The sequence below is a fragment of the Pseudomonas sp. ok266 genome (assembly GCF_900110195.1).
GTDB lineage: Bacteria > Pseudomonadota > Gammaproteobacteria > Pseudomonadales > Pseudomonadaceae > Aquipseudomonas > Aquipseudomonas neuropathica.
Window position 1 is genome coordinate 343297 of record NZ_FOCU01000002.1, and the last position, 115343, is coordinate 458639.

Below are 115343 nucleotides of genomic sequence, written 5' to 3' on the forward strand. Positions count from 1 at the left end.
TGGCCTGGGGAACCTCGCTCAAGCGATTGTCGCGCAGGTCCAGGTGGTTTAAAGCGGTTTTGTCGAGCAGGCCGGCAGGCCACTGACTGAGGCCCGTGTTTTTCAGGTTCAATGCCTGCAACCCGGACATGGCGCTGAAGTCGGGCACTGCCCGCAGTTGATTGTTGGACAGATCGATCTGTTTCAACTGGTGCAATGCACCGAGTGCCAAAGCGCTTTGTTCATCCAGTTTTATCTGGTTTGAACTCAGATCCAGATAGTTGAGTTTGTCCATCTCGGCGATTTTTTGCGGCAGTTTATCGATGCCAGAGTTAACGATGGTCAGGCTTTCCAGATTGGGGCAATTGGACAGAAGCGTATTGGCGGTGTCCGACCAGATTACCGAGTCGAGACTGAGGGATTTGATGTGACTGAAATCCACGGTCAGCAGGGGTAATGGACCGTACAGCGCTGGCAGTTTCAGTTCGCCGTCCGAATCGCCCAGCCAGCAGCCTCTGATGATTCTTGCCAGGCGGGTAGCGTTGACTCTTTCCGGGCCCACGGCGTGGGCCGGTCCGGGTTGGCTGTCGGCGATGTAGGCCTGCAGTTGCGTTTCCAGTAGCTCGAAGCCGGCAATGCGTCGCGCCATCTGCTCTTCGGCGCCATCCCCCAGGGCGAGCAAATATTCCCTGGCGGCTTGCGGATTCTTGTCTGGATACATACGCCGCACCATCGCCACTTCGGGAATGTCGCCATCCAGTCTGAACGCGTCTGCGCGGGAGCCCGTGCGCATCGCCGGATAGTCGGCCACTACGCGGCGCCAATAAACCTCAAGCGTTCGCCAGTAACCGGTCGGGAAGGGGTTGCCTTCAATCAGGGTGACTGAGTTGATACGGGCAATCGCCAGTAGTTCATTGTTTGACGGGTCAAGGATCGGCTGTGGAATTTCGCGCAGTTGGTTATGGCGCAAGTCGACCACGTCCAGTGCCACCTGATCGCGTAAACCGCTGGGCCAGTGATCCAGTCCGGTGTTGCTCAGGTTCAATGACCGAAGTTGCGACATGCCGCGAAAGTCCGGGATTCTGCCAAGCGGGTTGCTCGACAGGTCGAGGTGTTCAAGCTGCTTGAGTGCGCCCAGTTTTACTGCTGCCTGCTCATTGAGCTGGATTCGGTTCGAGCTCAGCTCCAGAGCCTTGAGAACGGTCATCGGCGCGATATCGGGCGGCAGCTTATCCAGGGTGGAGTGAGTCACCGACAGTTTCTCAAGGTTGGGAAAACTGCCAAGGAAGGTATCGGCGGTGTCCGACCAGGCGACCGCTTTCAGCTCCAGAGTTCTTACATGGCTGAAATCAGCCGTCAGCGGCGCAAGGATTGCCTCTCCCAAATCAAGTTTCAGCGTCGTTCCCGTCTGCCGTTTCCAGCAACGTTTTATTTCTTCGACAGCACGCTCCACCGCGGGATGCGCAGCTTCGTTGGGGGCCTGCGAGGATGTCTTCCTGATCCAGGAAGCGAGATCCGCCTTGAGCGCCCTGTAACTGGCCTCGCGTTGGGTCAGATAGCCGCGGACGTCATCCCCGTGCGAATGCAGAAGCCGGGTGATCTCCTCGCTGTCGAGGGCCGGGAAGAGCTTTCGAGCGCGGGACTCTGGCGTGCGCAAATGATTGATCGCGCTGGCAAACCGTTGCAGCAGGCCAGGATGCGCGGGGCTGCCTGGCTCGTTGCGGAGCATCCCGCCGACACCGCCGACCGCCGTTCCCAGCCAGCCTTCGCGAGCATCGTAAATGATCGGCTCCGAGCGCCCGGGGCGTGTAGCGATGTAGGTATTGGTGCTGTCGCTGGCCACCGGATCTTGCGCACGGACGATACGCATCACCGTTGTCGACGGGGTCGAGGCGTCGGTGTCGTGCAGAACCTGATAACTGTGGTTGTCGATCACCGCATAGAGTTTACCGTTGAGCCGGTGAAGGCCATCGCTGCCCCTTTGAATGCCGCTGAAATCCAGTGGCGTGCGGAAAGCTTCCAGGCGGCTGCTCGACAATGGCACACCGATCGGCTCGAAGTATTCCAGCTCATGCCAGAGTCCCGCGCTGGAGTCACGCAGCAACACGGGTCCCGAGGGACTGGATTCGCTGGGCAGTCTGGCCCGATACAGTCCTGTTTGCGCATCTTTGCCGACCAGCACGATGCCGCCAGGTACATCGGCATATTGGCGGCCTTTGTGGGTTCTCAAACCGTCAGCGTTGCGATCCGACAAACCGCTGGCCGCAGGCACCCAGTAATGTTCCAGGGACTGGCTAGCCGCACGCGGATTTTCAATCGGCAACGCGGGTCGATGAATGGTGATGCTCGGAGCCGGCTCGATCGCGTCGATATCGGCTGGCGTTGGTAAGCGGCCCGGTCGTGGTGGTTGCCCACCGGGTATCGAGACCTCTAAATGTGTGCGCGGTGGCAGGTCGAGGCGCGGGGTGTCCACGTCTGGCACAGTGTTTTGGCGAACCGGGGGATTGCCGGAATTGTTGCCTCTGGGGGGCGATTTAACGGGCATGTCTTTCTATCCTTGCGGGTTTGCGCATCAGTTCGCCTGAACGGGAGCTGATGGCAGGGGCGGCGTCATTGCCTGATTGATCGTATGGCCCTGAGTCCTTTACTCAGGCCTGGAAGGCACGCCAGCCTCGCTGGCCAGTGCAAAAATCTTGCTCGCGGTCTTGCCATCGAAGGTCTGGCGCCAGATGGCCACGTGCGGCAAGCCAGCCTGTTCATCGCGGCGCTGAGACTCGATACCGCGTCGGCTCTGTTCGAGGGTTTTGAGGTGGCCGCCTCTTGTGGTGAAACTCAGCGGCGCGGCGTTGTGCTGGTCATAGTGGAAGTGTGCCTCCCATAACGGTGCGTCGTCGGCGCGATCAGTGATCGAATAAACGTCGAGAAACGACTTGCCCTTGCCTTTGCCCGATGGCTTGCGATCAACGGTTTTGCTCACGCTGACTTCGTCGGCATCCATCAGATAGTTCAAGCGCATGATGTCGAGCACCTCCCTGTTCTTGTACATGCGCACCAGAACACTTTGGCCATGCGCGTCCAGTGACCCGCCAGCGCTTCGCAAACGCGCAGCCAGGTCGAGGATTTCGGTGTCCGCGTCTTCATGGCTTTCCAGGCGCCTTGCCTGCTCGTTCAGTCGTTCAGTCTCTTTACTCAGGTCTTCGACAATATCGGTCGGATTGGTTTTTCTCGCCTCGTCCACCCTGGCCTTGGCAACGTGTTGTTCGACGTCGGCCAGTAACCGGTTAGCCTCGGCGACCAGCTGTGGTCTGGGTGTACTGGTGATGGGCGGGCGCACTGGCAGCCATTCACCTTGTCTTTTTTCGTAGCGGGATGGCGAATCGGGACGCAACGGGTCCTGGACCTTGACGATGATGTTGCCATCCTGGGTCGTTTCCATGTCCCCGACCATTACCCGATAAGTTCCGTGTTGACGGATCCGGAAAATTTTTCTGGGCGGCACGGGGCGTGCATTTTCGGAGGTGTCTGGTTGCGGCGGAAGGAAATCGAAATCGATATCGTGGTCAATGTTTGGCAGTTCGCGGTCGCGACCAATCGATTCCAGAATGTCGCTCAGTCTGTTTTCGATTCGCTGTTCGAGTGGGTCGATCAAGGTGAGGGCTTCCCTCAGGTACTCGGCCCTGGCAGTGTCGATATCAGTGGTCAGTAGCGCTTCAAATCGAGACTTGTCCGACCTTATCTGATCAAGGCTCAAGAGCAGTGCCATCGGCTGGTGGTGCTGCGGAATCTTGTTCAGGTCGCTGGTGACCAGATCAACCGAGGAAAGCGAGGGCATCGTGGCGTTGGGCGAATGGTCGGGCGCGCCCGCAAACAGGTGTATATAGAGCGTCAGTTTGTTGAAGTCGATACGCTCGGCCGACGGCACTTGCTGTCTGATTTTTTCAAGTATCGGTTCCGCTCCTGGATCGGCTTTTTTGATTTCTGCCAACACCACTTCCCGCTCTTGGATAAACCTCAGCTTCTTGTTCAGGTGGGGGATCATCTTCCTGCAACTGTCGGCGTCGACTTTGGCGCTCGTAGGCTTGAACCTCAGGTCCATGGTCGCCATGAGTCGATTCAGAAACTCCGCACGTTCTATCCGGAAGGTGCGCAATTCCTGTTTGAACAGCCCTTTTGCTTTTGCGCGGATCAGCCAGTTCTTGTTGAGAATAAGTGACTCCACGAAATCTGCTTGCTTGTGAACATGCTTGAGCAGATTCACCTCAAGGTTGAGCAGTTTCAGGTTTTTCTCTGCACTGCCCTCCGGCAATTTTTTGATATCAGCCCAGAGATCGTTATGAAGCGCAGTCGAGTTCTCCAACTCTGCGTGTGCTTTCTGAAAAGGCAGATACATCAGCCTCAAAGTGTCGATGCTTAACCCGGCCGCCTCTGCATCCGTGATGCCGCTCTTCAGCTCTGGCAAATGATAAACCCAGCGATTGCCCTCATCGCGCCGCACAGTCCGCGTTTCGCCGCTGCGGCTGGCGCGGTAGATATTGGCGATATCAGTTGCCACGGGATCTTTCGGGTTGACGATACGCCACGCTTTTTGTGTCGCCGTGGAGGCACTCACATCGTGCATGACCTGATAAGCGTGGTTGTGCAGGGACAGGTACAGTCGGCCCTCGTGGCGCAATAACCCGTCGCTGTCGGCCTTGGCGCGTGTGAGTTCGAGATCCGTGCGCAACGTCTGCAGGTGAGTGTCAATCAAGGTCACGGCGTCACCGTCCTTGAGCGAATGCCACAGACCACTGTCGGCGTCGCGCAGCAGTAGCGGACCACTGGCAACCCGCTCGGCCGCGAGTTGGGCGCGGTAGAGGCCGGTCTGCGGATCGACCCCGACCATCTCGATGCTGCCGTGCGCGACATCGACGTATTCGCGGCCCTTATACAGCCTCAAGCCCTCGGTATTGGCCTGGGGCAAACGGTCAGGTGCGGGGATACGGTAACTCTCCAGCGATTTTGCTCCCGTTGCGCCCGTTTTCACCGAGGCGGTTGCTGTGTGCGTGATGACGACGGGAGACGGTCTTGTTACCTCAGGGCTGGCAGTGCCGTGAGTGCCGCCCGGACGCGTTGCAGAGGGGACAGGCAGGGACGGTTCAGGCCCCGTCCGTGGCGCTCGCCCGGTATTGCCTTGCTGCTGCGCATCCGGGCTGGTTGGGGGCTTGACTTTGATGCTGCCCTTGGCGGGCTGTTTGGGTGACATTGCTTCATCCTTGAAGGGTTGCCACATCAGTCGGCGCAGGCACCGGACTGATGAACGTTAAGTTTGAACGATGATTTTTTTGCCTGTTACGGGGTATCGGGCAGGCTCGACGCGGGTTGTAAGAGAAACCGACCATTGCCGTCGGAATTGGTTATTTTTTGTGCTATATTCCGCGCCCGCGAATTTTCACTTCAACACCGGTCGTCGACATGCAAGCAGCCAAGCCGTTATTTGACTATCCAAAATATTGGGCCGAATGTTTCGGGCCAGCGCCATTCCTGCCGATGAGCAGGGAGGAGATGGATCAGCTTGGCTGGGATTCGTGCGACATCATCATTGTTACCGGTGATGCCTACGTCGATCACCCGTCGTTTGGCATGGCGATCATTGGCCGGCTGCTGGAGTCCCAGGGCTTCCGTGTCGGGATCATTGCCCAGCCGAACTGGCAGTCCAAAGACGACTTCATGAAGCTCGGCGAGCCGAACCTGTTCTTCGGGGTTGCGGCGGGCAACATGGACTCGATGATCAATCGCTACACCGCGGACAAGAAAATCCGTTCCGACGACGCCTATACGCCCGGCGGCATGGCCGGCAAGCGTCCGGACCGCGCGAGCCTGGTCTACAGCCAGCGCTGCAAAGAAGCCTACAAGCACGTGCCGATCGTGCTCGGCGGCATCGAAGCGTCCCTGCGCCGCATTGCCCACTACGACTACTGGCAGGATCGTGTGCGTAACTCGATCCTGATCGACGCCAGCGCCGATATTCTGCTGTACGGCAACGCCGAGCGCGCGATCGTCGAAGTCGCACAGCGCCTGTCCTACGGGCACAAGATCGAAGACATCACTGACGTGCGCGGCACCGCGTTCATCCGTCGCGATACGCCGAAAGACTGGTACGAAGTCGACTCGACGCGTATCGACCGTCCGGGCAAGGTCGACAAGATCATCAACCCGTACGTGAACACTCAGGACACCCAGGCCTGCGCCATCGAGCAGGAAAAAGGTCCGGTCGACGATCCGCAGGAAGCCAAGGTCGTACAGATCCTGGCCAGCCCGCGCATGACCCGTGACAAGACCGTGATTCGCCTGCCATCGGTAGAAAAGGTGCGCGGCGACGCCGTTCTGTATGCCCACGCCAACCGCGTGCTGCACCTCGAAACCAACCCGGGCAACGCCCGTGCGCTGGTGCAGAAGCACGGTGAAGTCGACGTCTGGTTCAACCCGCCGCCGATTCCGATGACCACTGAAGAAATGGACTACGTGTTCGGCATGCCTTACGCCCGTGTCCCGCACCCGGCGTACGGCAAGGAGAAGATCCCGGCCTACGACATGATCCGTTTCTCGGTGAACATCATGCGTGGCTGCTTCGGTGGCTGCACCTTCTGCTCGATCACTGAGCACGAAGGCCGGATCATTCAGAACCGTTCCGAAGAGTCGATCATTCGCGAAATCGAAGAGATCCGCGACAAGGTGCCAGGTTTCACCGGGGTCATCTCCGACCTCGGCGGCCCGACCGCGAACATGTACCGCATCGCCTGCAAGACACCGGAAATCGAATCCGCGTGCCGCAAGCCGTCCTGCGTGTTCCCGGGCATCTGCCCGAACCTGAATACCGACCACTCGTCGCTGATTCAGCTGTACCGCAGCGCTCGTGCCTTGCCGGGTGTGAAGAAGATTCTGATTGCTTCCGGCCTGCGCTACGACCTCGCGGTCGAGTCGCCGGAGTACGTCAAAGAGCTGGTGACCCACCACGTCGGTGGTTACCTGAAGATCGCCCCGGAACACACCGAGGAAGGTCCGCTCAACCAGATGATGAAACCGGGCATCGGCAGCTATGACAAGTTCAAGCGCATGTTCGAGAAGTACACCAAGGAAGCGGGCAAAGAGCAGTACCTGATTCCGTACTTCATCGCCGCTCACCCGGGCACCACCGACGAAGACATGATGAACCTGGCCCTGTGGCTCAAGGGCAACGGCTTCCGCGCCGACCAGGTGCAGGCGTTCTACCCGTCGCCGATGGCCACCGCCACCGCGATGTACCACTCGGGCAAGAACCCGCTGCGCAAGGTCACCTACAAGAGCGACGGCGTGACCATCGTCAAGAGCGAAGAGCAGCGTCGTCTGCACAAGGCGTTCTTGCGTTATCACGACCCGAAAGGCTGGCCGATGCTGCGTGAAGCGTTGATCCGCATGGGCCGCGCTGATCTGATCGGTTCGGGCAAGGATCAGTTGATCCCGACTCATCAACCGGCGACCGACAGCTACCAGAGCGCCCGTCGCAAGAACTCGACGCCAGCCGGCAGCCATAAAGTGGCGAAGGACGGTAAAGAGAAGACCACCAAGATTCTCACCCAGCACACTGGCTTGCCGCCACGTGCCAGTGATGGTGGTAACCCTTGGGACAAACGGGAGCAGGCCAAGGCGGCGGCGTTTGCCCGTAACCAGCAGGCTGCGAAAGAGCGCAAAGACGCCGCGAAAGGCAAAGGGCCGAAGCCGACCCGCAAGCCGGTCGTACCGCGCTAAACATCACTTGAGCTGAACAGAACGCCAACCTTCGGGTTGGCGTTCTGCATTTCCGGGGATGGATATTGGGTTGTCCGGGAGATCCATCCCCCTCACCCCAGCCCTCTCCCCCATGGGGGGCGAGGGGGAAGGGAGCAGATCTCCATGCTTTTCAAGATTTGAGTTCGACTCAAGACCTTCAGGTCGGTGTAGCTCGCTTAGTCAACTCGGTCAGTCCCCTCTCCCTACGGGCGGTCCGACGTTTCGGGAGGGTTAGGGTGAGGGGCTCTTCGCAACATTTACGTGCAATCAGCCCAAACCATTTCCCCGCATCGCCCGATTTTGGTGCTGTACTGCCCTAAGCATTCCGGGAAAGCGCCCAAGCCTCTGCATGGCATAAGTCTTGCGCGCTTTCGAATACGCTTAGGCTCGCAGGAGGCACGCCGTGTCGATTCATGTCGCATTGCATCACGTCACGCATTACCGCTATGACCGCGCTGTCGAACTCGGCCCGCAGATCGTACGTCTGCGCCCGGCTGCCCACAGCCGCACGCGGATTCTGTCGTATGCCCTGAAAGTTTCGCCCGAGCAGCATTTCATCAACTGGCAGCAAGACCCGCAGGGCAACTACCTCGCGCGATTGGTGTTTCCCGAGAAAACCAATGAGTTGCGCATCGAGGTCGATCTGCTCGCCGAAATGGCGGTGTTCAACCCGTTCGACTTCTTCCTCGAACCCTACGCCGAGAAAATCCCTTTCTCCTACGCCGCCGATGAGCGCAAGGAACTTGCGCCGTACCTCGAAACCCTGCCGCTGACGCCGAAATTCAAAGCCTATCTGGACGCCATCGACCGCACGCCGCTGCCGGCGGTGGACTTCCTTGTGGCGCTCAACCAGCGCTTGAGCGAAGACATCGGCTACCTGATTCGCATGGAACCGGGCGTGCAGACCCCGGAACACACCCTTGAGCACGCCTCCGGTTCCTGCCGCGATTCGGCGTGGTTGCTGGTGCAACTGCTGCGCAACCTCGGGTTGGCCGCGCGGTTTGTCTCCGGTTATCTGATTCAACTGACCGCCGACGTGAAAAGCCTCGATGGCCCGTCCGGCACTGAAGTCGATTTCACTGACCTGCACGCCTGGTGCGAGGTGTATCTGCCTGGCGCTGGCTGGATCGGCCTGGACGCTACGTCCGGGCTGTTCGCCGGCGAAGGGCATATCCCGTTGGCGTGTAGTCCCGATCCGTCCTCGGCGGCGCCGATCAGTGGCTTGGTCGAGCCGTGCGAATGTGAATTCAGCCATGAAATGTCGGTGGAGCGGATCTGGGAGGCGCCGCGCGTCACCAAGCCCTACACCGATGAGCAATGGCTGGCGATTCAGGCGCTGGGCCGGCAGATCGATGCCGATCTGCTGGCGGATGACGTGCGCCTGACCATGGGCGGCGAGCCGACCTTCGTTTCCATCGATGACCCGGATGGCGCCGAGTGGAACACCGCCGCGCTGGGGCCGGCCAAGCGGCGACTTTCCGCTGAACTGTTCCAGCGCATGCGCACGCATTACGCGCCGCAAGGTCTGGTGCATTTCGGCCAGGGCAAGTGGTATCCCGGCGAGCAACTGCCGCGCTGGTCGCTCAATTGCTATTGGCGTCGCGACGGTGTGCCGATCTGGCACAACAACGCACTGATTGCCGATGAGCAGCAGGACTACGGAGCGGATGGCGAGCTGGCCGGACGCTTCCTCGCCAGTGTCGCCGAGCGCCTGAAATTGCCTACACGTTTTGTCTTCCCGGCCTACGAAGACAATTTCTACTACCTCTGGCGCGAGGGCACGTTGCCGAGCAATGTCAGCGCCGAAGACTCACGTCTTGAGGAACCGCTGGAGCGCGCACGCCTGCGCAAGGTCTTCAGTCAGGGCCTGAACAAGGTAATCGGTCAGGTGTTGCCGCTGGCGCGCACCGCCAAAGGCGATCAATGGCAGAGCGGGCGCTGGTATCTGCGTGACGAACATTGCCGACTGGTGCCGGGGGATTCGCCGCTGGGCTATCGCCTGCCGTTGGGGGCGCAGCCGTGGGTGAAGGCCGCCGAGTATCCGTTCATTCATCCTCAGGATCCGAATCAGGACTTCCCTGAGCTGCCGGAAAACGCGCAGCTCAACAGTCATGGCGAACCTGCCGCGACTGACGAACGCGTGCCAAAAATCGACGAATCTGCCGACTGGCTGACCCGCACTGCATTCTGCGCCGAAGCCCGCGAGGGGCGTTTGTACCTGTTCATGCCGCCGCTGGAGCGGGTTGAGGATTATCTGGAACTGGTGGCCGCCATCGAAGCCACCGCCGAAGAGCTGCATTGCCCGGTGCTGCTGGAAGGCTATGAGCCGCCGAGCGATCCGCGTCTGAGCAATTTCCGCATCACCCCGGACCCGGGTGTGATCGAGGTCAATGTGCAGCCGTCGGCGACTTGGGACGAGTTGGTCGAACGCACCGAATTTCTCTATGAAGAGGCGCGCCAGACCCGCCTGACCACCGAGAAATTCATGATCGACGGTCGTCACACCGGCACCGGCGGCGGCAACCATTTCGTTCTCGGTGGGGCGACGCCGGCGGATTCACCGTTTCTGCGCCGCCCGGATCTGCTGCGCAGCCTGATCAGTTACTGGCACAACCATCCATCGTTGTCGTATCTGTTTTCCGGCTTGTTCATTGGCCCGACATCGCAGGCGCCGCGTGTCGATGAGGCGCGTAATGATGCCTTATATGAACTGGAAATCGCTTTTGCGCAGATGCCCGAGCCGGGCGAGGAATGCGCGCCGTGGCTGGTTGATCGACTGCTGCGCAACCTGCTGATCGACGTCACCGGCAACACACACCGTGCCGAGTTCTGCATCGACAAACTGTATTCACCGGACGGCGCCACCGGGCGTCTCGGCTTGCTGGAACTGCGCGCCTTTGAAATGCCGCCCCATGCGCGCATGAGCCTGGCCCAGCAGTTGTTGCTGCGGGCACTGGTCGCGCGTTTCTGGCGCGAACCTTATGCGCCGCCGAAACTGGCGCGCTGGGGCACTGAACTGCACGATCGCTTCCTGCTGCCGCACTTTATCGAACAGGATTTCGCCGATGTCATCGTCGAACTGAACAACGCCGGTTATCCGCTGCGCGCGGAATGGTTCGCAGCGCATCTGGAGTTTCGTTTTCCCAAGATCGGCGATTACGCCGTCAACGGCATCGAACTGGAGCTGCGTCAGGCGCTGGAACCGTGGCATGTCCTGGGCGAGGAGGGCGCGGCTGGCGGCACGGTGCGTTACGTCGACTCATCGCTGGAGCGTTTGCAGGTCAAGCTCAAAGGCCTGCCGCCGCAGCGCTATCTGCTGACCTGTAACGGCATCGCCGTGCCGTTGCATCCGACCGGACGGGTTGGCGAGTTTGTCGCGGGTGTGCGTTACCGCGCATGGCAGCCGGCCAACTGTCTGCAACCGACAATACCCGTGCACGCACCGCTGGTATTCGACCTGCTCGATACCTGGATGGGGCGTTCGCTGGGCGGTTGCCAGTACCACGTCGCGCATCCGGGCGGGCGTAATTACGAGACGCTGCCGGTCAATGCCAACGAAGCGGAGAGCCGGCGGATGGCGCGATTCTTCCGCGTCGGACACACGCCGGGGAAACTTCCTATACCCAACGTGGAAATCAGTGACGAGCTACCGATGACAATCGATTTGCGACGTTTCTAAGGCCTACGCGACACGCGGATTTTTCGTATATCCGCGCGTCATGTGCCTGCGTTAGTCTGACCGTTCCTTGCTGTCTGCCGAGCTTTCCATGCCTGACCTGCTAGACCGCTACCCGCTTACGGCGGGCACTTATCACGAACTGCTCGACGGCAGTGGCGCGGTGCGCCCGCACTGGCGGCGTTTGTTCGATCAGTTGCAGCGCAGCACGCCGGCGCAACTGGTGCAGCGTCAGGCACTGCTGGCGCGGCAGATTCAGGAAAACGGCGTCACTTATAACGTCTATGCCGATCCGAAAGGCGCGGATCGGCCATGGGAGCTGGATCTGTTGCCGCATGTGATTGCGGCGGATGAATGGCAGCAATTGTCGGCAGGCATCGCTCAGCGCGCGCGACTGCTCAACGCTGTGTTGGCAGATTTGTACGGGCCGCAGCGGTTGATCAGTGAAGGTTTGCTGCCGGCAGAGCTGGTCTTTGGTCACAACAACTTTCTCTGGCCGTGTCAGCATATCGCGCCGCCGGAAGAGATATTTCTGCACCTGTACGCCGTGGATCTGGCGCGCACACCGGACGGGCGCTGGTGGGTTACCGCCGATCGTACGCAAGCGCCATCGGGCGCAGGGTATGCCCTGGAAAACCGCACCATCGTGTCGCGGGCCTTTCCCGAGTTGTACCGGGATCTGAAGGTGCAGCATCTGGCGGGATTCTTCCGCACATTGCAGGAAACCCTCGCGCGACAGGCGCCCAGTGACGATGACGCACCGCTGGTGGTACTGCTCACGCCGGGGCGCTTCAATGAAAGCTACTTCGAACATTTGTATCTGGCTCGTCAGCTCGGTTACCCACTGGTCGAGGGCGGTGACCTGACGGTGCGCGACGCCACGGTCTACCTGAAAACCCTCAGTGGTTTGCGTCGGGTGCATGCGATCATGCGCCGGCTCGATGATGATTTCTGCGATCCGCTGGAGTTGCGCACGGACTCGGCACTCGGCGTTCCCGGGTTGCTTGAGGCAGTACGCCAAGGGCGAGTTCTGGTCGCCAATGCGCTGGGTAGCGGCGTGCTGGAGTCGCCGGGATTGCTGGGCTTTCTGCCGAAGATCAACCAATACCTGTTTGGCGAAGAACTGATTTTGCCGTCGATCGCGACGTGGTGGTGCGGTGAGGCGCCGGTGTTGGCCCAAGCCCTGGAAAAACTGCCCGAACTGCTGATCAAACCAGCATTTCCTTCGCAGAGCTTCGCGCCGGTCTTTGGCCGTGATCTGAGTGAAAAACAGCGTCAGGCGCTTGCCGAACGCATGCAGGCGCGTCCTTATGCCTATGTGGCGCAAGAATTGGCTCAACTGTCCCAGGCACCGATCTGGCAGGCGGAAAATGGTCAACTGCAACCACGGGCGATCGGCATGCGCATGTACGCCGTGGCGGGTGCTGACGGTTATCGCGTGCTGCCCGGTGGTCTGACCCGGGTGGCCGCCGAGGCTGATGCCGAAGTAGTGTCGATGCAGCGCGGTGGGGCGAGCAAAGACACTTGGATACTCGGTGATCGTCCGCCCAGTGGCGAGCAGTGGAAGAGTCAGCGCAGCGTTGGGGTCCATGATCTGGTACGACGCGACCCGTATCTGCCCTCACGGGTGGTGGAGAACCTGTTCTGGTTCGGCCGATACTGCGAGCGCTGTGATGACAGTGCGCGGTTGCTGCGCATCATGCTCGCGCGGTATGTCGACGGCGACGACCCGCAAGCGTTGCAGGCGGCGGTCGAACTCGGTGAACGGCTGACGCTGTTGCCGGACGAAGGCGAGTTGCCGGAGCGCTTGCTCGCTGCATTGCTCGGTGAAGACTGGTCGTTCAGCCTGCGCGCCAACCTGCAGCGTTTGCAGTGGGCGGCCTCGCAGGTGCGCGGCAAGCTCTCGCGGGAGAACTGGCAAGCGCTGGTGGAGTTGCAGCGCGAAGCGATGGAACTGGACACCGACGAGCCTGATTTCGGCGAACTGCTGGATTTCCTTAACCGGCTGGTGATGTCACTGGCGGCGCTGTCCGGATTCGCCCTCGACGACATGACCCGCGATGAAGGCTGGCGCTTTCTGATGATTGGCCGGCGCATCGAGCGACTGCAGTTTCTCAGCAGCAGCCTTGCGGCGTTTCTGCGTGGCACCGGTGCTTTCGATCAGGCAGGCCTGGAGTGGTTGCTGGAGTTGGGCAACAGCAGCATCACCTACCGCTCACGTTATCTGGCCGTGGCGCAATTGATTCCGGTGCTCGACCTGTTGCTGCTCGACGAGCAGAACCCGCACGCGGTGTTGTTTCAGTTGAAACTGGTGACCCGCACCTTGAAACGTTTGAACGATGATTTCGCGGCGCCACGGGAGGCGGGATTGCCGCAACTGGTCGAGCGTCTGGCGCGGTTTGATCTGGGATGTCTGGAGAATCCGCTGTTCGGGGAATCCAGCGTACGAGCCGCTCTGAATGGTCTGGCGGATCTGCTGCAGGACATTGCCGAGGCCAGCGGGCAGGTGTCGGATCGTCTGGCCCTGCGCCATTTCGCCCATGTCGATGATGTCAGCCAGCGCACGGTGTCCGTTTGATGAATGCTCGCTACCAGATCCTCCACGACACCTGTTACCACTACGACAGCCCGGTTTCCCTGGCGCAGCAACTGGCGCACTTGTGGCCGCGAAAATGCGATTGGCAGCGTTGCACCGAACAGCAATTGCTGATCAGTCCGGACCCGACAGCACGGCGCGATGAGCTGGATGTGTTTGGTAATCCGTTGACCCGACTGGCCTTCGAACGCCCGCATGACGAGTTGCAGGTCAATGCGCAACTCACGGTGGAAGTGCTGGCGCGGCCTGTGCTGGATTTCAATCAGTCGCCCGCCTGGGAGCTGACCCGCGATGCGCTGACCTACAGCTGCCAGCCGTTGTCCGCTGAGTTGCTCGAAGCTTGTCGCTACCGCTTCCAGTCACCGTACGTACATTTGAAGCGCAGTTTCGTCGAGTTTTCACAAAGCTGTTTTCCGCCGGGGCAGCCATTGCTTCTCGGTGTGCAGGACTTGATGCAGAAGATCTTCAGCGAATTCACCTTCGACGCCGAGGCGACCCAAGTGGCGACGCCCTTGGTGGAAGTACTGGAGCGACGACGCGGGGTCTGTCAGGACTTCGCTCACCTGATGCTGGCGTGCGTGCGCTCGCGAGGGCTGGCAGCGCGTTATATCAGCGGCTATCTGCTGACCCAGCCACCGCCGGGGCAACCACGCCTGATCGGCGCCGATGCGTCGCATGCCTGGGTGTCGGTGTTTTGTCCGGTGCTGGGCTGGGTGGATTTCGATCCGACCAACAATGTGCAGCCGGCGCTGGAGCACATCACGCTGGCGTGGGGGCGGGATTTTTCCGATGTGTCACCGTTGCGCGGGGTGATTCTGGGCGGCGGCAATCATGACCCGGAAGTGCGCGTCACCGTAATGCCCCTGGATTAACGCCGATCAAACTGTAGGAGTGAGCCTGCTCGCGATAGCGGTGTGTCAGCAGCAAATATTTACACTGATACACCGCTTTCGCGAGCAGGCTCGCTCCCACAGGGGATTTTGGTGTATTGGGGAGGGGAAGGGCTGTGAGGGCCGGCAGTGGAACTGCCAGCCCCGTCACAAATCCGCAGGGTCTGATTCGATGATCAAACCCGGTGGGGTTCAGGCGTCGGGCGCCTGATCTTTCAGTGTTTCAGTCGCTTCGGTTGCATCAACATCATCTTGCGTCGCCACTTCACCGTCAGGGTTCAGTGCCGCTTCTTCAGCGGTTTGTTTCTTGCGCTGAAGCTTTTCCTCTTTCTTCTGTTCCTTTGCCAGGTCTCGTTGACGTTTGGCGAAGGAGTAATTGGGTTTGGCCATGGGCGATCCTCTTGGGTCGAAGGTGAGGTTGAGCGGCGCATATTCTGCCTTGTATCGGTGCCTCGTGGTTAGCCGGGTTTTTGGTCGACCCATTTTGGCGTGACGGTCGGCTTCCAGTTATCCAGGGCATCGAGCAGGGTTTGCGCTGATTCGCTCACTTGCAGCATGTCACGGTGTGGCGCGCGAACGAAGCCTTCGCCGACGATATGGTCAAGAAATGCGGTGAGTTTGCTGTAGAAACCGTTCACTTCCAGCAAACCCAACGGCTTGCCGTGGTAGCCGAGCTGGCCCCAGGTCCAGACTTCGAACAGCTCTTCCAGCGTGCCGAGGCCGCCGGGCAGGGCGATGAAGGCGTCGCTCAGCTCGGCCATGCGTGCCTTGCGCGCGTGCATGCCATCGACCACTTCCAGGCGCGTCAGGCTTTTGTGGCCGATTTCCTTGTCCATCAGGCTTTGCGGGATGATCCCGATGACTTCGCCGCCGGCAGCCAGCGCCGCGTCAGCAACAATGCCCATCAAACCCACGGCGCCACCGCCGTAGACCAGGGTCAATTTACGTTCGGCCAAGGCCCGGCCAAGGGCGACGGCGGCTTCGGTGTAGGCCGGAACAGTGCCGGCGTTGGCACCGCAAAATACACAAACGGATTTCAGAGACATGCCTTCCTCCTGGGTCAATCCGTCACAGGGTAATGGCTGGCAAGCCTCGATCCAAGGCCTAAACTTCGCGTTCAGGCGATTCAAAGGTACCGCTGGCGCCACAGGCGTAGGCGGCGAGCAAACTGCACAACAGACCGTTAAAGAACATGACAGGCACTCCGTCTCAGTAGATGCGCCGATCATAGGGCGGGCCGGGAATTCTGGCCGTTAGATTGTTTCGATGAATGTCATAGCCTGAAAGTTGTATACAATTTTTGACTCAAGTCATAGGAACTTGCGAAGATTTCAGGCAGTCTTTCCATCATTCGTGTTCTTGTTAACCCTGCCTTGGAGATTCACCATGTTTTCCAAAGTTGTTGCGGTATCCCTGCTGGCGTTGGCCAGCAGCCAATTGATGGCTGCTGAGTGCAAAACCACCGTTGACTCCACCGATCAGATGTCCTTCAACACCAAGGAAATCGTGATCGACAAGAGCTGCAAGACCTTCACCGTCGAACTGACCCACTCCGGCAGCCTGCCGAAGAACGTCATGGGCCATAACCTGGTGATCAGCAAAGAAGCTGACATGCAGCCGATCGCTACCGCTGGCCTGGCCGCCGGTATCGACAAGAACTACCTGCCGGAAGGTGATGCACGCATCATCGCTCATACCAAGATCATCGGCGCCAAGGAAACCGATTCGCTGACCTTTGACGTAGCGAAGATTGCTGATGGCGGCTACGGCTTCTTCTGCTCGTTCCCTGGCCACATCTCGATGATGAAAGGCACGATTACTGTCAAGTAATCAGGACCACCGCGTCATCGTTCTTCGCGAGCAGGCTCGCTCCCACAGGTTTTAGTTGTGCACAAATGCTGTGTCCGACAGCGAACCCTGTGGGAGCGAGCTTGCTCGCGAAGGGGCCATCAGCATCAACTGATGTCTGTGCCAAAGAAAAGCCCGCTGAGGATCACTCCTCAGCGGGCTTTTTCATTCCATCAGCGCTTACGGCGCAAACGGCATCACACGCTTGTGATGGGTCTTGTTGTAGGTCGCGACGATGATGTCGAACGCTTCCTGACGCACCGGTTCGCCGTGCAGGAAGGCGTCGATCTCGGCATAGGTCACACCGTGGGAGGCTTCGTCCGGTTTCCCCGGCGACAAATCCTCAAGGTCTGCTGTCGGGACTTTTTCGACCAGCGACTCCGGGGCGCCAAAGCTGCGCGCAATCGCCCGCACCTGATTCTTCACCAAGCCACTGAGCGGTGCCAGATCACAAGCGCCGTCACCGAACTTGGTGAAGAAACCCATCACCGCTTCCGCCGCATGATCGGTACCGATCACCAGACCGTGCGCCGCGCCGGCGATGGTGTACTGCGCCACCATGCGCATCCGCGCCTTGGTATTGCCCAGTACGAAGTCCACCGACACCGCGTGCTTGCCTTCAAACGCCGCGACTTCACTGGCCAGCGACTTCACCGCCGGGCCGATATTTACGGTATGGCGCTCGTCCGGCGCGATGAAATCCACCGAGGCCTGGGCGTCGTGTTCGTCAAACTGGGTTTCGTAAGGCAGACGCACGGCGATGAATTTGTAGCTGTTGTCGCCGGTCTGGTCGCGTAGCTCGCGCATCGCCCGCTGGGCCAGCAGGCCGGCGGTCAGTGAGTCGACGCCGCCACTGATGCCCAGCACCAGCGTCTTGAGCCCGGAATTGACCAGGCAATCCTGAATAAAGGTGATGCGCCGGGCGACTTCGGCCTGCAGGGCCTTGTGGTCGGCGAACGGCGGTTGCACCTTGAGCTGTTCAGCAATCTCACGCTGTACGGCTTGCATGAATTCACTCCTTGCTAGATAGACTGGAATCGGCAGGAACCTGGAAAACGTGCCGCAAATAGGCGACAAAATTCGGGTCTTTACAGTGGGTCTTGCCTGGCTCGTCGGAGATCTTCGCCACCGGTTGGCCGTTGCAGGCGGTCATTTTAAGCACGATGCTCATCGGTTCGACACCCGGAATGTCACAGGTGAGGTTGGTACCGATGCCGAAGCTGACGTTGATCCGCCCGTGCAGCGCACGGAAGATCTCCAGCGACTTGGGCAGGGTCAGGCTGTCGGAGAACACCAGGGTCTTGCTCATCGGATCGATGCCGAGTTTGTGATAGTGCGCGATGCATTTTTCGCCCCACGCCACAGGATCGCCGGAGTCATGGCGCAGGCCGTCAAACAGTTTGGCGAAGAACAGGTCGAAGTCGCCGAGGAACGCATCGGTGGTGATGCAATCGGTGAGCGCGATCCCGAGCAGGCCACGGTATTCGCGAACCCAGCAATCAAGCGCGGCGATCTGGCTGTCGATCAGCCGTGGACCGAGTTGCTGGTGCGCCATGATCCACTCGTGGGCCATGGTGCCCAGCGGTTTCATGTCCAGCTCGCGGGACAGGTGCACGTTGCTGGTGCCGACGAAACGCCCGGGGAAGTCGTGTTTGAGTACATTCACCACTTCAGCCTGTACGCCATACGAAAAGCGGCGGCGGGTGCCGAAATCGGCGACCTGCAGTTGCGACAACTCGTCGGCCGAGGCGTTGGCGGTCAGCCAGTCGAACTTGCGATAGAGCTGTTCGCGCGCTTGTTCCAGCACGGTTTCGCGGTAGCGATAGCGGTTGCGCACTTCGCTGACGATCGCCAGCAGCGGCACTTCGTAGAGAATCACATGCAGCCACGGCCCGCGCAGACGGATGAACAATTCGCCGTTCTCGATGCCGGTGTGCAGATAGCGCAGGTTAAAGCGGAACAGCCCGAGAAAGCGCAGGAAGTCCGGCTTGAGGAAACTGATACGCTCGAGAAAGCTCAGTTGATCGGCGCTCAGGCTCAGTTCGGCCAGACGCTCGATCTGAAAACGGATCTCGGCCAGATACGGGCGCAGATCTTCGCTATTACGGCAACGAAACTCCCATTCGACTTCAACGTTGGGATAGTTGTGCAGCACCGCCTGCATCATCGTCAGCTTGTAGAAGTCGGTGTCGAGCAGGTTCTGCACGATGCGATCGGCAAACACGCTCTCGCTCATAACGGGGTCTCCAGGTGCGCCGCGCCCGTGCGCGGTCTCAATCGATGGCGCTAGTGGCGCATATCAGGGACGAAGATTGCCAGCAATTTTTTAGATCACCGCAGAACCCTTGTCGGAGCGAGCCTGCTCGCGAAGGCGTCATTTCAGTCGAAATGGGTATTGAATGTGCCGGCCTCTTCGCGAGCAGGCTCGCTCCCACATTTTTCAATCGGGTCAGTCATTCGGGCTATCGATCTGCTCCAGCATCCACTTCACGAAATCCCGTACCTTCGGCACTTCCGCCGCATGCTCCGGGTATGCCAGGTAATAGGCATCGGTGCTGGGCATGGCATGCTCAAAAGGAATGACCAGTTTGCCGTCGGCCAATTCCTCTTCCACCAGAAATCGCGGCAACAACGCCACACCGCAACCAACCTGCGCGGCACGGATGCACATATAAAAGGTTTCAAAGCGCGGCCCGTGATAGCTGTGTTCGGTCTGGTAACCCTGACTGTCGAACCAGTCGTGCCAGGCCTGCGGGCGCGAGGCATTTTGCAGCAGGACCAGATCGGTGAGTTGCGTCGGATCAGTGAATGGCGTGTCGGGCAGGCTGCCCGGCGCGCAGACTGGCACCAGCTCTTCGCCGAACAACTTCAGGCATTCAGTGCCGGGCCGTGAGCCCTGACCGAAGTAGAACGCCAGATCGCTGCGCCCTTGCAGCAGATCATCCGCTTCCTGCTCGTTGCACAAGTCCAGATGAATCGACGGATGGCGTAGCCGCCAGCCTTTCAGGCGTGGCACCAGCCAGCGCGCACCGAAGGTCGAGGGCGTCGAGACGCGCAGGACTTCGGTCTCGCCGCCGTAGGAACGCAGGTAATGCGTCGACATCTCCACTTGTGTGAGGATTTTTCGTACTTCAACCAGGTACAAATCCCCGGCCGGGGTCATCTGCAAGCGCCGACGCACGCGGCGGAACAATAAATGCTGCAACAGCTCTTCAAGCTGCGCGACCTGTTTGCTCACCGCACTCTGGGTCAGATTCAGTTCCTCGGCGGCGCGAGTGAAACTGAGGTGCCGGGTCACGGCCTCGAAACACTGCAGGGCGGTGATCGAGGGCAAGTGGCGTTTGTTCAGCATGGCCGATCCTTTTCTTGTCTTTCTGTGCGCAGCATGAATAAACGGAATGATATCTCGCGTAAAGGTCGTTTGTTGCCTCGCCATTGTGACGCTACAACTAAAGGCCTGCCCGGTCGCGAAAAAGCGTCCGCACACATTCAGTTTTTTGCTTGAGGAGTGACCCATGGTTGCCGCATTGCTTGATCGTCTTGGTGTGAACCCGGCCCTTTATCAGAACGGCAAAGTGCCGGTGCATTCGCCGATCGACGGCAGCCGCATTGCCGCCGTGAACTGGGAAGGCCCGGCCGAAGTCGAGCAGCACATCAGTCGCGCAGATCATGCGTTCGAGCAGTGGCGCAAGGTGCCTGCTCCGGGTCGTGGCGAACTGGTGCGTCAATTTGGTGAAGTGTTGCGTGAATACAAGGCTGATCTCGGCGAACTGGTTTCCTGGGAGGCGGGCAAGATCACTCAGGAAGGCTTGGGTGAAGTGCAGGAGATGATCGACATCTGCGATTTCGCCGTCGGCCTGTCCCGCCAGCTGTACGGTTTGACCATTGCCTCCGAGCGTCCGGGCCACCATATGCGTGAAACCTGGCATCCGCTGGGCGTGGTCGGGGTGATCAGCGCGTTCAACTTCCCGGTTGCGGTGTGGGCATGGAACACCACGCTGGCGCTGGTTTGCGGCAACCCGGTGGTGTGGAAACCGTCAGAGAAAACCCCGTTGACCGCGTTGGCCTGCCAAGCGCTGTTTGATCGCGTGGTGAAGAATTTCAGCGATGCGCCGGCGAACCTGTGCCAGGTGATCATCGGCGGTCGCGATGCCGGCGAAGCGCTGGTCGATGATCCGCGTGTCGCACTGATAAGCGCCACCGGTAGCACGCGCATGGGCCGCGAAGTGGCGCCGAAAGTCGCCGCGCGTTTCGCTCGCAGCATTCTGGAGCTGGGCGGTAACAACGCGATGATCCTCGGCCCGAGCGCCGATCTGGACATGGCGGTACGGGCGATTCTGTTCAGCGCCGTCGGTACTGCCGGGCAGCGTTGCACCACCCTGCGTCGATTGATTGCCCACGAGTCGGTGAAAGAAGAAATCGTCACTCGTCTCAAGGCTGCTTACTCGAAAGTGCGCATCGGCAACCCGCTGGAAGGCAATCTGGTTGGCCCGCTGATCGACAAGCACAGCTTCGAAAACATGCAGGACGCCTTGGAGCAGGCATTGAGCGAAGGCGGTCGAGTGTTCGGCGGCAAGCGTCAGCTCGAAGATCAATTCCCCAACGCCTATTACGTTTCGCCGGCCATCGTTGAAATGCCCGAGCAGAGCGACGTGGTCTGCAGCGAAACCTTCGCGCCGATTCTCTACGTGGTCGGTTACAGCGATTTCCAGGAAGCGCTGCGCCTGAACAACGCCGTGCCACAAGGTTTGTCGTCGTGCATCTTCACCACCGATGTGCGCGAGGCCGAGCAGTTCATGTCGGCAGTCGGCAGCGACTGCGGCATCGCCAACGTCAACATCGGCCCGAGCGGTGCCGAAATTGGCGGCGCGTTTGGTGGCGAGAAAGAGACCGGTGGCGGGCGTGAGTCCGGCTCGGACGCGTGGCGCGCCTATATGCGCCGGCAGACCAACACCGTGAACTACTCGCTGGAGTTGCCGCTGGCGCAGGGCATTACGTTCGACTGAGTGCTCCCGTCAAATGGAGAACCCCTGTGGGAGCGAGCCTGCTCGCGAATACGGTGGGTCAGTCGACATTGATGTTGGCTGATACGCCCCTTTCGTCGGAACGCCGCCCGGAGCAAGCTCGCTCCCACAGGATCAGCACTGTGTTTGGCAGGTTTCTGTTGGAGTCTGGCAATGCCGTTACGCGAAGAATGTCTGTGGGAAAAGCTCACGCCGCAAAGGCCGGATAACACCGCGCTGCGGGGCGAAGTAAAGGTCGATGTCTGCGTGATCGGCGCCGGGTTCACCGGATTGTCGGCGGCGCTGCATCTGTTGGAAAAAGGCAAAAGCGTCTGCGTGCTGGAAGCGCATCGCGCCGGTCACGGCGGTTCCGGGCGCAACGTCGGGCTGGTCAACGCCGGCCTGTGGATCCCGCCGGACGAGATCGAGGCCGGGTTTGGCGAAGCGGTCGGCAGCCAGCTCAACCGCATGCTCGGAGCGGCGCCGGCGCTGGTGTTCAGCCTTGTGGATAAGTACAACATCGATTGCCAGTTGCGCCGCGAAGGCACCCTGCACATGGCGCACAACGCCAAGGGCGAGGCGGATCTGCGCAGTCGCGAGCAACAATGGAAGCGCCGTGGTGCGCCAGTCGAACTGCTGACCGGCAAGGCCTGCGAGCAAGCCACCGGCACGCAAAAAATTGCCGCTGCGTTGCTCGATCGTCGCGCCGGCACGCTCAACCCAATGGCTTATGTCACCGGATTGGCCAACGCAGTGAGCGGACTCGGCGGGCAAATGTTCGATCATTCCCCAGTCTCTCGCCTTGAGCGTCAGGGCGCGAAATGGTCGGTGCAGACCGAACACGGTTCGGTACTGGCCGAGCAAGTGGTCATCGCTTCCAACGCCTACACCGAAGGCGACTGGACCGAACTCAAGCGCAACTTCTTCCCCGGTTACTACTATCAGGTCGCTTCGGTGCCGCTGAGCGAAGACGCCGCGCAGGCAATTCTCCCGGGCGGGCAGGGCTCGTGGGATACGCGTCAGGTGTTGAGCAGCATCCGCCGTGACAAAGAAGGGCGGTTATTGCTCGGCAGCCTGGGCAACGGCAATCAAAAACCGACCTGGTTTCTCAAGGCCTGGGCCGATCGCGTGCAGCAGCATTATTTCCCCAATCTGAAACCGGTCGAGTGGGAATGCACCTGGACCGGGCGTATAGCTTTTACGCCCGATCACCTCATGCGCCTGTTCGAGCCGGCGCCGGGACTGGTGGCCGTCACCGGTTACAACGGCCGTGGCGTCACCACCGGCACCGTGGTCGGCAAGGCTTTCGCTGATTACCTGTGTAACGGAAATCCTCAAGCCCTGCCGATTCCCTTCGCACCGATGCAGCCCCTGACCGGTGTGGGCTTGCGCAGTTGCCTGTACGAGGCCGGGTTCTCGCTGTATCACGCGGGCCAGTGCCTGCGCATTGTGATTTGAGTGTTGAAATATGTTGCCGAACGCGGCGCTTTTTCACGTAGCGACTAGCCTGTAATGGTGCGGGTTGTAGCAGTCCCGCACCAGCAGTGTGCAGTTCGGTGACGCGGGCTGTTACAGGCTGGTTGCACGTCGTTTGGCGCCGCGGTTGCAATGATGGCGCGTGCGGGTTGCGCCTGAAAAAATAAATGGTTTCACCTTCCGCGGTTTAGACGGTTGCACGCCCAATGAAAATGGGAACGAAACAGTCGAAATAACAAGAAAGCAGCGACTTTTTGAAGAATAAAAAACCGATGGCACGGCCCTTGCTCAGAGCAATCAGTGAAGTGAAGTCGCAGTGCCAACTAAAAAAAACCTTGGAGCACCACCTCATGTCCCAGACGTTTTACAAGAAAGGCTTTCTGGCCCTCGCAGTGGCTACTGCGTTGGGTGTTTCTGCGTTTGCTCAAGCTGATGTGAAAATCGGTGTAGCGGGTCCAATGACGGGCGCCAACGCGGCATTTGGCGAGCAGTACATGAAGGGTGCACAGGCAGCGGCTGACGCAGTCAACGCGGCAGGCGGCGTCAACGGGGAGAAAATCGTACTGGTCAAAGGCGATGACGCCTGCGAACCGAAGCAGGCCGTGACGGTCGCCAAGGACCTCACCAACCAGAAAGTCGCCGGCGTGGTCGGTCATTTCTGCTCCTCTTCGACCATTCCAGCGTCGGAAATCTACGACGAAGCCGGGATCATCGCGATCACCCCGGGTTCGACCAACCCACAAGTCACCGAGCGCGGCCTCAGCGCCATGTTCCGTATGTGCGGGCGTGACGATCAGCAAGGCATTGTGGCCGGCGACTACATCGTCGACGTGCTCAAGGGCAAGAAAGTCGTCGTACTGCACGACAAAGACACCTACGGCCAAGGCCTGGCGGATGCCACCAAAGCCCAACTGGTCAAGCGCGGCGTGACGCCTGTGTTGTACGAAGGCCTGACCCGTGGCGAAAAAGACTTCAGCACCATCGTTACCAAGATCCGTGGCGCTGGCGCCGACGTCGTCTACTTCGGCGGTCTGCACCCGGAAGCCGGCCCGCTGGTTCGCCAACTGCGTGAACAAGGCCTGAAAGACGTCAAGTTCATGTCCGATGACGGCATCGTGACTGACGAACTGGTGACCACCGCCGGTGGCCCGCAATTCGTCGACGGCGTACTGATGACCTTCGGCGCCGACCCACGCCTGCTGCCAGACAGCAAGACCGTGGTAGATGCTTTCCGCAAGGCCGGTACCGAGCCTGAAGGCTACACCCTGTACGCCTACGCTTCGGTGCAAACCCTGGCTGCCGCGTTCAACGGCGCGAAGTCCAACAAGGGCGAAGAGGCTGCGGCCTGGCTGAAGAAAAACCCGGTTAAAACCGTGATGGGTGAAAAAACCTGGGACTCCAAGGGCGACCTGAAAGTCTCCGACTACGTGGTTTACCAGTGGGACAAGGACGGCAAATATCACCAGCTGGAAAAACAGAAGTAAGGGCTGACGCGATCAGCTGATCCCCACCGATCCAATGTGGGAGCGAGCTTGCTCGCGAAGACGGAGTTACAGGCAACACATGTGTTGAATGTTAATCCGCTATCGCGAGCAGGCTCACTCCTACAGGGGGCGGTGGTGACGGGTGAATCGCGCTCTGACATTGCTCCGACGTAAATCTGTATTTTTCCTAGAAGAACCGCACATCACTGGTGTGCAGGTTCTCACTGCGTGAGATTGCGTTATGGATGGTATTTTCCTGCAGCAACTGGTCAACGGCCTGACCCTCGGGTCGGTCTATGGCCTGATCGCCATCGGCTACACAATGGTCTACGGCATCATCGGCATGATCAACTTCGCCCATGGCGAGGTTTACATGATTTCTGCTTACCTGGCGGCAATCAGTCTGGCTCTGCTGGCTTACTTCGGTATTGAATCCTTCCCGCTGCTGATGCTCGGCACCCTGATTTTCACCATCGTGATCACGGCGGTGTATGGCTGGGTCATCGAGCGTGTCGCTTACAAACCCCTGCGCAACTCCACCCGCCTGGCACCGTTGATCAGCGCCATCGGCATCTCGCTGATTCTGCAAAACTACGCACAGATCGCCCAAGGCGCCAAACAACAGGGTGTGCCTACCCTGCTGACCGGGGCGTGGCGTGTTGAAGTCGGTACCGGCTTCGTGCAACTGACCTACACCAAAGTCTTCATTCTGGTGGCCGCATTCGTCGGCATGGGCCTGCTGACCTACATCATCAAGTACACCAAGCTCGGACGCATGTGTCGTGCGACCCAGCAAGACCGCAAGATGGCTTCGATCCTCGGCATCAATACCGATCGGGTCATTTCCTATGTGTTCATCATCGGTGCAGCCATGGCGGCGCTGGCCGGCGTGCTGATCACCATGAACTACGGCACCTTCGACTTCTATGCCGGCTTCATTATCGGCATCAAGGCGTTTACCGCAGCGGTACTCGGCGGGATCGGTTCATTGCCCGGGGCAATGCTCGGCGGGATCATCCTCGGCATCTCCGAGTCGCTGTTCTCCGGCCTGGTCAACTCCGACTACAAAGACGTGTTCAGCTTCTCGCTGCTCGTACTTGTTCTGGTCTTCCGGCCGCAGGGCCTGTTGGGCCGTCCTCTTGTGTCGAAGGTGTAAGCGATGTCTTCAACCACTCAAAAATCCATCGATATCAAAAAAAGCCTGGTTGAGGCGATTCTTGCCGGCCTGATTGCCCTGATCGTTTTCGGCCCGATTGTCGGCGTTGTACTCGAGGGTTACAGCTTCAACCTCGAACCGACCCGCGTGGCCTGGATCATCGGCATTGTCATGCTTGGCCGCTTTGCCCTCAGCCTGTTCCTGCAAACGCCCAAGGGCCTGAAAATTCTCGACGGATTCGAGAGCACCGGCTCTGGTGTGCACGTGCTGCCTGCCGATCACAAATCCTCGCTGCGCTGGATCATTCCGTTGCTGATTGTGCTGGCGGTCATCGTGCCGTTTGTCTCCAACTCCTATCTGCTCGGCGTGGTCATCCTCGGGCTGATCTACGTGCTGCTGGGGCTGGGGTTGAACATCGTGGTCGGTCTGGCCGGTCTGCTCGACCTTGGTTATGTGGCGTTCTACGCCATCGGTGCCTACGGTCTGGCCTTGGGTTATCAATACCTGGGGCTGGGGTTCTGGACGGTGTTGCCGCTGGCTGCGATCACTGCCGGGCTGGCCGGTTGCATCCTCGGTTTCCCGGTGCTGCGTCTGCATGGCGACTACCTGGCGATCGTGACCCTGGGCTTCGGTGAAATCATTCGTCTGATCCTCAACAACTGGTTGTCGCTGACTGGCGGCCCGAACGGCATGCCGGCGCCATTGCCGACGTTCTTCGGTCTGGAGTTCGGCAAGCGGGCGAAGGATGGCGGGGTGCCGTTTCATGAGTTCTTCGGCATCGCCTACAACCCGGATGTGAAGTACTACTTCATCTACGCAGTGTTGTTTCTCGTGGTGTTGGCCGTGCTGTACATCAAGCATCGTCTGGTGAAAATGCCGGTCGGCCGCGCCTGGGAAGCCTTGCGTGAAGATGAAATCGCCTGCCGCTCAATGGGTCTCAACCACGTGTTGGTCAAGCTCTCGGCGTTCACCATCGGTGCATCGACCGCCGGTCTTGCCGGGGTGTTCTTCGCCACCTACCAAGGCTTCGTCAACCCGACCTCGTTCACCTTCTTTGAATCGGCGTTGATCCTCGCCATCGTCGTGCTCGGCGGTATGGGCTCGACCATCGGCGTGGTGATTGCGGCATTCGTACTCACCGTCGCTCCGGAATTGCTGCGCGGCTTCGCCGAATATCGCGTGCTGCTGTTCGGCATCCTGATGGTGTTGATGATGATCTGGCGACCACGCGGGCTGATTCGCATCAGCCGGACCGGGGTCACTCCACGCAAAGGTGCCATTCACTATGAGAGGACTGCGCCATGAGTGAAGTCGTACTCTCTGTTGAAAAACTGATGATGCATTTCGGTGGCATCAAGGCTTTGAGCGATGTCAGCCTGAAGGTCAAACGCAACTCGATCTTCGCCCTGATCGGCCCCAACGGTGCAGGCAAGACCACGGTGTTCAACTGCCTGACCGGGTTCTACAAGGCCTCGGGCGGCAAGATCGAACTCAATGTGCGCGGCCAGCAGACCAACGTCATCCAGTTGCTGGGCGAGTCGTTCAAACCGACCGATTTCGTATCGCCGAAGTCATTCCTCAGCCGTATGTACTACAAGATGTTCGGCGGTACGCACTTGGTGAACCGGGCAGGCCTGGCGCGGACGTTCCAGAACATTCGCCTGTTCAAGGAAATGTCGGTATTGGAAAACCTGCTGGTGGCCCAGCACATGTGGGTCAACCGCAACATGCTGGCCGGTATTCTCAACACCAAGGGCTACCGCAAGGCCGAAAGTGACGCGCTGGATTGCGCGTTCTACTGGCTGGAGGTGGTCGATCTGGTGGACTGCGCCAACCGGCTCGCCGGTGAGCTTTCCTACGGCCAACAGCGTCGTCTGGAAATTGCCCGGGCCATGTGCACGCGGCCGCAGATCATCTGCCTCGACGAACCGGCCGCCGGCCTCAACCCTCAGGAAACCGAAGCGCTCAGCGCGATGATCCGGCTGCTGCGCGACGAGCACGATCTGACCGTGGTGCTGATCGAACACGACATGGGCATGGTTATGAGCATTTCCGACCACATCGTGGTGCTGGACCACGGCATCGTCATCGCCGAAGGCGGGCCTGAAGCGATCCGCAACGATCCGAAAGTGATCGCAGCCTATCTGGGCGCCGACGAAGAGGAGCTGGTATGACGCAACCGATCCTCGAACTCAAAGACCTCGACGTCTTCTATGGTCCGATCCAGGCCCTCAAAGGTGTTTCGCTGCAGATCAACGAAGGGGAAACCGTCAGCCTGATCGGCTCCAACGGTGCCGGCAAATCGACGTTGCTGATGTCGATCTTCGGCCAGCCACGGGCGGCAGGCGGGCAGATTCTTTATCAAGGCGTCGACATCACCCACAAGTCCTCGCACTACATCGCTTCCAACGGCATTGCGCAGTCGCCGGAAGGGCGGCGAGTGTTCCCCGACATGACCGTCGAGGAAAACCTGCTGATGGGCACCATTCCGATTGGCGACAAGTACGCTAAAGAGGACATGCAGCGCATGTTTACGCTGTTTCCACGGCTTGAAGAGCGACGTAACCAGCGGGCGATGACCATGTCTGGCGGTGAACAGCAAATGCTCGCCATTGCCCGCGCCTTGATGAGCCGACCAAAGTTGTTGCTGCTCGATGAGCCTAGCCTGGGCCTGGCGCCGATTGTGGTGAAGCAGATTTTCGCGACCCTGCGCGAATTGGCAAAAACCGGCATGACCATTTTCCTCGTCGAGCAGAACGCTAACCATGCGCTGAAGCTGTCGGACCGCGCATATGTGATGGTCAACGGTGAGATTCGCCTGACGGGCACGGGTAAAGAGTTGCTGGTGAATGAGGAGGTGCGTAACGCCTATCTGGGCGGGCACTGATTCTTCGACGTTATGCACAGCCCCGGCGACGAAAGTCCCGGGGTTTTTTTATCTCGCAAATCCACCGCAACCCCCTGTAGGAGTGAGCCTGCTCGCGATCGTGGTTTCCCATTCGCCATCACCGGTAGCTGATACACCGCTATCGCGAGCAGGTTCACTCCTACAGTTGATCTGCGCCAGAATCCAGAATTGTGGAAAACAAATTCCCCAAGCTGCCAAAGCGCGACATATAGACGCTGCAAATGGCTGTTTTTCCACAGTTTTGACTTGTCCCCGTTTGCTGTGGAACTGGCTGTGAATAACGTGGGTGTATCTGGCTGCGCGCCATGTAAACCGTGGCCTGCAAGTGTGTGGTTGTTTTTTGATCAGGCGTTTTTGTGGGGCTTGAAGTCTTTGTTGTCAACCTTTTTATAGTGTCGCGGATAGCAGCGATTCCGGGTGAACAAGCCTGTGGATAAGTCTGTGATTAAACTCTGGAAAGACTGCGCTGAGGGCCGTAATTACTGGCCTCGCGCAATCACTGCGCTGACTGCTCGGTCGTGCAAAATGCCATCTCCCGCACATCTGCCGCTTCAGGGTCAAGCAAAAAACTTTCTATTTCGCCCGCAAAGCCTTGTGTGGCGCGGCTTTGCGCGTTTCCAGTTGCCCCCGGAAACTGTGGAAGGGACTGTGGATAACATGCGTGCACATGGCTACAGGCCACGGTCGCTATGGCGTTGGCATGTCTGGTTGTTTTTTGTACAGCTTGTGGGTGTTGCCCGTGAATGCGCGGGCGGGCATGCTGCCTGCTGATTTTCTATTCCAAGGGCTGCCCCGGCGGCCGAAGCAAGGAGAACACGATGTCCAACACCCTGTTTATCACCGGCGCGACGTCCGGATTTGGTGAAGCCTGCGCCCGCCGTTTTGCCGAGGCTGGCTGGAAACTGGTGCTGACCGGCCGTCGTGAAGAACGCCTCAATGCGTTGTGCGCCGAATTGTCGAAACAGACCGAAGTGCACGGTCTGGTCCTTGATGTGCGCGATCGCAAGGCGATGGAAGCGGCGATTGCCAACCTGCCGCCGTCGTTCGCCAAGCTGCGTGGCCTGATTAACAACGCCGGTCTGGCATTGGGCGTGGACCCGGCGCCGAAGTGCGATCTGGACGATTGGGACACCATGGTCGACACCAACGTCAAAGGCCTGATGTACGCCACCCGCCTGCTGCTGCCGCGCCTGATCGCCCATGGTCGTGGCGCTGGCATCGTCAACCTTGGTTCCATCGCTGGCAACTATCCGTATCCGGGCAGTCATGTGTACGGCGCGACCAAGGCGTTCGTTAAACAGTTCTCGCTGAACCTGCGCTGCGACTTGCAGGGCACCGGCGTGCGGGTCAGCAACATTGAGCCGGGGCTGTGCGAGAGCGAGTTCTCGCTGGTGCGTTTTGCCGGCGATCAGGAACGCTACAACGCGACCTACGCCGGTGCCGAGCCGATCCAGCCGCAGGACATTGCCGAGACGATTTTCTGGGTGATGAATGCGCCGGCGCACATCAACATCAACAGCCTGGAACTGATGCCGGTGAGCCAGACCTGGGCGGGTTTTGCCATTGAGCGGAACAAGGCCTAAGACCGCGCTGAAGCCATTCGCGAGCAAGCTCGCTCCCACATTTGATCGCGGTCTCATGTGGGAGCGAGCTTGCTCGCGAAGGGGCCGTCACAGGCAATAAATCCCGATAAGGTAAACTCCCCACGCAACAACCCAACCGCACCCCGCGGTTTTCAGGGTTTTTCGAGGAGTCAAAGTGAGTAACCGAGGTGAGCAGGCACTGCTCAAACAATCGACCATTCTGATGTTGGCTGTGGCGATTGCCGGGATCGTCACCGGTTTTGTTTCAGGTTCCCAATCCATCCTGTTCGATGGTTTTTTCTCGCTGATCGCAACCTTCATCAAAGTCCTGATGCTGATCACGGCCAAGCTGATCGCCAAGGAAAGCAACCACCGTTTCCAGTTCGGTTTCTGGCATCTGGAGCCGATGGTGCTGCTGATCGAAGGCAGTTTCCTGATGCTGATCGCGATCTACGCGTTTCTCAACGGCGTGTTCGGCATCATCAACGGTGGCCGCGAGATCGAGTTGGGGCTGGTGATCATTTATGCGGCGGTGTTTACCGTGGTCGAGTTCGCCTACTTTTTCTACGTCCGGCACCGTAACCGCAAGCTCAAATCCAGCCTGATCCAGTTCGACAACATCAGTTGGCTGGTGGACGCGATGCTGTCCGTGGGCCTTTTGATCAGTTTCCTCGCGGCGCTGCTGCTCAAGTCGCAGGGCTATGGGCAGTGGGCGGTGTATGTCGACCCGCTGATCCTGATCGTGCTGGCCCTGACCATGTTGCCGCCGGCGTTCAAGATTCTTGGACCGGCCCTGCGAGATGTCCTGGGGATTGCCCCGGACACGCTGGATGATCAGGTGCGCCAGGTGATGGACGCGGCGAAAATCGAGCATGGTTTCGACGATTACGTGTCGTACGTGCAGAAGCACGGGCGGGCGCGGTTTATCGAGATTCATGTGGTGTTGCCGGCGGATTATGCGCTGAGCAATGTCGGGCAACTGGATGCGTTGCGCGAAGAGATCTCGGCGAAGCTGGGCAAGCCGGATGCAGCGCGCTGGCTGACCATCAGCTTTACCGGGGACAAGAAGTGGATCGCCTAGAGACCGCATAACGGCTAATCGTCGGATCGCCGCCCGGAGCAGGCTCACTCCTACATTTGGAATGCGTTCCCCTGTAGGAGTGAGCCTGCTCGCGATAGCTATTTATCCGTCAGCGAAGATATTCAGCCAGGCCGCTATAGCAAGTCGCCAAGTGATACGGCGTAGTCGAAGGCATGTCCTTGCGACTCACCTCGCCCAACTCATCCCGGCACTCATGCCAGCCATCAGCATGCAAAAACCGCTGCTGCAACGCCTGCAACTGGCGCAGCACCACCGCTTCACTGCCCTGACGCAAGGTCAGCGCGCGCAGATATTCTGCCTGAGCCCAGATCCGCTGGGTCGAGTCTCGCGGGCGTCCGTCCGTTTCCAGATCGAGCATCGCCCGCACCGCGCCGGATGACTGCACCACACCGTATTGCTCGGTGAACGCAAATGCCCGATCCAGCGCCGCATGCAGTTTCGAACCACGTAATAACGGCGACGATTCGAGCAGGAAATACCATTCGAACTGATGCCCCGGCTCATACCAGTTATCCACAGCCCCGAGCGGCTTCTCCATCAACACGCCATATTGCGGATCGACGAACTGCTTGTGCATGGCTGTGCATAACGCCAGCAACGCTGTCTGCGTTTGGGCATCTTCGCGCACGGCAAGGGTGGCGAGGAACGCTTCGGCCAGGTGCATCAGCGGGTTTTGCAGTGGACCGGTTTGCAGGGTGATCCAGTCCCGTTCCAGGCAGGCTTCGTACAAGCCATCGCCGGTGGCGAAGCGCCGGCCGATGATTTCCAGCGCCGCATTCAACGTCGACTCGACCAGCGGATCGCCGGATTTTGCCCAGTAATGCGCGCAGGCAAACAGGATAAAAGCGTGGGTGTAGAGATCCTTGCGCTGATCCAGCGGTTTGCCCTGGGCATCGACGCTGTAGAACCAGCCGCCATGCTCCGCATCATGAAAGTGCCGTTGCAAGGAGCGGAACAGCGCCGCCGCACGCACTTCAGCGTTATCCACAACCCCGATCAGACTGGAAAACAGATACAGCTGCCGCGCACAGGCCATCGCCCGATAGCGCTGCGGCGGCAGTGGTTGATGCGTGGCGTCCAGCGCCTCATAGGGCAGCGCCATGTCGGCGTTCCAGCCCGGGCCTTGCCAGAGCGGCACGATCACGTTGACGAAGTGCTGTTGCACAGCGCCGAACAGGGCGGTCAATTCGGGCAGGGAGGTGGAGCGAGAAGCGTGGGGCATGGGCGGACGTCGTCACGGCTGGGGCGATTGCGCGACATGGTAGCAGAGAGACTGACATCAGCGATGCGGCGTCTGATCGGCCGCCTTCGCGAGCAAGCTCGCTCCCACAGGTTTTGTGTTCGCCACAAATCCAATGTGGGAGCGAGCTTGCTCGCGAAAAGGCCAGTTCAGACAATAAAAACTAGCCTGCTAGCAACCAAGCCCCAGTCACCGCCGAAGCCGCACCCGCCAACCGCACCAGCGGCGCCGCTGCCTGCGGCAACACGCGAACCACGCCATAACCGACGGCATGCAAAGCGGCGGTCGCCACAACGAAACCCGCCGCATACGCCCAAGGACTGCTCATGTCTGGCAGTTCCAGACCATGCGCCACGCCATGGAACAACGCAAACAGCGCCGTCGCCGCTACTGCCATGACCAACGGCGGCCGCACCGCCAAGGCCACTGCCAGACCCAGCGCGAGCACCGATGCGGCAATTCCGCTTTCCAGCGCCGGCAGTTCCAGCCCTTCAAACCCGAGCATGCCGCCGATCAGCATGGTGCCGACAAACGTGCACGGCAGCGCCCAGCGCGCGGCGCCCTGCTGCTGCGCGGCCCACAAACCGACAGCCAGCATCGCCAGCAAATGGTCGAGGCCGCCAATCGGGTGGCTGATACCAGCGACCAGGCCGCTGTCGCCATGCCCCGGGTGAGCGAAGGCCAGCGCTGGCGTCAGCAGCAGCGCCACGGCGCCAAGAATACGTTTGAGTGTCATGGATAAGCTTCCTTGTTGAGCAGTGAATCAGGCTGCGGTCAGCAGGCCCTGGCGTTCGATGAAGGCGATGATTTGCTCAAGGCCCTGACCGGTTTTCTGGTTGCTGAAGACGAACGGCTTGCCGTTACGCATGCGTTTGGTGTCGCTGTCCATCATCTCCAGCGAGGCGCCCACCAGCGGCGCCAGGTCGATCTTGTTGATCACCAGCAGATCGGATTTGCAGATCCCCGGCCCGCCCTTGCGCGGCAATTTGTCGCCGGCCGAAACGTCGATCACGTAGATGGTCAGGTCGGACAGCTCCGGGCTGAAAGTCGCCGACAGGTTGTCGCCGCCGGATTCCACCAGAATCAGATCCAGCCCCGGAAAACGGCGGTTCAGTTGATCGACCGCTTCCAGGTTGATCGAGGCGTCTTCGCGGATCGCGGTGTGCGGACAGCCACCGGTTTCCACGCCGATGATCCGTTCCGGCGCGAGGGCTTCGTTGCGCACGAGAAAATCGGCGTCTTCGCGGGTGTAGATATCGTTGGTGACCACGGCGAGGTTGTAGCGCTCGCGCAGGGCCAGGCACAGGGCCAGGGTCAACGCGGTTTTACCGGAACCGACCGGGCCGCCGATGCCGACGCGCAGAGGTTGTGTGTTCATGGTTGTTTCTCCTAAGAGCGGAAGAGGCGGCTGTACTGGCGCTCGTGGGCCATGCACGCCAGAGACAGGCCGAACGCGGCGCTGCCCATGTGGTCGGGATTGATTCGGCTGGCGTCCTGCTGCGCCTGTTGTAACAACGGCAGCAGTTCGCTGGTCAGGCGCTGGGCGGCTTGCTGGCCCAGCGGCAAGGTTTTCATCAGGACGGCGAGCTGGTTTTCCAGCCAGCTCCATAACCACGCGGCGAGGGCGTCTTGCGGGCTGATGCCCCAAGCGCGCGCGGCCAGCGCCCAGCACAGGGCCAGATGCGGTTCGGGGCATTGATCAAGAAAATCGCGGGCGGCTGCGTCGAGTTCCGGCAAACCATTGAGCAGTTGTTGCAACGAATAACCCATCTGCCGACTTTCCAGATGCAACTCGCGCGTCTCGCGGCTGGCGCGATGGCTTTCGCAGAGGCTCAGCAGCTCGGCCCATCGGCCATCCGCCGCCGCCTGACAATGCGCGAGCAGCAGCGGCGCTTCGAAGCGGGCGAGGTTGAGCAGTAACTGATCGCTGATCCAGCGCCGGGCACTGTCCGGGTTGTTCACACGGCCGTTATCCACCGCCATTTCCAGGCCTTGCGAATAGCTGTAGCCGCCAATCGGCAATTGCGGACTGGCCAGGCGCAGCAGCGCCCAGGCCGGATTCACAGGCGTACGCCGAACTGATGGAGTTTCGGCGCGTAATTGAAGTCTTCGTCGCCGTGTCGTGAGTGATGATGGCCGCCGCCATAAGCGCCGTGCTCGGGCTGGAATGGCGCTTCGATCGCTTCGACCTGCGCGCCGAGTTGTTCGAGCATGGCCTTGAGTACGTAGTCGTCAAGCAAACGCAGCCAGCCATCGCCAACCTGCAAGGCGACGTGGCGGTTACCCAAGTGATAAGCCGCACGGGTCAGTTCGAAGGCATTGGCGCAGGTGACGTGCAGCAATTGCTCGGGGCGGGCGCAGACGCGGACGATGCGGCCGTCTTCAGCCTGTAGGCATTCGCCGTCATACAGCGGCGGCTGTCCGCGCTCCAAAAACAACCCGACGTCTTCGCCCTCGGCACTGAAACAGCGCAAACGGCTTTTGCTCCGCGCTTCGAAGGTCAGGTGCAACTCGGCGGCCCAGACGGGTTGAGGGTCGATTCTGCGGTGAATCACCAGCATCGGAAAGCTTCCAGCTATGGACAATACTCTGGCTAGAGCAAGGGCCTTGCCAATCGGACGGGATGTAGGAAATCCCTGTCGGAGCGTAGTGGATGTTTCGAGATGTTGCTGGAATATGGAAGGTTTTGGTGCGTGAAGATTTTTTTATGCACCAAATGGAGGCCGATGCGCCGAACCAAATGTGGGAGCGAGCTTGCTCGCGAAAGCGGTGGGTCAGTGATTTAGAAGTTGGCTGACACGACGCCTTCGCGAGCAAGCTCGCTCCCACAGGGGATTTGGTCTGGGCTGAAATAAAGGAAGGTTATTCGGTACTGCCCAGCCCCTGCCAGTGCTTGAGCCCAATAAAGATAAAGCGCAGTTGCTGGGTGATCTTCGCCTGCGGCGTCAGATGTTCCGGCAAGGCTTCGGCCGGCGGATCGATGATGTCGGGGAGGGTAGCGAAGACCGATTTGACGATCAGGTCAGCCATCACGCTCAAACCGGCGGCATCCAGGTGCTGAAGCTTGGGCATCATCGTCAGGTCGGCCGCCAGGTCGGAGCTGATGTTCTCGCGCAACCGGCCAATTGCCTGACGCACCGGCAGCGAACCGCCGTACTGTTCACGGGCGAGAAACAGGAATTGCGAGCGATTGGCGCTGACCACGTCGAGGAAGATCCGCACCGAGGCATCGATGATGCCGCCCATGACGAATTCGTTGTGGCGCACCAAGCGGATGGTTTCACGGAAGGTCTGGCCGACTTCACTGACCAGCACCAGGCCGAGCTCATCCATATCGGCAAAATGCCGGTAGAAACCGGTGGGCACAATCCCGGCGGTTTTGGTCACTTCGCGCAGGCTCAGGCTGCCGAATCCTCGGCCGCTTTCCATGAGGTGGCGGGCAGCGTCCATCAAGGCGTTGCGGGTCTGTTGTTTCTGTTCGGCGCGGGGCAGCATCGCAGGGTGTGTTCTTTGGCAGGACAAGCGCCGCACTCTAGCAAATCGGCTTTGTCGGCGTCGAACGAGAGGACATGGAGCAGAAGATTTCACCGGCCAGAAAAGTCAAAAGCCCAATCCGGTGATTGGGCTTTTTTTCGAGGCCGCCATGGGCTTAGCTCAAGGCACTGTTGCGTTCGATCACACGGTCACCACCACCTTCGGCAAGGGTTTGACCTTGTGGAGTGCGGTCGCCGCCATCGGAAGCCAGGGTCTGGCCTTGTGGAGTACGGTCGCTACCATCGGAAGCCAGAGTCTGGCCTTGTGGAGTGCGGTCGCTACCGTCGGAAGCCAGAGTCTGGCCTTGTGGGGTGCGGTCGCTGCCGTCGGAAGCCAGGGTCTGACCTTGTGGGGTCTTGTCGTACCCGTCCTGAACCAGGCCTTTCTCTTCCAGGCGATCACGGCCGCCTTCAGCCAGGGTCTGGCCTTGTGGGGTACGGTCCGAACCATCAGCTGCTACGGTCTGGCTGAATACCGAGTGGCTGGATTTCACTTGCGGGGTAGCCTGGTCGGCAGCGGGCAGGGCGAAAGCAGTGCTGGCTAGCATCGACAGGGTAAGGCTGAGCAGTAATTGGCGTTTCATGATGGGTTGCTCCTTGGGAGGGCGATAAAGTGGGTACGAGGGCAATGCTACTCTCGATAAGTCGATATAAAAGTTCATAAACGCAATGGTAATAATCAACAGAATTGATTGTTCTGCCGGGAGGCTCTAGATCGCGGCTTTCCGGGCGACGGTTTTGCACCGAGGTGGGTATTTCCGACTCACTCGCGCCTCGCAAAAGTGCGGGTCGCGGTAACACTGTTCGACTGACTGGTCAGATTTCGCGCGACTTTTTACGCGGTAATCGGCCTTTCGATTAAACCTGCGGCCGGTTTGCCAGTCGTAGATTTCATGAGGGCCGCTTTGGCCCGCCGTTTCAGCCGTACGCCGCAGTCTTTGCGTGCGGTCGTGATCAGGAGCTTTGTGCATGACGCGCACTGGAAAAATCTTCAGCTGGACCTTCGCCATCCTCGTGCTGCTACTGGCCGTGCTGGTGTTGATCATCGTGTTCTTCGACTGGAACCGGATCAAACCGCCGCTCAACGCCAAAGTCTCGGAAGAACTGCACCGACCGTTTGCCATCAATGGCAACCTCGCGGTGATCTGGCAGCGCGAGCCGGACGAGGGTGGCTGGCGCGCCTGGGTGCCGTGGCCGCACGTGGTCGCTGAGGATTTGAGCCTGGGCAACCCGGACTGGTCGAAAAAGCAGCAGATGGTCACGCTCAAACGCGTTGAGCTGCGTATCTCGCCGCTGGCATTGCTGGCGCAACGCGTGGTGATTCCGCGCATCGACCTGACCGAACCCAATGCCGAGTTGCAGCGTCTGGCCGATGGCCGCGCCAACTGGACATTCAAGTTCGACCCGAAAGATCCGAACGCTGAACCCTCGAGCTGGGTGGTCGACATCGGCGCCATCGGTTTTGACAAGGGCCATGTCACCCTCGACGATCAAACGCTCAAAACCAATCTGGATGTGCTGATCGATCCGCTGGGCAAACCCATCCCCTACAGCGATATCGTCGGTGACAAAGCAGCGAAGACTGCGCAGGACAAGGGCGGTGCGCCGCAGGATTACGCGTTTGCCTTGAAGGTCAAAGGCCAATACCACGGTCAAAACCTAACCGGCCAAGGCAAGATCGGTGGGCTGCTCGCCTTGCAGGATGCGCGCAAGCCATTCCCGCTGCAGGCCCAGGCGAAGATCGGCGACACTCGCATCGAACTGGCCGGCACGCTGACGGATCCGCTCAACCTCGGCGCCCTCGATCTGCGCCTGAAACTGGCAGGCGCGAGCCTCGGCAATCTTTATCCGCTGACTGGCGTGACCCTGCCGGACACCCCTCCGTATTCCACTGACGGTCACTTGATCGCCAAACTGCACGATGAGGCCGGGGCGAAATTTACCTACGAGCAGTTCAACGGCAAGATCGGCAGCAGCGACATCCATGGCGACCTTACCTACGTCGCCAGCCAGCCACGGCCGAAACTCAGCGGCGCGTTGCTTTCCAATCAACTGTTGTTCGCTGACCTCGCACCGCTGATCGGCGCTGACTCCAATGACAAGCAGAAGGCGCGCGGCGGCGAAAGCAAACAGCCGGCCGATAAAGTGCTGCCGGTGGAAGAGTTCAAGACTGATCGCTGGCGCGCGATGGATGCCGATGTCGAGTTCACCGGCAAGCGCATCGTCCACAGCGAGAAACTGCCATTCAACGACCTCTATACCCACCTGAAACTTAACGATGGCGAGCTCAGCCTGGAGCCACTGCGCTTTGGCGTGGCGGGCGGCAATCTTGATGCACAGATCCGCCTCAACGGTCGTACCGAACCGCTTGAGGGCCGCGCGAAATTGACCGCGCGCAAGTTCAAGCTCAAGGAGCTGTTCCCGACGTTCGAGCCGATGAAGACCAGTTTCGGTGAACTCAACGGCGACGCCGATATCACTGGTCGCGGCAACTCGGTGGCCAAACTGCTGGGCGGCGCCAACGGCAAGTTGAAGATGTTGATCAACGACGGCGCGATCAGCCGTGAGCTGATGGAACTGGCCGGGCTCAACGTCGGCAACTATGTGGTCGGCAAGATCTTTGGCGACAAGGAAGTGAAGATCAACTGCGCGGCGGCGGACTTCGACATCAAGACCGGTCTGGCGACCACGCAGCTGTTTGTCTTCGATACCGAGAACGCGATCATCTATATCGACGGCACGGCGAACATGGCCACCGAGCAACTGGATCTGACGGTGACCCCGGAATCCAAGGGCTGGCGTTTGATTTCCCTGCGTTCACCGCTTTACGTGCGCGGCAAGTTCATCAAGCCGGACGCGGGTGTGAAGGCTGTGCCGCTGATGTTGCGCGGGGCGGGGATGGTTGCGCTGGGTGTGATCGCCGCGCCGGCGGCGGGGCTGTTGGCGCTGGTGGCACCGAGTGGCGGTGAGCCGAATCAGTGTGCGCCGTTGCTGGAGCAGATGAAGGCGGGCAAGGCGCCGGTTACCGTAAAACCTACCAAGTAATCTTCAGCGTTAGTAAAGACGCCATCGCGAGCAGGCTCACTCCTACATTTGGAATGCGTTCCCATGTAGGAGTGAGCCTGCTCGCGATAGGGTTTAGAGGTCGTTCAGGATGTCAGCCATGTCATCGGCATGCTCTTCTTCCTGCGCCAGGATATCTTCGAAGATACGCCGCGTAGTCGGGTCTTTCTCGCCGATGTACTGGATGATTTCGCGATAGCTGTCGATGGCGATCCGCTCGGCAACGAGGTCTTCGTAGACCATCTCTTTGAGGGTGTTGCCGGCCACGTATTGCGCGTGGGACATCTTCGACAGCATGTCGGGGTTGAACTCGGGCTCGCCACCCAATTGCACAATGCGCTCGGCCAGACGGTCAGCGTGCTGGGCTTCCTGGGTGGCGTGTTCGAGAAACTCTTCGGCGGCCACATGGGCTTTCACACCATTGGCCATGAAGTAGTGGCGCTTGTAGCGCAGCACGCAGACCAGTTCGGTGGCCAGCGATTCATTGAGCAAGCGCAGCACCTCTTCACGGTCGGCGCTGTAGCCCTCGGTGACGGCGCCGTTCTCGACGTGTTGGCGCGCACGTTCGCGCAAGGTTTGAACATCTGACAGATGCAGGTCGTCGCTCATTTCGATCTCCTGGAGGCTAATCCGATTGTCGCCACGTTCTGCGGACGCGGTCGCTACCTAAGCTGTGAGTCGTGAGCGTTGCAAAAAGTTTTATCGGTTTACGCAACCCCTGTAGGAGCTGCCGAAAGCTGCGATCTTGGCGCCAGCCCGGACAAAACTGCCTCCTCGCGCAGCCAGGCAAAAAAAGCCCGCACCGGCGGATGCCGCTCGCGCCCCGGCACGCACAACGCGCTGTACCCGGCGCCATCGACCTGAACCTGGCCCATGAACGGCACCAGCAAACCGCTGGCGACACTCTCCGACACCAGAATATTGCTCGCCAGCACCAGCCCTTGCCCGGCGATCGCCGCTTGCAGGGCGTAATGCTCTTCATCGTATTCGCGGATGGCCGGTTGCGCGTGTAACCAGTTCTCGCCGGCCTTGGCGCACCACGCTTCCCAGCCATGGGCATACAGCTTGGAATTGTGCCAGCGCACGCTGATCAACGTCGGTGTACGCCGCGCCGCCAGCGCCACTTGCTCGGGCGAGCCGTAAACGCCGAACGACTCATCGAACAGGCACAGGCCATACAGGTTCGGGTAATCGTCGAGGCTGTAGCGCAGGACCAGATCGACACTGGCGTCCTGATGCAGATCGATGACTTCGCAGTGCGTATCGAGGCGCACGTTGATGTTCGGATGCTGCGCGTAAAAGCGCCCGAGACGCGGCACCAGCCACAGCGCCGCGAATGCGGCGGTGGTCGATAGCGTCAGCGTGCTGGCGTTGCGTTGCGGGCGCAGGGTGTCGACGCTTTGCGCCACCTCCAGCAATGCGCCGTGCAGGCTGCGAAACAGGCGTTCGCCGCCCTCGGTCAGGCGCACCTGGCGTGGCAGACGTTCAAACAACGCGACACCGAGCCAGTCTTCCAGCGAACGGATCTGATGAGAAATCGCGGTCGGCGTGACCGAAAGCTCTTCGGCGGCAGCCTTGAAGCTCAGCAATCGTGATGCCGATTCAAAGGCGCGCAGGGCGGTCAGCGGTAACGAGGCAAACATTGGAAAACTCCATGGATGAAATCAATTCATCCCGACTGATTTTTGCTCATTTGAGAAGAAGCAATGACGAGCCGCAAGCTGCAAGCCACAAGCAGTTTGATTCTAGTCCGGAGGATTTACAGATGAGCAGGATTCTTGCGATTCATGCCAGCCCGCGTGGCGACCGTTCGCACTCGCGGCGGTTGGCGGAAGCTTTTCTCAGCGCCTGGCAGGTGCGCCATCCACAGGCGCAGGTGACTCGACGTGAAGTCGGCCGAGCGTTGATTCCGGCGGTCAACGAGGCCTTTGTCGCTGCCGCGTTTTATCCACAGCCTGAAGCGCGCCCATTGTCGATGCAGGCCGATCTGGCCCTGAGCGATCAACTGGTTGGCGAATTGTTCGACCACGACCTGCTGCTGATTTCCACGCCGATGTACAACTTCAGCGTACCCAGCGGCCTTAAGGCCTGGGTCGATCAGATCGTGCGGCTCGGCCTGACCTTCGATCACACGCTGGACAATGGCGTCGCCCAGTACACCCCGCTGTTGCAGGGCAAGAAGGCGCTGATCGTCACCAGTCGCGGTGGTTTTGGGTTCGGCCCGGGCGGCGAGCTGGAAGCCTTGAACCACGCCGATCCCTGGTTGCGCACGGCGCTGGGGTTCATCGGCATCAACGACGTCAGCGTGGTCGCTGCCGAGGGCGAAGAGTCCGCCGAACGCACGTTCGCGGTGTCGTTGGCCGAGGCCGAGCAGCGTTTGCTCAGCCTTGCCCGGGAGTTCTAGGTGGCCTGGCTGTTCCTGCTGATCGCCGCCGGATTTGAAGTGACGTTCGCCATGGGCATGAAATACGCCGAAGGCTTCACCCGGCTCTGGCCGTCGTTGATCACGGTGATTGCGGCGATCGGCGGGATCTACTTCCTGACACTGGCAATGCGCGAGTTGCCGGTGAGCATCGCCTACCCGATCTGGACCGCGATTGGCTCACTCGGCACGGTGTTCCTCGGTTTCGCCCTGTTGGGCGAGAGCCTGACGCTGGTCAAACTGCTGTCAGTCGGGCTGATTGTGGCGGGGGTGGTGGGCCTGAAGTAGGCTGGTCGTCGAGTTGTCATCATCACGGAGGATGCTTGGCGGGCGTTTTGCACGCCTGGCATCCACTCACCGACCACAAGGATGTTTGCCCATGTCAACGCGTTATCCACTGGTGCTGGTGCCCGGCATGCTCGGGTTTATCCGGCTGGTTCTCTATCCGTACTGGTACGGCATCATCAAGGCGCTGCGCCGTGGTGGGGCGACGGTGATTGCTGTACAGGTGTCGCCGCTGCATTCGACGGAGGTGCGCGGCGAGCAGTTGCTGGCGCGGATTGATGAGATTTTGCGCGAGACCGGGGCGCACAAGGTCAACCTGTTCGGCCACAGTCAGGGTTCGCTGACGGCGCGCTATGCGGCGGCGAAACGGCCGGATCTGGTGGCCTCGGTGACGTCGGTCGCCGGACCGAATCATGGCTCGGAACTGGCCGACTATCTGCAAAAACACTACCCGGCGGACAGCGCCAAGGGCCGTCTGCTTGAAGCATTGCTGCGTTTTGTCGGCTGGCTGATGGCACTGCTGGAGACCGGTTACCACGGACCGAAACTGCCGGTGGATATTCACGCCTCGCACCAATCGCTGACGACTGAGGGTGTGGCGCTGTTCAATCAGCGTTATCCACAGGGGTTGCCTGAAACCTGGGGTGGGCACGGGCCGGAGGAGGTCAATGGTGTGCGTTATTACTCTTGGTCAGGGACGTTGCAGCCGGGCAAGACTGATCGTGGCGGTAATCTGTTCGACGGGACCAATCGCAGTTGTCGCTTGTTTGCGAAAACCTTCGTGCGTGAGCCGGGGCAGTGTGACGGGATGGTCGGGCGGTACAGCTCGCATCTGGGCACGGTGATTGGCGATGACTATCCGCTGGATCACTTCGACATTGTTAACCAGTCGCTGGGGCTGGTTGGCAAGGGCGCGGATCCGGTTCGGCTGTTTGTTGAGCATGCGGCGCGGCTAAAGGCTGCCGGCGTTTAACCGCAAGACCTAGTCATCGTTCTTCGCGAGCAAGCTCGCTCCCACATTGGAATGCATTTCCCTGTGGGAGCGAGCTTGCTCGCGAAGAGGTCGGGTCAGGCAACGCTGATCCGGCGGCCCAACACGGTTGTCCAGCGCTCAGACAAAATCACCCCACCCAAGGTCAGCAACCCACCCACCAGGTGATACATCGCCAACTGCTCCTTCAACACCACTGCTGCAATCAGCGCGGTAATCAACGGCAGCAAGTTAAAGAACAACGTCGTGCGACTCGGCCCCAACCGCTGCACAGCTTGCATCCACGCCAGTGGCGCAAGCATCGACGCCAGCAGGCATGCATACAACACCAGCGGAATGTTCTGCAGGGTCAAACCGGTTTTTGGCGAGGCGGCATACAAAGGAAACAACACGACAATCGCCACCAGCACCTGCAAATACAGCAACACCAGCGGCGGCAGGCGCAGCTGCCATTTTTTCAGCAAAGTGCTGTAGATCGCATAGGCCAGGGTGGCGATCAACATCATCGCATCACCCATGTTCACGCCGTGCTGCAGCAACGCGCCGAGGCTGCCGGACGAGACCACGACCAATACGCCGGCAAACGACAGAACCGCACCGACCAGCGCACCGGCGGTCAGGCGTTGGCCGAGACTGATGATCGCCATGGCCAGCGACATCAACGGCATCAGCGAGAGGATGATGCCCATGTTGGTCGCGGTGGTCAGGGTTGCGGCGAAGTAGGCGAGGCTCTGATAGACCGCCATGCCGAGTACGCCGAGGATGAAAATCCTGCCCAGGTTTGGACGGATCTGCGGCCAGTGCGCGATGACGGCTTTGAGCATGAATGGGGTGAACAGCAAACCGGCGAGCAGCCAGCGGTAGAAACCGATCTCGGCGGGGAAAATCGCCCCGACTGCGAGTTTGTTGATCACGGTATTGCCGGCCCAGATAAAAATCGCCAGCAGCGGAAACGCGTATTGCATGAGTCGAAACCAGTACGTTGATGAAGGGCAATTATCCCTTGTCTGGATGCAGGCCTATACTGCGAACCAGACAACCTGCCTTTGAAACCGGACAGCATGAACAGCAAACACATCGATCTGCTGGATTTCAGCGAACTGCCGTCAGCGGTGTACTTCCGCTACGCCGACTTCAATGCCCACGAATTCGCCGCCCCGCATCGGCATCCGTGGGGCACGCTGGAGTACGCCGCTCATGGCGTGCTGCACATGGACGTCGACGGCAGCCGTTTCATGTCGCCGCCGCAGTACGCGGTGTGGGTGCCGCCGCAGGTCGAGCACAGTTTCTACAGCCATCAACCGGTCAACTATCGCGCGGTGTGCCTTGACCCCAAAGTCTGCGCCGAACTGCCCAAGCGCGCCTGTACCCTGGCGATCAGCGACATTCTCAAGGCAATTCTCAAAGACTTCGCCGCCCGTGACGTGAAGATTCCTGAACTCGATGCCGATCAGCGTCTGGCTCAGGTTCTCGTCGATCAACTGCAACAGGCGCCAGTGCACGAATGCTATCTGCCGTACGCGAGCAGTCCGGGGTTGCTGGCGATTCTCGAAACCTTGCAGGCCGAGCCGGGCAACAATCAGCCGCTGGCGCATTGGGCGCTGCAGGTGCACGTCAGCGAACGCACGCTGGCCCGGCAATTCGTTCGGGAGCTGGGGATGAGTTTCGGCGAGTGGCGCCAGCGTCTGCGCTATCTCGCGGCAATCGAGGCGCTGGAAACTTCGCGCAGCGTGCAGGAAATCGCCTTCGATCTCGGCTACAGCAGTGGCTCGGCGTTTATCGCCATGTTCGCGCGGCAGGCCGGGTGTACGCCAGAGCAGTATCGCCGTAGCCATCTGGAAGGCAGGAAGGTGTAACAAGATTTGGCTACACTCCAGCAGAGGCCGTTCCCATCGGTGCGGCGACAAGGAGAAAACTCCATGAAGATGTTGCGTGTCCCTTTGTTGATGATTGGTTTGCTCCTGTGTTCCCAAGGTTTTGCCGCCACGGCGCAACAGAACAAGATGACCACCTGCAATGCTGATGCGACCGCCAAGAGTCTGAAAGGCGATGAGCGCAAAACCTTCATGAGCACCTGCCTTAAGGCAGCGCCAGCGGCCAACGATGCCAAGGCCCTGACCCCGCAGCAGGAGAAAATGAAAACCTGTAACGCCGACGCGAAAACCAAAGCCCTGACCGGCGATGCGCGCAAGACGTTCATGAGTGATTGCCTGAAGAAAAAATAATCCGGTTCTGTGGAGTGTCAGGGTCGACGCGTCCGCTTGAAATTTGCCCTCACCCTAACCCTCTCCCGGAGGGAGAGGGGACTGACCGCGGTGTCTCAAGAAACTCGTCGACCTGAAAAAAACCGGTCGATTATGGATTCCATGTCGCTGTTTCAGGTCACTGGATATCCAGTGCATACCCCAATCGGTTCCCTCTCCCCCTGGGAGAGGGCTAGGGTGAGGGGGCTGAAGCTCCGCATATTTCTAGTGCTCACCCCGGAACGCTGGCAGACTGCCAATCCTTTTACGCCGTTCGTTTTGAGGCTGTATGCCAACGTTTTCTGAGCGTCATGTAGTGTTCTGGGTCAGCTGCATCATCATTTTCGGCGGTTTGCTGCTGGTGCTGCCGCTGCGCTTGTTGCCGAGCCTGCTGGCCGGGCTGCTGGTATTTGAACTGGTCAACATGCTCACCCCGCAACTGCAACGGCTGATTGAAGGTCGCCGCGCGCGTTGGCTGGCGGTGGCTTTGCTGGGCACGTTAGTGGTGAGTGTGCTGGCGTTGATCTTCGCCGGCGCCATCAGCTTCTTATTGCATGAAGCGGAAAATCCCGGCGCCTCACTGGACAAGTTCATGGGCGTGGTCGACCGCGCGCGGGGGCAATTGCCGCCGTTCATCGACGCCTATCTGCCGGCCAGTGCTGCGGAATTTCGCGTAGCGATTGGCGAGTGGATGGGCAAGCACCTGTCCGACCTGCAACTGGTCGGCAAAGACGCGGCACATATGTTTGTGACGCTGCTGATCGGCATGGTGCTCGGTGCGATCATCGCCTTGCAGCGCATCCCCGACGTCACCAAGCGCAAACCGCTGGCGGCGGCCCTGTTTGATCGCTTGCACTTGCTGGTGCAGGCCTTCCGCAACATCGTCTTCGCGCAAATCAAGATTTCCCTGCTCAACACTTTCTTCACCGGGATCTTCCTCGCGGTGATCCTGCCGATGTTCGGCATCAAGTTGCCGCTGACCAAAACCCTGATCGTGCTGACCTTCCTGCTCGGCCTGCTGCCGGTGATCGGCAACCTCATGTCGAACACGCTGATCACCATCGTCGGCCTGTCGCTATCGATCTGGGTGGCGATTGCCGCGCTGGGCTATCTGATTTTTATCCACAAGCTCGAGTACTTCCTCAACGCGCGGATTGTCGGCGGGCAGATCAGTGCCAAGTCGTGGGAGTTGCTGCTGGCGATGCTGGTGTTCGAGGCCGCGTTCGGCCTGCCGGGGGTGGTGGCGGGGCCGATTTATTATGCGTACCTGAAGAGTGAGTTGAAGCTGGGCGGGATGGTGTAACTGATGGATATGTGTTGCCTGGTCTGACGCCTTCGCGAGCAAGCTCGCTCCCACACTGAATTGCATTTCAACTGAAGAAATGCGGTCAAATGTGGGAGCGAGCTTGCTCGCGAAAGGCACGACGCCGATTTCAGGTCAGTTCATGGCGCCATAGCGTTTCATCGCGTCAATCGCCAAACCGCTACCAATGCTGCCAAAAATATTCCCTTCGACATGCCGCGCATTCGGCAGCATCGCCGAGACGCTGTTGCGCAGTGCCGGAATGCCGCTCGAACCACCGGTGAAGAACACCGTGTCGACCTGATCGACCGCCACACCGGCATCGTTCAACAACTGTGTGACACTGCCGCGCACGCGCTCCAGCAGCGCATCGATCGCCGATTCAAACAGCGCGCGGCTCAGTTCCACACTCAACCCGGCCTCGATCCGGTCCAGCGGCACATGGCGGCTGTCGCTGTGTGTCAGCTGGATCTTGGTTTCTTCGACTTCCATCGCCAGCCAGTGCCCGGCGCGCTGTTCGATCAGCTTGAACAAGCGATCGATGCCGCCAGTGTCTTCGATGTCGTAACGCATGCTGCCCAGCGCCAGGCTGGATTTTTGCGAGTACACCGAGTTGATGGTGTGCCAGGTCGCCAGGTTCATGTGGTGGCTGGTCGGCATGTAGGCGCCGCTCTTCATGCGGCTGCCGTAGCCGAACAGCGGCATCAGACCTTGCAGGCTCAGCTGTTTGTCGAAATCGGTCCCGCCGATGTGCACACCGCCGGTGGCGAGGATGTCATCGTGACGGTTATCGAGGCCACGACGCTCGGGCGACAGGCGCACCAGCGAGAAGTCAGAGGTACCACCGCCGATGTCGACAATCAGCACCAGCTCTTCTTTCTCGATGGTCGACTCGTAGTCGAAGGCCGCCGCAATCGGTTCGTACTGGAACGAGACCTCTTTGAAGCCGATCTTGCGCGCCACTTCGACCAGGGTGTCTTCGGCTTCCTGGTCAGCCAGTGGATCATCATCGACGAAGAACACCGGACGCCCGAGCACCACTTGCTCGAATTCCCGACCGGCGGCGGTTTCGGCGCGGCTCTTCAACTGGCCGATGAACAGGCCGAGCAAGTCCTTGAACGGCATCGCGGTGCCGAGCACGCTGGTGTCGTGCTTGATCAGCTTGGAACCGAGCAGGCTTTTCAGCGAGCGCATCAGCCGGCCTTCGTAGCCTTCCAGGTACTCGTGCAGCGCCAGACGACCGTACACCGGGCGGCGTTCCTCGATGTTGAAGAAGACCACCGACGGCAGGGTGATCTTGTCGTCTTCCAGCGCGATCATCGTTTCCATGCCGGGGCGCAGCCAGCCGACGGTGGAGTTGGACGTGCCGAAGTCGATGCCGCAGGCACGGGCTGGAGAGGCGTCTTTCATGTCTTTCGGTTCCGGTCAAAAAAACGGCCGCGCAGTGTATGTCAGTGCGCGCCAGATTCGAAGGCCGGTCATCTGCTATTTCACGACTAAACTGCCTTGAAACCTCAAGCTTTGCCCCAAACTTGCTGGCATGGGCCGGCAGAACCACCGGCGGTCGCAAGAACCGCCGTCCACTGCCGATAAACTTCTGCTGCGCCACCCGGTCACAACTTTGAGATCGGTCAACCTGGCACGCGCGAATCGGCGCATGCTGGCATCGGCGCGAAATCGATAACGGACGGTGACTCCTTCGATGGACTTCAAAGACTATTACAAGATACTCGGCGTGGAGCCGACAGCAGACGACAAGGCAATCAAGGCTGCCTATCGCAAGCTGGCGCGCAAATACCACCCGGATGTCAGCAAGGAAAAAGACGCCGAGGCCAAGTTCAAAGACGCCTCGGAAGCCTATGAAGCGCTGAAAAGCGCCGACAAACGCGCCGAATACGACGAGCTGCGCCGTTATGGTCAGCACGGTCAGCCGTTCCAGGGACCACCGGGCTGGCAGAGCCGTGGCGGCTTTGGCGGCGGCGGTGGCGACACCGGTGACTTCTCGGACTTCTTCAGTTCGATCTTCGGCAATCGCGGCCCCGGTTTCGGTGGCGGCGAAGGTCGACAACAACGCAGTGCTGGGCGCCGAGGGCAAGACGTGGAAATGGAACTGCCGATCTTCCTCGAGGAGACGCTGTCGAACGAGTCGAAGAAAGTCACCTTCCAGGTGCCGCAGTACAACGCCAACGGCCAGCACGTCAGTAACACCAGCAAGAGCCTGAACGTGAAGATCCCGGCGGGCGTGACCGACGGCGAGCGCATCCGCCTCAAGGGCCAGGGCGCACCGGGCGTTGGTGGCGGGGCGAATGGCGATCTGTACCTGACCATTCGTTTTGCGCCACACCCGAAATTCGATGTTGAAGGCGAAAACCTCATCATCACCTTGCCGCTGGCCCCGTGGGAGCTGGCGCTGGGCACCGAAGTGGCCGTGCCGACCCTGACCGGCAAGATCAACCTCAAGGTGCCCGCCGGCAGCCAGAACGGCCAACGCATGCGCGCCAAGGGTCATGGTCTGAAAAACAAGGCAGGCGAACGCGGTTACCTGTTCGTCCAGCTCAAAGCCGTGATGCCGAAAGCTGCTGACGACGAGGTCAAGGCACTGTGGCAGGAACTGGCGAAGAAAGCCGCCTTCAACCCGCGCGAGAACTTCTGAACCCGACGACGGAGTAGCCATCATGAGCAGCCCCCTGATCGTTCAACTGGACCTGGCAGAATTCTGTGAGGCGGCCGATCTGTCGGACGTCTACGTGATCGAAATCGTCGAACACGGCATCCTCGAACCTCAGGGTGCGCAGCCCCGGGAGTGGCGTTTCACCGACTACGAGCTGAGTCTGGCCAAGCGCGCCGCCAAATTGCGGCGCGAGCTGGAGCTTGAGTGGGAGGGCGTCGCGCTGGCACTCGATCTGCTTGAAGAAGTGCAGGAGCTGCGGGCCGAGAACCGCATGTTGCGCCAGCGTTTGGGGCGGCTGGTGGTCGAGTAGTCTGCCTGATGTTTATCAGTTGCTTGATCGCGCCTCTTCGCGAGCAATCCCGCTCCCACATGTGAACACGGTCTCCTGTGGGAGCGAGCTTGCTCGCGAAGAACGATAACGCGGTGATCCTGCTTAAACCGTTCTGGGCAACACCACGTTGAACCGCGTCCCGTCAGTCTCGTTCGAGCTGACTTCGATGGTGCCGCCATGGGCACTCACCACTTCCTTGACGATAAACAGGCCCAACCCGAGGCTGGTTGACGGCTGTCCGAGTTCTTCGTCGGCGCTGCGCACCAGCGGGTCGAAAATCGTGCCGAGCGCCTCTTCGGGAATCGGTGTGCCGTAGTTGTGCACCGACAGGCAGACGTTTTCGCCCGCGCCATCGATATCGAGAGTGACATCGCGCTTTTTGGCTCCGTGCTGCAAGGCATTGCCAATCAGGTTCTGCAGTAACTGGTCGATTCGGCCGGCATCCCAGGTACCGCGCGGGTCGCCGTTAACATTGAGCTTCGGATCGCACTCCGGATTGCCGGCGCACGCCTCGGCAATCGCCGCCCGTGCGGCATCGGCCAGATCCATTGGCGTCGGTTCGATCGGCAGGCTTCTGCCCAGTCGACTGCGCACCAGTTCCAGCAAGTCGCTGACCATCGCCGCCATGTGCCGCGCGCCACGCTTGATGTGCAGGGCGCAGGCCAGCGCATCGCCCTCGAGGCTGGATTTGCGCAGCAGCAACTCGATGGACATGCTCACCGCTTGCAGCGGCGCACGCAGGTCATGGCCGAGAATGGCGAGGAAGATGTCCCGCGAGCGATTGACCTGTTCGGCGTAGGCCGCAGTCGATTCGGCCAGTGCTTCGTCGATGGCTTCGTTGAAGCGGATCATGTCCTGAAAACAGGCCATGTCCGGGGCTTTGAGGCTGTCGACCCACAGGCGGATCACGCAAGCGCGCAGATGACGGAACTCGGAGGTCATCTGCACCAGGTCAAAACCCACGGTGTGGCGCAACTCGCCATGACTGGCGCCGGCCTCGTCCAGACTCGGGGTTTTTTCCGGGCCTTCGCCCTTGGCTTTGGCGGCCTGTTCGGCAGGGCTCTGCGGCTTGCTCATGTCGCGGGCCGCGGCCCGCAGAATGGCGCTGGCGTGATCGCGCAGAGCCGCGGAATCCAGGTAGTCGGCGGCCGGCGTGATCGTTGCGGCGAACTGTTCCCACTCATCGACGATAGGCTCGATATTCGCCAGGATGAACTCGGATAGACGCATGGGCAGTTCCTGAAAAGAGGTGGAGCGAATCGAATAGTAGTTCCTTTGGCGAGAATTACACGACTGTTTGCGTGGTGGTTTCATACCGGCACGAAAAAGGCCCCGAGACTGTGCGCAAGGCGCGGTCCCGAGGCCTTTCTACAGCGTGGCGGCTGCGTCAGAACAGGAAATACCGCTGGGCCATCGGCAACGTTTCTGCCGGCTCACACCACAGCAGAACGCCATCCGCCTTGACCTGATAGGTCTGCGGATCGACATCGATATTCGGCAGATAGTCGTTGTGGATCAGGTCGGTTTTCTGCACATCACGGCAGCCTTTGACCACGCCGATTTTCTTCTTCAAACCCAATGTTTCAGGCAGCCCGGCTTCCTGCGCCGCCTGACTGATAAAGGTCAGGCTGGTGGCATGCAGCGAGCCGCCGTAGCTGGCGAACATCGGGCGGTAGTGCACCGGTTGCGGCGTCGGGATCGAGGCGTTGGCATCGCCCATCAGGCTCGCGGCAATCGCACCGCCCTTGAGGATCAACGTCGGTTTCACGCCGAAGAATGCCGGACGCCACAGCACCAGATCGGCCCACTTGCCGACTTCGATCGAGCCGACTTCATGGCTGATGCCATGGGTGATCGCCGGGTTGATCGTGTACTTGGCGATGTAGCGCTTGGCGCGGAAGTTGTCGTTGCCTGCGCCGTCCTGCGGCAGCGGGCCGCGCTGCTTTTTCATCTTGTCGGCGGTCTGCCAGGTGCGCGTGATGACTTCGCCGACACGGCCCATGGCCTGGCTGTCGGAGCTGATCATCGAGAACGCGCCGAGGTCGTGAAGGATGTCTTCGGCGGCAATCGTTTCGCGGCGGATCCGGCTTTCGGCGAAGGCGACGTCTTCGGCAATGCTCGGGTCGAGATGGTGGCAGACCATCAGCATGTCGAGATGTTCGTCGATGGTGTTGCGCGTGAACGGTCGGGTCGGGTTGGTCGAGCTCGGCAGCACGTTAGGGAAGCCGCAAGCCTTGATGATGTCCGGTGCGTGACCGCCACCGGCACCTTCGGTGTGATAGGTGTGAATGGTGCGGCCCTTGAACGCGCCGAGGGTGGTTTCGACGAAACCGGATTCGTTGAGGGTGTCGGTGTGGATCGCCACCTGCACGTCGAACTGATCGGCGACGCTCAGGCAGTTATCGATGCTTGCTGGCGTGGTGCCCCAGTCTTCGTGCAGCTTGAGGCCGATGGCGCCGGCCTTGACCTGCTCGATCAACGGTTCCGGCAGGCTGGCGTTGCCCTTGCCGGTGAGGCCGATGTTCATCGGGAACGCGTCAGCGGCCTGAAGCATGCGCGCCAAGTGCCACGGGCCGGAGGTGCAAGTGGTGGCGTTGGTGCCAGTGGCTGGGCCGGTGCCGCCGCCGATCATGGTGGTGACGCCGCTCATCAGTGCTTCTTCGATCTGCTGCGGGCAGATGAAATGGATGTGTGTGTCGATGCCACCCGCGGTGAGGATCATGCCTTCGCCGGCGATTACTTCGGTGCCGGCGCCAATGGCGATGGTCACGTTGGGCTGCACGTCGGGGTTGCCGGCCTTGCCGATCGCGGCGATGCGCCCGTCCTTGAGGCCGACGTCGGCTTTGACGATGCCCCAGTGGTCGATGATCAGCGCGTTGGTGATCAGCGTGTCGACCACTTCGGCAGCCAGCAACTGGCTTTGGCCCTGGCCGTCGCGGATGACTTTGCCGCCACCGAATTTCACTTCTTCGCCGTAGGTGGTGAAGTCTTGTTCGACTTCGATCCACAGCTCGGTGTCGGCCAGGCGCACCTTGTCGCCGACGGTGGGGCCGAACATGTCGGCGTAGGCTTGACGGGAAATTTTCATGCAGCGTCCTTCAGGAAAATAGTGGTGAGCCATCGACCCTCACCCTAGCCCTCTCCCAGAGGGAGAGGGGACTGTACGCGGTGGGCCGGCTATCGGTGATCGGCGCCGCAGAGGGGACTGGTCGCGGTGGGGTGAGGGCAGCGGTGCACGCAGATGTCAGAGGTCACCCATTATTCGTCCGGCAAATCCGAACACCCGCCGATGCCCGGCGTAATCGACCAGCTCAACCTCACGGCTCTGCCCCGGCTCAAAGCGCACCGCCGTGCCCGCCGGAATATTCAGGCGCATGCCACGGCTGGCGGCGCGATCGAAGGTCAGCGCGTCGTTGGTTTCAAAAAAGTGATAGTGCGAACCGACCTGAATTGGCCGGTCGCCGCTGTTGGCGACTTTCAGGCTGATAGTGCGGCGGCCGACGTTGAGTTCGATGTCGCCGGGCTGGATCTGGTACTCGCCAGGAATCATCACTGGGCTCCTTGCAGAATCTTGTAATAGAGGGCGGTCGGCCGATAGGTGCCGTTCGGATCGCAGGCGTAATCAGGGATTTCGCCTGCGCGGCTGTAGCCCAACGCCTTGTAGAAATCTTCGGCGGGCGAGCCGGCCTCGGTGTCGAGGTAAAGCATGCCGCGCTTGTGTTTCGGCGCTTCGAGTTCCAGCGCACTCATCAGTTGCTGGCCGAGGCCGCGACGTCGTGCGTGTTCCCGCACTAGCAGTTTCTGCACCTCGGCACGATTGAGGCCGTTGGCCTTCTGGCACAGGCCCAGTTGCACACTGGCCAGTACCTGCTCGTCCTTGACCACCACCCAGAGCAGCACGCTGCCCTTGTTGACGTTGTCCTGCACCTCATCGAAATACGCGCGCGCCTGCGCCGCATCGAGGTCGGCCATGAAGCCGACGCTGGCGCCGTAACCCACGGCATCGAGCAGCAGATCAATCAGGCCCTGACGGTAATGCGCAAAACTTTCAGCATTGACGCGGCGCAGTTGGGCGGCGTTCATCGGTGTCACTCCTTGATGGCGTCAGGCGGCTCCGCGCCAGGGTTGAGGGTCAGTTGCATGAAGGTCAGGTCGAGCCAGCGGCCGAATTTGGTGCCGACTTGCGGCATCTGCCCGGTAATGTTGAAACCGGCGCGCTCGTGCAGACGAATCGAGGCAGCGTTGCCGCTTTCTATGGCGGCGACCATCACGTGTTTGCCGCAGGTTCTGGCGCGCTCGATCAGCGCTGCCATCAATTGCGGGCCGAGGCCATTGCCACGCTGGTCGCTGCGCACATAAACCGAGTGCTCGACGGTGTGGCGAAAGCCGTCGAACGGTCGCCAGTCACCGAAGGAAGCGTAGCCGAGCACGCTGTTGTCGGCGTCGACGATCAGCAGAATCGGATAAGCCTGGGCCTGACGCGCGCTGAACCACGCCTGGCGGTTGCCGAGATCGACGGCTTGTTCATTCCAGATCGCCGTGGTGTTGAGCACGGCGTCGTTGTAAATGTCACGGATCGCCGGCAGGTCGGCGTGCAACGCATCGCGAATGGTGTAAGTCATGGCGCGGCCTCAGACGATCGGCTGGTGGACGGTGACCAGTTTGGTGCCGTCGGGAAACGTCGCTTCAACCTGGATCTCCGGGATCATTTCCGGGATGCCTTCCATCACTTGTTCGCGGCTGAGCAGGGTGGTGCCGAAGTGCATCAGTTCGGCCACGGTCTGGCCGTCACGCGCGCCTTCGAGCAGCGCGGCGGAGATGTAGGCCATGGCTTCCGGGTAATTGAGTTTCACGCCGCGGGCCAGACGCCGCTCGGCGACGAGGCCGGCGGTGAAGATCAGCAGCTTGTCTTTTTCGCGTGGAGTCAGGTCCATTGTGGGGTTCCATCAGGGCAGATTTGTGAGGTTCTTGCGGGCGCGGGGTGCCCGTTGGAGCAACCCCTCACCCTAGCCCTCTCCCGAGGGAGAGGGGACTGATCTCGGTTGTTTTCAGTGGCCGGTTCAGTCAGCAGTATTCGTTCAGGCAGTTAAATTCATTTCAAACGACTCGGTCAGGTTCTCTCCTTCGAGGGAGAGGGGACTGATCTCGGTTGTTTTCAGTGGCCGGTTCAGTCAGCAGTATTCGTTCAGGCAGTTACATTCATTTCAAACGACTCGGTCAGGCTCCCTCTCCCTCCGGGAGATGGCGGGGGGTGAGGGTCGCTTTTCAGGTGCTCCATATTCTGGGGGATACCGCGTCGCGACCCAGCAGGGCGGGTCTGAGCAAACGCCATAAATCGATGAGCCAGGCGCGAGCGAGCAACGCCTCACTGGCCAGACAACGAGCCACCAAAAGCCCCGGCAATTGGGTCAAATCCCCACGCACTTCGTGGCCCAGCGAGCGGCAGCGCTCAAGCAATTCAGGTTCAATCTCACCAGTGACCAACAACGTCGCAAACACCGGATGACCATCCAGCCCGATCGGCGAATCAAGCAAACCGTCGTCACCGACAATGCGCTGGCGTTCATGCCAGAGCAATCGGCCATCGCGGCGAATATCCAGATGCGCCTGAAAATGCCCACGGTCAAAACGCTCGCCACTGGCCGGGCGACCCAACGCCACCACGTCCCAATAAAACAGCCGCGCATCGCCTTCAAGATCAATCGAAGTACTCAGCTCAGCCTGCGCGGCGCTATAGACGATGGTTTCTTGCGGCAGCCATTCCAGCGTCGCCCCGGCCGCCACTTTCAAGTCGAGCTTTTGATACGCCGGCCCACCCGCGCGGTACCACTTGGCCGCGCCTGGGCTGGTGATCTGCGCCCAGGCGTGTTGTTCGACGCGCGCGCTGATGTCCAGCCGATCACCGCCGGCAATCCCGCCTGGCGGGTGGACGATGATGTGCTGGCAGACCTCGGGGCCTTCGGCGTACAGGTGTTTTTGCACCCGCAGCGGGCCGAGGTGCCGGCGCATGACCGGACGCGTGCAGTCACCGAAACGGGCGTAAGCGAGTTCCAGCTCGGCGTGCCAGCTCGGGGTAAACAGGGCAGGTGAAACAGTCGAATTCATGGTTTGTAATTATCGTTAGGAAGCTACAGATTAGTTCGTTGTACTAGATCGTTACCAGCCCGCGTACACCTTCGGCCTCCATATTTTCGCCGCGACCTTGCTGGACGATCTCGCCCCGGGACATCACCAGGTACTGATCGGCCAGTTCTGCGGCGAAATCGTAGAACTGCTCCACCAGCAAAATCGCCATGTCACCGCGCGCCGCAAGTTTCTTGATGACCGCGCCGATCTCTTTGATCACCGAGGGTTGAATGCCTTCGGTGGGTTCGTCGAGGATGAGTAAACGTGGGCGGCTGGCCAATGCTCGTCCGATCGCCAACTGCTGTTGCTGACCGCCAGAGAGGTCACCGCCGCGACGCTGCTTCATTTGTAGCAGCATCGGGAACAGTTCGTAGATGAAACCCGGGACTTCTTTGGCTTCACTGCCGGGAAACCGCGACAAACCCATCAACAGGTTTTCTTCCACGGTCAGCCGTCCGAAGATTTCCCGGCCTTGCGGCACATAAGCGATGCCGGCGTGGACACGCTGGTGCGGCTTGAACGCGGTGATCGGTTTGCCTTCCCAGTTCACCGCACCTTCCTTGGCCGGCAGCAGGCCCATCAGGCATTTGAGCAGGGTGGTCTTGCCCACGCCGTTACGGCCAAGCAGGCAGGTGACTTCGCCGACCTTCACGTCGAAAGACAGGCCCCGGAGGATGTGGCTACCGCCGTAGTACTGGTGCAGCTTGTCGACTTGCAGCATGTTCAAATTCCTTCTGTTACACACAGAACCCTGTGGGAGCGAGCCTGCTCGCGAATGCGGACTGACATTCAACATCTTCATCGCCTGATGCACCGCTTTCGCGAGCAGGCTCGCTCCCACAGGTTTTGTATTCGCAAACCTTAGCGGCCGAGGTAGACCTCGATCACGCGCTCGTTTTCCTGCACTTGCTCAAGCGAGCCTTCGGCCAACACGCTGCCCTGATGCAGCACGGTGACGTGATCGGCAATCGAGCCGACAAAGCCCATGTCATGTTCCACCACCATCAGCGAATGCTTGCCCGCCAGTGACTTGAACAGTTCAGCGGTGAACTCGGTTTCCGCATCGGTCATCCCCGCCACCGGCTCATCGAGCAGCAGCAATTGCGGGTCCTGCATCAGCAACATGCCGATCTCGAGAAACTGCTTCTGACCATGAGAGAGCAACCCGGCCGGGCGATTGACCGAGGTGGTCAGGCGAATCGTCTCCAGCACTTCGCTGATCCGGTCCTTCTGCTCGCCACTGAGGCGCGCACGCAGACTGGCCCACACCGACTTGTCGGTCTTCTGCGCCAGTTCCAGGTTTTCAAATACGCTCAGCGCTTCGAAAACGGTCGGCTTCTGGAACTTGCGGCCGATGCCGGCCTGGGCGATCTGCACTTCGCTCATCTGCGTCAGGTCCAGCGTTTCACCGAACCAGGCCTTGCCGTGACTGGGGCGGGTCTTGCCGGTGATCACGTCCATCAGCGTGGTCTTGCCCGCGCCGTTGGGGCCGATGATGCAGCGCAACTCACCGACGCCGATGTACAGGTTGAGATTGTTCAGTGCGCGAAAGCCATCGAAGCTGACGCTGATGTCTTCCAGGGTCAGGATCGTGCCGTGGCGGGTATCCAGACCCGGGCCGACGCGCTGGCCGAGGCCGATCGAGTCGCGACTGGTGCCCTCGTCCTTGTTCGGTTCGACGGGGAAAAAGGCCGGTTCCAACATGAATTCAGCGCTCGCCGTGACTCTCATTGTTCACCTCGTTTCTTCAGCAGACCGATCACGCCTTTGGGCAAGTACAGCGTCACGACGATGAACAACGCGCCGAGGAAGAACAGCCAGTATTCCGGGAACGCTACGGTGAACCAGCTCTTCATGCCGTTGACCACACCGGCGCCGAGCAGCGGGCCGATCAGCGTGCCGCGACCCCCGAGAGCGACCCACACGGCCGCTTCGATGGAGTTGGTCGGCGACATTTCGCTCGGGTTGATGATGCCCACTTGCGGCACATACAACGCACCGGCCAGGCCACACAACACCGCACTCAACACCCACACGAACAGCTTGAAACCGCGCGGATCGTAGCCGCAGAACATCAAGCGGTTTTCCGCATCGCGCAATGCGGTCAGCACCCGGCCGAACTTGCTCTGCGCCAGGCGCCAGCCGATGAACAAGCTCGCCACCAGCAGCAACACCGTGGCCAGAAACAACACTGCACGGGTGCCCGGTTCGGTGATGCCGAAACCGAGAATCGTGCGGAAATTGGTGAAGCCGTTGTTACCGCCAAACCCGGTCTCGTTACGGAAAAACAGGAGCATGCCGGCGAAGGTCAGGGCCTGGGTCATGATCGAGAAATACACGCCCTTGATTCGCGAACGGAAGGCGAAGAAACCGAACACCAGCGCCAGCAATCCCGGCGCCAGCACCACCAGACACATCGCCCAGAGGAAGTTGCTGGTGCCGGTCCAGTACCACGGCAGTTCGCTCCACGACAGAAAGGTCATGAACGCCGGCAGACCATCACCGGCGGCCTGACGCATCAGGTACATGCCCATCGCATAGCCGCCGAGGGCGAAGAACAGACCGTGGCCCAGCGACAGCAACCCGGCGTAACCCCAGACCAGATCCAGCGCTAACGCGACGATGGCGTAGCAGAGGATTTTGCCGACCAGCGTCAGCGTGTATGCCGAGACCGACAAAGCATTTTCCGGCGGCAACAACGACAGCAGCGGCAAGGCAATCAGCAGCGCGAGGATCACCGCGCCGACCGCGAGGGTGACTTTTGGGCCGGCCTTTTGTGTGGCCGTGACTAACAGAGGCTGGTTCATCAGTCGATCACCCGTCCTTTCAGTGCGAAGAGGCCTTGCGGACGTTTCTGGATAAACAGAATGATCAGCGCGAGGATCAGGATCTTGCCAAGCACCGCACCGATCTGCGGTTCGAGAATCTTGTTGGCGATACCGAGGCCGAAGGCCGCCAGCACGCTACCGGCCAATTGGCCGACGCCGCCGAGCACCACCACCAGGAACGAGTCGATGATGTAGCTCTGGCCGAGGTCCGGGCCGACGTTGCCGATCTGGCTCAGCGCCACGCCGCCGAGGCCGGCGATGCCCGAACCGAGGCCGAAGGCGAGCATATCGACGCGCCCGGTCGGCACGCCGCAGCAGGCGGCCATATTGCGGTTTTGAGTGACGGCGCGAACGTTGAGGCCGAGGCGGGTCTTGTTCAGCAGCAGCCAGGTCAGCACGACGACGAACAGTGCGAACGCAATGATGACGATGCGGTTGTACGGCAGCACCAGATTCGGCAGCACTTGAATGCCACCGGACAGCCACGCCGGGTTGGCGACTTCAACGTTCTGCGCGCCGAACAACAAACGCACAAGCTGAATCAGCATCAGGCTGATGCCCCAGGTGGCGAGCAGGGTTTCCAGTGGCCGGCCGTAGAGGTGGCGAATTACCGTGCGCTCCAGGGCCATGCCGATTGCCGCCGTGACAAAAAACGCCACCGGCAGGGCGATCAGCGGGTAGAACTCGATGGCTTGCGGTGCGTAGCGCTGGAACATCAACTGCACCACGTACGTCGAGTAGGCGCCGAGCATCAGCATTTCGCCGTGGGCCATGTTGATCACGCCGAGCAGGCCGAACGTGATCGCCAGACCGAGTGCGGCCAACAGCAGGATCGAGCCGAGCGACATGCCGCTGAACGCCTGGCCGAGGATCTCGCCGATCAGCAGTTTGCGTTTGACTTGCGCGAGGCTGGTTTCGGCGGCGGTGCGTACGCCGGCATCGCTCTCGACGCCGGGTTCAAGCAAACCTTCAAGGCGTGTTCGCGCCAGTGGGTCGCCGGTTTCGCCGAGCAGGCGTACGGCGGCGAGGCGCACCGCCGGGTCGCTATCGACCAGTTGCAGATTGGCCAGCGCCAGGCTCAGAGCGGCATGGACGCTTTCGTCTTTTTCGCCAGCGAGTTGCTGGTCGAGGAATTTCAGCTGCGCGGGTTTCGCGCTTTTCTGCAATTGCTGCGCGGCAGTCAGACGGATTTTGGCGTCGGCGGCGAGCAATTGGTGGCTGGCCATGGCGGTGTCGATCAGACCTCGCAGGCGATTGTTCAGGCGCAGGGTTTTTGGCTGGCCATCGATGGTCAGTTCGCCTTGTTGCAGGGCGTTGATCAATTCGATACGGGCCGGATCGGGCTGCGCGGCCCAGGTTTCCAACAGTTTGGCTTGTTGCGCGGGATTGGCCGCGACGAAGTCTTCGGCATCGCCAGCAAAGGCAGTCATCGGCAACAGCAGTGCGATGGCCAGAAACAAGCGGAATATGGCAGTGGGCATGAGTGGTGTTTCCTTTCTTGCGGTGGCCGATGGAGCGGTGTCCGGCTGTGAATCCGCCCCTCACCCTAACCCTCTCCCAGAGGGAGAGGGGACTGACCGAGTTGTCAGATCATCCAACACCGACCTGACGTTCCTGCGTCGAACTCAGGTTCTGATAGCTACAGAGATCAGCTCCCTTCCCTCTCGCCCCCCTTGGGGGAGAGGGTTGGGGTGAGGGGGAAAGATCTCCGCCCCACAACAAAACCCAAGTCAGATTCAGTTGCTCTTCACCGCATAATCCGGCTTCTTGTCGTTGCCCTGAATGAACGGGCTCCACGGTTGCGCGCGGATCGGCCCTTCGGTCTGCCACACGACGTTGAACTGACCGTTGCTCTGGATCTCGCCGATCATCACCGGTTTGTGCAGGTGGTGGTTGGTCTTGTCCATGGTCAGCGTGTAGCCGGACGGCGCGGCGAAAGTCTGGCCGGCGAGGGCTTCGCGGACTTTGTCGACGTCAGTGGATTTGGCTTTCTCGACCGCCTGCGCCCACATGTGGATGCCGACGTAAGTGGCTTCCATCGGGTCGTTGGTCACGGCTTTGTCGGCACCCGGCAGGTTGTGTTTCTTCGCGTAAGCCTTCCAGTCATCGACGAACTTCTTGTTCACCGGATTCTCTACGGACTCGAAGTAGTTCCACGCCGCGAGGTTGCCCACCAGTGGTTTGGTGTCGATGCCGCGCAGTTCTTCTTCACCGACCGAGAACGCTACAACCGGTACGTCAGTAGCTTTCAGACCCTGGTTGGCCAGCTCTTTATAGAACGGCACGTTGGAGTCGCCGTTGACCGTCGAGATGACCGCAGTCTTGCCACCGGCGGAGAATTTTTTGATGTTGGCGACGATGGTTTGATAGTCGCTGTGACCGAACGGCGTGTAGACCTCTTCGATGTCCTTGTCGGCGACGCCTTTGGAGTGCAGGAACGAGCGCAGGATCTTGTTGGTGGTGCGCGGGTAGACGTAGTCGGTGCCGAGCAGGAAGTAGCGCTTGGCGCTGCCGCCTTCTTCGCTCATCAAATATTCAACCGCCGGGATCGCTTGCTGGTTCGGCGCGGCGCCGGTGTAGAAGACGTTCGGCGACATCTCTTCGCCTTCGTATTGCACCGGGTAGAACAGCAGGCCGTTGAGCTCTTCGAACACCGGCAACACCGATTTACGCGACACCGAAGTCCAGCAGCCGAACACCACGGCGACCTTGTCCTGGGTCAGCAACTGTCGGCCCTTTTCGGCGAACAGCGGCCAGTTGGATGCAGGGTCAACCACCACTGGCTCAAGCATCTTGCCGTTCACACCGCCCTTGGCGTTGATTTCGTCGATGGTCATCAGCGCCATGTCTTTGAGCGACGTTTCGGAGATCGCCATGGTGCCGGACAACGAATGCAGAATCCCGACCTTGATGGTCTCGGCAGCCTGGACAGTCCAGGTCATGCCCATCGCGGCAATGGATGCCGTGAGTGTGAAAGCCTTGATCAAACTGCGACGCTTCATTGTGCGATCTCCATGAACATTTAATTTTTCTGGTTGGCAGATGCGGACGACTGAAGGTGTGTTTTGCAAGGGCTGTGCCCGGTCGGGATCGGGCAGGAAAATGTCGTGTCAGAGCGGTTGTAAGGTGGGGGCGCGCACCAGTAGAGGACATCTGACGGGCGCTGGTGCGTCCGGGCGCGCCAGATTGGGGCGCACTACTGAGCGGGAAGATGAAGATACATAAACTATAAACATGTACCTCGGCTCACGGCGCGTGCAGCAACACACTCATTTGATCGTTATCCCGATTGTTCTTCGCAGGTTTCTATCATGAGTAATAGTTCAGTCCGATCCAGACGTGCCGCAACCGAGTCCCGAAAATCCAGGCTACCTCCCCTGAGTCCGCCGTTTCTGTCAGAGGAGGATGCTGCGTATTGGGTTCATACGCGCATACCGCCCAAGGCGGAAATGGAATATGGCAGCGTGATTTTGCTGCGGCCGGATGGGAAATTCGTGGCCACTTCACCGATACCCGGAGAGGCCACCACCTTTGATTTGAGCACCATCATCGACTTTGATGCGCTGGGAGAGCTGGAGCCGCCCAAGGGGTATCGGTTTGCTGCAAACATTCACAGCCATGCCGCTCTTCACGATGTCGTAGGTGAGGCCTATCCAGAACTGGATGAAATGAACCTGCGACTCTTCATCAACTTCTTCTCCAGTAGCGATTTCATGGGGGATGTGGATGGGCGCGCCTATTTTCGTAGTTCATACCTCTCCGGCCCCGATGGAACATTGCTCAAGTATTCGCCCAGTGGTTCGAAAGCGGAACTCGATTACTACCGTTGGCACGAGGCAGGTGCACGACCAGGGCGTGAGCCGTGGACTCGTGACGTGATGAGCATCATCAATAAGCTTGCATCTGTCGGTGAACTGAAAGTCCTCGTTTCAAGTGCAGACTGGGGGCATTCGGTGGGTGTCGTACCGCCGGACTGGCAACCAGGCCAGGGTTTTTCAACGGGCAGGGTGACCGAATTACCTTTGCTGACCCGCATTTGCTCCACTGTCGAGCGGGCGGTACTCGCTGCACTGAAATTAAGAGGTGCACAGGACTCGGGGTTACTGCTGAAGAAGACTGCTGGCAATGAGTATGTCGCGACCCATGCACGTCCGTTCGGGCTCGCGTCATGGGATCCAGCGAAGATCTTTGCGGCGGGTGATGACGGTCAATTACGGTTGCCTGAAGGCTATAGGCTGGAAGGTTTTTACTACGCCTCCCGTCCTGACCCTTCGCGGCTCACTCCTGCTCAGCCGTGGCTCTACGAGAATTTCTTCACGCCACAGGACATTGCTCTGGCCATTTCGTGTCACAAGAGGAGTCAGCAATTGGCTGTGGCCGGTCGACCTTTGTCGCTGTACATGCAGGCCAACGATGCGTCCATGTTGAAGTACAGCTTCAGCGGCAGCGAGATAGAAGCGGCACTGAGCGTCGAGCATTCCGACGGGTCGATCACCGACGCCGGGGTGCAATCCAGGTTGCTGACTGGAGCATTGTCGCCACGGGAATTTGTCTCGATGCTGATACTGGCGGGCCGGCTTGAGGTGTTGCGGGGCAGCGCGCTCTGGGCACGTTTGGGGAGGGTGGGCCTGGAATGGATACCCTTCGCGAACTTCCCTTGGCCGCCATTGAGTCAGGCGTTTTTATCCGCCGATGACGCCGTTCGGTATGCCCACGAACAAGTCGGCATTCGCCGTGACCGCCAGTACGCAGGCTATGTATTTCAGCGCAGCGACACACGCTTTGTGGTCACCGAGCCGTTGGAAGGGGATATCGATGTGCTGGACCAGGGGCGACTTTATCCTCGGGATAATCGAGGGCGTCCGGTTTTCCCTGACGACCACGTGGTGCATGCCCGATATGTCTCCCACGTCGCGCTCACGCAGCTTGAGCCGGTCAATATCAGTTCCCGGAAGTGGACGCTCCAGGAGGCGTTACTAAGCCTGCAAATGTTGAGTGTAGAAGAGGTGCGGCAGGTATTGCTCGATAACACCGTTCTGTATTGCTCTGCTGCCATGAACAGTCTGGTCAGGTTTGCACCTTACGCAACCCCGGCTTCGAAGGATCTGGCGCGACACCTGGGAACACGCGTGCATCCCGGTCCATTGGCTCTAGGTCTGGACAAGGGCAGCAAGCGACCGCAAGACTTCATCAGGGAGCAGGCCGCCGCCGGCTGGCTGTTCAACCTGACGGACAACGAGTTGTGGGGCCATCGCGGCCAAATATTACCGGGCTGGAGCATGTCAGAATCCGCCGGATCAACCTCTGCAGAACCGACGTCACCCATACCTGCACTCCCTACGCCGTCCCTGCCTCAGCCGTCGCTGCCCCCGTATCCTTCGTCGTCTTCGCCCCGGCCATCTTCTCCTCGGCCTTTGCCATGGAAGCGGCCTGAGTTCGTCCTGTACGGTCCTGTCTGTTCTTCGGCGGACGACGCGGCACAGTATCTCTTTGCTGGCGACAGGCGTTTGCACGATGAGAACCGTGCCTGGTTCGGATTCATCCTCAAGCACAAGGATCGGGAGGAATACATCGACACGGAACTGTTTCCAGTCAGCGGTCAAGACAGCAATCTTTTTCGGCAGGCGTTGGTGTTCGCCTCTCGACGGTCGGCGCCGTGGCATCAATACCCGGAAGGCTTCGACATGTATGGGAGCTTTTATGCGCATCAGAAAGTAGAAGCATCTTCGAGCAGCCCTGAAGACTGGCTGGCGCAGTATTTTGTTTCGCCAGACATCCTGACAACAGCCATGTACTACGGTCGCCGTCGGCCTGTAATCGCGTCAAGCCCCGCCGCGTTTTATCTTGCCACTCGGGACGGTGCTCTGCTCAAGTATGCGAGGAGTCAGGCAAGCAAGTTGTTCCATGACGACACGTCTGAGACAACACTCGACTCGATCAAGCGAGGGCTCGCGTCCGGCGAGTGGCTGCCGACGGATTTCGTCCATACGGTCGCTGAAAGCGGCGAACTCTCGGTGTTGCGAACAAGCGCGTGCTGGGATCGGTCAGGAATGGTCAGGCCAACGTGGCAGCCCTACGCGAATCTGCAGCGGCGCTGGCTCGGCCCGGTTTTTCAGAGTGCTGACGATGCCGCAGCGTTTGCCAGATCGAGCTTGCCGCTGGTCACGGACAAACCTTTTGGCGGCGTCATTCTGAAACGCCCCGACGGCCTTTACGTAGCCTCTGCGCCCATCAAGGTGTCGCGGGAGGATTTCGACATCACCGAGATTTTTCCGGATGAAAGCAAGGGCGCCGGGGTATTTCCTGATGGCTGTATTATCACGGCGCGTTATCGATCCAGAGTGGCCAGGGAGCTGTCGGTCATTTTTTCTCGTATTGAGAAGCAGATCTATCTGAACATGCTGTCCGTCGACACCGTGTACTCATCCTTCCAGCGGCTACCAAGAGTGGCATGGGATGAATACCTGTTCGGCCCCGACGGTTCGTTGATCCGCTATCAGCCAGGAATATGGGATCGTCTGCGCGCAGATCTCTTGGCAGCTCTGACGGATTACAAAACGCTTCCTGCGTCCCTTGATGGCGATGCGATAAAACAGAACATACGTAGCGCCAAGCTGAAACCGAGTGAATGGGTCGACGCCTTGGCAAAGGCCGGTTACTTGCAAATTGTCATCGGCAGTGAAATCTGGGGTTTGCCCCGCCAGATCAGTCGCTGGGTTCCTTTCTTTGCTGATCTGCAGCCTCTAATGGATTACACCAGAGCCGCGAGCGCACCACTTTGCAGCCCAGTGTTCGTTCAAGCCGATGCTGTTGCCCGGTATGTTCATGAAGTCTCGGTGAGCAGGGACACCCAGACGTTCGGATTCATACTGCGCTCTCGGGATGGCTTGTTCCTCGCCAGCCTGCCCGTTGAAGTGCAACGCTCTGGCCTGGCTGTGGATCGAGTATTCGAACAGGCAAGACTGCCTTCAGGGTTTGAGCAGGATTCGATTTATCTGCGCGCAGCGCTGCCTCCGCTCGGCGCACGGCCTGACGATATGCGAAATGTCTTTGTACTTCCCAACGATGTTCAGCAAGCCTGCCGACAGGCCAGTACGCCGCGGGGGTACAGACCGATCTATATCTCCTGTGCCGATGACGCGTTGTTGAAGCTGCAATTGCATGCGTTTGAACCCGGCGTGTTCTACGACGCTTTCGGGCAGGTTGAGTTGCGCCCCAATGCGTTTGTGTCGCGTGAACAGGCAGCGATCGATGAACGTGACATTGCCAGTGGCCGATTCAGATTTACAGACTACGTGCACCGGATGGCCAAGGCCGGCCGGCTCGACGTGATAGAAACCAGCGACTACTGGTCGCGGCAGGGTCAAGTGGATGAGCATTGGCAACCGCGTATGGCCGATACTTCCAACGAGCAGCGATGGCGAGATAGCCCGGTGCCGGCGTTGGGACCGATTTTTCATCACCCTGACGATGCCGCCCGCTATGCGCAACAACGCACGGACGATTCCGGTCACAGTGAAACCGGCTACGAAGGCGCGATCCTGGCGCGGTCGACCAGCAGTCGATTTGTCCCGCTCGAGCCAATAGTCTGGTCTGCCCATGCCGAGGACCCTGTCCTGCGGATATTTCGCTCGTCGAGTGATCCGACGATCAGTTGGCGCAATCCGGCGGCGCGTTACCCCAATGGCTACACACTCGTGGCCAGCCACCAGTTCCATCTGTCGGGCAATACCACGCTCGCACCGGACACTGATGATGTCAGAGCAAATTTCGCTTCGCCTGCGCGGGTGCATGCGCATACGCATGAACTGAAGAACCAGGGTTTCGACATTCAGGATTATTACTACTCAACGCCGAACCACGTGTTGATCAGGTACACACCCGTTTACTCGCAGGCCGAGAGGGATTTGCTGCTGGCCCGGCCTGTGGATTTCGAAGCGGGGCGCTGGGTCAGCCGGCTGAGTCCAGGCGAGTTTGTTTCACAACTCATGGAGCTGGGTGAATTCAGGGTGCTGGTCGCCGGGCATTACTGGCGTCAGACCGGACGAATGGGCGCCGGCTGGAGAGTGCGTCGCCAGCAGCCTGTAACGGAGGGTGGTGCGCGAGTCAGGGACGAGTTGTAACGTTCGATCCAGTGGCTACACGGCAGGAGTGTGCCGCCGTCGGCGGCCACTCCACATTGAGTCGGATTTACGTCGAGGCAGACTCAGGTTGCCGGTCAATGAGCGATAGCAGCAATCGATCCAGCAACCAGACGACCACCAGCGAAGCCCCCACCAACGGGAACACCACCGCCAGCGCCAACATGATGACCACGCCGGTTTTCCATTTCGGCAAGTCATGACGCAGCGGCGGTACGCCGAATTTGCCCTGTGGCCTACGCTTCCACCAGATCACCACACCACTGACGGCACTGAGCAGAATCATCAGACAGATCAGCAGCACGACGATCTGGTTGAAGGTGCCGAACATCTTGCCTTCGTGGAGCATCACGCCGATTTCCGTGGCCCGTGCCACAGTGCCGTAATGTTCGAAACGCACATCGGCGAGGACCTTGCCGGTGTACTGATCGACATGCAGGGTCGCATCGTTGCGCGGGTCATCGGCGAACACAGCGATGGTGAACACACCGGTGGCGGTGGTCGGCAGGGTGATGCTGTAGCCCGGCTCGACCTTGCGTTGGGTAGCAATGTTTTGCACGTCTTGCAGGCGGATGGCGGGTGCTGCGGGGCCGGCGTTGCTGGCGCCGTGGTTCATGTGTTCGGCGTGGTCGCCGGACATTGGCATCGGCGTGTTTTCCATCGCCCATGGCACGGTCTGGCGGGTGGCGCTGTTAAGGCTGCGCGCCTCGACATCGGAGGTCGGCACGTTGTCCCACATCGCCGCTGGAAAGACGTTCCACACCTGGGCGTATTGCTTGCCCCAGAAACCGGTCCAGGTCATGCCACTGAGCAACATTACCAGCAACAGTGTGGCGCCCCAGAACCCGGTGACCGCGTGCAGATCACGCCACAGCACGCGGCCGCGACTGTTCAGCCGTGGCCACAAAATCCCCGCGGCCTGACCGCGTGGCCACCACAGGAAAAGTCCCGACACCACTAGCACCACGCCCCAGCCGGCGGCCATTTCGATGAGGCGGTCACCGACGGTGCCGATCATCAACTCACCGTGGATGGCGCGGGCGATGGCTTGCAGATTCTGCTTGGCATCCTGCTCGCCAAGGATGTCACCGTGGTATGGATCGACGAATACGTTGAGTTCGTGGCCGACGTTCTTCACCACAAACTGTGCGCTGCGCTCGGCGTTGACCGGTGGCAGGTATTGGGTGACCTGGCCTTGTGGATAAGCGCTTTTCACCCGCTGCAGCAGGTCATCGGCCGGGACAGTGTGATGGCCGGCGGGGACATTGAGCAGGCTGCTGTACATCAACGAATCGAGCTGCGGTTTGAACAGATAAATGATGCCGGTCAGGGCCAGCATCACCATGAACGGGGCGACGAAGAGACCGGCGTAAAAATGCCAACGCCAGGCCAGGTTGTAGAAATTCGGTTTGGGCTGTTTCATCACGTGTGCTCCGCTTGGCTTGGATCTTCTAGTTGTCATTGGCGGTTGCTGCGCAACCGATCGCGAGCAGGCTCACTCCTACAGTGGGAGCCAGCCTGCTGGCGATGCTGTTAGAAACTCATGTCGACCTTGGTCCAGAGCGTGCGCCCCGGCTCATTGATCGCTTGCGGGTCATTGGCCGGGTAGCCGAATCCGGCGTTGCCCGCCAGGTTCAGGTGTTCGGCGTAAGCCTTGCCGAACAGGTTGTCGACGCCGCTGCTGACCTTCCAGTTCTTGTTGATCCGGTAGGCACCGTTGAGTGAGAACACGCCGAAGCCCGAACTCTTGTCGTAATCCTTGCCGACCACGTTGCCCTTGTTCTGATCGATACGATTTTGCGCGGCAACCACCCTCCAAAGTGCACCGGCGCTCCAGTTGTCTTCGCTATAGGTCAGACCGAAGCGTGCATCCAGCGGCGGCATCTGTGGCAGAGCCTTGCCGTCACTGCTGTTCTTGCCCCAGGCGTAGGCCAGGGTCGCATCGGCTTTCCAGTGGTCGGTGAGTCTGTACGCGGCACCGAGTTCACCGCCCATGATTCGCGCGTCAATGTTCTCGGCGCGCGAGGTGCTCATGCCCATCATTCCCGGGGTGTAATCAAAGAGGATGTAATCGCGCACCACGCCGATATAACCCGAGGCCCAGGCTTCAAGTTCGGCGCTCTTGTAGTTCACGCCAAAGTCGAACTGAGTGGTCTTTTCCGGTTTGATCGAATCGAACGCGTTGACCGATCCTGCCGGGCCGGATTTGGGCGAAAACAGCTCCCAGTAATCCGGGAAGCGTTGCGCGTGACCGAGGCCCGCATAGAGCGTGGTCGGACTGTCGGCGAGGTCATGCTCGTAGCGGATGAACCCGCTGGGCAGGGTGTCGGCGCGGGTATCGTCGGCGGTCGGGTTGGGGCGGGACATCATTCCCGAGCCGGTGGTTTGCCGGTAATCCTTGGCTGAAGCGCGGTCGACGCGGGCGCCGCTGATCAGCCGATCACGGTCGGCGGCGTACCAGGTCATTTCGCTGAACACGCCATAGTTATGGAAATCGGCGTCCTTGCTGTACGGCTGATCCTTGTAGGTATCGATGCCCATGCCGCTGCGCTGGCGGTGTTCGTTGGTCTGCGCGTCGAGGCCGGTGATCAGCTGAATATCAGCCCAGCGCCAGGTGGCTTTGATCCGCGCGCCGAGGGTGCGGCGGTCGACATTGGACGCCATTGGGCCCGCCATCATCCCGGTGCCGGACGGCGTGCGCAGGGTGTAGTTGTCCATCACATGGTCGGCGTAGTTGTAGTAGACCTGCGCTTCGAGTTTCTCCAGCACGTCAGTGATGTTGGATTTTTCGAAACGCAGGCCGAGGCTTTCGCGTAGGAATTGCGAGCCGTCCATGCCGCGTCCGGCGTAGCGCGCTTCGCCATCGCCCTTGCCGGCGGTGAGTTCGATCAGGGTGTCGGCGTCCGGGGTCCAGCCCACTGCGATGTCGCCGTTCCACTTGTCGTAGCGTGAGGCGACGATGTCGTTGTTGCCATCGCGGTAATCGTCGGAATGCGCGGTGTTGCCGATTACTCGCACGTAGCCCAACGGCCCGCCGGCAGCGGCATCGACAACCTTGTCAAAACGTCCGTGGGAGCCGGCCAGAATGCTTGCGTTCACGCGGGTGCCGAGTTCGCCGAAGCTCTCTGGCTCACGATCGAACAGCACCGTACCCGCCGACGCGCCGGGGCCGTAAAGCACCGTTTGCGGGCCTTTGATCACGGTGAGTTTGTCGTAGGTTTCCGGCGAGATATACGAAGTCGGCGCGTCCATTCGGCCGGGGCAGGCGCCGAGCATCATGCTGCCGTTGGTGAGGATGTTCAGGCGCGAACCGAACATGCCGCGCAGTACCGGATCGCCGTTGGTGCCGCCATTGCGCACCAGCGCAAAGCCCGGAATGGTCTTCAGATAATCGCCGCCATCACTGGCCGGCACCGGTTGGCGCGGGTCTTTGGGGTTGGTGACGATGGTCAGCGGTGAGCTCGGGGCGATCGCGGTAATCACCGTAGGGCTCAGTTCTTCCTGGTGGCCGGCGTGATCATCGGCCAGTACCAGCGGTGACAGCAGGACGCCGCAAAGGACGGCGGTAGCGTGCCTGAAACGAACCCGCGATTCGTTCAGAGCGAAGGACGCCGGGGCAACGCCCGAGCGTGGAACAGCAGAAAACCTGGACATGACAATTTCCATCAAACAGTCGTAAACGACACGGCCGGCAGCCTGAAGCTGTCTTCTCAACCGTGTGCAATCAAAGGTGCGTGTTTACGCTGCGATGGGCGGGGCGCGGGTGCGGGCGCCGGGGAAGAAGGTCTGCCGGGCGTGGCCCAGGCGCGGGGAGGGCGGGGTGAAGGTGTTCAGCGGCGGGATGTTGAAGGCGACGAAATCACCGCCCCCAGTCAGCGCCGGGCAGTTGAACAGCAGGCTGCAGTAGCCGCACTTTTCCCACAGCACGTGGTGCGAGGATTGCGGTGGGCAGTGTTCGGCGCTCGGTTTTGCATCATGGCCCGCGTGATCCATGCCCGGCATGTCCATCGACATGTCCATGCTCAACGGCATCGATGTCGAGGCGTGTTGATCCATCGGCATCGACTGAGAAATCAGTGGGCCGATGAAAATCATCAACATGGCGAACAGGGCGATCCAGCTGCCGCGAGTCAGGTGTTGAGTCTGACGGCGTTGCCGGGAGGGCCTGGCGCTCAGCGGGCGCATGGGCGGAGTCTGCCGGAAGGCTTACTGGGCGTGCGCGTGGGCCTGCGTGGTTTCCGGCGGTTTCTTCTGCACCGAGACTTCGACGGTGACGTCACCGGCCTTCTCGAAATGCAGCGTCAGCGGGAAGCGCTTGCCGTCGCTGAGCAGGCTGCGGTCTTTCGGGTTGAGCAGCATCACGTGATAGGCCATTGGCGCAAACGTCACGTTGCCGCCGGCCGGAATGGCCACGCTCGGCACTTGTTGCATCTTCATCAGATCGCCCTGCATCACGTGTTCGTGCAGTTGCGCTTCCGGAGCGATGGGCGAATCGACGCTGAGTAAACGATCGTCAGTCTTGCCAGCGTTGTGAATGATGAAATAGGCGGCGACCGTCGGTGCATTCGGCGGCAACTCTTGCGACCACGGATGGGCGATCTCAAGTTCCCCAACTTTGTATTCGTGAGCATGGGCAAAGCACGCCGGCAACAGCAGCGCAGCGACGATGATGAGTTTGTTCAACATGGCAGTTCTCCAGAACGATTTGAAACGCAGGTCAATTGCGCGAACAAATCAAACCAGAGGGGAAGCGCGGGGATTGAGACTCGGCCATTGCTGGCGCGGAGTGGGTGTTTGCAGAGAGGCTGGCGCCACGCTGCGGTTGCTTTCGTAGCGGGCGAAATACAGCTGCGGGGAATGCCCCGGCAGCCCCACCAGTGGCGCCGAGCCTGAGCAGCACCAGCAATGCTGCATGTTCGAATGATTGTCGTTGGTCGGGGCTTTTTGATCGATGGTGCCGATGTTGATCGCCACCATCTTCGTCCCGCTGCCGGTGCAGAAACTGCTCCAGAGCAACTGTTCGGCCGGTGAATTGGCCGCCTGCGCCATCGCTCCCGTCATCGGCATGGCGAGCATGTTGAACAGCACTGCAAAGCAGGCGATCCAGGCAATTGCTAGCCGGTGTCGGTTCATGGGACAGATCCATTGGGTGGGCGATCAGGCGCGGCTATTTAGCCTGATCAGGGCCGATAAGTAAAAAAGCGTCGTGCGGTTTGGTGTCGCAGCGCCTTCACAGTGTTACGGCATGCAATCGCAAACCCAGAGCCTTCATGACTTTCATGATAGTTGCGAATTCGGGATTGCCAGTGCTACTGAGCGCTTTATAAAGACTTTCGCGGCCCAAACCTGCATCCCGCGCCACTTGTGTCATGCCTTGAGCTCGGGCGATGTCATTGAGTGCTGCACGAATCAGAACGCCATCGCCTTCATCGTCGTCAAAACAGGCATCCAGATATGCCGCCATATCCTCGGGAGTCTTGAGGTACTCGACGGCGTCAAAACGGGCGAATTCTTCGGTCATGATTTACTCCTCATTTCCGATGTTATGAGCCATTTGCACGGCGCGTTTGATATCTCTCTTTTGTGTCGATTTGTCGCCCCCGATCAACAGCAGATAAATCACTTCGCCTTTACGTGTGAAGTACATTCTGTAACCAGGGCCGTAATGAACACGCATTTCATAAACGGTGTCACCGACGAAGCCGCAATCGCCGAAGTTGCCATGTTCGGCTGTTTTAATCCTGGAGATGATTCGGCCTTTCCCTTTGATGTCTTTTAAGGAGTCGAGCCATTCGGAAAATATGCGGGATCGTTCAAAAGCGATCATGTCGGGATCGTATTCCTTGGGATACAAGCTGGCAAGCCGCTTTTCTCGGCTGGCTGCTTGTGGGGATTAAAGGAACCGAAGTATTGGAGTGAGGGTGTAGTGAAGAACAGTCGGCTGCGTCCTCAAAATTTGCAGGTAAATTCACAGATAAATACGGAATGATGAAAAGTCTTACGACGTCAGGGCTTCAAGGACTTCAGACGCTGATCGAAACTCCCGATCAACCCCCGGCAACCCCGGTCGCTTCAACACAACCACCGGCACCCCACGCTCGCGCGCTACTTCCAGCTTCGGCTCGGTGGCGGTGCTGCCGCTGTTCTTGCTGATCAACACATCGATCTGCAGCCGCTCAAACAGCGCTCGCTCATCTTCAAGCAGAAACGGCCCCCGCGCGCCGATCACTTCGCAGCGTTCGTTGCCGGGGTAGACCTCGAGGGCGCGCAGGGTCCAGAACTGCTCAGCAGGGATTTCATCGAGGTGCTGCAGCGGTTCGCGGCCGAGGGTGAACAGCGGTCGGCGAAACGGTTTGAGGGCGGTGATCAACTCGGCCCAGTCGCTGACTTCACGCCAGTCATCACCGGGCTGCGGCTGCCAGGCCGGACGGCGCAGCGCCCAGCAGGGGATGCCGGTCAGGTGTGCGGCGGTCGCGGCATTCTGGCTGATTTGCGCGGCATACGGATGCGTGGCGTCGAGCAACAGCTCGATGCCTTCGTCACGAATGAATTGCGCCAGACCCTCAGCGCCACCGTAACCACCGACGCGCACCTGACAAGTCAGATCCGTCGGCACCCGACCAACACCGGCGAGGCTGTAGATATGTTCTGGCCCAAGCGTGCGGGCAATCGTCAGTGCCTCAGTGACGCCGCCGAGCAGCAAAATCCGCTTCATGCAAAACCTCCGGCCTGTCCGACAATGCCGCCCTGACGATCAATCGCAAACACCTCGACCTGCACCTGCGGCGGCACCACGCTGCGGGCGAAATTCAACGCATGGCGGCAGACCTCATCACCGAGGGCGATCCCCGCCGCACTGGCCATGGCCAATGCCTGCTGGCTGGTATTGGCCTCACGAATGCTTTGCTGCAACGCCTCTTCGGCACCAATCGCCGCGGCCCACTCAGCCAGTTGCGGCAAGTCGATACTTGAATGCCGCGAGTGCAGATCCATGTGTCCGGCCGCCAGTTTGCTGATCTTGCCGAAGCCGCCGCACAGGCTGAGTTTATCCACAGGCACTTTGCGCAGATGCTTGAGCACCGCGCCGACGAAGTCGCCCATTTCGATCAGGGCGATTTCCGGCAGGTTGTAGACCCGGCGCATGGTGTCTTCGCTGGCATTGCCGGTGCACGCGGCGATGTGCAGATAACCATTGGTTTTCGCCACATCGATGCCTTGATGGATCGAGGCGATGTAAGCCGCGCAGGAAAATGGCCGGACGATGCCGCTGGTGCCTAGGATCGACAAACCGCCAAGAATGCCCAGCCGTGGATTCATGGTTTTCAGCGCCAGCGCTTCGCCGCCCTCGACGTTGACCGTGACGTCGAAGCCGCCGGCATAACCGGTTTCGGTGGCAAGCAGTGTCAGGTGATCACTGATCATCTTGCGTGGCACCGGGTTGATTGCCGGCTCGCCGACACCCAGCACCAGTCCCGGCCGCGTTACGGTGCCCACGCCGGCGCCGGCATTGAAACGAATCCCCGGTTCACTCAGCAGCCGCACGCGCGAATAGAGCAACGCGCCGTGAGTCACGTCGGGATCGTCGCCAGCATCCTTGATCGTGCCGGCCTCGGCGCCATCATCGGTCAACCGGCAGAACTCCAGACGCATCTGCACTTGTTTGCCTTTGGGCAAGACGATCTGCACCGCATCGGCCGCCAGTCCGCTGAGCAACAGGCGCGCGGCGGCCAGGCTGGTCGCGGTGGCACAGCTACCGGTGGTCAGGCCGCTGCGCAGGGGCGCGGGTTGTTCGGCGGTTTCGTCACGCATCGAGGGGTTTGACCAGATCGAGCAGGGTGATCGGCAGCGCCTGGCGCCAGGTGTCGAACTCGCCGAGCGGCTGCGCTTGGGCGACATGGATACGCGTCAGCTCGCCGCCGAAGCGTTCGCGCCAGTTCATCAGGGCCATTTCGCTTTGCAGCGTCACCGCGTTGGCGACCAGACGGCCACCGGGTTTGAGCTGTTCCCAGCAGGTTTCGAACACGCCCTCACGGGTGACGCCGCCGCCGATGAAGATGGCGTCCGGGCGTTCCAGTCCCGCGAGTGCCTGCGGTGCCTTGCCGCGAATCAGTTGCAGGCCCGGCACGCCCAGTGCATCGCGGTTGTGCTCGATCAATTGCTGGCGACCATCATCGGCTTCGATGGCCAAGGCGCGGCAGCTCGGGTGCGTACGCATCCACTCGATACCGATCGAACCGCTACCGGCGCCGACATCCCAGAGCAGTTCGCCGGGGGTCGGGGCGAGGCGGGCGAGGGTGATGGCGCGCACGTCGCGTTTGGTCAACTGGCCGTCATGCTGGAAGGCCGAATCCGGCAGTCCGGCGAGACGCGAAAGGCGCGGGGCCTGTGCGTCGGCCAGACATTCGATGGCGATGACATTGAGGTCGGCCACGGACACGGTATTCCAGGCATTGGCGGTGCTGTCGATGCGCCGTTCGGCGTCACCGCCAAGATGCTCAAGCACGCTCATGCGACTCGAACCGAAGCCGCGCTCGCCGAGCAATTGCGCGACCGCCGCCGGGCTCTGGCCATCGTTGCTCAGCAACAACAGGCGCACGCCGCTGAACAATTGCGCATTGAGCGCCGCCAGCGGTCGGGCCACCAGCGACAGCGTCACCACCTCCTGCAATGGCCAGCCGAGACGGGCGGCGGCCAGCGCGCAGGACGACGGGGCGGGCAGGATCAGCATCTCTTCACTTGGCACCTGGCGGGCGAGGCTGGCACCGACGCCGTAGAACATCGGGTCACCGCTGGCCAATACGCAAACTGCTTCGCCACGCTGTTCCAGCACCGGTGCGAGGGAGAACGGGCTCGGCCACAACTGGCGTTCGCCGCGAATACACACCGGCAGCAAATCCAGTTGACGCTGGCCTCCGACGATCCGCGAGGCGCCCAGCAGGGCACGCCGGGCGTTTTTGCCCAAGCCCTTGAAGCCGTCTTCACCGATTCCCACTACCGTCAGCCAGGGTGACATCTATATTCCTCTAAACACGCCGTTCCGACGGGCAGTCTTTTCATGCCAGCGGACAAAGCAGGCATAATACCGCGCCTTCGCCCGCGAAGCGCCTTTCCCACGCAGCCGGTCAGCCCCTTGAACGAACGCCCGATGTCCACCGCCTTACGCCCCTCGGCCTGCCCGGGGTTGCTGCGTATCGTCCAGGCACTGGACGGCGGCATCTGCCGGATCAAGCTCAATGGCGGTTCGATCAGCGCCGATCAGGCCGACGCGGTGGCCGATGCTGCCGAACAGTTCGGCGCGGCGATCGAGGCGACCAACCGTGCCAATCTGCAGATTCGCGGGATCGGTGAGCAATCTGCGGCACTGATCGAACGCTTGCTCGCCGCCGGTCTCGGCCCGCGCACGGCGGCCGGTGACGATGTGCGCAACCTGATGCTCAGCCCCGCAGCCGGCATTGATCGGCAGATGCAGATCGACACGCGCGGCCTCGCCGGGCAGATCCTCGATACTTTGCAAAGCCATCCACGGTTCCACGAGCTGAGCGCCAAATTCGCCGTGCAACTGGATGGCGGTGAAGCGCTGGCGATGCTCGAACATCCCCACGACCTGTGGTTGTCGGCGTTCGCGCGTTACGGTGAGCCCTGGCTGGCGTTCGGCCTGGCCGGATGCCCGACGGATCGTGCGGTCGGCGCGGTGGCGCTGGAGCACGGCCATGCGTTGGTGGTGGCGGTGCTGGAGTTGTTCCTGGCGTTGGCGCGTCCCGAGCAGACGCGCATGCGTCATTTGCTCGATGAATTGCCGATGCCGGCGTTTCTGCAACAACTGAGCGCACGTTTGCCGATCAAGCCGATCAGCGATTGGCAGCGCACCGCCGTGGCGGACGATCTGCACATCGGTGTTCATCCGCAAAACACTGCGGGTCAGGTGTATATCGGTGCGGTGCCGGCGCTGGGCCGTCTCGATCCGGCGATGCTGCGCGGGGCTGCGCAACTGGCCCGCCAGTTCGGCAATGGCAGCCTGCGTTTTACGCCTTGGCAAAGCCTGCTGGTGCCGGACGTCAAAGCAAGTGATGCGGCTCAGGTGCTGGAAGGCCTTGAGCACCTGAACCTGTTGACCCGCGCTACCGAGCCCCTCTCACGCCTGATCGCTTGCACCGGTGCCAGTGGCTGCGGCAAAGGCCTGGCCGACACCAAGCAGGACGCCCGCCATCTGGCGACGCTGCTGCCCACGGCCGTCAACGTGCATCTCAGCGGCTGCATGCGCTCGTGCGCCGCCGCCCACTGTGCCCCGGCGACGTTGCTGGCCGTCAGTGCCGGTCATTACGACCTCTATTTTCGCGATGCAACGCAGCCGGGTTTCGGCGCGCTGCACGCACGCAACCTTACTATTGAAGCGGCCGCGACCCTGCTCGCCGCCCGCTCTCGGAGCCCCTTTGATGCTTGATTACATCCGCGATGGTCAGGAGATTTATCGCAACTCCTTCGCGATCATTCGCCGCGAGGCCAATCTGGCGCGCATCCCGGCCGATCTGGAAAAACTCGCGGTGCGGGTGATTCACGCCTGCGGCATGGTCGAGGCCATTGACGGTCTGCAGTTCTCCGAAGGTGCGGGCAAGGCCGGGCGCGATGCGCTCGCCGCCGGTGCGCCGATCCTCTGCGATGCGCGGATGGTCTCCGAAGGTGTGACCCGTGCGCGCCTGCCGGCCAACAACGAAGTGATCTGCACCTTGCGTGACGAGAGCGTGCCGGAGTTGGCGCGCGAGCTGGGCAACACCCGTTCCGCCGCCGCACTGGAGCTGTGGCGTCCGCATCTGGAAGGCAGCGTAGTGGTAATCGGCAACGCGCCGACCGCACTGTTTTATCTGCTGGAAATGCTTGACGCCGGCGCACCGAAACCGGCGCTGATCCTCGGCTTCCCGGTCGGCTTCGTCGGTGCCGCCGAGTCGAAAGCCGCCCTGGCCGCCGACAGCCGTGGCGTGCCGTTCGTGATCATGCAAGGCCGCCTCGGTGGCAGCGCCATGGCCGCCGCCGCCGTCAATGCCCTCGCCACGGAGATCGAATGATGCAGGCCAAAGGACGTTTGCTTGGCCTGGGCGTCGGCCCGGGGGATCCGGAGTTGATTACCGTCAAAGCCCTGCGCCTGCTGCGCGAATCGCCGGTGGTGGCGTACTTCGTCGCCAAGGGCAAAAAGGGCAACGCGTTCGGCATCATCGAAGCGCATCTGCAACAGGCGCAGAACCTGTTGCCGTTGGTCTACCCGGTGACCACCGAAGCGCTGCCGGCGCCGCTGTCCTATGAGCAGGTCATCAGCGATTTCTACGACGAAGCCGCCGAGACGCTCGCCGCACACCTGGATGCCGGTCGCGATGTGGCGGTGATTTGTGAAGGTGATCCGTTCTTCTACGGCTCCTACATGTACCTGCACGATCGCCTCGCCACTCGTTATGAAGCCCAAGTGGTGCCGGGCGTGTGCTCGATGCTGGGCGGCGCTTCGGTGCTCGGCGCGCCGCTGGTGTATCGCAATCAGAGCCTGTCGGTGCTCTCGGGCGTGTTGCCCCATGAAGAGTTGAAGCGGCGTCTGGCCGATGCCGACGCGGCGGTGATCATGAAGCTGGGGCGCAATTTCCCCAAAGTGCGTCAGGTCCTCGAAGAACTCGGTCTGGCCGAACGCGCGCTGTATGTCGAGCGCGCGACCATGGCCAATCAGAAAATCGTGTCGATGGATCAGGTCGAGCCGATGTCGTCGCCGTACTTCTCGCTGATCATCGTGCCGGGCGAACGGTGGCAAGGCTGATGACTCAATCCACGCCAGCCATCGTCATTCTCGGTCAGGGTAGCCTGGCCACCGCGCGGCGCATTCAGCAGGTCTATCCGGCAGCGCAGATCCACGGCCTCGCCGGGCGCGTCGAAGGCGCCGAGTGCACCTATCAGGAGTTCGGCACGACCCTGCGCGCGTTGTATCAGCAAGACACGCCGATCATTGCCCTGTGCGCGGCCGGCATCGTCATCCGTACGCTGGCGCCGCTGTTGCTGGAAAAGGGCGCCGAGCCTGCGGTACTCGCCGTGGCCGAAGACGGCAGCGCCGTGGTGCCGCTGTTGGGTGGCCTCGGCGGAGTGAATGTCATGGCGCGCGACATCGCTGCCGGGCTGCAAGTCGCAGCCGCGATCACCACCAGCGGCGAGTTGCGTTTTGGCACGTGCCTGCTCAACCCTCCGAGCGGTTACGCCCTGGGCGATCTGGAACTGGGCAAGCGTTTTGTCTCCGACCTGTTGGCCGGTCACAGCGTGCGCATCGAAGGCGCGGCGCCGTGGCTGGATCAGGCGCAATTGCCGGAAGATCCGCAGGCGCAGCGTTCGATTCATGTCGGCAGTGTCGCGCGTGAAGCGAGTGCCAATGAGTTACTGATCTATCCACGCAGCGTGGCGCTGGCGGTGAGTGCCGAAACAGCTGATCTGGCGAATGCCGTTCGCCGGGCGTTGCAGCAGGCGCAAATCGCCGTGCAGTCGCTGGCCTGTCTGTTGGCCAGCGAGACGCAAATGGCTGCGCCAGTTTTGCGTGAAGCGGCGCTTGAGCTGGGTGTGCCGCTGCGCTTCGTTGCGGCGCAAAGCGACATCGAAACTCTGGCACGTGCCGCAGTGCCTGAGGCTAAAGTTGTGGTCAGCCACGGCATGGCAATCGCGGTCGCCGAACAGCCTTTGGAGGTTTCCAGCATTGGCCGGCCACGCGGCCGTCTCGCCGTGATCGGCCTCGGCCCCGGCGCTGCCGAACTGATGGTGCCGGCAGTCAAAGCCGAACTGGCCCGCGCCACCGATGTGCTCGGCTACGAAACCTATGTACGCATGGCCGGGCCGTTTCGCGACGATCAAGTGCAGCACTGCACCGATAACCGCGAAGAGATGCAGCGCGCCCGTCACGCCTTCAGGCTGGCCGCCGAGGGGCGCTCGGTGATTGTTGTGTCATCGGGTGATCCCGGCGTGTTCGCCATGGCGGCGGCGGTGCTCGAAGCCTTGCACGAGTCGACGGACCCGGCGTGGCACAGCGTCGATCTGGAAATTCTCCCGGGTGTTTCCGCTTCGCTGGCCACCGCAGCACAGGCCGGTGCGCCACTGGGCCATGACTTCTGCGTGATGTCGCTGTCGGACAATCTCAAGCCTTGGTCGATCATCGAAAAACGTCTGGATCTGGCCGCTGAAGCGGATCTGGCGTTGGCGTTCTACAACCCGATCTCCCGGGCGCGTCCGTGGCAACTGGGCCGGGCGCTGGAGATTGTCGCGCAGCATCGCACGCCGCAAACACCCGTGGTGTTGGGCCGCGACATCGGCCGTCCGGGCCAGACCCTGCGCACCACGACACTCGGCGCCTTAACCCCCGAGCAAGTGGATATGCGCACCATGGTGTTGATTGGTTCTTCGACCACCTGCACCTTCCCGCGCGGCGACGGCGGCGTCTGGGTTTACACCCCGCGCTGGTACGGTGAAAAACCCGGGGCGTGAGAATGTCGTGTTGAGCGTCCAGCGCAGTTGTAAGCAACTGCGTGAGACGTGATATCCGGTTAACGCTTCGGATTGAATCATCCCGCTCGAACACAAGGCCGCCAATCTTCTGGATTGGCGGCCTTGTGCGTTTGTGCGCCGGTAAGAAACGAGGCAATTCATTGCCACATGGTTCAAGCGCAAACCCCGAGTGTTATTGGCTGTTTCACTGGACATCGTTTGAGTTTGTTCGGGTTTGAGCGTGGTACTCCAGTTCAATAGTTTCGTGGCGAACGAAGCCGTTATGGAAGAAGTGCCACGATGAAAACCAACAAGCCGTACGAAATCCTTTCCGTCAAAGACTTCTCGCAACTGCAGCGGGCGCTGAGCGAGTTTGCCGGCAGCGCTGAATACAAGGTGTTGCTGTCGCACTATGAACTGGCCAGACAAGCCGCTGATGACCCGCAGCGACTGCTGTTGATCAAGCTGTTTCAGCAGGCGCTGGAGTCGTTCCTCCAACGCAGGACTCAGCCCGTTTCCGAAGCCATCAGCCAGATCAGATCGGATCTGGTCAAGTCTGTCGCCAGGCTGGAGGACACACACGCCATGCTCCATGGCGTGGCCAGGCCCGTGGCGAAAATCATGCACTTTGTCTGGGTGGGCGGCAGTGAAGTCGGGGCCAATCAGCGCGACTACATGAACATCTGGCGCCAGGTGCTGGAGCCGCAGGGTTACCGCTTCAACCTCTGGTACGACAGTGATGCGTTGCTGGCCTTTGAAATGAACCGGGTGATCCTCGACAGCGCCAGAGTGGATGCGCTGGAGTCGGGCGGTGACAAGGTCAGCAAGGCTTTTCAGTTGTCGCAGATGATCGAAGACCGTGCGCGGGTGTTGAAGCAGCAGATGTTCGCCCACCTTCAGCAAGCCCAGTGGCGGGGGCGAGCCGACGAAGCGCGTATCGACTTGATGGTGCGTGCCTACGGCAAGGATCGGGCGACGCTCGAAGCCTTTCGCCAGCGCTGCCTGCAGACGCATCAGGCGATGCTCGGAGCGGACCTGCAATTGCGCGATGTCGGCGACGAATTTGCCGGGCACTTTTTGCAGGATGTCTATCAGCGCGAGGTGGCCATGCGCGGCAATTTTGCCGCAGCGAGCGATGTCGTGCGCCTGCAGGCCGAATACCTCGAAGGTGGCCGTTACAGTGACATGGATTACTTGCCGCCACTGGCGGACACGCTGGCCGGCGTCGATATTCTCAGCGTCGGCGAAGAAGGCCGAATCGGCGTTTTGCAGTTGCTGTTCAACCACAATGAAGCGTTGATGCCGGGACGCGACCGCCAGCGGTATCTCGACCGCACTGACAAAATCCCGCCCGAACACCTCGAGGCATTGACGGCGTTTGCCCGTGAGCAACACCCGCTAAGCGAGATCTTTGTCGCACCGCAAGATCACGCGGTGCCGCAGGACTCGATGCGTTTGGGCACGGCCTATGGCTTGCCGGACTGGGCGGAAATGAATGCGCACATGCTGGCCCATCCCGGCAGTGCCATGACCCTGGCGTACATGCAGATGATCCGCCTCAATTATGACTGTCTGCTGGAAGTGGAGCGGCGTGCGGCGCTCGCCGGCATCGACGCGACGGATCAGGCACGGATGTTTGATGTGGTCGAGAATGTGGTCAACGAAGCTCAGGCGCAGGGCAAACTGCCTGAAGCGCAAGGCGAGGTGTTCCGCTCCAGATTGATCGACGCGATTTTTACCTATTACCGCGATGGCATTCGCCTTGAAGCCCGCGGCACCATCACCCTGACCGGCCCGGGGGCCGCCGCGGCCGCGCTGCTCAAATACATAGAGCAGCACCTGCAACCCGATCGACATGTGCAGATCCGTGAGCGCCTGAAGTTGCTCGAAGGCTACAACACCCACACCGAGGAGGAGATGATCTCCGGCTGGACCGTCGATGGTAAGGCCGAGCAATGGTTGCTTGAGGAGCGGGAAAAGTGGCAGAACGGCAAACTGAAATCGCGCTACGTCGGCCAACTGGCGGATCTGCTGAAAGCGCACACGCTAACCTTCAAGCAGGGCTGGCCGGTCATCGAAGGCCAACCGGTGATGTTGACCTCGGTATTGCAGCCACTGATGGACGATCTGGGCGAGCCCTTCCTGCGCGCGATGCAGGAGAAGTTGAGCGGCGACATGACGTTCAATTCAGCGATCTCCATCGGTTTCGACAGCCGTGAGCAGATTCGCGCGCAAACAGTCCGTGAGATTCCGCTTTCCCATGGCGCGGAGCCTACCCGCAATCTCAATGAGTTGTTCACCCTCGTTGCCCATGGCTCGCTGGCGGTTGAGCAACTCAGCCCGTTGCAACGCGTCATCCTCGGCGGGATGTTGGGGGCAAACAGTCTGGATGCCGCCGGGTTTGCCCCGGTCTGGCAGAGCGTTATGGACATCGCTCGGGAAACCGCTGAGGGCGGTTTGTTCGCCCGTTACCACGCGATCGAAAAGGCCCTGATTCAGCAGGCGTCGCCGACCTTCGAGGCGGGGCTTGCCGGCGCGAGCATCCACGGCACGCACACGGCGCGCGAACTCAAGGCGTTGGCGATGAGCGAACCGCTGACGCTGAAACAGTGGGGCGAGCGCATCGGACAGATCAATCGCACGGCACAGCGTGAATACCACAGGCACATTTTCAAGCGGGGTGGCCAGGTGCGGGAGGCGTTGTTCCAGTCCGGTGCCGTGTCTGTCAGACAGCTGCCGCAGGATTTGTTGAGGCGCAGCACGGGCGACCCGGGACGCCGTTGCTATCCGCTGGCGTTGTTGATGGGCGCCGCCGTGGCGGCTGGCGGGTTGGCCGAGCGTGCACTGATCGGACGTGTGGCCAATGCCAGCCTGAGGCCGGAAGACGTTGATTCGCGGGCGTTGCTCAGTGCGCTGGATGAGCTGGGCGAGGTCTCCGGGCGTGCGATCGGACAGGCTCGTGGCCGGCAAAACCTCGACAGCGTGATGCAGACACTGGAAGCGAAAACCGCCCCCGGCGTCCTGCTGCTCGATACAGGCAATCACGCTTTGCTGGTAGCCAAAGTGCAAGTGGATGAGCAAACGTTCTATCGCTTTTATGATCCCAATTTTGCGATTTATGGATTTGCCGCCAGCGCAGAAATGAAGCAGGGCGTGGCACGCTATTTAAGTGACGACGGCAACACTTTGGCGAAGTTGTACGGCCTGACTGACATCGGCACTGCGCAATTCGATGTAATCGAACTGGACACCGTAGCGCTCGCCGAGCGGACATTGTCGTCCGGGTTGCGCGTCGAGAGTTTTTTGCAAACCGCAGCGCTCGCCGATCCTCAGGCGGCTTCGATCTGGGCCAGCCAAGCTGTCGCACGCACGCGCTCACTCAGTGAAAACGCGCGGCTGGGGGCTAGCCTTGCGCAGTTGGACGCGCGTTACTGGGCGCAGGAATTTGATCAGGCGACCCGGCAATTACGCGCTGAACACACATTGGGTCGCGACTATCTGCCGCTGCTGGAAACGCTCAAGGCAAACCCGGACGCGGGTTATTCGCTGACGCTGGTGGATGTGCAAAACCCGGCCAGATCATTGACGGTCGGCACCGCCGATGCGCGGTTCGACAGGCTTAAGAAACACCTTCAACGTTTGGTTATCGCATTGACGGGCAAGCCGAGTGCCGCGGTCGAAGCCGACGGCGGCAGTCGTCTGAGTTTCGCCTTCGCGATCCAGGCGTTGGTCACTGAAATGCGCCATCGTGACTATCAGGTTGATGGCGAGCGGGCGCCGGTTCTGTCGATAGCCCTGCAAGTGCAGGTCTATTTCAACTATGCGCAGTTGGGTTTCGGCGTATTGAGCGACACGGCCCAGACGATCAATCTGGTGCGTCAGGTGGCGGCCAGCGAACGGGCATTGGCGCTTGGTCAGTCGTCGTTGTCCGGGCGTCTGCTGGGGCGTGCCACCACGGCAGGCGGATTGGTATTTTCGCTCGCCAACATCGGCTTCGATCTCCACAACCTGTCGGTGGCCGAGAACCACGAGCAACGCTCGCGGTTCTCCACCTCACTGGTATTCAACGTTGCCGCATTGGGGCTGGATGTTGTTGCTTTGGCGGCTGGCGGGGCGGTGGGCACGGCAGCGGCCGTTCTCTCGGTGCCGCTGCTGGGTGTCGGCATTGGGGTGACGGCGATTGCCAGCAACCTGGGACAGATCAGGGACAAGGCGACGGCGGTGGGCAATCATCTGCGGGCGATCGGTCATGCTTACCGGCGCGGTGCCTACACCTTGAAGGATGGCGTGCTGCAATTTCCCGTAGAGGCGGTCATCGTCAGTCTGAACCTGCAAACCAATGACGTGCGCTTCGACAGCCAGAAGTTTTACCCCTGGACGGGCGGGCCACTGGAGCTGCCGCAGTACAACGATGACCCGCAGGCTATTCACCTGTCCCTCGATATCCGCCAGGCACTGGGGCTGCCCGAGGTCGTTCATCTTTACCGCGACGAAACCGACAGGCTCGAGACGCTGGTGCTGCCGTGCACGCCGATCTGCCATTACGGTTACGAGTATCAGTTGAAGGGGCTGGGCGGGTACACCTACGACCCCCTTCCCGGCGAGGTCGGGGACGCTGGCGACATCCCTGCTGGAACCCGCTACCCGCAAGTGACGGATCGCATGGCGGACACGCTGGAGTATGACCAACACGGAAACCGGCGCTTTTATCTCACCAGCAACCCGTCGCTGCCGCACATTCTGTACAAGCTGCATCCGGTCTATCAACCGACAGACATCAGCGTGGTGCTGGACAGTCAGGTACGCCAGTTGGTGGTGCCGACGCTGGAAGCGCTGGTGCACAACAGGATTTCCTACGCAATCAGCGCACCCGAGGGGCAATACCGGATCAGGCTTGCACCCGGCATCGTCTCGGTCAGATTTAATGGCCCTGCCAAGTGGATCGTGCAGGCGACCTGGGCTTGCCTGGAACAGGTCAGATTTGCCGCCCCGAATCGGGAAAATGATGATGAAGTCCAACTGATGGTTGACGGCACGTTGCTGTCGGTTTTCGATGGCTTGATCGAACTGGCCGAGGGCCTGTTCCGGGTCGATGGGTGGGAGCGCTGCCTTCGCTTACAGTCGGTCACCCTTGATGAGCAAAGCCGCCTGCCGCAAATACTGGCGATGCTGCGCCAGCACGCCCGCGAAGGCCGATTGGTCGCAAATGCTGTGGCGCTGTACAAATTCCGCATGCCCGCCGCCATGGTGGTGACCACCGCCTGGTATGACGCGACCAGTGATCGTCTGTTGTACGCGCGCAATCTGCCGAGCGCGGTGAACGAGGGGCTGCTGTTGGGCGGCGCCAGTGCCCGCCATGCCTGGTTCTACCATCCGCAACGGGCGACGGTCTGGCGTGTCGACGCGATCACCGGCACGGTTGTGCATCGCTACCGCTTGATGAACCCCGCGAGCGGGTCGCACATCATGGGTTGTGTCCAGGACGCCGATGGCAGTTTGCGAGTGTTGCAACGCTTGCTGATCGACGCCCGGATAACTGAAACCGAAACCACGCTGGAGTATCGCCTCAGCGATGCGGCCGTGGTCCTGACGGGCATCAAGTCATCGTTTATCGAGGAACCCACCGCGCGTCCCGGGCAGGGCGACTTGCATCACTTCACGACCTTCGGCGCGTATAACGATGAAACCCCGGGCATGGCCAATGCCATCAGCACCTGGGTATATGCAGCGTTCGTTTACGCGCGCACCTACTACTTCGAAGGATTGCGCCGGCGTGCCTGGGTCAACAAACGCACCGGCCACTATTTTTCGGCGGGGTTGGGCAGTGAGGCGGACATGGTCATGTTGATGCCGGCCGATCCGCAGAGCGGTGCGCTGCTGTTCTACAGCAAGCAAGCGCAGACCATCAGTCAAGGGGTGGAGCCGAGGGTGGGGCAATTTATCAATCGGGTCATCGAGCGCGATATTGTCGACGTCACCCAAACGTACGGAAGCTACATTGCCACCAAGGCCGACGGCCGCCTCTTCGAGGTCGACACCAGCATCAAAGATGAGCAGTGGACGGACGGCATTCCCACGCCGAACATTCTGAAATTTGCCGGCCTCGGCCAGCGCTGGCTACAGCTCAACTCCGACTGGCTGGACGCCTTGCCGGCGCTGGCAAAAGTCTACAAAGCCGAACCTTTTCCGCTCATCGGATTGGGCAATGGGGCGGGTCATGCATTTCTGCCGGCGTGGTGCATCGAGGAGCAATTCGTCGTGTCGAACATCGGACCTGAAGTGCAGTTGACGCCGTTGGGACTGACGCCGGACAAACAGGCCGCATGGTTGCTGGAGGGTTCGACCGGGCGGCTTTATCGCCAGCCGACGATTGCCATCGAGGCATTGCGCGTCGCGTTTGCTGCTGGGCCGCAGCGCGTGAGCCCCGGGCAGTTGCCCATGGCAGAAAAGATCTGGCCGCAGTGGTCATTTGTTCACGTGCTGAGGCATGGACAAGGTCTGCTCGGGCAAACCCGCGACGGGGTCAATGTCGAACTGCACGATCAGCAGCCAGCGCGGATCATCAGCGTGGAAAATCGCTGGTCGCACGTGCAGGGGCAGACGGCCGAGCAGTGGCGTACGCGCTTGAAAGCACTGCTCGCGGGGCAGGTCCACGCGCAGGTCGTGCCGGTCGAACATACCGGCACGCGCTACACGTATTACCTGCCTGCAACGGATCGCTTGTTTGAGGTCACCGCCCGCCATGCGCGACAGTGGCCGACGTTTCTTGGCACGCGCCAAAACACCGCTGCGCTGCTATTCGACGCAGTTGACGGACTTGTCTTCAGCACAGGCCCGGTCGATCCTGATCCTGTCTGGATTCCGGGCTGCCACGCGCACCGCGAAGGCGAGGTGTTGTCCCTGTCCTTGAGCGATGACGTGACCGATGTCTGCGCATTGTTGCCCGATGGCATCGACACACTGATTCTGGCCTTCGGTTCCCGGGAAACCGGGTATCGCATCACCGACGAAACCTGGCAGCGTCTGGATTGCATCGTGGTCGATACGCGGCTGGCAGCGGACGACGATGGTCCGGGCACGAACCTGCTGTTCCTCGACATGGCTGACTGCGCGCGCCTTTTGATGTCGCGGGTTGAAGGGCATCTGGTGATTGCCGACCCGGACAGTGCAAGCACGCTGATTGTGCGGGATGTCGAGCCGCAGGGCGGCGAGGAAAACACGCCAATGGAAATAACAGTCCGGCTCGATGAGCGGGTCCACTGCACGTTTACTCTCGCTGATTGGTTGCAGCGTTTTGCGCAGGTACAGGGCGCTAATGCCGTGGTCAGTCTGAACGAGCTGATCGAGGCAGCGCTTTGAGTCAACGACCGATGTAGAAAGTAAAAGGGCCGTGAAGAGTAAATTCACGGCCCTTTGCAAGAAGTGTACGGACGTATTCGATGCGCTTGTTCAGGGCACCAAATAGCCTTTGACCCCTGTAAAAATGATCTGCGCCGCCAAGGCGCAAACAAACAATCCCATCAAACGACTGACGATCTGCAAGCCCTGATCGCCCAGAATCCGCTCGATACGATTCGACAGATACAGCACCACGCCGACGGTGAAACTGGCCAGGGCAATACTCATGATCGCGGTGAGTTTGTCGTCCCAGTGCGGCTGGCTGACGCCCATTACCAGCAAGGCACCGATGGTGCCCGGGCCGACCGTCAGCGGGATGGTCAGCGGCACGATGGTGACGTCCTGCTGCACATTGTCGGCCTGTACCGCCGGTTTGCCCTGCGCCATCCCCAGTGCCGAAATGAACAGCACACTGCCGGCGCCGATGCGAAACGCATCCACGGTGATGCCGAACACATCGAAAATCACCCGCCCGAACAAATACAGTAAAACGCTGGAGACCAGCGTGGCCACGGCGACTTTCCAGGCCAGCCGCCGTTGTTCCTTGCGCGAATAACCGCGGGTCAGGCTGATAAAGCACGACAGCACGAAGAACGGGCTGTAGAGCACCAGCATCTTCAGGTAAACGCTGAACAACACATGGAGCATGGTGCAAGCTCACTGGCGAGGGAATTCGTGGGGGAGTCTATCAGGCGCTACGGGGTCTGTCGGCTCAGGAGGTGGGCGTCGTGGCACGGTTCTGCTGATCACGCTCGGCTACCCAGTGCTCGATCAGCTCGCGCAATTGTGACAACTCGACCGGCTTGGACATGTGCCCATCCATCCCGGCCTGACGCGCGCGCTCCTTGTGTTCGGCGAGAATATGCGCCGTCAACGCCACGATCGGCGTGCGAATGCGTTGATTGCTGACTTCCCAGGCGCGCAATTGCTGGGTCGCCGAGAAGCCATCGAGGATCGGCATTTCGCAGTCCATCAGCACCAGATCGTAACGCTGGGCTTTCATCGCTTGCAGGGCTTCTTCGCCGTTGGCGGCGGTGTCCGGTTGCAGGTTGAGCTTGCCGAGCATGCCGCGAATCACTTTGGTCGAAATCGTGTTGTCTTCGGCGACGAGGATGCGGAAATCGCTCGGCACTTTCGCCGCCGTGGCCGGGGTGACCACTTGCGGCTGGAACACCACCTGACCTTTGTTGCGCTGGTTGAGCTCGTCGGCCAGGGTGGTCTTGAGGGTGTAGCCGGCCACCGGTTTGGCGAGGATGCGTTTGATCCCCGAGTTGCGCGCGATGATCTTGCTCGGTGCATTGCTGATGCCGGTGAGCATGATCAGCAGGATGTCGTGGTTCAGACTCGGGTCTTCCTTGATCTTGGCCGCGAGCTGCATGCCGGTCATGCCGGGCATGTTCTGATCGAGCAACACCACATCAAAGTAATCACGCAGGTGCGCCTTGGTCCGCAGGAGAGCCAACGCTTCCTTGCCTGAAGGTACGGCGCTGACATTCAGCCCCCACGCACTGCATTGCTGGACCAGCACTTTGCGGCAGGTGTCGTTGTCGTCGACCACCAGGACCCGCGCGCCCTGCAGCGGACTGTCGAGATCGGAGGTCGGGTGTTCGAGGCGGTCGGGGTCCAGCGGCAAAGTCAGCCATAACGTGCTGCCCTGATTGGCGCCGCTCTTGATGCCGAACTCGCCATGCATCAAGCGGATCAGTTGTCGCGCGATCACCAGCCCCAGGTTGCCACCCAGACGATTGGCCGAAAGGAAGTGCTTGCTGTGCAGTTCGGCGTGCATCAGTGCGTCGCGTTCTTCCTGCTCCATCGGTTCACCGCTGTCCTGCACGGCGATGCGCAGACGCGGTTTGTTGCTGCGCTCGTCGAGGGCGACGACGATCAGCACTTCACCTTCATCGGTTTTCTTCAGGGCGTTTTCCAGCAGGCTCAGCAGAGTCTGGCGCAGGCGGGTCGGGTCGCCGCTGATCACCCGCGGTACTTGCGGCTGGATAAAGCTGATCAGTTCGACATTCTGCTGTTCGGCCTTGGCTCGATAGATACTCAGACAGTCGTCGATCAAGGCATTGAGGTCGAACTGCACATCGTCCAGTTCGATCTGCCCGGACTCGAGCTTGGAGATGTCGAGAATCTCGTTGATCAACGTCAGCAATTCGTTGCCGGCGCTGTGAATGGTCTGCACGTAGTCGCGTTGCTTGACCGACAGTGGCGTGCCCAGCAGCAGTTCGGTCATGCCCAGCACGCCGTTCATCGGCGTGCGGATTTCGTGGCTGATCTTGGCAAGGAACTCGGCTTTGGCGTTGATCTCGGCATTGCTCGCGGCGAGGTCGCGGCTGACGCTGAAACGACTTTCGGTGATGCTGCGCTGACGCTCGCCGAGGGCGATGCTCATCAGCAGCCCGCTGATACAGATGAATGCCATCAGGGTCATGATCAGACCCTGCGGCGAGACCAGTGTCAGCCCCAGCAACGCGGGAAGAATGATCAAGGTGCCGATGTTGAACACCACCATTGCGGCAACGAACAGGCGCGCCGGGCGGTAACCCTTCTGCCAGTGATAGAAGGCGACAAACAACATGCTCAGGCCGGCCAGGGCCACCAGGGCATAGGTGATGATGTTCAGCGGCAGGGTGTTGACGAACAGCAGCAACAGGCTGCAGGTGACGATAAACAGGATGTCGCCAATCAACAGTTTGTTCAGCGGGTGCGGGCCTAGCGGCGCGAAGAAGCGATAGGCGAACATCAACCCTGCTGGAGCGGTCAGCAGCAATGCCAGATAGGCGCCGGGGGTCTGCACCGCGTGCCAGTTCGGCAGCCAGGGGCCGGCGAGGTTGAGCAGCAGCAACAGACTGAGGCCCAGCAGGCCCTCGCAGACCGCCAGCCACAGGCTGCTGCGCGAGCGGGAGTAGGCGTAGCGCACAAGGTTGTGCAACAGCAGCATGGCGAGACAGCCGAACAGCAAGCCGAAGATCAGCGTCTGATTGTGGTTGGCCGCGCTCATCACCGCCGATTGCAGGGTGACGTGCGGGCGCAACTGGTGATCGGAGACCAGGCGCAGATAAACATCGAGCGGTTTGTCGGTCTGGGGCAACGGCAGCATGAAGTCGCTGCTCGGCAACGGCCTTTCGACCTGTGGCTGGTCGGTGCCGGTGTTGCGTTGCTCGATCAGCTTGTCACCGTCGAGTACGTAGAGATTGAGCTGTGACAGGTCGGGGGCAAAGATGCGCAGCACTTGTTCGTGCTTGCCCGGCGCCAGTTTGAAGCGCAACCACAGGGCGCCATCGGGCTCGGCCGCAGTGAGGCGGTCGAGGTCGATGGGGCTGAATTGATTGGTGTAGCGAGCGGAGCGGATATCGCTCAGTTGCAGATTGCCCTGATCGTCAAGCAATACCGACCAGCCACTGCCTTGCGCGGCCTGGGCCGGGAGCATGCAGAGCAAGGTCAGCAACGTGACGGTGAAGCTTATGGCAATCCTGAGCCAGCGCACGGCGAAATCCCTTCGTAGGTTGATGCCAGAATATAACGATGCGCCGCGGCGGAACAGTCCGGCGAGGAACGGTATCCCTCGCCGGACTTGATGAACAGCTTATTCCTGGGTTTCGCCACGTTCACGGGCAATGGCGCGGTAGCCAATGTCCTTGCGGTAGAAGCAACCTTCCCAGTCGATGGCCTCGGCCAGCTTGTAGGCTTGCTGCTGGGCTTCACCGACGCTAGCGCCCATTGCGGTGGCGCAGAGTACGCGACCACCGGCAGTGACAACCTGACCATCCTTCAGCGCGGTACCGGCGTGGAAGACTTTGCCTTCCAGGTTGGCCGCTGCGTCCAGACCGTTGATCGCCGCACCCTTGGCGTAGTCGCCCGGGTAGCCGCCAGCGGCCAGCACGATGCCGACGCTCGGGCGTGGATCCCACTGTGCTTCAACCTTGTCCAGCGCTTGCGCCAGAGCGGCTTCAACCAACAGCACCAGGCTCGATTGCAGACGCAGCATCACCGGTTGGGTTTCCGGGTCGCCGAAGCGGCAGTTGAACTCGATAACCTTTGGATTTCCAGCCTTGTCGATCATCAGGCCGGCGTAGAGGAAACCGGTGTAGACATTGCCTTCTTCAGCCATGCCACGCACGGTCGGCCAGATCACCAGATCCATCACGCGCTGGTGCACGTCGGCAGTGACCACCGGGGCAGGGGAGTAGGCACCCATGCCGCCAGTGTTCGGGCCGCTGTCGCCGTCGCCAACACGTTTGTGGTCCTGGCTGGTGGCCATCGGCAGGACGTTTTTGCCATCGACCATGACGATGAACGAGGCTTCTTCGCCGTCGAGGAACTCTTCAATCACCACGCGCGAACCGGCATCACCGAAGGCATTGCCAGCAAGCATGTCGCGCACGGCGTCTTCGGCTTCGGCCAGGGTCATGGCGACGATCACGCCTTTACCGGCGGCCAGGCCATCGGCCTTGATCACGATCGGTGCGCCTTTTTCACGCAGATACGCCAGGGCCGGCTCGATCTCGGTGAAGTTCTGGTAGTCGGCGGTCGGGATCTTGTGGCGAGCCAGGAAGTCCTTGGTGAAGGCCTTCGAACCTTCCAGCTGCGCAGCGCCGGCGGTCGGACCGAAGCAGTCCAGGCCACGGGAGCGGAACAGATCAACAACGCCAGCGACCAGCGGCACTTCCGGGCCGACGATGGTCAGGGAAACGTTTTTCTCGGCAAAGTCGGCCAGTTGCTCAAGGGCCAATACGTCGATGGCGACGTTCTCGCACTTGGCTTCGATGGCGGTGCCAGCGTTGCCCGGTGCGACGAAAACTTTCTGCACGCGCGGATCCTGAGCCACTTTCCAGGCCAGGGCGTGTTCACGGCCACCGCTGCCAATGATCAAAACATTCATTTCAAAAACCTCAAAAATCTGTCAGGCGCTGCTGGAGCGCTTTATGTGGGAGCGAGCCTGCTCGCGAAAGCGGTGTGTCAGTCAAAACAGCTATGACAGACAGATTGCATTCGCGAGCAGGCTCGCTCCCACATTTGAACCGGTATATCAGTGACGGAAGTGGCGCATTCCTGTGAACACCATCGCGATGCCAGCCTCATCGGCAGCAGCAATCACTTCAGCATCACGCATCGAGCCACCCGGCTGGATCACCGCAGTGATGCCGACCTTGGCCGCGTTGTCGAGGCCGTCGCGGAACGGGAAGAACGCGTCCGATGCCATCACCGAACCGGCAACTTGCAGGCCGGCGTGCTCAGCCTTGATCGCGGCGATACGCGCCGAGTTTACGCGGCTCATCTGGCCCGCCCCGACACCGATGGTCTGACGGTTCTTGGCGTAGACGATGGCATTGGACTTGACGTACTTGGCCACTTTCCAGGCGAAGATCAGGTCGTGGATTTCCTGTTCGGTCGGCGCGCGTTTGGTCACGACTTTCAGGTCATCGGCGCTGATCATGCCGATGTCGCGGCTCTGTACCAGCAGACCGCCGTTGACGCGTTTGTAGTCCCACGCGGCTGCGCGGTCTGCCGACCACTCGCCGCAGGCCAGCAGGCGCACGTTGGCTTTGGCTGCAACGATGGCGCGAGCCTCTTCGCTGACGCTCGGGGCGATGATCACTTCAACGAACTGACGCTCGACGATCGCTTTGGCGGTCTCGGCATCCAGTTCACGGTTGAAGGCGATGATGCCGCCGAATGCCGATTCGGTGTCAGTCGCGTAAGCCAGTTCGTAAGCCTGACGGATGCCGCCTTCAGCGTCCGGGCTGACGGCCACGCCGCACGGGTTGGCGTGCTTGACGATCACGCAGGCGGGCTTGACGAAGCTCTTCACGCATTCCAGCGCGGCGTCGGTGTCGGCCACGTTGTTGTACGACAGTTCTTTGCCTTGCAGTTGGGTCGCGGTAGCGATGCCGACTTCGGCAGGCTTGGCTTCCACGTAGAACGCCGCGCTCTGGTGCGGGTTCTCGCCGTAGCGCATTTCCTGGGCCTTGATGAACTGGCTGTTGAAGGTGCGTGGGAATTCGCTGCGGCCTTCAGTGCTCAGGGTTTCAGCCGCTTGATTCACGGTGCCCATGTAGTTGGCGATCATGCCGTCGTAGGCAGCCGTGTGTTCGAAGGCCTTGAGCATCAGGTCAAAACGCTGCGCGTAGGTCAGGCCACCGGCTTTCAGGCCTTCCAGCACGCTGGCGTAGTCGCTGGCATTCACCACGATCGCTACGTCTTTATGGTTTTTCGCTGCCGAACGGACCATGGTCGGGCCGCCGATGTCGATGTTCTCGATGGCGGTCGGCAGGTCGCAGCCTGGCTTGTTGATGGTGGCTTCGAACGGATACAGGTTGACCGCCACCAGATCGATCGGCTTGATGCCGTGCTCGCTCATGATTGCGTCGTCGATACCGCGACGACCGAGGATGCCGCCGTGGATTTTCGGGTGCAGGGTTTTCACCCGACCGTCCATCATTTCGGCGAAACCGGTGTAATCCGCGACTTCCACTGCGGCAACACCGTTGTCGCGCAGCAGCTTGAACGTTCCGCCGGTGGAGAGGATCTCGACGCCCAGAGCTTCAAGCTCCTTGGCGAATTCGAGGATCCCGGTCTTGTCGGAAACGCTGATCAAGGCGCGGCGGATCGGCAGGCGGGTAGTCTGGTCGGTCATCTCAATTTCCATCAAAAGCAAAGGAAGTCAGCAAAAAAGGCGACCGTTTTTTACGCGGGCGCCTTTCTGGTTTGATTGAATGCTTACAGCAGATCGTACTGCTTGAGTTTCTTGCGCAGCGTGCCGCGGTTAAGTCCGAGCAGCTCACTGGCCTTGGTCTGGTTGCCCTTGACGTAGTTCATCACGCTTTCGAGCAGGGGAGCCTCGACTTCGGAGAGCACCAGGTTGTACACATCCGTGACGGACGCGCCCTCAAGGTGGGCGAAATAATTGTGCAGCGCCTTCTCGACACTCCCGCGAAGGGTCTGGCCTTCTTCGCTCGGGGTATTGAGGTGCTGTTTCAAATTCACGTTGTCGCTCACGGGTGCTGTTCCACTCACTAAAGTCTCGGTCATCATCGTCATGCGGCCACCCCTTCTTCGTCCCCTGTCAGGCTCTTGTAACGCTCGGCGAAAAACTCCCGAACGTTGGCGCATTGTGTTTCCGTACCATCCAAACGATTGAAGTGGGCGCGAAACTCCCTGGCGCCCGGCAAGGTTGCGAGATACCAGCCCACATGCTTGCGCGCAATGCGCACGCCCATCACATCCCCATAGAAAGCGTGAAGGGCGGCCAGATGCTCCAGCAGAATGTGTTCCACTTCGATCAGTTCCGGTGCCGGCAATTTCTCGCCGGTACGCAGGAAGTGTTCGATCTCGCGAAAAATCCATGGCCGCCCTTGGGCGGCGCGGCCTACCAACAGGCCATCGGCACCGGTCGCGTCGAGCACGTAACGGGCCTTTTCCGGCGAATCGATATCGCCATTGGCAAACACCGGCATCGACACCGCCTGCTTGATCGCGGCAATCGTGTCGTACTCGGCTTCACCGGTGTACAGATCGGCGCGAGTGCGGCCATGCACTGCCAGCGCGGTGATCCCGGCCTGCTCGGCGATCTTCGCCACGGTCAGGCCGTTCTTGTTGTCGCGATCCCATCCGGTGCGGATCTTCAAGGTGACCGGCACATCAACCGCAGCCACAACGGCCTGCAGGATCTCGGTCACCAGTGCTTCGTCCTTCAACAACGCGGAACCGGCGGCCTTGTTGCAGACCTTCTTTGCCGGGCAACCCATGTTGATATCAATAATCTGCGCGCCCAATTCGACGTTGGCCCGGGCCGCATCCGCCAGCATCTGCGCGTCGCCACCGGCAATCTGCACCGAGCGGGGCTCGGGATCGCCTTCGTGGATCATGCGCATGCGCGACTTGCGGGTGTTCCACAGGCTCATGTCACTGGTGACCATTTCCGAGACTACAAGCCCTGCGCCCAAACGCTTGCACAGCTGACGAAAGGGCTGGTCGGTGACGCCCGCCATCGGGGCGAGAATCAAGCCGTTCTGCAATGTGTATGGGCCGATGCGTACCGCCGACATAGGACTTCCCTGAGGTGGGGCCGGATCATGAGAGTTCGAAAAAGGGTTGGCATGATACCCGCTCTCGATGACTGGATAAAGGCTGAATTGAACAAAATCTGAACAGTTATTCCGTTATCGCCACAGGTTTGGTTGTGGGTGGCAAAGTCAGAAAACCGCCGTCAATTGCAAACCGCCGCAGGGATTCACTCGGGCGAGTGGAAACTCAGGCTGTAATTCACTGCTTTCGGGCCTGGGTCGAGGATATCCAGCGCAATGTGGATCGGCGTTTGCGGCGGCATTTCCGCCAGACCTTCGAGGTCCCCTCTGAGGTACTCGCCGGGTTTGAAGCGACGACTGGCGATCAAGTGGCCATTGAGGTCGGCGAAACGCAGTTCCAGTAATGGAAAGGGCTGAGAAAACGTCGCGCGATTATAAATGATCGCGTCGACCACCAATGCGCCGTTGAACTCCGGATGACTGCGCACCACCAGGTTGCTGCTCTTGATCCGGGCGATGTCGACCTTGGACGGCACCGTGCAGCCGATCTGCGGGCAGATTTGCTGGAACCACGGACGGTATTGATCCTGACGGGCCAGTTCGTCGAAATGATAGGCGATGTATTGGGCAGCCAGTCCGCCCGCCGCCAGCAGCACCAACAGCAACCAGAGCAAACGGCGTCCCCACGGCGAGCGGCGTTTCTGCCAGTCCAGTTGCAGCGGGTCGTCAGTCAGGTCTTGCAGAACTTCAGCACGTACACCGGGTTCGGCGCGCTCGCGCTTTTTGCGCAGCGGCTCGATCGATGGCAACTCGTCGCCGTCATCGATATCGTCGCTGGCAGAAAATCGTTCACGACGGGCGTTCGGATCGATCGGGTCGTGAAGGCGCAGTTGCGGGATCGCCGGCTCGTCGTCGAGATCTACCGGTTCCAAAGTCAGCGAAGGCTCAGTGCGCGCGGCTTTGGCCGGTTCGATCTCCGAGACTTCTGCCTCGTCGTCGGGCTCGATCGTGTGCTCATCGGCATGTTCGCTGAACAGGCTGTCGCGCCAGACGGTTTCGTCCGGCTCAGGCATGTCGCGCCGGGCGCTCAGGGAATCTTCGCGGGGACGACCGAATTCGGTGGTCGGCTGGATTTCCCGTTGCTCGAGGCGGGCAAGTTCCTGGTCCAGATCGAGGCTGTCGAGATCCAGCTCCGAGGCGCTCCACTGCTTTTGGCTGATGGCGCGCGGTGCCGGCGGCTCGACGATGGCTACGGGTTCGACGGCTGGCGTCGACTCGACAATCGGCGGTGGCTCGGCAAGCGAAGGCGCGACCGGCGTCACCGCGTCCTTGCCAGCGTGTTGTTCCAGCAGCTGTTTGGCGGCGTTGAACACTTGCAGGCAGGAGCCGCAGCGAACCACCCCGCGGGCCACGCTCAATTGAGCATGGCTGACACGGAAACTGGTTTGGCAATGCGGGCACTGGGTGACGAAACTGTCAGTCATGCGGCGATCCGGATTATGCAGGCGGACATATTAGCGCCGACGGCCGGTGATGCGCACCCAGCCATCGCGATTGGCGATCGGGTCGAGATCGAAGTCCTGTGCATAAGCGGCAGCGACTTCATCACCTTGTTCAGCAAGGATGCCCGACAGGGCCAGACGACCGCCGGATTTGACCAGGCCAGACAGTTGCGGCGCCAGCGAAACCAGCGGACCGGCAAGAATGTTGGCGACCAGCACGTCAGCTTGAACCTGCGGCAAGTCTTGCGGCAGGTACAGCGGGAACAGTTCGTCGGCAATATTGTTGCGACCGGCGTTGTCGCGCGAGGCTTCCAGTGCCTGCACGTCGATGTCGGTACCAACGGCTTCTTTCGCACCGAGCAACAGGGCGGCGATCGCCAGAATTCCCGAACCGCAACCGAAGTCGAGCACGTCACAGTCTTTCAGGTCCTGGCCGTCGAGCCATTCCAGGCACAAAGCGGTGGTCGGGTGAGTGCCGGTGCCGAACGCCAGGCCCGGATCCAGCAGCAGGTTGACCGCATCAGGTTCCGGCGCGGCGTGCCAGCTCGGCACGATCCACAGGCGCTGGCCGAAACGCATCGGCTGGAAACCGTCCATCCAGCTGCGTTCCCAGTCCTGATCTTCGATGACTTCGCTGTGGTGTTCGGGCAGCGGGCTGCCGGTCAGCAGTTCCAGATGGGCCAGTACCGGGGCTGGTTCGGTGCCGCCTTCGAACAGCGCCAGCAAGTGGGTGTGCGACCACAATGGGGTGGTGTTGAGTTCCGGTTCGAAGATCGGCTGGTCTTCGGCGTCCATGAAGGTCACCGACACGGCGCCGACTTCGAGGAATGCGTCCTCGTAGGTTTCGGCTTGTTCGGGGGTGATGGCGAGACGGACTTGCAGCCAAGGCATGGCGGGCACCTTTGAAAATCTGTGGGGCAGCCCGAAGCTGCAAAAGCGCGCAGTTTACGCCAGGTCGCCGGCAAAGTGGACACGCCTCTTGGCTGTTACACATTCGCCGGCGCGATATACATATGTATCCCCGGAGCGCGGTTGCCGGCAAATAGAGTGAAAGCTCATTTCTACGCAAGCGGGCTGGACGATATGGCGAGTGAACAAGGGATTGTAGAAGAAAAACCACCGGAAGCCGCTGCGCCCACAGGGACGGCCCAGGAGATTCTGCTGCGGATCACGCGTTGGCAGGTACTCATCGACAAGCGCCTGAGCAGTCAGCTGACCTTATTGGAGGCCATGGAAGCTTTCGCGTTGACCGAGCTGCGCAATCATTACCCGCACGGCAATATCGATCCGGGTTTTGTGCTGGCTTTGCTCGATTCGATTCTGCAGAAAATCATCGACGGCAAGCCGATGATGTACCTGGCGATTCAGGACGCTCCGTACCGCTGGCCGGGTGCTGCTGACCGGGGATTTCCACTCGGCCATCGTCAAGCGGTCATCCAGACTGTGGAGAGCGTTTCTGAGCATTTCCTTGATCAATACAAAAACTACCTGCGAACACATTGGGAAACCAAAGGGCAGGAGGCTGCGTTCGATCAGTTGGTTTTGCGCAAATTGCAGCGTTATATCGATGACATCGACGCGCTGTTCCAGACTGACCGGCTCGTGCGACTGACGCCGGATCGATTGCGCAGGCAAATCGAAAAGGTTCAGGAGCGAGGCGCTCGCCGCTATCGGTTGACCGCACTGGCAACGGGTGCGGAAAAGAAGAGGCTCGAAGCGCTGTCATACGCGCAATTGCCGCATTGGCTGCGGGTGCTGAACGAACCGGAGCGTGCCAGGCTGCGCCGTTATCAAGAACAGACGTCGCAGGCCCAGGCAGCGCTCGATGATCTGCTGGAAGGCTACGGCTCGTTGCGCGCCTATGCCCGGCAACAGGCGATTGACTATATCCAGCTCAAACTCGACATGGAGGTGGAGCCGGACCGGATCGATGTCCGCCTGAGGTGGCTTTCAGCGGTCGGCGAGCCGACGCAGAACCGCAGTTTGAGCCAGTTGCTCGCGGCGGGGCCGATCGGTACGGATTTCGCTGCCGTTCTGGAAGTCACCAGTGGTTCTTCGCGACGCAATCAGCCGCTGGAGCCGGCATTCATCGCCGACATGCTGGCCGGCCAGGATTATCCGGTCGGGTACCTGCGAACACTCGCCGGGCAGTATGAGCGCGAAGACGTACAAAAGGCCTTGATCGACTGGTTTGTCGCGCGACTCAAGCAAAGCGCGTTCGTTGCGCGTTGTGCGGGGCATCTGGCGGTGGACGATCATGATCGTCTCGAATCGATGTGGGCAGGGGAAGCCATGGGCGAATCTTTGCGCGTCGCCGCACTGGCTTTACCCAACGGCATGCAGTGTGCCGACTTTCTGGTGTTTTACCGGCAAGAGCCTGCACCAGCGGTGAGCGATCTGCTGCTGTACGCGCCAAACAAGCCAGACGGCCAGGAGTGGGTGCGCCTGCCTTCGCTGGCGGCATTGACCGGAGAGGTCTGGGGCTGGACGCAGAGCGAGTCCGGTCGCGAATATCTTTTGCAGCAGCTTTCTCCCACTGCCCATCGGCGAGCGCGGGAGTATCTTGTCGCCGTGGCTGCCGACCCTGGCCGTTGGGGTATGAGCAGTGATATTCGGCGTGCGCCCCTGCCGTTCGCTCAGTGCGTCGAAGCGGCTGTAAAAATGGGCCTGGCCAAAAACCTGCAGCAGGTCGAAGAGGACAACTTACTGCGCTGGAACTCAACGCTGACCCTGGATGCGCGTCGACGCCTCAGTAGTCTGAATCAGGAGCTGGTTGTTCATCAGCAGGTCTTCAATGAATTGCTGGGCGGTTTCGAAGTCTTTGTCGATTTTGCCAGACGCACGGTGGCCGCAGAGATCGCACCTTATATGCGCAGCAAACAGGTGCTGGAACCGGTTGATCCGGCCACCGTGTTGATCGATTACAACGCCGGCATCGCCGATCGCAGGAAACAGTCGGTAGCCAGCCTGCTCGATCTGGCGATCTACGGCTACGACGACAACGCTGGTATCGACAATCCGAAAAAGGGCGTGCGCTCATCCGTTGGCCAGGATCTGAGCGAGGTGCGCAGCGCCGATCTGGCGTTGTATCTGCGCGGGGCCTGGCTGGGTGAGAAGTACGCCAGCGAAATCCGAGGCAAATATCTCGACGCTCGCCATGCGGACTACGAGCCGCGCCGGTTTGCCTGGCTCAATGTGCTGCTGTCGACAATGGATCGTGACTTGCGGGTTGCGCGAAGTCAGGCACGGCTAAGCGACACGGTGTATACAGCGCTCGTCCGCCAGGTCTCGCTGTTGAGTCAATTGCCAACGTCAGGGGGCCATTTGCCGGGCGCCAACAGGGTCACGACTGACGGCGTATTCAGATTTACTGTGCGTGGTCATGTCGTACTCGGGGTTTATGTTTTTACTGCTTTCGATCCCGAGGCGTCTTGGTGGTTGTATACCCCGGATGCTCCTGACAGCCTTGCGGTGCGCCCGTACCATTCACTGTTTGGCGACATCGCCGGCGAGCTGCATGACTACTTGATGGCGCGCACGGCGGTTGCTGCACGCAAAACCGTTTCGCTCTCCTTGCATGCAATAGCGGTAAAAAATCAGCGCGTCGATACGCTGTACGAAGCGCAGCGAGTGAGCGACGCGCGGGTTGAGTTCAACGCTTACATCGAGCGCACGGTTACGGATGTGCACGACATCACGACCAGCCGCGCGGAAATGATCGAAAGACAGGTGGTCAAGGGACTGATGTTCGCTGCCGCGCCGTTTTGCATGGTGTTTCCGCCCTTCGCCTTGCTGCTGGACGTGGTGTTCATTGCCGTCAGTGCCGGTGATGCCGTCGCGGCGCATCTGGAGGGCGATGTCGATGGCGCGCTCGGCCATTGGCTTGAGGCGTCGTGGGGCGCGCTGTTTGCCATGGTTGGCGCCGGCAGTACGGTCAAGTTACTCGGGCGCACGGTCAGAAATCTGAAGCACACGACGCGGCCGGTCTCATTGCTCACCGAACGCTTGAGCACGGTGGCTCCGATTCGCAAGGAAGCGCTGCCGGCGGTTCGCAAGGTGCGTTTTCACGCCAGACAGGCCGTCAGCAACAAGCCGGATAATTTGCAGCAGGTCACTGAAGAAGGTGTCTTTTTTGGCACATGGCGCAGTCCGCCCAGTGCTGCACAGCCCCAGCCGAGCTATTACATCCGCAACAGAGGCAAGTACTTCCAGGTCAGGGAAAACCCGCATTTCGGGGGACTCAGCCTGATCGATGCCCGGCGCCCCGAAGCCATTTATCAGCGCCCCGTACGTCTGACCGCGAGTGGCAAATGGACGCATGACCGGGTCGGGCTGCGCGGCGGCAATGATCAGGTACGTAATCTTGGTCGAGTGAACAATCTGCGCAATGCGTTTCCCGGCCGGGTCGAGCCAGTGCTGAACCGTGGTGCGTTGCAGGGCGAGGCTGTGGTGGCGAAGTTTGTCGCCGGGTCTATGGACAATTATCTGTTTTCGCTGAATGCGCAGACCTGCGTGATTGCCTCGATGTACAACCCGGCGACAAAGGTCGGCGCAGTCATTCATTTCGATCACAACATTCGCTCGCTGATCAACCACACCGTCAAGGATGCGATGACGCGTCTGGGAGGCTCGCCCAAAGATGTTCGGGTCACGCTGGTGGGCGGTGACTGGCTGACCGGCACCGACATCGGTGGACCGGTCAGGAGTGTATTGCGTCAACAGGGGCTGAGGCCGACATGGGATTACTGGTCGTATTCTTCCTGTCTGGGTAATACCTATGCTGTTTCGTTGAATCTGAACAACGGTGTTTCGACGGTGTTCAAGACTTCCGCCAGCCAGTTTGAACGCTTGTATTCACCGGTTTTGCAGCGGGCCAGATATGCCAGCGATCCGTTGTCGAGACGCACACAGGTATTCATGGAGCGGTTTCGTCGAAAGCCATTGCACCAAGATGCCTCTGGCGCTGTAGTCGACCAGAAAGGGCAACGGGCAACCCCTGAAATGATTCAGGGGCAGGCTTTTACCTTGGTGTCGATGTACTGATGCGCTGGTTGCAGGCATAAAAAAACCCGATCCACAGGGATCGGGTTTTTCCACGCCAGGTCAGTCTTACGACTGCTTGGCCAGCTTGTGCTCGAGGTAGTGAATGTTCACGCCACCTTTGCAGAAGCCTTCGTCACGAACCAGGTCACGGTGCAGCGGGATGTTGGTCTTGATCCCGTCAACCACGATTTCGTCCAGGGCATTGCGCATGCGGGCCATGGCTTCGTCGCGGGTCGCGCCGTAAGTGATCAGCTTGCCGATCAGCGAGTCGTAGTTCGGTGGAACCGCATAACCGCTGTACAGGTGCGAATCGACGCGAACGCCGTTGCCGCCTGGTGCGTGGAAATGCTTGACCGTGCCCGGGCTCGGCATGAAGGTTTTCGGGTCTTCAGCGTTGATCCGGCATTCCAGCGAGTGGCCACGAATAACCACGTCATCCTGAGTGAACGACAGCTTGTTGCCAGCGGCGATGCTGAGCATCTCCTTGACGATGTCGATACCGGTAACCATTTCCGAAACCGGGTGCTCCACCTGAACACGGGTGTTCATTTCGATGAAGTAGAAGCGACCGTTTTCGTAGAGGAACTCGAAGGTGCCGGCGCCACGGTAACCGATGTCGATGCACGCCTTGACGCAACGAGCCAACACTTCTTCGCGAGCCTTCTCGTCGATGCCCGGTGCCGGCGCTTCTTCGAGAACCTTCTGGTGGCGGCGTTGCAGCGAGCAATCGCGGTCGCCCAGATGGATGGCGTGGCCCTGGCCGTCGGACAGAACCTGCACTTCGACGTGACGCGGATTGGTCAGGAATTTTTCCAGATAGACCATCGGGTTGCCGAACGCCGCGCCTGCTTCGGAGCGGGTCAGTTTCGCCGAGGCGATCAGGTCTTCTTCCTTGTGCACCACGCGCATGCCGCGACCACCACCGCCGCCAGCGGCTTTGATGATCACCGGGTAGCCGACTTCACGACCGATGCGCAATGCCGTTTCTTCGTCTTCCGGCAGCGGGCCGTCGGAACCTGGAACGGTTGGCACGCCTGCTTCGATCATCGCGTGCTTGGCCGAGACCTTGTCACCCATCAGGCGAATGGTGTCGGCTTTCGGGCCGATGAACGCGAAGCCGGAGTTCTCGACCTGCTCGGCAAAATCGGCGTTTTCCGCGAGGAAACCGTAGCCTGGGTGAATGGCGGTAGCGCCAGTCACTTCAGCGGCAGCGATGATGGCCGGGATGTGCAGGTAGGACTGAGCGGCAGAAGCCGGGCCGATGCAGACGGATTCGTCTGCCAGACCCAAGTGCATCAGCTCTTTGTCGGCCTTGGAGTAAACGGCGACGGTCTTGATGCCCATCTCTTTGCAGGCACGCAGAATCCGCAGGGCGATCTCACCGCGGTTAGCGATCAGAACTTTTTCCAACTTCGCAGTCATCAAAGGCTCTCCGCAGTTCAAACGATGGTGAACAGCGGTTGGTCGTACTCAACCGGCTGGCCGTCTTCGACGAGGATGGACTCGATCACACCGCTGGTTTCAGCTTCGATGTGGTTCATCATCTTCATGGCTTCGACGATGCACAGAGTGTCGCCTTTCTTCACGGTCTGGCCGACTTCAACGAAGGACGGCGAGGTTGGCGAAGATTTGCGATAGAAGGTGCCGACCATCGGCGAACGGGCAACAGTGCCGTTCAGCGCTGGTGCAGCAGCGGCAGCCGGGGCTGCGGCAGCAACCGGAGCAGCGGCGGCGGCAGGTGCGGCAGCCGGAGCGTGCATCGGAGCCGGCGCGTAGTACTGCTGAGCCGGGGTCTTGCTGTGACGGCTGATGCGTACGGACTCTTCGCCTTCCTTGATCTCGAGCTCGTCGATGCCGGACTCTTCCAGCAATTCGATCAGTTTCTTAACTTTACGGATATCCATGAATCATCAACTCCCAAGGGTCGGTCAGGGGCGTTTAACGCTTGTAGTTCAAGCCGTTGCCTGTGTTTCAAGCTGTTCTAGCGCAGCCTCCAGGGCCAGTCGGTAACCGCTGGCGCCAAGGCCGCAGATCACTCCCACCGCTACGTCGGAGAAGTAAGAGTGATGGCGGAAAGGTTCGCGTTTGTGCACGTTGGACAAATGCACTTCGATGAATGGGATGCTCACTCCCAGCAACGCGTCACGTAATGCGACACTTGTGTGCGTAAAAGCTGCTGGATTGATCAGAATGAAATCGACCCCTTCGCCACGCGCGGCGTGGATGCGGTCGATCAATTCGTACTCGGCATTGCTTTGCAGATACAGCAGATGATGGCCGGCTTCACGGGCGCGGCGCTCCAGATCCTGATTGATCTGCGCCAGGGTCGTTGAACCGTAAGTGCCGGGTTCGCGGGTGCCGAGCAGGTTCAGGTTGGGGCCGTGCAGCACCAGGAGGGTCGCCATCTGCGTAGTCCTTGTTATGAATGAGCAATCGTCAGAACCCGGCGACTATGCCGCAAAGACTTTGTGACTGTCCAGTTCTATGCAATAGCCAGCACGATGGCCGATGTTTGCGCGAAATATGTGACCAAGTGGTTTGATCCGGTCACTTGTAGTGATTGTGCTGACGCCTTCGCGAGCAGGCTCGCTCCCACAGGGGTACATATTCCAATGTGGGAGCGAGCCTGCTCGCGAAGGCGGTTCATCAGACGCGAAATGCCTGAACGGCCGTATGCAGTTGCCCGCCCAACACCAGCAAATTCTCTCCCTGTTCGCGCCCGCGGCCGATCCGCACCAGATTATCCCCACCCAACTGATGAATCCGCTCACTGTGATCGCGAATCTCGCTGACCGCGCCGCTCTGCTGCGCCGTGACGTCGGCAATGCGGATCGCCGTGTCGGAAATGGTCTGGATCGCGCCGACGATTTTATCCAGCGCACCATCCGCCGCTTGCGCCTGATTGGCCGTGGCTTCGGCGTGCTCGACCTGCGCGCGCATGCCTTCAACCGATTGACGAGCAGCGGTTTGCAGGCCGGCGATCAGGGTTTGAATCTCGGCAGTTGCGCCGGCTGTACGTTGTGCCAGCGAGCGCACTTCTTCAGCCACCACGGCAAATCCTCGACCCATTTCCCCGGCACGCGCCGCTTCGATCGCCGCGTTAAGCGCCAGCAGGTTGGTTTGATCGGCAATCGAGCGAATCACCGTCAATACGCCACCAATGGTCGCTGACTCCTCGGCCAGATGCTCGATCATTTGCGCGTTGCCCTGAACCTCACCGACCAGCGCGTGCAGGCCGGTGAGGCTTTGGCCAATCACGGTCTGGCCGTGCTCGACCGCCAATCCGGCGTGACGACTGGCATCCGCTGCCTGCTGTGCATCGCCAGCGACCTGCTGAATCGTCGCCTCCAACTCGCCGAGTGAATCGCGGATCAGCGCGGTGTCACCGGCCTGATGTTCGGCGCCGTTGTGCAAGTCGTTGCTTAGTTCGGCGAGTGTGCGACTGCTGCCTGCGACTTGTTCGGCATTGCCGCGAATTGTCCCGACCAAATCCACCAGGTAGGCACGCAAGCGATTGAGCGAGGCCTCGATGTCGTGCAGTTCACGGTTGGTTTTGCCCAAATGAATGTCGCGGCTGAAATCGCCTTCGGCCCAGTTCGACAGCGCCGGAGCGAGATTGGTCAGCGTGCGGGCCAGCCGCCGCTGCAAGGTGTCGATGAGCAACGCAATCAGCAGAATCAAGCCGATCATCACGCCTTGCATCAGCCGCACTTCGCCTTGGATCTGCCCGTGCTGCGCGCGCACGACCGGCTCAAGTCCGGCGATGGCCTGCTGCACGGCGGCGATTTTCTGGTGGGTGGCGGTGCTGAGGTCGGTGCGTTTCTGAATCTGATCCCGTGTGCGTGCGAGCTCCGCCGGATAGCGTCCGAGCAAGCTGTTGAGCTCACGTTTGAGCCCGACACCGGCGTCTTCGGCAACGGCTTTTTCGCTGCTCTCGATGCCCATCAGCGCGGCGAAATCGTCACTGCCCGATTCATTGTTGGCGACGACGCCGAGCAAGGGTAGGGCATCAATCACTTGAGCTTGCGAGCGGATATTGGTGACTTCGCGCTCAACATCGGCGGCCAGTTCACTGCGCCCGCTGCTGACCAGTTTGTCCCGCGCCAGTGACAGCTTGCCCAAGTGCTGCGAAGCGACGAGCAACGGCGTCAGATAGGCCGCATTGCCGTTGGCGTAAGTGCTGAGCTGATCGAGGCTGGCGCTCAGTTCGCGCTCTGCCTGCAACAGCAAGGCCTGCGGGTCGCCCGCCAGTTTGCCGGCAGCGAGCAGGTCGGTCTTGCTGAATTCATCAAGGCCCGACAGGCTCGGGCGCAGGGTGTCGGCCAGCGCTGGCGGCAATTCGCCGAGTTCTTTCTGCAAATTGTCGATGGCCTGACTGGCACTGCTCAGGCGCAAGGCGTCGCCGCTGGCGAGGTAATCCTCGACGTTGCGTGCCACCTCGTTCTGAAATTGTTGCGACAGGCCGAGATAGCGCTCCATCAACAGGTACGGGCGCTCAAGGGCTTTTTGCGACCACCACAGCGTCGCGCCGAGTGCGAGGCACACGGCGACCAACAGCAGGGTATTGAGATTGGTGAGCAACTTCAGGCGCATGACGGCTACCAACGGCAGAAATGGTAAGCGCCTGAATTTATTGCGGTTCTATTACAGGGTTATGACCGAATCAGTGGAATCCGATGAAAAAGTGGCACTTTGCTTTGAGTCGCGCGCGGTTTGCACGCGATTGCGTCCGGCGCCCTTGGCGCGGTACAGCGCTTCGTCGGCCTGACTGGCCATCATCAGACTGTCGCAGTCGTCGTGCATTTCCACCACGCCAGCGCTGAAGGTGCACCACAAATCCTGCGGCTGCGCCGGGTAGTGGATTTCAGCGAAGCGCTGGCGGATCTCGTCGAGCACTTTGTGCGCGGCTTCTATATCGGTGTCTGGCATGACGATGGCGAATTCTTCGCCGCCGTATCGGCCAATGAAATCGGTCTTGCGCAAACGCTGCTTGAGAAACAGCGCGAGGCTCTTGATCACCCGGTCGCCCATCGGGTGGCCGTGGCTGTCGTTGACCCGTTTGAAATGGTCGATGTCGAGCATGGCAAAGCTCAATGGCTTGTTCTCGCGGCGCGCGCGGAACGAGCAGTCTTCGAGCAATTGCAGAATGTGCGTGTGGTTATACAGACCGGTGAGGCTGTCGCGGACCATCCGTGCTTTGAGATTGCGCGCGCGGGCGGCGCGGTTGCGCACGGTGGTGATCAGGTGGCGCGGCTTGATCGGTTTGGTCAGGAAGTCATCGCCGCCCTCGCTCATGGCGTCGAGTTGCTTGTCCAGATCGTCCTCGGCCGACAGGTAAATGATCGGCACGCTGACATAGCGATCGTTGTGGCGAATCACTTTGGCCAGTTCGGTGCCAGTGCAGGCTGGCATGTACATGTCGAGGATGATCAGGTCGGGTTGGAAATCGGCCAGTTCCGCCATCGCCTGAATCGGTTCGATCAAGGTCCGCGTGACGATGCCGGCGCTGTTGAGCAGGCGCTCCGTGTGCAAGGCCTGCGCACGCGAGTCGTCGATGATCAGCACTTTATAAGGTTCGTACTGGGCGACGCAGGTGAGGACTTCTATCTTTTCCAGCAGGCTCGACGCTTCGAGGGTGCCGGTGAGGAACTCCTGGCCTCCGGCGCGCACGGCGGCGAGACGGGTTGGCGTGTCGGTTTCGTGCAGGCTGAAGAACAGCAGCGGCAGCGGTTCTTCCAAACCGACCTGGGCCTCCGCGGCGAGTTTCAGGCCGATGCCGGCGCCGCTGAAATCGACGTCCATGACGATCGCCGCGGGCAGGCGCTCGACCATCGAGGAGCGAAACGCCGACACACTGTCCAGCGCCTGCGCGCTCAGACCGAAGAATTCCAGTTGTTTGGCCAGGCGTTCGGCGCGGTCGTGATCTTGCAGCATCACATAGATCGGTTTGCGCAGCGGTGGCAGGAAAGTCTGGTCGAGTTGATCGCCATGGCGCAGGCCGGTGCGTGACAAGCGCTGCATCAAGCGATTGAGGTCGGTGATCAAGCCACTGCTCAGGCGACCGCGATTGGCGTCCACCGCTTCCAGCGATTGGCTGATATGGCGCGCAAGCTGCGTGTGTTCGGGCTGTTCGAAGCGCTCGGCAAAACGCAGCAGGCGCAGGTTGGCCTCGCTCAGTTCGGCGAGATCGACATTGGACCACTCAGTGCGTTGCAGGCGCTGCCATATCTCAAGAATCTGACGTGCCTGATGAATTACCCGCTGGGCAAAGTGGTGCTTGAGACGCTCACGGCTGGGGTCTTCTGGCTCGGTCATATCCTGACTACTAGTTAGGCTGCATGCTGAGATCGACTGGTGGCTCTATGCTAGCACCTCTTTTCCCTTACACGAGTGTCGTACGTCAATAATCTGCAGTGCGTCACCATTCAGTTTCTGACCGGGCGGTTTTGTTTTTGACCTGAGTGTCTGACAAGTCCCCGTAGGCCGGGCACTCCCTGACTAAGCTGGGTGATCAGGATGACGGCGCAGTCGTGCTTTTATCCGTGCAGTGAATGACCTTTGCGATGGTTTTCAATCCGATGGGCTGAAGCATGGGCATCGGGGATTCCCTTAGTCATCGTCGAAGCGTCATTCGCCCATACGAATTGCGGCTTATCTTTACGCGCGGGTGCCCGGCCCCGGCACGTTGTTGTATGGTTGTGGTCGAACCGTTGAACCCAAGTGATTGAAAGGATATCGCCATGCTGGACTGGAAAAACCGCGCGGGCAGCGCGCCTGAACGTGCCGCCGAACCCAAGTCGGCCACCCGCAGCTATGTTGGCGGATTACTGTTCAGCCGTGCATTGGCCACGCTGATCGGTATCTACCTGCTGGTGACCATTGGCCTTGGCTGGTACTGGAGCCAGGAGCCGGCGCTGTTTCCGGTCGCACAAAACGCGCAAGTGGCGGCCGAGAAAGAAGGCAAGCAGATGGTGATCGGCTACACCACCGTCGAAACCCTGAAGACCGTTGCCGGCACCTTGCTCAACAAGCCGGGCGGCTACATTTCCAACGACCGCTTCCCGCCGGGCCTGTGGATGGACAACACGCCAAGCTGGGAATATGGGGTGCTGGTGCAGGTGCGTGACCTGACCCGTGCCCTGCGTAAAGACTTTGCCCGTTCGCAGTCGCAGTCGGCGGAAGATGCCGATCTGGCCAAGGCCGAGCCGCGTTTCAACTTCGACAACAAGAGCTGGATCCTGCCGTCGAGTGAGTCGGAATATCAGGAGGGCATCAACTCGCTGAGTCGTTATCAGGCGCGCCTGTCCGATCCAACCCAGAAAAACGCGCTGTTCTATGCTCGCGCCGACAACCTGAACAACTGGCTGGGCGATGTCGGCACCCGTCTCGGTTCGCTGTCGCAACGCCTGTCGGCCAGCGTAGGCCGGGTCAAACTCAATACCGCGCTGAAAACCGAAGTGCCGGCGATCGGCGAAGTACCGCAGGTTGACGAAGAAGTCGTCGAGACCCCGTGGATGCAGATCGACAACGTGTTCTACGAAGCGCGCGGTCAGGCCTGGGCGCTGTCGCACCTGCTGCGCGCCATTGAAGTCGATTTCGCCGATGTGCTGGCGAAGAAGAACGCCACGGTCAGCGTGCGTCAGATCATCCGTGAACTGGAAGCCTCGCAGGAGCCGGTCTGGAGTCCTATGATTCTTAACGGCAGCGGCTTCGGCGTGCTGGCCAACCACTCGCTGGTCATGGCCAACTATATTTCCCGGGCCAACGCCGCGGTGATCGATTTGCGTCAACTGCTCAATCAGGGCTGATTCATGAGCCAGAACGCCAAAGAGGCGGCCCATCGCGCCGCCTCGGATGCCGAACAGATCGCCTGGGTCGATGAGCAGGACAACCTGCTCGGCGCGCTCGTCCGCGCCGATTTGCGCGAGCGCGGGCTGATTGGCCGTGGCACCTACATCATGTTGTTCAATTCCGCCGGTGAGCTGTGCGTGCACCGGCGCACCTTGAGCAAGGCGATTTATCCCGGCTACTGGGACGTCGCGGCGGGCGGCATGGTCCAGGCAGACGAGACCTACGCCGAGTCGGCGGCCCGTGAACTGGAAGAGGAATTGGGCGTCAGCGGCGTCGAGCTGACGGCTCATGACCATTTCTATTTTGAGGACACCGGCAATCGCCTGTGGTGTTCGGCGTTTTCTGCCGTGTGGGACGGCCCATTGAAACTGCAACCGGAAGAGGTGCTGGAAGCGCGCTTTATTCCGGTCGAGCAGGTGCTGCAGGAAATCCAGCAGAAGCCTTATTGCCCGGACTCTCTGGCCGCATTGAAGCGCTATCTGAAGGCACAGCAAAGCGACGTCGCAAAGAACACATAAATTGGCGCCGATTGGCACTTAGCAATCGGGATTTTTGCCGTTACACTGCGCGACCTTTTCAAGCTGCACCGCGAGTGCTTTTTGTAGGAGCTGCCGCAGGCTGCGATCTTTTGATTTTTTGTTTTGGCGTCGAAATCAAAAGATCGCAGCCTCGTTTCACTCGACAGCTCCTGCATTTGGCGCTTTATCGGTGCAGTAGCGCTGCCCCTGCCTGAGTGGGGCTTCGCGGTCGATGACCTTGCCCAAGGTCGCGATCAGTCTTTGTCCTCCCGAGAGGATTGCCGGTGGCCAAAAAAGCCGCATCCTTCGCCGCCCTGGGCGGCCTGGTATTTTCCACCGACGCAGGTCGTCATTGCCCGGAATGCAGTAAGCCGGTGGACGCCTGTATCTGCAAACAAACCGTGATCCCGGCTGGCGACGGCATTGCCCGCGTGCGACGCGAGAGCAAGGGCCGTGGCGGCAAAACGGTGACTACCATCACCGGCGTGCCACTGGCCGAAGACGCGCTCAAGGAGCTGGCGACAACGTTGAAGAAACGTTGCGGCACCGGCGGCGCGTTGAAAGACGGAATCATCGAAATCCAGGGCGATCATGTCGAGCTACTCTTGGCTGAGCTGATCAAGCACGGTTTCAAAGCGAAGAAGTCCGGCGGCTAGCAGCCTCTGTGAAAACCACCTGCGGCTTGATCCGGCGCTGAAACACTTCAGATCCGGCGTCGTCTCCATGGTTTTCACAGAGCCTGTTCATGACCGGTTTCTAAACTCCACGCAGTCAGTGCGGTCTACCGCCGCGCTGACAAACCGTCATTTTCATTCTTTAGAATGCGCCGGCCTGAGATCAGGCGACGCACTATGACTTCTTTATAGGGGACTTCGATGTCCGTACGACGCACACGCAAAGACGATGGCAGCCAATGGACAGTTGCGGACAGCCGCAGTGTTTACGGGATTCGCCATTGGGGGGCCGGGTATTTCGCGATCAATGACGCCGGTCGCGTCGAAGTTCGTCCGAACGGTCCGAGCAGCTCGCCTATCGACCTGTTCGAACAAGTCGACCAACTGCGCAAAAGCGGTTTGTCCTTGCCGTTGCTGGTTCGCTTCCCCGACATTCTGCAAGACCGTGTTCGCCAACTGACCGGTGCCTTCGATTCGAACATCGAGCGCCTGGAGTACCAGAGCAAATACACCGCGCTGTACCCGATCAAGGTCAACCAGCAAGAAGCGGTGATCGAGAACATCATCGCCACCCAGGACGTCTCCATCGGTCTGGAAGCCGGCTCCAAGCCTGAGCTGCTGGCCGTGCTGGCGCTGGCGCCGAAGGGCGGCACCATCGTCTGCAACGGTTACAAGGACCGCGAGTTCATCCGTCTGGCGCTGATGGGCCAGAAGCTCGGCCACAACGTCTTCATCGTCATCGAGAAAGAATCCGAAGTCGGTCTGGTGATCGAAGAAGCCGCCTCGCTCAAGGTCAAGCCACAGGTCGGCCTGCGCGTGCGTCTGTCGTCGCTGGCGTCGTCGAAGTGGGCGGACACCGGTGGCGAGAAATCCAAATTCGGTCTGTCGGCAGCACAACTGCTGTCGGTGGTCGAGCGTTTCCGCGCGGCAGGCCTGGATCAGGGCATTCGCCTGCTGCACTTCCACATGGGCTCGCAGATCGCCAACCTCGCTGATTACCAGCACGGCTTCAAGGAAGCGATCCGTTACTACGGCGAGCTGCGCAATCTCGGTCTGCCGGTCGATCACATCGACGTCGGCGGCGGTCTGGGTGTCGACTACGACGGCACGCACTCGCGTAACGCCAGCTCGATCAACTACGACATGGACGATTACGCCGGTGTCGTGGTTGGCATGCTCAAGGAATTCTGCGACGCGCAGAGCCTGCCGCATCCGCACATTTTCTCCGAAAGCGGCCGCTCGCTGACCGCGCACCACGCCATGCTGGTGGTGCAGGTAACCGACGTCGAGAAGCACAACGACGAAATCCCGCTGATCGAAAACAAGGAAAACCTGCCGGAAACCGTGCAGTGGCTGGTTGACCTGCTCGGCCCGACCGACATCGAAATGGTCACCGAAACCTACTGGCGCGCCACCCACTACATGAGCGACGTGGCTGCGCAGTACGCCGACGGCAAACTGACCCTGGCGGAAAAAGCCCTGGCCGAGCAGTGCTACTTCGCCGTGTGCCGTCGCCTGCACAACTCGCTGAAAGCCCGTCAGCGTTCGCACCGCCAAGTGCTCGACGAACTCAACGACAAGCTGGCCGACAAGTACATCTGCAACTTCTCGGTATTCCAGAGCCTGCCGGACACCTGGGCAATCGATCAGGTCCTGCCGATCATTCCGCTGCACCGTCTCGATGAAGAGCCGCTGCGTCGCGCGGTGCTGCAAGACCTGACCTGCGACTCCGACGGCAAGATCAATCAGTACGTCGACGAGCAGAGCATCGAAACCAGCCTGCCGGTACACGGTTTGAATGAAGGCGAAGACTACCTGCTGGGCGTGTTCCTGGTTGGCGCCTATCAGGAAATCCTCGGCGACATGCACAACCTGTTCGGTGACACCGACTCGGTGAACATCTACCAGAACGCCGATGGCAGCGTGTACCACGCCGGCATAGAAACCCACGACACCATCGAAGACATGCTGCGTTACGTGCACTTGTCGCCGGAAGAACTGATGACTCACTACCGCGACAAGTGCGCCAGTGCCCGCATCAGTGCCAGCGAGCGCACGCAATTTCTCGATGCCTTGCGTCTGGGCCTGACCCGCTCCTCCTACCTGTCTTCCTGAGGCCAGGTGGCGATCTTGCCGGGTTGTCTGAATTTTTCCTGAGCGTGGCGGAAAATTCGGATGATCCGGTGGGATATCTCCCAAAATCTTCGCGAAATCCATGGCATTCCCGGCCAGCAAAGTCATCCGGTCTGCTTTTCGCGTAGGTCATTTCCTAAGTTGTACTTCAGCTCTCTACTCGGCCATGGCTCTCGGCGAGAATCCCCGACCGCCCCTCCTGTAGAGATCCGCCCATGTTCGAACCAGTCAACGAGTCGTCCTTTCGTCTCGATGTAGCGGGCCTGTCCGACCCTTTCGAAGTCCTGGCCTTTACCGGTAGCGAAGCCCTCAGCGAATCCTTTGCGTTCGAGATCGATGTGTTGATCGACGATCCGCACCTGGATCTCGCCGGCCTGCTATACCGTTCGGCGTTCCTCTGTTTCGGGCCGTCGGGGGAGGGCGTGCACGGGCAATTGCAGAGCCTTGTCCAGCATGAACACGCAGAGGGTTCGAGATTGAGCCGGATCCGTCTGGGGCCGAAACTCGGTTGCCTCGCGCTGCGCTTCAGCCAGCGCATCTTCAGTGGCCGTTCGGTGCCGCAGATCATCGAACAAGTGCTCAGGGAGCACGGGATTGTTGGTGCCCAGCGCCGCTTCGATCTGTCCGGCGGCTACCCGGCCCGGACGTTCTGCACGCAGTACCGCGAGTCCGATTTGCAACTGCTCCAGCGCTTGTGTGCGCAGGCGCGGATTCACTACTACTTTGAACACGATCGCGACCGGCATTGCCTGGTGTTCGCCGATGATCCGGCGCAGTTACCCGTGGCCGGTACCGCGCAGTATCCGCGCGGGGACGACGGGCAAGATATGTCACCCGCGTTGCGGCAATGCCAATTGCAAAGTGCAATTGGGAGCAGTTTATCGGGTGTGCAACGGGCTGAAGGCCAGAGTGAACTGCCAGCGTTGCGCAGCGGTCACTGGCTGCGGTTGGCCGGTCATCCCTTCGCTGAATGCAATCGGCCGTGGTTGCTCACACGCATTGAACATCGCGCCGATCCATCCCGTGAACCTCCCTACGTGAACCGCCTGTTCGGTACGGTGCAAGTGCCGTACACATCGGCTACAGCGCCATCGCGCCTGCGCATGCACAGCCTGCAACGGGCCTGGGTGGTGGCGGTCGATGAGCCGCAGCCTGACCGGATGCGCCCGGTGGCGGTGCAATTCGACTGGCTCTACCAGGGCGAAGGGGCCGCTCCGAGTCATTGTTGGCTACCGCTTGCGCCGTCCCTGACGCAGGTGTCCATGGCGGCGCTGAGCGAGGGTGTCGAGGTGGTGGTGAGTTTCTTCGAGGGGGATCCGGATCAGCCGATGATCAGCGGCGTGCTGCAGCCGCCATCCGCCGTTGCCGACACCGATGATGACCTGCCGTTGCCTCTGCCCGACAGCCTGGTGAGTGACGGCTTGCAGCAACTGCTGACTTGCGGTGAACCGTTGCTGCTGTTGTGCCTGATCCCCGGCGGCGGCAGTTTCAACCATTGCGCTCAATCGGTGTGCAGTTGCCGACTGGTCACCGCGCTTGAACAGAGCGGCGCAACATGAATGGCGCGGCGCTTGAGCCCATGGCGCAGTGGCTGTTGCTCGATGGCCCGGATGCACCGCAGGCCTTGCTGACCCTGCACCGGGCTTTTGCCGGTGTGCAGTGTTTCAGCCTGTTCGAAGGCACTGAGTTCGAACCGGTCAGCGAGCACGGCCCGGTGTTGATCGAACTGCGTGACTGCCCGGCATTGGCCGCGTTGTGTCACAGCGACCCGAACACCTGGCGCGGGCTGTTGCTGAGCAGTGAGGTTGCGGCGCAACAACTGCTGAGTCACTTGCAGCGCATGCTCACGGTGTCGTTTGGATTGAACCACCGGGCTTTGCTCAGCTATTACAACCGGCAGACCGCGAGCTATTTTTTCGATGCCTGCGATGCCGCTGAGCTGAGCCGCTGGCTCGGGCCGATTCGTCAGCTGCGCTGGTTCGGTGGCACTTGGGCCGACCGGGCCATTGGCAGTCTGGGCTGGCAGCAGTTGCGCAACCC

The 115343-nt window shown here is 60.4% G+C and carries 89 protein-coding genes (2 of these 89 only partly in view); 36 read left to right on the forward strand and 53 right to left on the reverse strand.

The window, feature by feature from the left end:
* Both BMY54_RS05040 and BMY54_RS05045 read right to left on the reverse strand, forming a co-directional pair.
* A protein-coding gene (locus BMY54_RS05040; protein ID WP_256573809.1) for an NEL-type E3 ubiquitin ligase domain-containing protein crosses the window boundary here: on the reverse strand, positions 1-2452 show its 5' portion. 2144 nt of this gene lie to the left of the window's left edge; 2452 of the gene's 4596 nt are visible here — the first part of the coding sequence; the start codon lies at positions 2450-2452; the stop codon falls past the left edge of the window.
* Between the two features lie 171 nt (positions 2453-2623).
* Complete coding sequence (locus tag BMY54_RS05045; protein ID WP_256573810.1) at positions 2624-5221, reverse strand: hypothetical protein; 2598 nt, start codon at positions 5219-5221, stop codon at positions 2624-2626.
* Positions 5222-5430: 209 nt separating this feature from the next.
* Between BMY54_RS05045 and BMY54_RS05050 the strand changes: the two genes are divergently transcribed.
* The 4 genes from BMY54_RS05050 to BMY54_RS05065 all read left to right on the forward strand — a co-directional run bounded on the left by BMY54_RS05050 (position 5431) and on the right by BMY54_RS05065 (position 14908).
* On the forward strand, positions 5431-7743 hold the full coding sequence (locus tag BMY54_RS05050) for a YgiQ family radical SAM protein (protein WP_093430185.1): 2313 nt from the start codon (positions 5431-5433) through the stop codon (positions 7741-7743).
* A gap of 424 nt (positions 7744-8167) precedes the next feature.
* On the forward strand, positions 8168-11443 hold the full coding sequence (locus tag BMY54_RS05055) for a transglutaminase family protein (RefSeq protein ID WP_093430186.1): 3276 nt from the start codon (positions 8168-8170) through the stop codon (positions 11441-11443).
* An 88-nt stretch (positions 11444-11531) separates the two neighbouring features.
* Positions 11532-14018 carry a circularly permuted type 2 ATP-grasp protein gene (locus tag BMY54_RS05060; RefSeq protein WP_093430187.1) on the forward strand — a complete coding sequence of 829 codons (2487 nt, stop codon included), beginning with the start codon at positions 11532-11534 and terminating at the stop codon, positions 14016-14018.
* Complete coding sequence (locus BMY54_RS05065; RefSeq protein WP_093430188.1) at positions 14018-14908, forward strand: transglutaminase family protein; 891 nt, start codon at positions 14018-14020, stop codon at positions 14906-14908. The genes BMY54_RS05060 and BMY54_RS05065 overlap by 1 nt, the downstream gene beginning before the upstream one ends.
* A 210-nt stretch (positions 14909-15118) precedes the next feature.
* Here the strand turns inward: BMY54_RS05065 and BMY54_RS05070 are convergent, their stop codons facing one another.
* On the reverse strand, positions 15119-15316 hold the full coding sequence (locus BMY54_RS05070) for a hypothetical protein (RefSeq protein ID WP_093430189.1): 198 nt from the start codon (positions 15314-15316) through the stop codon (positions 15119-15121).
* Positions 15317-15384: 68 nt separating this feature from the next.
* Positions 15385-15972, reverse strand: coding sequence for an LOG family protein (locus BMY54_RS05075; RefSeq protein ID WP_093430190.1), 588 nt, complete (start codon positions 15970-15972; stop codon positions 15385-15387).
* 340 nt (positions 15973-16312) lie between these two features.
* Between BMY54_RS05075 and azu the strand changes: the two genes are divergently transcribed.
* Positions 16313-16756 carry an azurin gene (gene azu / locus BMY54_RS05080; protein ID WP_008078296.1) on the forward strand — a complete coding sequence of 148 codons (444 nt, stop codon included), beginning with the start codon at positions 16313-16315 and terminating at the stop codon, positions 16754-16756.
* Between the two features lie 198 nt (positions 16757-16954).
* On the opposite strand, the gene nadE is transcribed toward azu, so the two are convergent.
* The 3 genes from nadE to BMY54_RS05095 form a co-directional block, all read right to left on the reverse strand.
* Positions 16955-17782, reverse strand: a complete 828-nt coding sequence (gene nadE / locus BMY54_RS05085; protein WP_093430191.1) for an ammonia-dependent NAD(+) synthetase — start codon at positions 17780-17782, stop codon at positions 16955-16957.
* Between the two features lie 4 nt (positions 17783-17786).
* Positions 17787-19010, reverse strand: a complete 1224-nt coding sequence (pncB, locus tag BMY54_RS05090) for a nicotinate phosphoribosyltransferase (RefSeq protein ID WP_093430192.1) — start codon at positions 19008-19010, stop codon at positions 17787-17789.
* Between the two features lie 213 nt (positions 19011-19223).
* On the reverse strand, positions 19224-20126 hold the full coding sequence (locus BMY54_RS05095; RefSeq protein WP_093430193.1) for a LysR family transcriptional regulator: 903 nt from the start codon (positions 20124-20126) through the stop codon (positions 19224-19226).
* A gap of 163 nt (positions 20127-20289) precedes the next feature.
* On the opposite strand from BMY54_RS05095, the gene BMY54_RS05100 reads away from it, so the two are divergent.
* From BMY54_RS05100 to BMY54_RS05145, 9 genes are all read left to right on the forward strand, one after another.
* Positions 20290-21780 carry an L-piperidine-6-carboxylate dehydrogenase gene (locus BMY54_RS05100; RefSeq protein ID WP_093430194.1) on the forward strand — a complete coding sequence of 497 codons (1491 nt, stop codon included), beginning with the start codon at positions 20290-20292 and terminating at the stop codon, positions 21778-21780.
* Between the two features lie 171 nt (positions 21781-21951).
* Positions 21952-23235, forward strand: a complete 1284-nt coding sequence (locus tag BMY54_RS05105) for an L-pipecolate oxidase (RefSeq protein WP_093430195.1) — start codon at positions 21952-21954, stop codon at positions 23233-23235.
* A gap of 368 nt (positions 23236-23603) precedes the next feature.
* Positions 23604-24737: an ABC transporter substrate-binding protein gene (locus BMY54_RS05110; RefSeq protein ID WP_007915892.1), complete on the forward strand. Its 1134-nt coding sequence runs from the start codon at positions 23604-23606 to the stop codon at positions 24735-24737.
* A 241-nt stretch (positions 24738-24978) separates the two neighbouring features.
* Positions 24979-25893, forward strand: a complete 915-nt coding sequence (locus tag BMY54_RS05115; protein ID WP_093430196.1) for an ABC transporter permease subunit — start codon at positions 24979-24981, stop codon at positions 25891-25893.
* Between the two features lie 3 nt (positions 25894-25896).
* Complete coding sequence (gene livM, locus BMY54_RS05120; protein ID WP_093430197.1) at positions 25897-27198, forward strand: high-affinity branched-chain amino acid ABC transporter permease LivM; 1302 nt, start codon at positions 25897-25899, stop codon at positions 27196-27198.
* Complete coding sequence (locus BMY54_RS05125; protein ID WP_016985385.1) at positions 27195-28067, forward strand: ABC transporter ATP-binding protein; 873 nt, start codon at positions 27195-27197, stop codon at positions 28065-28067. The genes livM and BMY54_RS05125 overlap by 4 nt, the downstream gene beginning before the upstream one ends.
* Positions 28064-28780 (forward strand): ABC transporter ATP-binding protein, encoded by a 717-nt coding sequence (locus BMY54_RS05130; RefSeq protein ID WP_007915900.1) that lies wholly within the window; start codon positions 28064-28066, stop codon positions 28778-28780. Before BMY54_RS05125 ends, BMY54_RS05130 begins: the two co-directional genes overlap by 4 nt.
* 839 nt (positions 28781-29619) lie before the next feature.
* Positions 29620-30384, forward strand: a complete 765-nt coding sequence (locus tag BMY54_RS05140) for an SDR family oxidoreductase (RefSeq protein WP_093430198.1) — start codon at positions 29620-29622, stop codon at positions 30382-30384.
* 175 nt (positions 30385-30559) lie between these two features.
* On the forward strand, positions 30560-31465 hold the full coding sequence (locus BMY54_RS05145; RefSeq protein ID WP_093430199.1) for a cation diffusion facilitator family transporter: 906 nt from the start codon (positions 30560-30562) through the stop codon (positions 31463-31465).
* A 109-nt stretch (positions 31466-31574) separates the two neighbouring features.
* Here BMY54_RS05145 and BMY54_RS05150 read toward each other — a convergent pair whose 3' ends face one another.
* The 7 genes from BMY54_RS05150 to BMY54_RS05180 form a co-directional block, all read right to left on the reverse strand.
* On the reverse strand, positions 31575-32708 hold the full coding sequence (locus BMY54_RS05150) for an AGE family epimerase/isomerase (protein WP_093430200.1): 1134 nt from the start codon (positions 32706-32708) through the stop codon (positions 31575-31577).
* A gap of 181 nt (positions 32709-32889) precedes the next feature.
* Complete coding sequence (locus BMY54_RS05155; RefSeq protein ID WP_093430201.1) at positions 32890-33462, reverse strand: HupE/UreJ family protein; 573 nt, start codon at positions 33460-33462, stop codon at positions 32890-32892.
* Between the two features lie 27 nt (positions 33463-33489).
* Positions 33490-34104, reverse strand: a complete 615-nt coding sequence (gene ureG, locus BMY54_RS05160; RefSeq protein WP_007915910.1) for an urease accessory protein UreG — start codon at positions 34102-34104, stop codon at positions 33490-33492.
* An 11-nt stretch (positions 34105-34115) separates the two neighbouring features.
* On the reverse strand, positions 34116-34790 hold the full coding sequence (locus tag BMY54_RS05165) for an urease accessory protein UreF (RefSeq protein ID WP_093430202.1): 675 nt from the start codon (positions 34788-34790) through the stop codon (positions 34116-34118).
* Positions 34787-35287, reverse strand: coding sequence for an urease accessory protein UreE (ureE, locus tag BMY54_RS05170; protein WP_008087160.1), 501 nt, complete (start codon positions 35285-35287; stop codon positions 34787-34789). The genes BMY54_RS05165 and ureE overlap by 4 nt, the downstream gene beginning before the upstream one ends.
* A 301-nt stretch (positions 35288-35588) precedes the next feature.
* Positions 35589-36221, reverse strand: coding sequence for a TetR family transcriptional regulator (locus BMY54_RS05175; RefSeq protein ID WP_007915913.1), 633 nt, complete (start codon positions 36219-36221; stop codon positions 35589-35591).
* Between the two features lie 154 nt (positions 36222-36375).
* Positions 36376-36843, reverse strand: coding sequence for a hypothetical protein (locus BMY54_RS05180; protein ID WP_093430203.1), 468 nt, complete (start codon positions 36841-36843; stop codon positions 36376-36378).
* A gap of 385 nt (positions 36844-37228) precedes the next feature.
* Between BMY54_RS05180 and BMY54_RS05185 the strand changes: the two genes are divergently transcribed.
* On the forward strand, positions 37229-39304 hold the full coding sequence (locus tag BMY54_RS05185) for an AsmA family protein (protein ID WP_093430204.1): 2076 nt from the start codon (positions 37229-37231) through the stop codon (positions 39302-39304).
* 93 nt (positions 39305-39397) lie between these two features.
* Here BMY54_RS05185 and BMY54_RS05190 read toward each other — a convergent pair whose 3' ends face one another.
* Positions 39398-39931, reverse strand: a complete 534-nt coding sequence (locus tag BMY54_RS05190; RefSeq protein ID WP_093430205.1) for a ferritin-like domain-containing protein — start codon at positions 39929-39931, stop codon at positions 39398-39400.
* Positions 39932-40029: 98 nt separating this feature from the next.
* Positions 40030-40965: a LysR substrate-binding domain-containing protein gene (locus tag BMY54_RS05195; RefSeq protein ID WP_093430206.1), complete on the reverse strand. Its 936-nt coding sequence runs from the start codon at positions 40963-40965 to the stop codon at positions 40030-40032.
* A 122-nt stretch (positions 40966-41087) separates the two neighbouring features.
* On the opposite strand from BMY54_RS05195, the gene BMY54_RS05200 reads away from it, so the two are divergent.
* The 3 genes from BMY54_RS05200 to BMY54_RS05210 all read left to right on the forward strand — a co-directional run bounded on the left by BMY54_RS05200 (position 41088) and on the right by BMY54_RS05210 (position 43002).
* Complete coding sequence (locus BMY54_RS05200) at positions 41088-41726, forward strand: FMN-dependent NADH-azoreductase (RefSeq protein WP_093430207.1); 639 nt, start codon at positions 41088-41090, stop codon at positions 41724-41726.
* Positions 41727-42032 carry a DMT family transporter gene (locus tag BMY54_RS05205; RefSeq protein WP_093430208.1) on the forward strand — a complete coding sequence of 102 codons (306 nt, stop codon included), beginning with the start codon at positions 41727-41729 and terminating at the stop codon, positions 42030-42032.
* A 91-nt stretch (positions 42033-42123) separates the two neighbouring features.
* Positions 42124-43002, forward strand: a complete 879-nt coding sequence (locus tag BMY54_RS05210) for an esterase/lipase family protein (RefSeq protein WP_093430209.1) — start codon at positions 42124-42126, stop codon at positions 43000-43002.
* 95 nt (positions 43003-43097) lie between these two features.
* Here BMY54_RS05210 and BMY54_RS05215 read toward each other — a convergent pair whose 3' ends face one another.
* On the reverse strand, positions 43098-43985 hold the full coding sequence (locus BMY54_RS05215) for a DMT family transporter (RefSeq protein ID WP_093430210.1): 888 nt from the start codon (positions 43983-43985) through the stop codon (positions 43098-43100).
* A 96-nt stretch (positions 43986-44081) separates the two neighbouring features.
* Here BMY54_RS05215 and BMY54_RS05220 point away from each other — a divergent pair, with 96 nt between their 5' ends.
* The 3 genes from BMY54_RS05220 (at position 44082) to BMY54_RS05230 (ending at position 46566) form a co-directional block, all read left to right on the forward strand.
* The gene (locus tag BMY54_RS05220; protein ID WP_093430359.1) at positions 44082-44876 is read left to right on the forward strand and encodes an AraC family transcriptional regulator; all 795 of its coding nucleotides are present in this window, start codon (positions 44082-44084) and stop codon (positions 44874-44876) included.
* Positions 44877-44939: 63 nt separating this feature from the next.
* Positions 44940-45245: a PsiF family protein gene (locus BMY54_RS05225; RefSeq protein ID WP_007950613.1), complete on the forward strand. Its 306-nt coding sequence runs from the start codon at positions 44940-44942 to the stop codon at positions 45243-45245.
* Between the two features lie 307 nt (positions 45246-45552).
* A complete protein-coding gene (locus BMY54_RS05230; RefSeq protein ID WP_093430211.1) occupies positions 45553-46566 on the forward strand; it encodes an AI-2E family transporter in 1014 nt (337 codons plus the stop codon).
* 135 nt (positions 46567-46701) lie between these two features.
* Here BMY54_RS05230 and BMY54_RS05235 read toward each other — a convergent pair whose 3' ends face one another.
* The gene (locus tag BMY54_RS05235) at positions 46702-47976 is read right to left on the reverse strand and encodes an Hsp70 family protein (RefSeq protein ID WP_093430212.1); all 1275 of its coding nucleotides are present in this window, start codon (positions 47974-47976) and stop codon (positions 46702-46704) included.
* A 292-nt stretch (positions 47977-48268) separates the two neighbouring features.
* Between BMY54_RS05235 and BMY54_RS05240 the strand changes: the two genes are divergently transcribed.
* Positions 48269-49219 carry a DnaJ C-terminal domain-containing protein gene (locus BMY54_RS05240; protein WP_093430213.1) on the forward strand — a complete coding sequence of 317 codons (951 nt, stop codon included), beginning with the start codon at positions 48269-48271 and terminating at the stop codon, positions 49217-49219.
* Positions 49220-49241: 22 nt separating this feature from the next.
* Positions 49242-49547: a chaperone modulator CbpM gene (locus BMY54_RS05245; RefSeq protein WP_093430214.1), complete on the forward strand. Its 306-nt coding sequence runs from the start codon at positions 49242-49244 to the stop codon at positions 49545-49547.
* Between the two features lie 123 nt (positions 49548-49670).
* Here BMY54_RS05245 and BMY54_RS05250 read toward each other — a convergent pair whose 3' ends face one another.
* The 12 genes from BMY54_RS05250 to urtA form a co-directional block, all read right to left on the reverse strand.
* Entirely contained in the window at positions 49671-50798 is a 1128-nt protein-coding gene (locus BMY54_RS05250) for a sensor histidine kinase (protein ID WP_093430215.1), read from the reverse strand.
* A gap of 157 nt (positions 50799-50955) precedes the next feature.
* A complete protein-coding gene (gene ureC / locus BMY54_RS05255) occupies positions 50956-52656 on the reverse strand; it encodes an urease subunit alpha (protein ID WP_093430216.1) in 1701 nt (566 codons plus the stop codon).
* 156 nt (positions 52657-52812) lie between these two features.
* The gene (locus tag BMY54_RS05260) at positions 52813-53118 is read right to left on the reverse strand and encodes an urease subunit beta (RefSeq protein WP_093430217.1); all 306 of its coding nucleotides are present in this window, start codon (positions 53116-53118) and stop codon (positions 52813-52815) included.
* On the reverse strand, positions 53118-53651 hold the full coding sequence (locus tag BMY54_RS05265; protein ID WP_093430218.1) for a GNAT family N-acetyltransferase: 534 nt from the start codon (positions 53649-53651) through the stop codon (positions 53118-53120). Before BMY54_RS05265 ends, BMY54_RS05260 begins: the two co-directional genes overlap by 1 nt.
* 5 nt (positions 53652-53656) lie before the next feature.
* A complete protein-coding gene (locus BMY54_RS05270) occupies positions 53657-54190 on the reverse strand; it encodes a GNAT family N-acetyltransferase (RefSeq protein WP_093430219.1) in 534 nt (177 codons plus the stop codon).
* Between the two features lie 9 nt (positions 54191-54199).
* A complete protein-coding gene (gene ureA, locus BMY54_RS05275) occupies positions 54200-54502 on the reverse strand; it encodes an urease subunit gamma (RefSeq protein ID WP_007915951.1) in 303 nt (100 codons plus the stop codon).
* Between the two features lie 331 nt (positions 54503-54833).
* Positions 54834-55673 carry an urease accessory protein UreD gene (locus BMY54_RS05280; protein WP_093430220.1) on the reverse strand — a complete coding sequence of 280 codons (840 nt, stop codon included), beginning with the start codon at positions 55671-55673 and terminating at the stop codon, positions 54834-54836.
* A gap of 43 nt (positions 55674-55716) precedes the next feature.
* Positions 55717-56415, reverse strand: a complete 699-nt coding sequence (gene urtE, locus BMY54_RS05285; protein ID WP_093430221.1) for an urea ABC transporter ATP-binding subunit UrtE — start codon at positions 56413-56415, stop codon at positions 55717-55719.
* Between the two features lie 140 nt (positions 56416-56555).
* Positions 56556-57425 (reverse strand): urea ABC transporter ATP-binding protein UrtD, encoded by an 870-nt coding sequence (gene urtD / locus BMY54_RS05290; RefSeq protein WP_093430222.1) that lies wholly within the window; start codon positions 57423-57425, stop codon positions 56556-56558.
* Positions 57422-58501 (reverse strand): urea ABC transporter permease subunit UrtC, encoded by a 1080-nt coding sequence (urtC, locus tag BMY54_RS05295; RefSeq protein ID WP_093430223.1) that lies wholly within the window; start codon positions 58499-58501, stop codon positions 57422-57424. The genes urtD and urtC overlap by 4 nt, the downstream gene beginning before the upstream one ends.
* The gene (gene urtB / locus BMY54_RS05300) at positions 58501-60003 is read right to left on the reverse strand and encodes an urea ABC transporter permease subunit UrtB (protein ID WP_093430224.1); all 1503 of its coding nucleotides are present in this window, start codon (positions 60001-60003) and stop codon (positions 58501-58503) included. The genes urtC and urtB overlap by 1 nt, the downstream gene beginning before the upstream one ends.
* Positions 60004-60258: 255 nt before the next feature.
* The gene (gene urtA, locus BMY54_RS05305; RefSeq protein ID WP_093430225.1) at positions 60259-61524 is read right to left on the reverse strand and encodes an urea ABC transporter substrate-binding protein; all 1266 of its coding nucleotides are present in this window, start codon (positions 61522-61524) and stop codon (positions 60259-60261) included.
* Between the two features lie 309 nt (positions 61525-61833).
* Here urtA and BMY54_RS05310 point away from each other — a divergent pair, with 309 nt between their 5' ends.
* The gene (locus BMY54_RS05310) at positions 61834-66645 is read left to right on the forward strand and encodes a DUF4329 domain-containing protein (RefSeq protein WP_093430226.1); all 4812 of its coding nucleotides are present in this window, start codon (positions 61834-61836) and stop codon (positions 66643-66645) included.
* Between the two features lie 67 nt (positions 66646-66712).
* On the opposite strand, the gene BMY54_RS05315 is transcribed toward BMY54_RS05310, so the two are convergent.
* From BMY54_RS05315 to cbiE, 10 genes are all read right to left on the reverse strand, one after another.
* On the reverse strand, positions 66713-68086 hold the full coding sequence (locus tag BMY54_RS05315) for a PepSY-associated TM helix domain-containing protein (protein WP_093430227.1): 1374 nt from the start codon (positions 68084-68086) through the stop codon (positions 66713-66715).
* A 110-nt stretch (positions 68087-68196) separates the two neighbouring features.
* Complete coding sequence (locus tag BMY54_RS05320; RefSeq protein ID WP_093430228.1) at positions 68197-70317, reverse strand: TonB-dependent copper receptor; 2121 nt, start codon at positions 70315-70317, stop codon at positions 68197-68199.
* An 84-nt stretch (positions 70318-70401) separates the two neighbouring features.
* The gene (locus BMY54_RS05325) at positions 70402-70848 is read right to left on the reverse strand and encodes a DUF2946 domain-containing protein (protein WP_093430229.1); all 447 of its coding nucleotides are present in this window, start codon (positions 70846-70848) and stop codon (positions 70402-70404) included.
* Between the two features lie 21 nt (positions 70849-70869).
* Positions 70870-71349 (reverse strand): copper chaperone PCu(A)C, encoded by a 480-nt coding sequence (locus BMY54_RS05330; protein ID WP_093430230.1) that lies wholly within the window; start codon positions 71347-71349, stop codon positions 70870-70872.
* Positions 71350-71397: 48 nt separating this feature from the next.
* Positions 71398-71796: a DUF2946 domain-containing protein gene (locus BMY54_RS05335; RefSeq protein ID WP_093430231.1), complete on the reverse strand. Its 399-nt coding sequence runs from the start codon at positions 71794-71796 to the stop codon at positions 71398-71400.
* Between the two features lie 97 nt (positions 71797-71893).
* A complete protein-coding gene (locus BMY54_RS05340) occupies positions 71894-72184 on the reverse strand; it encodes an addiction module antidote protein (protein ID WP_093430232.1) in 291 nt (96 codons plus the stop codon).
* Positions 72185-72187: 3 nt separating this feature from the next.
* On the reverse strand, positions 72188-72490 hold the full coding sequence (locus BMY54_RS05345) for a type II toxin-antitoxin system RelE/ParE family toxin (protein ID WP_093430233.1): 303 nt from the start codon (positions 72488-72490) through the stop codon (positions 72188-72190).
* Positions 72491-72661: 171 nt separating this feature from the next.
* Positions 72662-73378, reverse strand: coding sequence for a cobalt-precorrin-6A reductase (locus BMY54_RS05350; RefSeq protein WP_093430234.1), 717 nt, complete (start codon positions 73376-73378; stop codon positions 72662-72664).
* A complete protein-coding gene (locus BMY54_RS05355) occupies positions 73375-74472 on the reverse strand; it encodes a cobalt-precorrin-5B (C(1))-methyltransferase (RefSeq protein ID WP_093430235.1) in 1098 nt (365 codons plus the stop codon). Before BMY54_RS05355 ends, BMY54_RS05350 begins: the two co-directional genes overlap by 4 nt.
* On the reverse strand, positions 74465-75676 hold the full coding sequence (gene cbiE / locus BMY54_RS05360) for a precorrin-6y C5,15-methyltransferase (decarboxylating) subunit CbiE (RefSeq protein ID WP_093430236.1): 1212 nt from the start codon (positions 75674-75676) through the stop codon (positions 74465-74467). Before cbiE ends, BMY54_RS05355 begins: the two co-directional genes overlap by 8 nt.
* A gap of 132 nt (positions 75677-75808) precedes the next feature.
* Here cbiE and cobG point away from each other — a divergent pair, with 132 nt between their 5' ends.
* The 5 genes from cobG (at position 75809) to BMY54_RS05385 (ending at position 87513) form a co-directional block, all read left to right on the forward strand.
* The gene (gene cobG, locus BMY54_RS05365; RefSeq protein WP_305881819.1) at positions 75809-77104 is read left to right on the forward strand and encodes a precorrin-3B synthase; all 1296 of its coding nucleotides are present in this window, start codon (positions 75809-75811) and stop codon (positions 77102-77104) included.
* Positions 77097-77723 carry a precorrin-8X methylmutase gene (locus tag BMY54_RS05370; protein ID WP_093430238.1) on the forward strand — a complete coding sequence of 209 codons (627 nt, stop codon included), beginning with the start codon at positions 77097-77099 and terminating at the stop codon, positions 77721-77723. Before cobG ends, BMY54_RS05370 begins: the two co-directional genes overlap by 8 nt.
* Positions 77720-78454, forward strand: coding sequence for a precorrin-2 C(20)-methyltransferase (locus tag BMY54_RS05375; protein WP_371748267.1), 735 nt, complete (start codon positions 77720-77722; stop codon positions 78452-78454). Before BMY54_RS05370 ends, BMY54_RS05375 begins: the two co-directional genes overlap by 4 nt.
* On the forward strand, positions 78454-80154 hold the full coding sequence (cobJ, locus tag BMY54_RS05380) for a precorrin-3B C(17)-methyltransferase (protein WP_093430239.1): 1701 nt from the start codon (positions 78454-78456) through the stop codon (positions 80152-80154). Before BMY54_RS05375 ends, cobJ begins: the two co-directional genes overlap by 1 nt.
* 300 nt (positions 80155-80454) lie before the next feature.
* The gene (locus BMY54_RS05385; RefSeq protein ID WP_093430240.1) at positions 80455-87513 is read left to right on the forward strand and encodes a TcdA/TcdB catalytic glycosyltransferase domain-containing protein; all 7059 of its coding nucleotides are present in this window, start codon (positions 80455-80457) and stop codon (positions 87511-87513) included.
* 90 nt (positions 87514-87603) lie between these two features.
* Here BMY54_RS05385 and BMY54_RS05390 read toward each other — a convergent pair whose 3' ends face one another.
* The 8 genes from BMY54_RS05390 to prmA all read right to left on the reverse strand — a co-directional run bounded on the left by BMY54_RS05390 (position 87604) and on the right by prmA (position 97975).
* Entirely contained in the window at positions 87604-88200 is a 597-nt protein-coding gene (locus BMY54_RS05390) for a MarC family protein (RefSeq protein ID WP_025111770.1), read from the reverse strand.
* 64 nt (positions 88201-88264) lie between these two features.
* The gene (locus BMY54_RS05395; RefSeq protein WP_093430241.1) at positions 88265-91042 is read right to left on the reverse strand and encodes a hybrid sensor histidine kinase/response regulator; all 2778 of its coding nucleotides are present in this window, start codon (positions 91040-91042) and stop codon (positions 88265-88267) included.
* A gap of 99 nt (positions 91043-91141) precedes the next feature.
* Positions 91142-92437, reverse strand: coding sequence for a phosphoribosylamine--glycine ligase (purD, locus tag BMY54_RS05400; protein WP_093430242.1), 1296 nt, complete (start codon positions 92435-92437; stop codon positions 91142-91144).
* Between the two features lie 147 nt (positions 92438-92584).
* Positions 92585-94192, reverse strand: a complete 1608-nt coding sequence (purH, locus tag BMY54_RS05405; protein WP_007914589.1) for a bifunctional phosphoribosylaminoimidazolecarboxamide formyltransferase/IMP cyclohydrolase — start codon at positions 94190-94192, stop codon at positions 92585-92587.
* A gap of 83 nt (positions 94193-94275) precedes the next feature.
* Positions 94276-94596: a DNA-binding transcriptional regulator Fis gene (fis, locus tag BMY54_RS05410; RefSeq protein WP_003221275.1), complete on the reverse strand. Its 321-nt coding sequence runs from the start codon at positions 94594-94596 to the stop codon at positions 94276-94278.
* Positions 94593-95603: a tRNA dihydrouridine synthase DusB gene (gene dusB / locus BMY54_RS05415; protein WP_093430243.1), complete on the reverse strand. Its 1011-nt coding sequence runs from the start codon at positions 95601-95603 to the stop codon at positions 94593-94595. The genes fis and dusB overlap by 4 nt, the downstream gene beginning before the upstream one ends.
* Positions 95604-95788: 185 nt before the next feature.
* Positions 95789-97066: a DUF3426 domain-containing protein gene (locus BMY54_RS05420; protein WP_093430244.1), complete on the reverse strand. Its 1278-nt coding sequence runs from the start codon at positions 97064-97066 to the stop codon at positions 95789-95791.
* 30 nt (positions 97067-97096) lie between these two features.
* Positions 97097-97975: a 50S ribosomal protein L11 methyltransferase gene (prmA, locus tag BMY54_RS05425; protein ID WP_093430245.1), complete on the reverse strand. Its 879-nt coding sequence runs from the start codon at positions 97973-97975 to the stop codon at positions 97097-97099.
* A gap of 192 nt (positions 97976-98167) precedes the next feature.
* On the opposite strand from prmA, the gene BMY54_RS05430 reads away from it, so the two are divergent.
* Positions 98168-102127 (forward strand): type III effector 1, encoded by a 3960-nt coding sequence (locus BMY54_RS05430; RefSeq protein ID WP_093430246.1) that lies wholly within the window; start codon positions 98168-98170, stop codon positions 102125-102127.
* Between the two features lie 66 nt (positions 102128-102193).
* Here the strand turns inward: BMY54_RS05430 and accC are convergent, their stop codons facing one another.
* The 5 genes from accC to gcbA form a co-directional block, all read right to left on the reverse strand.
* On the reverse strand, positions 102194-103549 hold the full coding sequence (accC, locus tag BMY54_RS05435; protein WP_093430247.1) for an acetyl-CoA carboxylase biotin carboxylase subunit: 1356 nt from the start codon (positions 103547-103549) through the stop codon (positions 102194-102196).
* 17 nt (positions 103550-103566) lie between these two features.
* Positions 103567-104031 (reverse strand): acetyl-CoA carboxylase biotin carboxyl carrier protein, encoded by a 465-nt coding sequence (accB, locus tag BMY54_RS05440; protein WP_093430248.1) that lies wholly within the window; start codon positions 104029-104031, stop codon positions 103567-103569.
* Between the two features lie 48 nt (positions 104032-104079).
* Positions 104080-104532, reverse strand: coding sequence for a type II 3-dehydroquinate dehydratase (gene aroQ, locus BMY54_RS05445; RefSeq protein ID WP_093430249.1), 453 nt, complete (start codon positions 104530-104532; stop codon positions 104080-104082).
* 241 nt (positions 104533-104773) lie between these two features.
* Entirely contained in the window at positions 104774-106720 is a 1947-nt protein-coding gene (locus tag BMY54_RS05450) for a methyl-accepting chemotaxis protein (RefSeq protein ID WP_093430250.1), read from the reverse strand.
* A gap of 51 nt (positions 106721-106771) precedes the next feature.
* On the reverse strand, positions 106772-108442 hold the full coding sequence (gcbA, locus tag BMY54_RS05455) for a diguanylate cyclase GcbA (RefSeq protein WP_093430251.1): 1671 nt from the start codon (positions 108440-108442) through the stop codon (positions 106772-106774).
* Positions 108443-108867: 425 nt separating this feature from the next.
* Between gcbA and BMY54_RS05460 the strand changes: the two genes are divergently transcribed.
* The 6 genes from BMY54_RS05460 to BMY54_RS05485 form a co-directional block, all read left to right on the forward strand.
* Positions 108868-109935 (forward strand): DUF2333 family protein, encoded by a 1068-nt coding sequence (locus tag BMY54_RS05460; RefSeq protein ID WP_016984927.1) that lies wholly within the window; start codon positions 108868-108870, stop codon positions 109933-109935.
* Between the two features lie 3 nt (positions 109936-109938).
* Positions 109939-110496, forward strand: coding sequence for an NUDIX hydrolase (locus tag BMY54_RS05465; protein WP_093430252.1), 558 nt, complete (start codon positions 109939-109941; stop codon positions 110494-110496).
* A 284-nt stretch (positions 110497-110780) separates the two neighbouring features.
* The gene (locus BMY54_RS05470) at positions 110781-111152 is read left to right on the forward strand and encodes a translation initiation factor Sui1 (RefSeq protein ID WP_007914613.1); all 372 of its coding nucleotides are present in this window, start codon (positions 110781-110783) and stop codon (positions 111150-111152) included.
* Positions 111153-111371: 219 nt separating this feature from the next.
* Positions 111372-113285: an arginine decarboxylase gene (speA, locus tag BMY54_RS05475; protein ID WP_093430253.1), complete on the forward strand. Its 1914-nt coding sequence runs from the start codon at positions 111372-111374 to the stop codon at positions 113283-113285.
* A gap of 233 nt (positions 113286-113518) precedes the next feature.
* Positions 113519-114862, forward strand: a complete 1344-nt coding sequence (locus tag BMY54_RS05480; protein ID WP_093430254.1) for a type VI secretion system Vgr family protein — start codon at positions 113519-113521, stop codon at positions 114860-114862.
* Positions 114859-115343: the 5' portion of a DUF4123 domain-containing protein gene (locus BMY54_RS05485; protein ID WP_093430255.1), read on the forward strand. It continues 310 nt past the right edge of the window; 485 of the gene's 795 nt are visible here — the first part of the coding sequence; it begins with the start codon at positions 114859-114861; the stop codon falls past the right edge of the window. The genes BMY54_RS05480 and BMY54_RS05485 overlap by 4 nt, the downstream gene beginning before the upstream one ends.

Coding starts and splice junctions, on each gene's coding strand:
- BMY54_RS05045 (WP_256573810.1), bottom strand. CDS start 5,221: ATGTCACCCAAACAGCCCGCCAAGGGCAGCATCAAAGTCAAGCCCCCA.
- BMY54_RS05210 (WP_093430209.1), top strand. CDS start 42,124: ATGTCAACGCGTTATCCACTGGTGCTGGTGCCCGGCATGCTCGGGTTT.
- BMY54_RS05070 (WP_093430189.1), bottom strand. CDS start 15,316: ATGGCCAAACCCAATTACTCCTTCGCCAAACGTCAACGAGACCTGGCA.
- BMY54_RS05420 (WP_093430244.1), bottom strand. CDS start 97,066: ATGACTGACAGTTTCGTCACCCAGTGCCCGCATTGCCAAACCAGTTTC.
- gcbA (WP_093430251.1), bottom strand. CDS start 108,442: ATGACCGAGCCAGAAGACCCCAGCCGTGAGCGTCTCAAGCACCACTTT.
- BMY54_RS05375 (WP_371748267.1), top strand. CDS start 77,720: ATGATGCAGGCCAAAGGACGTTTGCTTGGCCTGGGCGTCGGCCCGGGG.
- prmA (WP_093430245.1), bottom strand. CDS start 97,975: ATGCCTTGGCTGCAAGTCCGTCTCGCCATCACCCCCGAACAAGCCGAA.
- BMY54_RS05370 (WP_093430238.1), top strand. CDS start 77,097: ATGCTTGATTACATCCGCGATGGTCAGGAGATTTATCGCAACTCCTTC.
- BMY54_RS05185 (WP_093430204.1), top strand. CDS start 37,229: ATGACGCGCACTGGAAAAATCTTCAGCTGGACCTTCGCCATCCTCGTG.
- BMY54_RS05350 (WP_093430234.1), bottom strand. CDS start 73,378: ATGAAGCGGATTTTGCTGCTCGGCGGCGTCACTGAGGCACTGACGATT.
- BMY54_RS05450 (WP_093430250.1), bottom strand. CDS start 106,720: ATGCGCCTGAAGTTGCTCACCAATCTCAATACCCTGCTGTTGGTCGCC.
- BMY54_RS05050 (WP_093430185.1), top strand. CDS start 5,431: ATGCAAGCAGCCAAGCCGTTATTTGACTATCCAAAATATTGGGCCGAA.
- dusB (WP_093430243.1), bottom strand. CDS start 95,603: ATGTCGGCGGTACGCATCGGCCCATACACATTGCAGAACGGCTTGATT.
- BMY54_RS05385 (WP_093430240.1), top strand. CDS start 80,455: ATGAAAACCAACAAGCCGTACGAAATCCTTTCCGTCAAAGACTTCTCG.
- cobJ (WP_093430239.1), top strand. CDS start 78,454: ATGACTCAATCCACGCCAGCCATCGTCATTCTCGGTCAGGGTAGCCTG.
- BMY54_RS05105 (WP_093430195.1), top strand. CDS start 21,952: ATGCCGTTACGCGAAGAATGTCTGTGGGAAAAGCTCACGCCGCAAAGG.
- BMY54_RS05060 (WP_093430187.1), top strand. CDS start 11,532: ATGCCTGACCTGCTAGACCGCTACCCGCTTACGGCGGGCACTTATCAC.
- BMY54_RS05065 (WP_093430188.1), top strand. CDS start 14,018: ATGAATGCTCGCTACCAGATCCTCCACGACACCTGTTACCACTACGAC.
- BMY54_RS05355 (WP_093430235.1), bottom strand. CDS start 74,472: ATGCGTGACGAAACCGCCGAACAACCCGCGCCCCTGCGCAGCGGCCTG.
- purH (WP_007914589.1), bottom strand. CDS start 94,192: ATGACCGACCAGACTACCCGCCTGCCGATCCGCCGCGCCTTGATCAGC.
- azu (WP_008078296.1), top strand. CDS start 16,313: ATGTTTTCCAAAGTTGTTGCGGTATCCCTGCTGGCGTTGGCCAGCAGC.
- BMY54_RS05220 (WP_093430359.1), top strand. CDS start 44,082: ATGAACAGCAAACACATCGATCTGCTGGATTTCAGCGAACTGCCGTCA.
- BMY54_RS05100 (WP_093430194.1), top strand. CDS start 20,290: ATGGTTGCCGCATTGCTTGATCGTCTTGGTGTGAACCCGGCCCTTTAT.
- accB (WP_093430248.1), bottom strand. CDS start 104,031: ATGGATATCCGTAAAGTTAAGAAACTGATCGAATTGCTGGAAGAGTCC.
- BMY54_RS05125 (WP_016985385.1), top strand. CDS start 27,195: ATGAGTGAAGTCGTACTCTCTGTTGAAAAACTGATGATGCATTTCGGT.
- BMY54_RS05465 (WP_093430252.1), top strand. CDS start 109,939: ATGAGCCAGAACGCCAAAGAGGCGGCCCATCGCGCCGCCTCGGATGCC.
- BMY54_RS05235 (WP_093430212.1), bottom strand. CDS start 47,976: ATGAAAGACGCCTCTCCAGCCCGTGCCTGCGGCATCGACTTCGGCACG.
- BMY54_RS05150 (WP_093430200.1), bottom strand. CDS start 32,708: ATGCCCCACGCTTCTCGCTCCACCTCCCTGCCCGAATTGACCGCCCTG.
- pncB (WP_093430192.1), bottom strand. CDS start 19,010: ATGAGCGAGAGCGTGTTTGCCGATCGCATCGTGCAGAACCTGCTCGAC.
- speA (WP_093430253.1), top strand. CDS start 111,372: ATGTCCGTACGACGCACACGCAAAGACGATGGCAGCCAATGGACAGTT.
- nadE (WP_093430191.1), bottom strand. CDS start 17,782: ATGCAAGCCGTACAGCGTGAGATTGCTGAACAGCTCAAGGTGCAACCG.
- BMY54_RS05180 (WP_093430203.1), bottom strand. CDS start 36,843: ATGAAACGCCAATTACTGCTCAGCCTTACCCTGTCGATGCTAGCCAGC.
- ureC (WP_093430216.1), bottom strand. CDS start 52,656: ATGAAAATTTCCCGTCAAGCCTACGCCGACATGTTCGGCCCCACCGTC.
- livM (WP_093430197.1), top strand. CDS start 25,897: ATGTCTTCAACCACTCAAAAATCCATCGATATCAAAAAAAGCCTGGTT.
- BMY54_RS05325 (WP_093430229.1), bottom strand. CDS start 70,848: ATGCGCCCGCTGAGCGCCAGGCCCTCCCGGCAACGCCGTCAGACTCAA.
- BMY54_RS05260 (WP_093430217.1), bottom strand. CDS start 53,118: ATGATTCCTGGCGAGTACCAGATCCAGCCCGGCGACATCGAACTCAAC.
- BMY54_RS05115 (WP_093430196.1), top strand. CDS start 24,979: ATGGATGGTATTTTCCTGCAGCAACTGGTCAACGGCCTGACCCTCGGG.
- BMY54_RS05345 (WP_093430233.1), bottom strand. CDS start 72,490: ATGATCGCTTTTGAACGATCCCGCATATTTTCCGAATGGCTCGACTCC.
- aroQ (WP_093430249.1), bottom strand. CDS start 104,532: ATGGCGACCCTCCTGGTGCTGCACGGCCCCAACCTGAACCTGCTCGGC.
- ureE (WP_008087160.1), bottom strand. CDS start 35,287: ATGCTGGTGATTCACCGCAGAATCGACCCTCAACCCGTCTGGGCCGCC.
- BMY54_RS05390 (WP_025111770.1), bottom strand. CDS start 88,200: ATGCTCCATGTGTTGTTCAGCGTTTACCTGAAGATGCTGGTGCTCTAC.
- BMY54_RS05200 (WP_093430207.1), top strand. CDS start 41,088: ATGAGCAGGATTCTTGCGATTCATGCCAGCCCGCGTGGCGACCGTTCG.
- BMY54_RS05315 (WP_093430227.1), bottom strand. CDS start 68,086: ATGAAACAGCCCAAACCGAATTTCTACAACCTGGCCTGGCGTTGGCAT.
- fis (WP_003221275.1), bottom strand. CDS start 94,596: ATGACGATGATGACCGAGACTTTAGTGAGTGGAACAGCACCCGTGAGC.
- ureA (WP_007915951.1), bottom strand. CDS start 54,502: ATGGACCTGACTCCACGCGAAAAAGACAAGCTGCTGATCTTCACCGCC.
- BMY54_RS05430 (WP_093430246.1), top strand. CDS start 98,168: ATGGCGAGTGAACAAGGGATTGTAGAAGAAAAACCACCGGAAGCCGCT.
- BMY54_RS05330 (WP_093430230.1), bottom strand. CDS start 71,349: ATGTTGAACAAACTCATCATCGTCGCTGCGCTGCTGTTGCCGGCGTGC.
- BMY54_RS05280 (WP_093430220.1), bottom strand. CDS start 55,673: ATGAATTCGACTGTTTCACCTGCCCTGTTTACCCCGAGCTGGCACGCC.
- BMY54_RS05320 (WP_093430228.1), bottom strand. CDS start 70,317: ATGTCCAGGTTTTCTGCTGTTCCACGCTCGGGCGTTGCCCCGGCGTCC.
- BMY54_RS05340 (WP_093430232.1), bottom strand. CDS start 72,184: ATGACCGAAGAATTCGCCCGTTTTGACGCCGTCGAGTACCTCAAGACT.
- BMY54_RS05075 (WP_093430190.1), bottom strand. CDS start 15,972: ATGTCTCTGAAATCCGTTTGTGTATTTTGCGGTGCCAACGCCGGCACT.
- urtE (WP_093430221.1), bottom strand. CDS start 56,415: ATGCTGCAAGTCGACAAGCTGCACCAGTACTACGGCGGTAGCCACATC.
- BMY54_RS05250 (WP_093430215.1), bottom strand. CDS start 50,798: ATGCGTCTATCCGAGTTCATCCTGGCGAATATCGAGCCTATCGTCGAT.
- BMY54_RS05130 (WP_007915900.1), top strand. CDS start 28,064: ATGACGCAACCGATCCTCGAACTCAAAGACCTCGACGTCTTCTATGGT.
- BMY54_RS05195 (WP_093430206.1), bottom strand. CDS start 40,965: ATGTTTGCCTCGTTACCGCTGACCGCCCTGCGCGCCTTTGAATCGGCA.
- BMY54_RS05460 (WP_016984927.1), top strand. CDS start 108,868: ATGCTGGACTGGAAAAACCGCGCGGGCAGCGCGCCTGAACGTGCCGCC.
- urtB (WP_093430224.1), bottom strand. CDS start 60,003: ATGCCCACTGCCATATTCCGCTTGTTTCTGGCCATCGCACTGCTGTTG.
- BMY54_RS05240 (WP_093430213.1), top strand. CDS start 48,269: ATGGACTTCAAAGACTATTACAAGATACTCGGCGTGGAGCCGACAGCA.
- urtC (WP_093430223.1), bottom strand. CDS start 58,501: ATGAACCAGCCTCTGTTAGTCACGGCCACACAAAAGGCCGGCCCAAAA.
- BMY54_RS05310 (WP_093430226.1), top strand. CDS start 61,834: ATGAGTAATAGTTCAGTCCGATCCAGACGTGCCGCAACCGAGTCCCGA.
- BMY54_RS05265 (WP_093430218.1), bottom strand. CDS start 53,651: ATGAACGCCGCCCAACTGCGCCGCGTCAATGCTGAAAGTTTTGCGCAT.
- BMY54_RS05190 (WP_093430205.1), bottom strand. CDS start 39,931: ATGAGCGACGACCTGCATCTGTCAGATGTTCAAACCTTGCGCGAACGT.
- BMY54_RS05095 (WP_093430193.1), bottom strand. CDS start 20,126: ATGCTGAACAAACGCCACTTGCCCTCGATCACCGCCCTGCAGTGTTTC.
- urtA (WP_093430225.1), bottom strand. CDS start 61,524: ATGAAGCGTCGCAGTTTGATCAAGGCTTTCACACTCACGGCATCCATT.
- BMY54_RS05155 (WP_093430201.1), bottom strand. CDS start 33,462: ATGACACTCAAACGTATTCTTGGCGCCGTGGCGCTGCTGCTGACGCCA.
- purD (WP_093430242.1), bottom strand. CDS start 92,437: ATGAATGTTTTGATCATTGGCAGCGGTGGCCGTGAACACGCCCTGGCC.
- BMY54_RS05225 (WP_007950613.1), top strand. CDS start 44,940: ATGAAGATGTTGCGTGTCCCTTTGTTGATGATTGGTTTGCTCCTGTGT.
- BMY54_RS05110 (WP_007915892.1), top strand. CDS start 23,604: ATGTCCCAGACGTTTTACAAGAAAGGCTTTCTGGCCCTCGCAGTGGCT.
- BMY54_RS05480 (WP_093430254.1), top strand. CDS start 113,519: ATGTTCGAACCAGTCAACGAGTCGTCCTTTCGTCTCGATGTAGCGGGC.
- BMY54_RS05270 (WP_093430219.1), bottom strand. CDS start 54,190: ATGACTTACACCATTCGCGATGCGTTGCACGCCGACCTGCCGGCGATC.
- cbiE (WP_093430236.1), bottom strand. CDS start 75,676: ATGTCACCCTGGCTGACGGTAGTGGGAATCGGTGAAGACGGCTTCAAG.
- urtD (WP_093430222.1), bottom strand. CDS start 57,425: ATGAGAGTCACGGCGAGCGCTGAATTCATGTTGGAACCGGCCTTTTTC.
- BMY54_RS05140 (WP_093430198.1), top strand. CDS start 29,620: ATGTCCAACACCCTGTTTATCACCGGCGCGACGTCCGGATTTGGTGAA.
- BMY54_RS05245 (WP_093430214.1), top strand. CDS start 49,242: ATGAGCAGCCCCCTGATCGTTCAACTGGACCTGGCAGAATTCTGTGAG.
- BMY54_RS05335 (WP_093430231.1), bottom strand. CDS start 71,796: ATGAACCGACACCGGCTAGCAATTGCCTGGATCGCCTGCTTTGCAGTG.
- BMY54_RS05230 (WP_093430211.1), top strand. CDS start 45,553: ATGCCAACGTTTTCTGAGCGTCATGTAGTGTTCTGGGTCAGCTGCATC.
- BMY54_RS05175 (WP_007915913.1), bottom strand. CDS start 36,221: ATGCTGCCCCGCGCCGAACAGAAACAACAGACCCGCAACGCCTTGATG.
- BMY54_RS05215 (WP_093430210.1), bottom strand. CDS start 43,985: ATGCAATACGCGTTTCCGCTGCTGGCGATTTTTATCTGGGCCGGCAAT.
- ureG (WP_007915910.1), bottom strand. CDS start 34,104: ATGAACACACAACCTCTGCGCGTCGGCATCGGCGGCCCGGTCGGTTCC.
- cobG (WP_305881819.1), top strand. CDS start 75,809: ATGTCCACCGCCTTACGCCCCTCGGCCTGCCCGGGGTTGCTGCGTATC.
- accC (WP_093430247.1), bottom strand. CDS start 103,549: ATGACTGCGAAGTTGGAAAAAGTTCTGATCGCTAACCGCGGTGAGATC.